This is a genomic window from Paenibacillus sp. FSL R7-0128 (assembly GCF_038002245.1).
GTDB lineage: Bacteria > Bacillota > Bacilli > Paenibacillales > Paenibacillaceae > Paenibacillus_AQ > Paenibacillus_AQ silagei.
On sequence record NZ_JBBOCD010000001.1, the window covers coordinates 4,383,031 to 4,498,373 of the forward strand.

General features: G+C 52.1%; 114 protein-coding genes (2 of these 114 only partly in view). 5 read left to right on the forward strand and 109 right to left on the reverse strand.

From position 1 onward, the window contains the following. Positions 1 to 665 carry the 3' portion of a 4-hydroxy-tetrahydrodipicolinate synthase gene (gene dapA, locus NST26_RS18150; RefSeq protein ID WP_340952192.1) on the forward strand. Its footprint begins 241 nt before the window's first position, so only the last 665 of its 906 coding nucleotides appear in the window; its start codon lies beyond the left edge, outside the window; the stop codon is at positions 663 to 665. A 112-nt stretch (positions 666 to 777) separates the two neighbouring features. Here dapA (NST26_RS18150) and NST26_RS18155 read toward each other — a convergent pair whose 3' ends face one another. From NST26_RS18155 to sleB, 19 genes are all read right to left on the reverse strand, one after another. After that, entirely contained in the window at positions 778 to 2,307 is a 1,530-nt protein-coding gene (locus tag NST26_RS18155; RefSeq protein WP_340952190.1) for a DEAD/DEAH box helicase, read from the reverse strand. 220 nt (positions 2,308 to 2,527) lie between these two features. Continuing rightward, positions 2,528 to 3,100: a phosphate propanoyltransferase gene (pduL, locus tag NST26_RS18160; protein WP_036692683.1), complete on the reverse strand. Its 573-nt coding sequence runs from the start codon at positions 3,098 to 3,100 to the stop codon at positions 2,528 to 2,530. Positions 3,101 to 3,261: 161 nt separating this feature from the next. Then, the gene (locus NST26_RS18165; RefSeq protein ID WP_340952187.1) at positions 3,262 to 4,248 is read right to left on the reverse strand and encodes a dipeptidase; all 987 of its coding nucleotides are present in this window, start codon (positions 4,246 to 4,248) and stop codon (positions 3,262 to 3,264) included. A 156-nt stretch (positions 4,249 to 4,404) separates the two neighbouring features. After that, positions 4,405 to 4,665 (reverse strand): stage V sporulation protein S, encoded by a 261-nt coding sequence (locus NST26_RS18170; protein WP_019910496.1) that lies wholly within the window; start codon positions 4,663 to 4,665, stop codon positions 4,405 to 4,407. Positions 4,666 to 4,880: 215 nt separating this feature from the next. After that, positions 4,881 to 5,675 (reverse strand): TIGR00282 family metallophosphoesterase, encoded by a 795-nt coding sequence (locus tag NST26_RS18175; RefSeq protein WP_036724768.1) that lies wholly within the window; start codon positions 5,673 to 5,675, stop codon positions 4,881 to 4,883. Between the two features lie 146 nt (positions 5,676 to 5,821). Next, positions 5,822 to 7,363 (reverse strand): ribonuclease Y, encoded by a 1,542-nt coding sequence (gene rny, locus NST26_RS18180; protein WP_036724766.1) that lies wholly within the window; start codon positions 7,361 to 7,363, stop codon positions 5,822 to 5,824. A 309-nt stretch (positions 7,364 to 7,672) separates the two neighbouring features. After that, positions 7,673 to 8,410, reverse strand: a complete 738-nt coding sequence (locus tag NST26_RS18185) for a regulatory protein RecX (RefSeq protein ID WP_340952186.1) — start codon at positions 8,408 to 8,410, stop codon at positions 7,673 to 7,675. 115 nt (positions 8,411 to 8,525) lie between these two features. Further along, positions 8,526 to 9,590, reverse strand: a complete 1,065-nt coding sequence (gene recA / locus NST26_RS18190) for a recombinase RecA (protein WP_036724761.1) — start codon at positions 9,588 to 9,590, stop codon at positions 8,526 to 8,528. A 297-nt stretch (positions 9,591 to 9,887) separates the two neighbouring features. After that, complete coding sequence (locus NST26_RS18195) at positions 9,888 to 11,177, reverse strand: competence/damage-inducible protein A (RefSeq protein ID WP_340979554.1); 1,290 nt, start codon at positions 11,175 to 11,177, stop codon at positions 9,888 to 9,890. A gap of 58 nt (positions 11,178 to 11,235) precedes the next feature. Next, on the reverse strand, positions 11,236 to 11,823 hold the full coding sequence (pgsA, locus tag NST26_RS18200) for a CDP-diacylglycerol--glycerol-3-phosphate 3-phosphatidyltransferase (RefSeq protein WP_036724758.1): 588 nt from the start codon (positions 11,821 to 11,823) through the stop codon (positions 11,236 to 11,238). A gap of 149 nt (positions 11,824 to 11,972) precedes the next feature. Then, positions 11,973 to 12,464: a YajQ family cyclic di-GMP-binding protein gene (locus tag NST26_RS18205; protein ID WP_036724757.1), complete on the reverse strand. Its 492-nt coding sequence runs from the start codon at positions 12,462 to 12,464 to the stop codon at positions 11,973 to 11,975. Positions 12,465 to 12,598: 134 nt separating this feature from the next. Then, positions 12,599 to 12,760, reverse strand: a complete 162-nt coding sequence (locus NST26_RS18210; RefSeq protein WP_179090467.1) for a hypothetical protein — start codon at positions 12,758 to 12,760, stop codon at positions 12,599 to 12,601. Positions 12,761 to 12,843: 83 nt separating this feature from the next. Continuing rightward, positions 12,844 to 13,791 (reverse strand): RodZ domain-containing protein, encoded by a 948-nt coding sequence (locus tag NST26_RS18215; RefSeq protein WP_339249024.1) that lies wholly within the window; start codon positions 13,789 to 13,791, stop codon positions 12,844 to 12,846. A gap of 48 nt (positions 13,792 to 13,839) precedes the next feature. After that, positions 13,840 to 14,607, reverse strand: coding sequence for a DUF3388 domain-containing protein (locus tag NST26_RS18220; protein ID WP_081751117.1), 768 nt, complete (start codon positions 14,605 to 14,607; stop codon positions 13,840 to 13,842). Positions 14,608 to 14,754: 147 nt separating this feature from the next. Beyond that, on the reverse strand, positions 14,755 to 15,015 hold the full coding sequence (locus NST26_RS18225) for a DUF3243 domain-containing protein (RefSeq protein ID WP_036692667.1): 261 nt from the start codon (positions 15,013 to 15,015) through the stop codon (positions 14,755 to 14,757). Between the two features lie 132 nt (positions 15,016 to 15,147). Then, positions 15,148 to 15,915: an elongation factor P 5-aminopentanone reductase gene (gene ymfI, locus NST26_RS18230; protein WP_036724753.1), complete on the reverse strand. Its 768-nt coding sequence runs from the start codon at positions 15,913 to 15,915 to the stop codon at positions 15,148 to 15,150. Then, on the reverse strand, positions 15,915 to 17,195 hold the full coding sequence (gene yfmH / locus NST26_RS18235; RefSeq protein WP_340952182.1) for an EF-P 5-aminopentanol modification-associated protein YfmH: 1,281 nt from the start codon (positions 17,193 to 17,195) through the stop codon (positions 15,915 to 15,917). The genes ymfI and yfmH overlap by 1 nt, the downstream gene beginning before the upstream one ends. Before the next feature lie 2 nt (positions 17,196 to 17,197). Continuing rightward, the gene (gene yfmF, locus NST26_RS18240) at positions 17,198 to 18,478 is read right to left on the reverse strand and encodes an EF-P 5-aminopentanol modification-associated protein YfmF (RefSeq protein WP_036724751.1); all 1,281 of its coding nucleotides are present in this window, start codon (positions 18,476 to 18,478) and stop codon (positions 17,198 to 17,200) included. A 145-nt stretch (positions 18,479 to 18,623) separates the two neighbouring features. Further along, positions 18,624 to 19,475, reverse strand: coding sequence for a spore cortex-lytic enzyme (sleB, locus tag NST26_RS18245; RefSeq protein WP_036724779.1), 852 nt, complete (start codon positions 19,473 to 19,475; stop codon positions 18,624 to 18,626). A gap of 172 nt (positions 19,476 to 19,647) precedes the next feature. On the opposite strand from sleB, the gene NST26_RS18250 reads away from it, so the two are divergent. Together NST26_RS18250 and NST26_RS18255 are read left to right on the forward strand one after the other, a co-directional pair. Further along, a complete protein-coding gene (locus NST26_RS18250; RefSeq protein ID WP_036724750.1) occupies positions 19,648 to 21,624 on the forward strand; it encodes an AraC family transcriptional regulator in 1,977 nt (658 codons plus the stop codon). A gap of 187 nt (positions 21,625 to 21,811) precedes the next feature. Next, positions 21,812 to 22,357, forward strand: a complete 546-nt coding sequence (locus tag NST26_RS18255) for a DUF402 domain-containing protein (protein ID WP_036724748.1) — start codon at positions 21,812 to 21,814, stop codon at positions 22,355 to 22,357. Positions 22,358 to 22,496: 139 nt separating this feature from the next. On the opposite strand, the gene NST26_RS18260 is transcribed toward NST26_RS18255, so the two are convergent. The 79 genes from NST26_RS18260 to NST26_RS18650 all read right to left on the reverse strand — a co-directional run bounded on the left by NST26_RS18260 (position 22,497) and on the right by NST26_RS18650 (position 103,948). After that, the gene (locus tag NST26_RS18260; protein WP_036724746.1) at positions 22,497 to 25,169 is read right to left on the reverse strand and encodes an FtsK/SpoIIIE family DNA translocase; all 2,673 of its coding nucleotides are present in this window, start codon (positions 25,167 to 25,169) and stop codon (positions 22,497 to 22,499) included. Between the two features lie 97 nt (positions 25,170 to 25,266). Next, complete coding sequence (locus tag NST26_RS18265; RefSeq protein ID WP_036724745.1) at positions 25,267 to 25,482, reverse strand: YlzJ-like family protein; 216 nt, start codon at positions 25,480 to 25,482, stop codon at positions 25,267 to 25,269. Beyond that, entirely contained in the window at positions 25,479 to 26,273 is a 795-nt protein-coding gene (locus NST26_RS18270; RefSeq protein ID WP_036724744.1) for a ClpP family protease, read from the reverse strand. The genes NST26_RS18265 and NST26_RS18270 overlap by 4 nt, the downstream gene beginning before the upstream one ends. A gap of 182 nt (positions 26,274 to 26,455) precedes the next feature. After that, positions 26,456 to 27,475 carry an anti-sigma factor gene (locus tag NST26_RS18275; RefSeq protein ID WP_051477966.1) on the reverse strand — a complete coding sequence of 340 codons (1,020 nt, stop codon included), beginning with the start codon at positions 27,473 to 27,475 and terminating at the stop codon, positions 26,456 to 26,458. Further along, the gene (locus tag NST26_RS18280; RefSeq protein WP_036724743.1) at positions 27,472 to 27,969 is read right to left on the reverse strand and encodes an RNA polymerase sigma factor; all 498 of its coding nucleotides are present in this window, start codon (positions 27,967 to 27,969) and stop codon (positions 27,472 to 27,474) included. The genes NST26_RS18275 and NST26_RS18280 overlap by 4 nt, the downstream gene beginning before the upstream one ends. Before the next feature lie 153 nt (positions 27,970 to 28,122). Continuing rightward, on the reverse strand, positions 28,123 to 29,808 hold the full coding sequence (locus tag NST26_RS18285; RefSeq protein ID WP_036724742.1) for a ribonuclease J: 1,686 nt from the start codon (positions 29,806 to 29,808) through the stop codon (positions 28,123 to 28,125). Positions 29,809 to 30,432: 624 nt separating this feature from the next. Next, positions 30,433 to 31,308, reverse strand: a complete 876-nt coding sequence (gene dapA, locus NST26_RS18290; RefSeq protein ID WP_036724741.1) for a 4-hydroxy-tetrahydrodipicolinate synthase — start codon at positions 31,306 to 31,308, stop codon at positions 30,433 to 30,435. Positions 31,309 to 31,324: 16 nt separating this feature from the next. Then, on the reverse strand, positions 31,325 to 32,545 hold the full coding sequence (gene dapG / locus NST26_RS18295; RefSeq protein WP_036692638.1) for an aspartate kinase: 1,221 nt from the start codon (positions 32,543 to 32,545) through the stop codon (positions 31,325 to 31,327). 218 nt (positions 32,546 to 32,763) lie between these two features. After that, a complete protein-coding gene (locus NST26_RS18300) occupies positions 32,764 to 33,360 on the reverse strand; it encodes a dipicolinate synthase subunit B (protein WP_036724740.1) in 597 nt (198 codons plus the stop codon). Continuing rightward, positions 33,361 to 34,257 (reverse strand): dipicolinate synthase subunit DpsA, encoded by an 897-nt coding sequence (dpsA, locus tag NST26_RS18305; RefSeq protein WP_036724738.1) that lies wholly within the window; start codon positions 34,255 to 34,257, stop codon positions 33,361 to 33,363. It abuts the gene before it with no gap. A 199-nt stretch (positions 34,258 to 34,456) separates the two neighbouring features. After that, positions 34,457 to 34,909: a dUTP diphosphatase gene (dut, locus tag NST26_RS18310; protein ID WP_036724736.1), complete on the reverse strand. Its 453-nt coding sequence runs from the start codon at positions 34,907 to 34,909 to the stop codon at positions 34,457 to 34,459. Beyond that, the gene (locus NST26_RS18315; RefSeq protein ID WP_036724735.1) at positions 34,881 to 36,146 is read right to left on the reverse strand and encodes a M16 family metallopeptidase; all 1,266 of its coding nucleotides are present in this window, start codon (positions 36,144 to 36,146) and stop codon (positions 34,881 to 34,883) included. Before NST26_RS18315 ends, dut begins: the two co-directional genes overlap by 29 nt. A 79-nt stretch (positions 36,147 to 36,225) precedes the next feature. Next, positions 36,226 to 37,212 carry a polysaccharide deacetylase family protein gene (locus NST26_RS18320; protein ID WP_209879023.1) on the reverse strand — a complete coding sequence of 329 codons (987 nt, stop codon included), beginning with the start codon at positions 37,210 to 37,212 and terminating at the stop codon, positions 36,226 to 36,228. Between the two features lie 263 nt (positions 37,213 to 37,475). Next, entirely contained in the window at positions 37,476 to 39,578 is a 2,103-nt protein-coding gene (gene pnp, locus NST26_RS18325; RefSeq protein WP_036724732.1) for a polyribonucleotide nucleotidyltransferase, read from the reverse strand. A gap of 224 nt (positions 39,579 to 39,802) precedes the next feature. Next, positions 39,803 to 40,072, reverse strand: a complete 270-nt coding sequence (gene rpsO / locus NST26_RS18330) for a 30S ribosomal protein S15 (RefSeq protein ID WP_019910460.1) — start codon at positions 40,070 to 40,072, stop codon at positions 39,803 to 39,805. Positions 40,073 to 40,221: 149 nt separating this feature from the next. After that, positions 40,222 to 41,169 (reverse strand): bifunctional riboflavin kinase/FAD synthetase, encoded by a 948-nt coding sequence (locus NST26_RS18335; protein ID WP_036724731.1) that lies wholly within the window; start codon positions 41,167 to 41,169, stop codon positions 40,222 to 40,224. A gap of 36 nt (positions 41,170 to 41,205) precedes the next feature. Further along, positions 41,206 to 42,120, reverse strand: coding sequence for a tRNA pseudouridine(55) synthase TruB (gene truB / locus NST26_RS18340; protein WP_036724730.1), 915 nt, complete (start codon positions 42,118 to 42,120; stop codon positions 41,206 to 41,208). Further along, positions 42,117 to 43,094, reverse strand: a complete 978-nt coding sequence (locus NST26_RS18345; protein WP_036724729.1) for a DHH family phosphoesterase — start codon at positions 43,092 to 43,094, stop codon at positions 42,117 to 42,119. The genes truB and NST26_RS18345 overlap by 4 nt, the downstream gene beginning before the upstream one ends. Before the next feature lie 26 nt (positions 43,095 to 43,120). Continuing rightward, entirely contained in the window at positions 43,121 to 43,468 is a 348-nt protein-coding gene (gene rbfA, locus NST26_RS18350; protein ID WP_036692621.1) for a 30S ribosome-binding factor RbfA, read from the reverse strand. 18 nt (positions 43,469 to 43,486) lie between these two features. Further along, entirely contained in the window at positions 43,487 to 46,144 is a 2,658-nt protein-coding gene (gene infB / locus NST26_RS18355) for a translation initiation factor IF-2 (RefSeq protein ID WP_209879032.1), read from the reverse strand. Then, positions 46,137 to 46,460 (reverse strand): YlxQ family RNA-binding protein, encoded by a 324-nt coding sequence (locus tag NST26_RS18360; protein ID WP_036724725.1) that lies wholly within the window; start codon positions 46,458 to 46,460, stop codon positions 46,137 to 46,139. The genes infB and NST26_RS18360 overlap by 8 nt, the downstream gene beginning before the upstream one ends. Then, entirely contained in the window at positions 46,453 to 46,761 is a 309-nt protein-coding gene (gene rnpM / locus NST26_RS18365) for an RNase P modulator RnpM (RefSeq protein WP_036692616.1), read from the reverse strand. Before rnpM ends, NST26_RS18360 begins: the two co-directional genes overlap by 8 nt. Positions 46,762 to 46,791: 30 nt before the next feature. Beyond that, the gene (gene nusA, locus NST26_RS18370; RefSeq protein ID WP_036724723.1) at positions 46,792 to 47,889 is read right to left on the reverse strand and encodes a transcription termination factor NusA; all 1,098 of its coding nucleotides are present in this window, start codon (positions 47,887 to 47,889) and stop codon (positions 46,792 to 46,794) included. A gap of 26 nt (positions 47,890 to 47,915) precedes the next feature. Continuing rightward, positions 47,916 to 48,383: a ribosome maturation factor RimP gene (gene rimP / locus NST26_RS18375; protein ID WP_340940101.1), complete on the reverse strand. Its 468-nt coding sequence runs from the start codon at positions 48,381 to 48,383 to the stop codon at positions 47,916 to 47,918. 191 nt (positions 48,384 to 48,574) lie between these two features. After that, positions 48,575 to 52,906: a PolC-type DNA polymerase III gene (locus NST26_RS18380; RefSeq protein WP_036724720.1), complete on the reverse strand. Its 4,332-nt coding sequence runs from the start codon at positions 52,904 to 52,906 to the stop codon at positions 48,575 to 48,577. 130 nt (positions 52,907 to 53,036) lie between these two features. Further along, the gene (gene proS, locus NST26_RS18385) at positions 53,037 to 54,485 is read right to left on the reverse strand and encodes a proline--tRNA ligase (protein ID WP_340952161.1); all 1,449 of its coding nucleotides are present in this window, start codon (positions 54,483 to 54,485) and stop codon (positions 53,037 to 53,039) included. Positions 54,486 to 54,579: 94 nt separating this feature from the next. Further along, the gene (rseP, locus tag NST26_RS18390) at positions 54,580 to 55,854 is read right to left on the reverse strand and encodes an RIP metalloprotease RseP (RefSeq protein WP_036724717.1); all 1,275 of its coding nucleotides are present in this window, start codon (positions 55,852 to 55,854) and stop codon (positions 54,580 to 54,582) included. Positions 55,855 to 56,001: 147 nt separating this feature from the next. Then, positions 56,002 to 57,141 carry a 1-deoxy-D-xylulose-5-phosphate reductoisomerase gene (locus NST26_RS18395; RefSeq protein WP_340979555.1) on the reverse strand — a complete coding sequence of 380 codons (1,140 nt, stop codon included), beginning with the start codon at positions 57,139 to 57,141 and terminating at the stop codon, positions 56,002 to 56,004. Between the two features lie 23 nt (positions 57,142 to 57,164). Further along, the gene (locus NST26_RS18400; protein ID WP_340979556.1) at positions 57,165 to 57,968 is read right to left on the reverse strand and encodes a phosphatidate cytidylyltransferase; all 804 of its coding nucleotides are present in this window, start codon (positions 57,966 to 57,968) and stop codon (positions 57,165 to 57,167) included. 20 nt (positions 57,969 to 57,988) lie between these two features. Then, the gene (locus NST26_RS18405) at positions 57,989 to 58,756 is read right to left on the reverse strand and encodes an isoprenyl transferase (protein WP_036724712.1); all 768 of its coding nucleotides are present in this window, start codon (positions 58,754 to 58,756) and stop codon (positions 57,989 to 57,991) included. A gap of 78 nt (positions 58,757 to 58,834) precedes the next feature. Beyond that, complete coding sequence (frr, locus tag NST26_RS18410; RefSeq protein ID WP_036724711.1) at positions 58,835 to 59,389, reverse strand: ribosome recycling factor; 555 nt, start codon at positions 59,387 to 59,389, stop codon at positions 58,835 to 58,837. Continuing rightward, the gene (gene pyrH, locus NST26_RS18415) at positions 59,390 to 60,118 is read right to left on the reverse strand and encodes a UMP kinase (protein WP_036692582.1); all 729 of its coding nucleotides are present in this window, start codon (positions 60,116 to 60,118) and stop codon (positions 59,390 to 59,392) included. 102 nt (positions 60,119 to 60,220) lie between these two features. Beyond that, complete coding sequence (gene tsf / locus NST26_RS18420) at positions 60,221 to 60,871, reverse strand: translation elongation factor Ts (RefSeq protein ID WP_036724710.1); 651 nt, start codon at positions 60,869 to 60,871, stop codon at positions 60,221 to 60,223. 146 nt (positions 60,872 to 61,017) lie between these two features. Next, positions 61,018 to 61,719, reverse strand: a complete 702-nt coding sequence (gene rpsB, locus NST26_RS18425) for a 30S ribosomal protein S2 (protein WP_036692565.1) — start codon at positions 61,717 to 61,719, stop codon at positions 61,018 to 61,020. 161 nt (positions 61,720 to 61,880) lie between these two features. Continuing rightward, positions 61,881 to 62,483 carry a hypothetical protein gene (locus NST26_RS18430; protein WP_036724709.1) on the reverse strand — a complete coding sequence of 201 codons (603 nt, stop codon included), beginning with the start codon at positions 62,481 to 62,483 and terminating at the stop codon, positions 61,881 to 61,883. Further along, positions 62,480 to 63,052, reverse strand: a complete 573-nt coding sequence (locus tag NST26_RS18435; RefSeq protein WP_340979557.1) for a hypothetical protein — start codon at positions 63,050 to 63,052, stop codon at positions 62,480 to 62,482. The genes NST26_RS18430 and NST26_RS18435 overlap by 4 nt, the downstream gene beginning before the upstream one ends. Before the next feature lie 68 nt (positions 63,053 to 63,120). Further along, on the reverse strand, positions 63,121 to 63,429 hold the full coding sequence (locus tag NST26_RS18440) for a hypothetical protein (RefSeq protein WP_036724706.1): 309 nt from the start codon (positions 63,427 to 63,429) through the stop codon (positions 63,121 to 63,123). A 69-nt stretch (positions 63,430 to 63,498) separates the two neighbouring features. Then, positions 63,499 to 64,902 carry a DUF342 domain-containing protein gene (locus NST26_RS18445; RefSeq protein WP_036724705.1) on the reverse strand — a complete coding sequence of 468 codons (1,404 nt, stop codon included), beginning with the start codon at positions 64,900 to 64,902 and terminating at the stop codon, positions 63,499 to 63,501. 30 nt (positions 64,903 to 64,932) lie between these two features. Continuing rightward, entirely contained in the window at positions 64,933 to 65,721 is a 789-nt protein-coding gene (locus tag NST26_RS18450; protein WP_036724703.1) for a FliA/WhiG family RNA polymerase sigma factor, read from the reverse strand. A gap of 78 nt (positions 65,722 to 65,799) precedes the next feature. After that, positions 65,800 to 66,210, reverse strand: a complete 411-nt coding sequence (locus NST26_RS18455) for a hypothetical protein (protein WP_209879044.1) — start codon at positions 66,208 to 66,210, stop codon at positions 65,800 to 65,802. A gap of 2 nt (positions 66,211 to 66,212) precedes the next feature. Then, positions 66,213 to 66,710 carry a chemotaxis protein CheD gene (locus NST26_RS18460; protein WP_036724701.1) on the reverse strand — a complete coding sequence of 166 codons (498 nt, stop codon included), beginning with the start codon at positions 66,708 to 66,710 and terminating at the stop codon, positions 66,213 to 66,215. Next, a complete protein-coding gene (locus NST26_RS18465; RefSeq protein ID WP_036724698.1) occupies positions 66,703 to 67,329 on the reverse strand; it encodes a chemotaxis protein CheC in 627 nt (208 codons plus the stop codon). The genes NST26_RS18460 and NST26_RS18465 overlap by 8 nt, the downstream gene beginning before the upstream one ends. A gap of 3 nt (positions 67,330 to 67,332) precedes the next feature. Further along, positions 67,333 to 67,794, reverse strand: a complete 462-nt coding sequence (locus NST26_RS18470; protein ID WP_036692546.1) for a chemotaxis protein CheW — start codon at positions 67,792 to 67,794, stop codon at positions 67,333 to 67,335. 27 nt (positions 67,795 to 67,821) lie between these two features. Beyond that, the gene (locus NST26_RS18475) at positions 67,822 to 69,912 is read right to left on the reverse strand and encodes a chemotaxis protein CheA (protein ID WP_076078627.1); all 2,091 of its coding nucleotides are present in this window, start codon (positions 69,910 to 69,912) and stop codon (positions 67,822 to 67,824) included. Positions 69,913 to 69,946: 34 nt separating this feature from the next. Beyond that, complete coding sequence (locus NST26_RS18480; RefSeq protein WP_340979558.1) at positions 69,947 to 71,338, reverse strand: protein-glutamate methylesterase/protein-glutamine glutaminase; 1,392 nt, start codon at positions 71,336 to 71,338, stop codon at positions 69,947 to 69,949. 35 nt (positions 71,339 to 71,373) lie between these two features. Then, the gene (locus NST26_RS18485; protein ID WP_036724690.1) at positions 71,374 to 72,255 is read right to left on the reverse strand and encodes a MinD/ParA family protein; all 882 of its coding nucleotides are present in this window, start codon (positions 72,253 to 72,255) and stop codon (positions 71,374 to 71,376) included. Continuing rightward, positions 72,252 to 73,670, reverse strand: coding sequence for a flagellar biosynthesis protein FlhF (flhF, locus tag NST26_RS18490; RefSeq protein ID WP_339249046.1), 1,419 nt, complete (start codon positions 73,668 to 73,670; stop codon positions 72,252 to 72,254). Before flhF ends, NST26_RS18485 begins: the two co-directional genes overlap by 4 nt. Continuing rightward, a complete protein-coding gene (gene flhA / locus NST26_RS18495) occupies positions 73,667 to 75,700 on the reverse strand; it encodes a flagellar biosynthesis protein FlhA (RefSeq protein WP_036724686.1) in 2,034 nt (677 codons plus the stop codon). Before flhA ends, flhF begins: the two co-directional genes overlap by 4 nt. Before the next feature lie 20 nt (positions 75,701 to 75,720). Next, positions 75,721 to 76,815, reverse strand: coding sequence for a flagellar biosynthesis protein FlhB (gene flhB / locus NST26_RS18500; RefSeq protein ID WP_081751116.1), 1,095 nt, complete (start codon positions 76,813 to 76,815; stop codon positions 75,721 to 75,723). 22 nt (positions 76,816 to 76,837) lie between these two features. Then, positions 76,838 to 77,629: a flagellar biosynthetic protein FliR gene (fliR, locus tag NST26_RS18505; protein WP_036724682.1), complete on the reverse strand. Its 792-nt coding sequence runs from the start codon at positions 77,627 to 77,629 to the stop codon at positions 76,838 to 76,840. A 4-nt stretch (positions 77,630 to 77,633) separates the two neighbouring features. Further along, on the reverse strand, positions 77,634 to 77,903 hold the full coding sequence (fliQ, locus tag NST26_RS18510) for a flagellar biosynthesis protein FliQ (protein WP_036692523.1): 270 nt from the start codon (positions 77,901 to 77,903) through the stop codon (positions 77,634 to 77,636). A 22-nt stretch (positions 77,904 to 77,925) separates the two neighbouring features. Next, a complete protein-coding gene (fliP, locus tag NST26_RS18515; protein ID WP_076078620.1) occupies positions 77,926 to 78,690 on the reverse strand; it encodes a flagellar type III secretion system pore protein FliP in 765 nt (254 codons plus the stop codon). Further along, positions 78,687 to 79,217: a flagellar biosynthetic protein FliO gene (locus NST26_RS18520; RefSeq protein WP_036724678.1), complete on the reverse strand. Its 531-nt coding sequence runs from the start codon at positions 79,215 to 79,217 to the stop codon at positions 78,687 to 78,689. The genes fliP and NST26_RS18520 overlap by 4 nt, the downstream gene beginning before the upstream one ends. 9 nt (positions 79,218 to 79,226) lie before the next feature. Further along, positions 79,227 to 79,592, reverse strand: a complete 366-nt coding sequence (locus NST26_RS18525) for a response regulator (protein WP_036692515.1) — start codon at positions 79,590 to 79,592, stop codon at positions 79,227 to 79,229. A 26-nt stretch (positions 79,593 to 79,618) separates the two neighbouring features. Continuing rightward, the gene (gene fliY, locus NST26_RS18530; protein ID WP_036724675.1) at positions 79,619 to 80,953 is read right to left on the reverse strand and encodes a flagellar motor switch phosphatase FliY; all 1,335 of its coding nucleotides are present in this window, start codon (positions 80,951 to 80,953) and stop codon (positions 79,619 to 79,621) included. Continuing rightward, positions 80,943 to 81,941, reverse strand: a complete 999-nt coding sequence (fliM, locus tag NST26_RS18535) for a flagellar motor switch protein FliM (protein ID WP_036692509.1) — start codon at positions 81,939 to 81,941, stop codon at positions 80,943 to 80,945. Before fliM ends, fliY begins: the two co-directional genes overlap by 11 nt. 39 nt (positions 81,942 to 81,980) lie before the next feature. Then, entirely contained in the window at positions 81,981 to 82,448 is a 468-nt protein-coding gene (locus NST26_RS18540; RefSeq protein WP_036724673.1) for a flagellar basal body-associated FliL family protein, read from the reverse strand. Next, positions 82,445 to 82,669, reverse strand: a complete 225-nt coding sequence (locus tag NST26_RS18545) for a flagellar FlbD family protein (protein ID WP_036724671.1) — start codon at positions 82,667 to 82,669, stop codon at positions 82,445 to 82,447. The genes NST26_RS18540 and NST26_RS18545 overlap by 4 nt, the downstream gene beginning before the upstream one ends. A gap of 112 nt (positions 82,670 to 82,781) precedes the next feature. Next, positions 82,782 to 83,600, reverse strand: a complete 819-nt coding sequence (gene flgG / locus NST26_RS18550) for a flagellar basal body rod protein FlgG (protein ID WP_340979559.1) — start codon at positions 83,598 to 83,600, stop codon at positions 82,782 to 82,784. Positions 83,601 to 83,723: 123 nt separating this feature from the next. Then, on the reverse strand, positions 83,724 to 84,107 hold the full coding sequence (locus NST26_RS18555) for a TIGR02530 family flagellar biosynthesis protein (RefSeq protein ID WP_076158282.1): 384 nt from the start codon (positions 84,105 to 84,107) through the stop codon (positions 83,724 to 83,726). After that, on the reverse strand, positions 84,104 to 84,640 hold the full coding sequence (gene flgD / locus NST26_RS18560; protein WP_340979560.1) for a flagellar hook assembly protein FlgD: 537 nt from the start codon (positions 84,638 to 84,640) through the stop codon (positions 84,104 to 84,106). The genes NST26_RS18555 and flgD overlap by 4 nt, the downstream gene beginning before the upstream one ends. A 27-nt stretch (positions 84,641 to 84,667) precedes the next feature. Continuing rightward, positions 84,668 to 86,140 carry a flagellar hook-length control protein FliK gene (locus NST26_RS18565; protein ID WP_340979561.1) on the reverse strand — a complete coding sequence of 491 codons (1,473 nt, stop codon included), beginning with the start codon at positions 86,138 to 86,140 and terminating at the stop codon, positions 84,668 to 84,670. A 22-nt stretch (positions 86,141 to 86,162) separates the two neighbouring features. Further along, positions 86,163 to 87,110, reverse strand: coding sequence for a MotE family protein (locus NST26_RS18570; protein ID WP_235191853.1), 948 nt, complete (start codon positions 87,108 to 87,110; stop codon positions 86,163 to 86,165). Between the two features lie 18 nt (positions 87,111 to 87,128). Then, the gene (gene fliJ / locus NST26_RS18575) at positions 87,129 to 87,572 is read right to left on the reverse strand and encodes a flagellar export protein FliJ (RefSeq protein WP_036724661.1); all 444 of its coding nucleotides are present in this window, start codon (positions 87,570 to 87,572) and stop codon (positions 87,129 to 87,131) included. Positions 87,573 to 87,578: 6 nt separating this feature from the next. Beyond that, positions 87,579 to 88,892, reverse strand: a complete 1,314-nt coding sequence (gene fliI, locus NST26_RS18580; protein ID WP_036692488.1) for a flagellar protein export ATPase FliI — start codon at positions 88,890 to 88,892, stop codon at positions 87,579 to 87,581. Beyond that, complete coding sequence (locus NST26_RS18585; RefSeq protein ID WP_076078608.1) at positions 88,885 to 89,733, reverse strand: FliH/SctL family protein; 849 nt, start codon at positions 89,731 to 89,733, stop codon at positions 88,885 to 88,887. Before NST26_RS18585 ends, fliI begins: the two co-directional genes overlap by 8 nt. Further along, positions 89,726 to 90,742, reverse strand: coding sequence for a flagellar motor switch protein FliG (gene fliG / locus NST26_RS18590; RefSeq protein WP_036692485.1), 1,017 nt, complete (start codon positions 90,740 to 90,742; stop codon positions 89,726 to 89,728). The genes NST26_RS18585 and fliG overlap by 8 nt, the downstream gene beginning before the upstream one ends. Before the next feature lie 4 nt (positions 90,743 to 90,746). After that, positions 90,747 to 92,336 carry a flagellar basal-body MS-ring/collar protein FliF gene (gene fliF, locus NST26_RS18595; protein WP_340979562.1) on the reverse strand — a complete coding sequence of 530 codons (1,590 nt, stop codon included), beginning with the start codon at positions 92,334 to 92,336 and terminating at the stop codon, positions 90,747 to 90,749. Between the two features lie 34 nt (positions 92,337 to 92,370). Continuing rightward, the gene (gene fliE, locus NST26_RS18600) at positions 92,371 to 92,679 is read right to left on the reverse strand and encodes a flagellar hook-basal body complex protein FliE (RefSeq protein ID WP_036724654.1); all 309 of its coding nucleotides are present in this window, start codon (positions 92,677 to 92,679) and stop codon (positions 92,371 to 92,373) included. A gap of 29 nt (positions 92,680 to 92,708) precedes the next feature. Beyond that, entirely contained in the window at positions 92,709 to 93,155 is a 447-nt protein-coding gene (flgC, locus tag NST26_RS18605; protein ID WP_036692480.1) for a flagellar basal body rod protein FlgC, read from the reverse strand. 6 nt (positions 93,156 to 93,161) lie between these two features. Continuing rightward, positions 93,162 to 93,569, reverse strand: a complete 408-nt coding sequence (gene flgB, locus NST26_RS18610; RefSeq protein WP_036724652.1) for a flagellar basal body rod protein FlgB — start codon at positions 93,567 to 93,569, stop codon at positions 93,162 to 93,164. 376 nt (positions 93,570 to 93,945) lie between these two features. Continuing rightward, positions 93,946 to 95,346, reverse strand: coding sequence for an ATP-dependent protease ATPase subunit HslU (gene hslU, locus NST26_RS18615; RefSeq protein WP_036724651.1), 1,401 nt, complete (start codon positions 95,344 to 95,346; stop codon positions 93,946 to 93,948). 33 nt (positions 95,347 to 95,379) lie between these two features. Beyond that, the gene (gene hslV / locus NST26_RS18620; protein WP_036724650.1) at positions 95,380 to 95,922 is read right to left on the reverse strand and encodes an ATP-dependent protease subunit HslV; all 543 of its coding nucleotides are present in this window, start codon (positions 95,920 to 95,922) and stop codon (positions 95,380 to 95,382) included. A 40-nt stretch (positions 95,923 to 95,962) separates the two neighbouring features. Next, entirely contained in the window at positions 95,963 to 97,351 is a 1,389-nt protein-coding gene (gene trmFO, locus NST26_RS18625) for an FADH(2)-oxidizing methylenetetrahydrofolate--tRNA-(uracil(54)-C(5))-methyltransferase TrmFO (RefSeq protein WP_036724649.1), read from the reverse strand. 23 nt (positions 97,352 to 97,374) lie between these two features. Then, positions 97,375 to 99,471, reverse strand: coding sequence for a type I DNA topoisomerase (gene topA, locus NST26_RS18630; protein ID WP_036724648.1), 2,097 nt, complete (start codon positions 99,469 to 99,471; stop codon positions 97,375 to 97,377). A gap of 99 nt (positions 99,472 to 99,570) precedes the next feature. Next, complete coding sequence (gene dprA, locus NST26_RS18635) at positions 99,571 to 100,689, reverse strand: DNA-processing protein DprA (protein WP_340952130.1); 1,119 nt, start codon at positions 100,687 to 100,689, stop codon at positions 99,571 to 99,573. 251 nt (positions 100,690 to 100,940) lie between these two features. After that, positions 100,941 to 101,870 carry a succinate--CoA ligase subunit alpha gene (gene sucD, locus NST26_RS18640; RefSeq protein ID WP_036692470.1) on the reverse strand — a complete coding sequence of 310 codons (930 nt, stop codon included), beginning with the start codon at positions 101,868 to 101,870 and terminating at the stop codon, positions 100,941 to 100,943. Between the two features lie 35 nt (positions 101,871 to 101,905). Beyond that, positions 101,906 to 103,063, reverse strand: coding sequence for an ADP-forming succinate--CoA ligase subunit beta (sucC, locus tag NST26_RS18645; RefSeq protein WP_036724647.1), 1,158 nt, complete (start codon positions 103,061 to 103,063; stop codon positions 101,906 to 101,908). Positions 103,064 to 103,477: 414 nt separating this feature from the next. Further along, a complete protein-coding gene (locus tag NST26_RS18650) occupies positions 103,478 to 103,948 on the reverse strand; it encodes a MarR family winged helix-turn-helix transcriptional regulator (protein WP_036724645.1) in 471 nt (156 codons plus the stop codon). A 148-nt stretch (positions 103,949 to 104,096) separates the two neighbouring features. On the opposite strand from NST26_RS18650, the gene NST26_RS18655 reads away from it, so the two are divergent. Continuing rightward, positions 104,097 to 104,525 carry an organic hydroperoxide resistance protein gene (locus NST26_RS18655; protein ID WP_209879063.1) on the forward strand — a complete coding sequence of 143 codons (429 nt, stop codon included), beginning with the start codon at positions 104,097 to 104,099 and terminating at the stop codon, positions 104,523 to 104,525. 104 nt (positions 104,526 to 104,629) lie between these two features. Here the strand turns inward: NST26_RS18655 and NST26_RS18660 are convergent, their stop codons facing one another. From NST26_RS18660 to NST26_RS18710, 11 genes are all read right to left on the reverse strand, one after another. Then, the gene (locus NST26_RS18660; protein WP_340979563.1) at positions 104,630 to 106,321 is read right to left on the reverse strand and encodes a YifB family Mg chelatase-like AAA ATPase; all 1,692 of its coding nucleotides are present in this window, start codon (positions 106,319 to 106,321) and stop codon (positions 104,630 to 104,632) included. A gap of 210 nt (positions 106,322 to 106,531) precedes the next feature. Further along, a complete protein-coding gene (locus tag NST26_RS18665; RefSeq protein WP_036724641.1) occupies positions 106,532 to 107,041 on the reverse strand; it encodes a metallophosphoesterase in 510 nt (169 codons plus the stop codon). A gap of 34 nt (positions 107,042 to 107,075) precedes the next feature. Continuing rightward, on the reverse strand, positions 107,076 to 107,357 hold the full coding sequence (locus NST26_RS18670) for a hypothetical protein (RefSeq protein ID WP_083677976.1): 282 nt from the start codon (positions 107,355 to 107,357) through the stop codon (positions 107,076 to 107,078). A gap of 268 nt (positions 107,358 to 107,625) precedes the next feature. Continuing rightward, positions 107,626 to 108,012 carry a YraN family protein gene (locus tag NST26_RS18675; RefSeq protein ID WP_036724640.1) on the reverse strand — a complete coding sequence of 129 codons (387 nt, stop codon included), beginning with the start codon at positions 108,010 to 108,012 and terminating at the stop codon, positions 107,626 to 107,628. Continuing rightward, entirely contained in the window at positions 108,009 to 108,311 is a 303-nt protein-coding gene (locus NST26_RS18680) for an EscU/YscU/HrcU family type III secretion system export apparatus switch protein (protein ID WP_036724639.1), read from the reverse strand. Before NST26_RS18680 ends, NST26_RS18675 begins: the two co-directional genes overlap by 4 nt. Beyond that, complete coding sequence (locus tag NST26_RS18685; protein ID WP_340979564.1) at positions 108,308 to 110,527, reverse strand: hypothetical protein; 2,220 nt, start codon at positions 110,525 to 110,527, stop codon at positions 108,308 to 108,310. The genes NST26_RS18680 and NST26_RS18685 overlap by 4 nt, the downstream gene beginning before the upstream one ends. Positions 110,528 to 110,694: 167 nt before the next feature. Further along, positions 110,695 to 111,312 (reverse strand): ribonuclease HII, encoded by a 618-nt coding sequence (locus NST26_RS18690; RefSeq protein ID WP_081751445.1) that lies wholly within the window; start codon positions 111,310 to 111,312, stop codon positions 110,695 to 110,697. A 366-nt stretch (positions 111,313 to 111,678) separates the two neighbouring features. After that, positions 111,679 to 112,542 carry a ribosome biogenesis GTPase YlqF gene (gene ylqF, locus NST26_RS18695; RefSeq protein WP_036733575.1) on the reverse strand — a complete coding sequence of 288 codons (864 nt, stop codon included), beginning with the start codon at positions 112,540 to 112,542 and terminating at the stop codon, positions 111,679 to 111,681. A gap of 38 nt (positions 112,543 to 112,580) precedes the next feature. Further along, a complete protein-coding gene (gene lepB / locus NST26_RS18700) occupies positions 112,581 to 113,201 on the reverse strand; it encodes a signal peptidase I (RefSeq protein ID WP_036733573.1) in 621 nt (206 codons plus the stop codon). A 256-nt stretch (positions 113,202 to 113,457) separates the two neighbouring features. Continuing rightward, complete coding sequence (rplS, locus tag NST26_RS18705) at positions 113,458 to 113,802, reverse strand: 50S ribosomal protein L19 (RefSeq protein WP_036701215.1); 345 nt, start codon at positions 113,800 to 113,802, stop codon at positions 113,458 to 113,460. A gap of 146 nt (positions 113,803 to 113,948) precedes the next feature. Further along, positions 113,949 to 114,332 (reverse strand): hypothetical protein, encoded by a 384-nt coding sequence (locus NST26_RS18710; RefSeq protein ID WP_155991706.1) that lies wholly within the window; start codon positions 114,330 to 114,332, stop codon positions 113,949 to 113,951. Between the two features lie 189 nt (positions 114,333 to 114,521). On the opposite strand from NST26_RS18710, the gene NST26_RS18715 reads away from it, so the two are divergent. Beyond that, on the forward strand, positions 114,522 to 115,343 hold the 5' portion of the coding sequence (locus NST26_RS18715) for a hypothetical protein (protein WP_051478765.1). Its footprint extends 126 nt past the window's final position; 822 of the gene's 948 nt are visible here — the first part of the coding sequence; its start codon is at positions 114,522 to 114,524; its stop codon lies beyond the right edge, outside the window.

A 115,343-nucleotide genomic window follows, 5' to 3' on the forward strand; every position in this document is an offset into this window, starting at 1 on the left:
TGGGCACAGGTACAAATGATACCTACTCTACCGTGGCCCGTACTGAGCTGGCGGCGAACGCAGGTGCCGATGCCGCACTGGTGGTTGTCCCTTATTACAGCCGTCCGTCCCAGGAAGGCATCATCGCTCATTTCCGCAAGGCGGCAGAGGTGGGTCTGCCCATTATGGCTTACGATATCCCGGGCCGCACTGGAGTCGGCATGACGCTGGACACCGCCCGTACGATCCTGGAGATGAACAATGTCGTAGGGTTAAAAGACTGCTCCGGCTCCCCCCTGCTCGTCTCCGAGCTGTCCAAGAGCGGCGGCAAGCCCGTGCTCTGCGGCGACGATCTGCATTTCTTCGACATGCTGGGCTATGGGGCCGCCGGAGGCATGCTGGCCTCAGCCAATGTACATACAGGCCGCTTCCTCAGCATCTACGAGCAGTACAGAGCCGGTCAGATTGAGGCTGCACAGGCTGCGTATGATCAGCTAGTGCCGCTGATGAAGCTGCTGTTCAAGGAGTCCAACCCGGCCCCGATCAAATGGCTGCTCAGCGAACTCGGAGAGCTCTCCTCAGACACGCTCCGCTTGCCAATGACTTCCATTAGCACCGCGCTGCGCGAGGAGCTGGGCGCCTACCTTGCAGCGGAAGCTGTCAGCGGCAGACAAGAAGCGATATAACCGTTAAGAGGCCATGGAGCAGACAAACACCCGCCATTTTCAGTGAGATACTGAGAATGGCGGGTGTTTGTGTTAGATAAGGTCAAGCATTACTGCACGTTACAAAATCGAATTACGAGCGGCCCGCTTTAGCCGCTGGACGGCTGGACGGACGTCCGCTCTGACCGCCAGGTCTGCTGCCCGAAGGGTTTGAACGGCCGTATGAGCCGCTGGGCGATTTCTGGCTCTGGCTGCCGCCTGGACGCCCGTTGGCATTAGCTTGGCCCCCCGAAGCACCTCTCGCTCCACCGCCAGCATAACTGCTGCCCGATGCGCTTCTAGCTCCACTGCCTGCATGACCGCTTCCAGAAGCGCCTTTAGCGCCACCTGTGTTGCCGCCGCTCTGCTGTTTGCCTTGCGCGAACCATTCCGACTTCGGCTTGCGGGGCGGATTCGTCTTGGCTTTCTGCGACGGTTTGACCGGCGCTTTGCCGGGACGGTCTGCCAGCAATGCCAGATTGCTCTTAGACATCGGATACGCATGCTCCTTGATCTCCGGAATCGTCTTGCCAATCAGCTTCTGGATATCCTTCAGATACGGAATTTCCTCCGCTTCGCACAGCGAGATGGCGATGCCGCTCATCCCCGCACGGCCGGTCCGGCCAATACGGTGAACATAGGTTTCCGGAATATTCGGCAGGTTGAAGTTGATGACATGGGACAACTCATCAATATCAATTCCGCGCGCAGCGATGTCTGTAGCTACCAGTACGCGTGTCGCTCCGCTTTTGAAATTTCTCAGCGCATTCTGGCGCTCATTCTGTGATTTGTTCCCATGAATAGCCTGTGCTGTAATATTAATGCGGGTTAAATCCCGGGTTACCCGGTCCGCGCCGCGTTTGGTGCGTGTGAATACCAGCGCCGATACAATCGACGGGTCCTGCAGCAGACGGTTCAGCTGATTCTGCTTATTTCCGTTCTCCAGCAGATAGATCGACTGCTCAATTCTGTCTACCGTGGAGGATACCGGAGTAATCTCGATTTTCACCGGATTGACAAGCAGTGTTTTCACCAGCTGCGAAATCTCCGCAGGCATAGTCGCTGAGAAGAACAACGTCTGCTTCTTAAGCGGCATCTTGGCGATAATCCGCTTCACATCATGAATGAAGCCCATGTCCAGCATGCGGTCCGCTTCATCCAGCACGAGAATCTGCACATACTGCAGATCCACACGCTTTTGGCTGATCAGGTCGATTAGACGGCCCGGTGTAGCAATCAGAATATCGGCACCAATTGCCAGCGCCCGCTCCTGGGCCTTCTGTGATACGCCACCGACAATGGCTGTCGAACGGATCGTTGTGAACTTGCTGTAGGCCTGAATATTCTCCTGAATTTGCAGCGCCAGCTCGCGGGTAGGCGTAAGAATCAGGGAACGGATGCGCTTGCCTCCGCCGGTTCTGCCCGGCTGCTGGCTCAGCAGCTGAATAATCGGCAACGAGAAGGCCGCCGTTTTACCGGTACCTGTCTGTGCACAGCCAAGGATGTCTCTGCCGGCTAATGCCGCAGGAATAGACTCTTCCTGGATCGGGGTCGGGGATGTATAGTTTTCCAGGCTAAGCGCCTTAAGAATCGGGGGGATCAGGTTCAAATCGTTAAATGTCATTTTATCTCCTTCATTGTGCATACATATATTGGTGAATCCTTAATTCAATTACTGTATATTCCTTTTGCGGCGTCTCCACATAGCGCTCAGCAAAGTCATAACACATAATGATAACACAGAAAAGCAAATATGAAAACTTTCATTTCTTTCTTTTCAAAAAAATCGACAACAAAAAAGCAGAGGAAGGATCCCCTGCTCTTGTCTTACCTATTATAAAATACTAGTCTAGGATTTCAGCGGTATCGCCATTATTGGCACCGGCAGCGTTAGCTTCATCGGTATCGATGTGCATGTCCAGCTTGAAGCTGTCGGATACGCGTGCAATCACGTTCTCCAGCACCAGGCCGCGTTCGCCGCCCAGACGTACCTTCAGGAGCTGCTTATCGGCAATGCCCCAAGCTTCTGCTTCGGAAGTGTGGAAGTGAATGTGGCGCGCTGCTACAATAACACCAGTCTCCAGCTCAACTTCACCGGCAGGTCCTTTAATCGTAATTCCTGGTGTTCCTTCAATATTGCCGGATTCACGGACAGGTGCCTTCACGCCGAGGCTGAAGGAGTCTGTGCGGGATACTTCCAGCTGCGAAGCCGGACGGGCAGGTCCGAGGATTCTTACTTTGTCGAACTTCCCTTTCGAACCAATGACAGCCACTTGCTCATTCGCTGCGAATTGTCCGGGTTGGGACAGGGGTTTGAACTCGGTCAATTGATAACCTGGGCCAAACAATGCTTCTACGTGCTCCTGCGTAAGGTGAATATGCCGGGCCGACACACCTACGGGTACAGTCTTGCTCATTTTCAAGTCACTCCTTGTATTTTCTCTAGTATCTGTACAAGCCACTGAACATTATACATCTAATTACCCGAAAATAAAAAGACCCGCATCACAATGCGAGGCTTTTTTCCGGGCATATTACGATTCTGTGAATGCTTCATCCTGGTTTTTCCAATTCATAGTCACTTCCTGGTGAGAAGAGAGGGTAAACCTGCGGAAGAAGGCAGCTGCTCCCTCAAGAACCCCAGCGCATTCTCATACAGCCAGCCCCGTACCTCAGCTTCGGGATAGTATTTCAGCAGCATCTCGGCGAACTCCGCGTATTGCCCCGGATGCTCCAGCCCTTCTACCCACGCTTCAATTCCGTCAAAATCCGAGCCGAACATCAGCTGTCCGCTCCCGCCAAGACCACAGACATGCTCAATATGCCTCCGCATATCCTCCCTCCGGGCTGCTCCTTCATCCCGCACGAACCAGGGGACAAAGGTAAGCCCAATTCGCCCGCCCCTTACAATCAGTGCCTTCAGCTGATCATCACTCAGGTTGCGGGGATGACTGCATACCGCTGCGCAATTCGAATGCGAAGCAATGAACGGACGGGTACTGTGCTCCAGCAGCTCCCAGAAGCCTGCCGGGGCCAAATGCGACACATCCAGCAGCATTCCGCTCCCGTTGCACCAGTCGATCAGCTGCCGGCCATGCTCAGTGAAACCGCCGTTCCGCCGCTCCAGCACACCGTCCGCCGCCCAGTTGGCATAGTTCCAGGTAATCCCCAGGCAACGCACACCCAGCTCGAAGCATAACTGGGCATAGAACAGATTGCCCTCCAGACCGTCCACACCCTCCAGAGAGAGCATTCCATAAGCCGGTGCAGTGAAGCTGCCTTCCTGCGCTTCTTCCTTCCACCTCAGCCACTGCAGCCCTCCAGGACCGGTAACCTTTTGATGGAAGCACTCGATTTGCCCCAGAATATCCTCGAACTTTGCCCTTCCGCGCACCGCAGACAAATAGATGGCAAAAACCTGCAGTCCGACATTTCCCTCTGTCAGCCGCTCTGCGGTCACATCCAGCCGGGGATCATTCTTGAAGTCTATCCCTGGATTCGCCTGCAGCTTACTCAGAGCATCACAATGAAAATCCGCCACCTTCAGCCTCCTGTTTCCCACCATAGGTCAGCTCTCCTTCTTTCTTCACCTGAATATCCAAATGAACCGTTGACAGCCCAGCGTCTATTTCATGTATATGCACCTAACTGAAGCGGCAGTCAGCACAGCAAAAAGCCTGTTTACAATGTAAACAGGCCTAATCTAAATGATTCACTTGAGTTATCTAGGTTCTACAATAAGTTTGATAGCCGTCCGGTCTTCCCCATCAATCACTATATCCGTAAAAGCCGGAATACAGATCAAGTCCACTCCGCTAGGTGCGACAAATCCCCGGGCGATGGCAACGGCCTTCACGGCCTGGTTCAGTGCTCCTGCTCCAATAGCTTGTAGCTCGGCCGATCCACGTTCGCGAAGAACACCTGCTAATGCGCCAGCAACGGAATTTGGATTGGATTTAGCTGATACTTTTAATACATCCATAGTAAGTACCTCCCCTGGGAAAATGATGGTGTTCTTCTTCCACTACAGTAGATGTTATTCGCTTCAGAAGAATTAATTCCTTCTTTTTGCGGACCTCTCCGGAGAAAATAGTTCAAAAGATACTCTTTTTCGATATAATAAATATCACACTTCACCCAAAACAAAATGAGTATTACCGAATTACCTATTTGCAAGTAGAAACGGCATTGCCGTCCTTAGCTCATCACCCATTCATCCTCACGCAGCCGGATCTTCTCCAGTCGTGTCGCTCTGCCTGTAGCTTCATCAAGTTCTGCGAATAGACCATGCAGCTGCCATTTGCCTTCGTCGACTACAAACCGGGAGGGAAGCTGAGTTGTAAATTTATAGATGATCGCATCCTTTTCCATACCCAGAATCCCTTCTCTTGAACCAACCATACCCGCATCTGTAAGATACGCTGTACCTCCTGGCAGGATCACATCATCATTACTCTGCACATGAGTATGTGTGCCGACTACAATCGAAGCCATTCCATCCATAAAATAGCCCATCGCAATTTTCTCGGAGGTTGCTTCCGCATGGAAATCCACCAGAATGCACTTATGCTCTCTGCGCAGTTCCTCCACAATCTCCTCGCCTACCCGGAACGGGTCATCAATCGCCGGAAGAAAGGTACGGCCCTGCAGATTCACAATCGCCAGCTGCTTGCCGTTCCCCTTAACAACGGTATATCCACGGCCCGGTGTCCCCGGCGGAAAGTTAGCCGGACGGATGATCCGCGGCTCGTCGTCGATGAACTCGAAGATATCCTTGTTGTCCCAGGTGTGGTTACCCATCGTAATACCGTGGATACCCCAGTTAAAGAATTCGTTAGCGATAGCAGCGGTGATCCCTCTGCCGGCAGCGGCATTTTCACCATTGGCAATGATGATATGCGGCTGATATTTGCTTTTCAGGGAAGGCAGCATTTCACGCAGCGCTTTTCTGCCTGTATTGCCTACAATGTCTCCGATAAATAAAACTTTAATAATCTTCTCCTCCTAAATTTTGGGTTTGTGTATGCTCTGCCAACCATAAATCGCTGCTTAAGTATAATTTCACCTATTCTGCTTCATTCCAAACTCCACGGCGTGCTGCATGAAAAAAGGCCCCGCAAGGGGGCCGATTTCCTTATTTATTTCGCATATTCTACAGCGCGTGTCTCGCGGATTACCGTAACCTTGATATGACCCGGATAATCCAGCTCACTCTCAATCATCTTCGTAATATCGCGGGCCAGACGGAAGCTTTCGGCATCATCAATCTTCTCAGGCTGTACCATTACGCGAACCTCGCGGCCCGCCTGAATGGCATAGGATTTCTCGACACCCTCGAAGGACTCCGAGATCTCCTCCAGCTTTTCCAGACGTTTGATGTACGTTTCCAGGGTCTCACGGCGTGCACCTGGACGGGCAGCCGACAAAGCATCAGCAGCACCAACCAGCATAGCAATAACCGAGGTAGCCTCGCAATCTCCATGGTGGGACGCGATACTGTTGATAACCACCGGATGTTCCTTGTACTTCTTCGCCAGTTCGACGCCGATTTCAACATGCGAACCTTCCACTTCATGATCAAGCGCTTTGCCGATATCATGCAGCAGTCCGGCACGTTTTGCAAGCACGATGTCTTCCCCAAGCTCACCGGCCATAAGTCCAGTCAAATAAGCAACCTCCATGGAGTGCTTCAGTACGTTTTGACCGTAGCTCGTGCGGAATTTCAGGCGGCCCAGAATTTTGATCAGATCCGGGTGCAGACCATGAACGCCAACCTCGAAGGTAGCTTGTTCACCGTATTCGCGAATCCGTTCATCCACTTCTTTGCGGGATTTCTCCACCATTTCTTCAATACGTGCAGGATGGATACGTCCGTCTGCGACCAGCTTCTCCAGTGCCGTACGGGCCACTTCGCGGCGGATCGGATCAAATCCTGACAGAATAACGGCTTCCGGCGTATCATCAATAATAAGATCAATCCCGGTCAGAGTCTCCAGCGCACGGATATTGCGGCCTTCACGACCGATAATCCGGCCCTTCATCTCTTCATTCGGCAAGGTAACGACAGATACCGTAGTTTCCGCCACATGATCAGCCGCACAGCGTTGAATCGCCAAGGTGATAATCTCACGGGCTTTCTTGTCCGCTTCTTCCTTAGCTTGCTGTTCGATTTCCTTGATCATCTGAGCAGTTTCATGGCGAACTTCCTGTTCTACATTGCTGAGAATGATACTTCTGGCATCATCGATGCTCAGATTGGAGATACGTTCCAGTTCAGTAACCTGATTCTTGTAAATTACATCAATTTGCTGTTGGGTTTCATCAATTCGTTTCTCTTTGTTAGCTACTTGTTCTTCTTTTCGTTCAAGCGATTCCATTTTTTTATCCAGCGATTCTTCCTTTTGCAGCAAACGTCGCTCTTGCCGTTGGATTTCATTCCGACGTTCACGAGTTTCTTTCTCAGCTTCGGTACGGATTCTATGAACTTCGTCCTTAGCCTCAAGTACCGTTTCCTTCTTCAGCGCCTCCGCCTCTTTCTTCGCGTTCTCCACGATGACTACGGCTTCTTTCTCTGCGCTGGAAATCTTAGCTTCTGCAAGGGATTTACGAATAAAATAACCGAATCCAAAGAATGCTGCAGCTACAACGAGAACGACAATGACCCAGATCAATGGATCCATCTGTTCACCTCCTCGTTGATATCCTCCAAGGATCTTCCCTTGGGTATTTGTGCAGTTGTTAAACTATCCGTTCATCACCATACAAAAAACCGGTAATACACCGATTGCCATACTGCACATGCTGCACATGCACATTGCCCGCCTTATCCGGCGATTACATTTCATATGAGTTGTACGCGAACCGGAACATAAGAGTCTGCTTTTTGGGAAGGAAAAAGGATTCTTAGTTTATGCCGATTCATGTTATATTTTATTATTTATAAAAAGACCTTGTCAAGAGAGTCGATAACCGTAATAAAGTCAAGAGAATCAATCCGGGAAGTAAAACTCCTCTTCTTCCCCCCCAGAATCCTGCTCATCCCGCAGAATCCCGATCACCTGGCGCACCATTTCTCCTGAGAATCCCCGGCGCATCAGGAACGCCCCTGTCTTCCGGCGTTTGTCGTTCACATCTCCCCGGATCGTATTCCATTTCTTCCGTCCGGTCTGCAGCGCGCTCTCCTGCTCCTGCTCGGGTGTGATCTCATCCAGCGCTTCCGCAATCAGCGACATATCAATCCCTTTCTCCCGCAGCTCCTGCCGGATCCACATCTTGCCCTTACGCTGATTCACAATCCGCTGCTCCGCCCACTGCTTGGCGTACAAGGGATCATCTAGCAGACGTTCCTCCTGCAGGCGGAGCAGAACTTCGGCAATAACAGTCTCCCCTATTTCCTTCTCCCTTAAACGGCGGGCCATCTCCTGTGCGGTTCTGGGCTTGCGTTCCAGATACCTAAGCCCCTCCACATACGCCCGCTGGCGCTCGTCTGCGGCAACGATATCCTCCAGATCCGCTTTTACAAAAGCACTCCCGGTAATCATCCGGTATTTAATCATGACATCTTCATGAACAGTCATGTTGTAGTCTCCGAAATGGATTAGATAACGATAATTAGACTTCTTAAGCCGCTCTACCTTTGTAATTACCAGCTCTTGATCTGCCGGGAAATCCGCCAGCACCTGCTGCTCATCCTGTTCTTCGAATTCCTCATCCAATTGTATAACCATCCTGCCATTCACCTACTTAAGCTGAAATATTTACGAAAAGGCACCCTGTTATATCTTCACAGGGCGCCTATCCATCTTGACTTCATTATTCAATTAGAAGTAGAGGAGTACTTAATTACTCAATCTCAAGCAGCAGCTTCTCTTCTTCCTCTTGCTCCGCAGCCACAGCCGCTTCAGATGGTGGCTCTACCAGAGTCGTGAGATTACTTGCCTCACGGATCTTGTTCTCGATCAGCAGAGCAATATCCTGATGTTCCTTCAGGAACTGCTTAGAATTCTCCCGTCCTTGACCCAGACGTTCGCCTTCATAGGAATACCAGGCACCGCTCTTGTTGACAATATCCATCTCCGTACCGATATCCACAAGGCTTCCCTCTCTGGAGATTCCTTCGCCGTACATGATATCTACATCCGCTTGCTTGAACGGAGGCGCTACCTTGTTCTTCACAACCTTGATCTTCGTGCGGTTACCCACGACATCGTTACCCATCTTGATACTCTCTACCCGGCGCACATCCAGACGGACAGAGGAGTAGAACTTCAGAGCGCGCCCACCCGGAGTGGTCTCAGGGTTACCGAACATTACGCCGATCTTCTCACGAAGCTGGTTGATGAAGATCGCAATAGTGTTGGATTTGTTAATGGCACCAGACAGCTTCCGCAAGGCCTGGGACATCAGACGGGCCTGCAAGCCTACGTGGGAATCACCCATGTCGCCTTCAATTTCTGCCTTCGGCACAAGTGCTGCTACAGAGTCAACTACAATGATGTCTACTGCTCCGCTGCGTACAAGCGCTTCAGCGATTTCCAGGGCCTGTTCACCCGTATCAGGCTGGGACAGCAGCAGTTCATCAATGTTAACGCCAAGCGCCTTGGCATACTTGGGATCAAGCGCATGCTCAGCATCGATGAAGGCAGCTTGTCCGCCCTGCTTCTGTACTTCAGCGATCGCATGAAGTGCAACCGTCGTCTTACCGGAAGATTCCGGTCCATATACTTCAATAATACGTCCTTTGGGAAGTCCGCCAATACCTAGTGCAATATCAAGTGCCAAAGATCCGCTAGGTACAACTTCCACTTTCATGTGAGTGGATTCTCCCAGTTTCATTACCGAACCTTTACCGAATTGTTTTTCTATTTGACGAAGCGCCATATCAAGCGCTGCACGACGATCTGACAATCAGACCACTTCCTTCACTGTTTATAGTATTATCATAACGTGTTTTGAAGGGCTTGCCAAGTCTTTTTTAGAACATACATTCGTTTTTTTTGCTCCCGGGGATAATACTCCCTTTTATTGTAAGATACATACCTCCTTCCGGATGCAAAACTCAGCAGGTGCTTCTCTTCCGCTTCTTACGTTAATAGGAACAGCCAAAGGATAATTTATTATACCTAATATAAAACAAAAAACCGCAGCATGATCGCTCAAGCCACGGTTCTTCCGTATACATGAATTATATACCGGCCCGTACAGTTATTGCAAGGCCGAGCCTTCCAGCGGAGTAGCAACCTTGCGTTCTTCCAGGCGGCGCCACAACCGGTACAGCAGCGCCTTGACGGTCCGCAGCCGGATGTTCTCACGGGTGCCCTTCAGATTCAGCTCATATACCTCTGTCTTGCAGCCCCGCTCAGCCATTCCTACGAACACAAGACCCACCGGCTTGCGCTCGGAATATCCCGGTCCGGCTACACCGGTAACCGATAAGCCAAAGTCCGTGTCACCGATCATACGCACCTGCTCAGCCAGTACCTCCGCAACCTCGCGGCTCACCGCTCCCGGGGCATCCGGACCTTCAAGCATGGCGGAAGGCACATTCAGCAGTTTCTTCTTAATATCATTGGAATAACACACGATCCCTCCGGCAAACATGGAGGCGCTGCCCGGAATATTCGTAATGCTCTCCATCAGCAGACCGCCTGTACAGCTCTCGGCAGCACTCAGAGTGAGTCCCGCATCCGCCATCCAGTCCACAATCAGCTGCTCCAGCGGCACATCGATGTTAGCATACAGATTCTCCGGAAGAATGTCCGCAATCGTTTTCTCCAGAGCATCGAGCTTGACCATAGCTTCCCGCTCGGACGGCGCCTTGGTGGAGATGCGCACGGTCACTTCGCCTTCCTTCGCATACGGGGCAATCGTTGGATCGCTCTGGCTGCGGATCAGCTCAATCAGCTTGTCCTCCAGCAGCGACTCGCCAATCCCGGCGAACTTCAGCATCTTCGAGTAGAGCGGCATTTCACCAGTAAGTGCATGCTGTTGAAGCCATGGCTTGGCCTTATCCGTGAACATCGGCTTCATCTCCCGGGGCGGGCCGGGCAGCACGATATAATATTTGTCTTCTTCTGCAAAAGCAATCCCTACCGCAAGGCCGGTATCATTGGACAGAGGAGTCGTCCCTTCAATGACAAGCGCCTGCTTGCGGTTATTCTCAGTCATTACAATCTTGCGGTCATCGAAGAAGCGCTGCACATGATCCATGGCCAGCTGGTCGATGTGCAGGATCCGGCCAAGCGCCGCAGCCAGCGCATCCTTGGTCAGATCATCCTCGGTCGGACCAATGCCGCCCGTGAACAATATAACATCCGCCCGGCTCTGAGCAATCCGGATCGCTTCCAGAAGGCGGCTTTTGTTATCTCCCACAACGGTCTGAAAATAAACGTCAATGCCTAATGCAGCCAGCTCGACTGAAAGAAACTGGGCATTGCTGTTCACGATTTGTCCAAGTAAAAGTTCTGTTCCAACGGCAATAATCTCTGCTTTCATAGCTGACGTTCTCCTCCTGATTGTAGGTATCCTGCAAGGTTCAGCCTGTTCCAGCCTCTCAGGCTTTGTTCAAATCCAGCAGATCCTTATTCTTCACGAAATAATCAATGCCAGAGTAAATGGTAATGATGGCTGCCGCCCAGATGGCAATGTCATCCACAGGGATGCTGACGAACTGGAACGGGAAATTGTTAAGCAGCAGCAGGGAAATAGCAACAATCTGAATCACTGTTTTTACCTTTCCCCATTTGCTTGCAGCCACTACCTTCCCTTCCAGCAGTGCCACCTGGCGCAGGCCGGTCACGGCAAACTCGCGGCTGATGATGACAATGGCAATCCAGGAATCGCATCTTCCCAGCTCGACCAGCGAGATCAGCACGGCCGAGACCAGCAGCTTATCCGCAAGCGGATCGAGCAGCTTGCCCAGATTGGTGACCATGTTATATTTTCTGGCTATGTAACCGTCAATTCCATCGGTACTGGCTGCCAGCAGAAAAATAACTGCCGCGACCAAGTGATTAATTGAAAGCTGAAAGGAGCCCCAATGTATCGGTTCCGGATAGAAGCTGAAGTCCACCAGCAGAAAAAACATCATGATTGGGATAAGGCAAATACGTGCTAATGTGATGCGGTTGGGTAAATTCACTGAAGTTTCCTCCCCTAGTCCATACGAATCCGGTATTCCAGCATTTTCTTCAAAACTGCTTAGCTAGTATATTATAGCCATAAATAAGTGTCAAAAAAACATGAAGCACCCCGCAAGTAAGGTAAGTATACACTGCGGGGCACATGATCTTACTTTAAATTGTTAAACTGTAAATCAAGCGGCAAATCAGCCTTGCGTAAAAGCTGGATAATCTGCTGGAGATCGTCGCGGCTTTTGCCAGTCACACGGATCTGATCACCCTGGATCGTGCTCTTAACCTTCAGCTTGGAATCGCGGATCAGAATATTGATCTTCTTCGCATTCTCCTGGTCTATCCCTTGCCGCAGTCCCAGCCGCTGGCGCACCGTGCCGAGCGAAGCCGGCTCCACTTTGCCGAAATCCATATTCTTCAGCGTGATTCCCCGCTTCACCATCTTGGTCTGGAGGATATCAATAACTGCATTCAGCTTGTATTCATCCTCTGAGGCGATGACAAGCGCATCCTTCTCCAGCTTCAGGCTGCTCTTGCTGTTCTTGAAATCAAACCGGTTATCAATTTCCTTCTCGGTTTGATGAACCGCATTGGTCAGCTCCTGCATATCCATCTTGGATACGATATCAAATGAACTTTCTGAACTCATGGTTCCACATCCTTTACTTCCAATTAGTCTGTTCCTATTATATGAGATAGGGGCTCTTAAGTCTAATACTGGAAAAGAGTGCACCTAAAAACACGCCTCCCGGAACCTGTCCAGGAGACGCTCACCTCTAAATATTATCTGCTGCGTGCAGGAGCCCGGAACATATCCAGAATCCCCAGCAGAACATGTGCCAGTCCAAAGCCCAGAATACCATATCCCCAGGCGCCCGGTGTCAAATAATACCCCAGGAGACTGACAATAATGCCAAGCCCTGTTACAATCCAGCTGACGGTCATGAGAGAATACACCTCACTTTGGCGAGAGAACTGTTAAACACTTCTAGGTTCTCCAATCCGCCAAAGACTATACATCGGATGTATTATTCTCCGGTAGTACTCCCGCCAGCAGCGCCGTCCGTACCGCTGTCCAGTTCAAGCAGCAGACGCGAGGAGGTTTTGCCGTCGGTAATAGCCTGTCCGTTGACCGAAATCGCGGTAGCCGGTGAATATCCCGATTTGATATACATGCCTTCGCTGTCCAGCGTGAAGCTGAGATTATCGCCGGCCTTAGTGTTCCCGAAGCTGAGCTTCTCCCCCTTGGAGTTCTCGCCCTTGTACACTTCAAGCCAGCTGACTCCGGTTGAGGCAATCACGACCTGAACCTGGCTTCCGGCAGGCGCGGAGACCTTATAGATCGTTGTCTTGCCCGATTTACGGTCCTGAGTAACGGTGACAGCACCCGGAGAAGCCGATGGAGACGGCTCTGGAGTTGCAGCAGGCGCAGTGGTTGCCGCGGCTCCTGCATCAGGTGTAGCTGCCGCATCCGCTGTCGCTGAAGGCACTGCACCGCCTCCAGCGGCAGTAGGAGAAGGCTTAGCCTTAGCCGGATCTTGCGTCGCGGTAGTCATGCTTGCATTATCCGCTTTCTCCGGCGAATCATTATTCATCGTGGAAGAGGCATATAAGTAGATGACCACCAGAATCAGCACCGGGAAGGTCCACATCAGCAAGGTCGGGAGCCACTTGGCGTTACGCTCCGTTTCAGGCTTGCGGCTGCGCTTCTGAATCACGGTCTCCATGGTAGTATCGACGGGAGCAGCAGGCACATTGCCGTGCTCCTCCATCAGCTCATCCGGGTTGACCCCGACCGCCTCGGCATAGGTTTTGATAAAAGCCCGGACATAAAAGCTGCCGGGAAGCACTTTATAATCCCCTGCTTCGATGGCTTCCAAATATTTTTTGCGGATCTTTGTTACTTCCTGGACATCATCAAGACTCATCCCCTTTTGCAGACGAGCCTCCTTCAAATGCCGGCCCAGTTCCGACATACCATCACCTCCTGAATGTTGTGTGAGCAATGCTCTTAATGAAATATATTAAAGATCTTCACTGTAGCTTGTCGTAAACGACTCGTACAATATCTCTTCGTTCGGTGAATTGCGCAACTCAATAATAATATCGAAGTCATCGAAGGTGAATTCGGACTCCCGCACAAAAATATCAGGATGCTCAATCACCTTGGTGCTTGCCATACTCATGACATTCTGCAGCAGGTTATAATGCTTCTCATTCGAGCGGATGGTGCTGACGATCCCGTCAATGATAAATACATTATGCGGATTCATCTCGTCTTCGGCGAGCTGGCTGCGGACGGTCTGGCGCAGCAGCGTAGAGGAGACAAACGTCCAGCGCTTCATCGCACAGACGCTGCCGGCAATAATCGATTCTGTCTTGCCTACCCGCGGCATGCCACGTAGTCCTATAACCTGATTGCCTTCTCTCTTAAACAGCTCGCCCAGGAAATCGACCAGCAGCCCGAGCTCATCGCGGGTGAAGCGGAAGGTCTTGCGGTCATCCGAATCCCGGTCGATATACCGTCCATGCCGGACCGCCAGCCGGTCCACAAGCCGCGGTGTACGGAGTGCCGTAACCGTTATATTATCAACTTTCTTGAGCATTTCGCCCATCAGCATGATCTTCTCATCGTCGCTGGTTTCCAGCAGCATTCCGCGCGTCTTGCCTTCCACGCCGTTAATCGTCAGAATATTGACTTCCAGCATCCCCAGCATGGAAGCAATGTCGCCTAACAGACCGGGTCTGTTCTTATGTATCTTATACTCCATATACCATTGTTTATATTCCACTTGTGCGCACCTCATAGATTCCTTTTCCCTGCATGTTGTTTCAGATACACGGGTCATGTTAATGATATATAAAAAAAAATTGAAAGGCAAGGACACGATTGTAATAATTGCAGAAAAGCTCCCGCAAGGGGAGCTTCTTCCGCGTACCTATGCGTTTTTCTTCGCCAGTTTGACCATGAGTCCGGCAATGGTATGCTTCTCATCATCCGTTCCGACATCCCACAGCTCTTTGATGGCCCGGTTGGAATAGTTGCCCGGATCGACCTTCTTATCGAGGAATTCCCCGATTTCGAACGCCAGCTTGGTGATGGTCTCGTCGCTCATCCCCATTTTTTCAGCCTGAATGACCCGGTCGCCCAAAAAACTTTTCCAGGTATCAAAGTTCTTCACTACGGAATCTGTTGACATCTTAAATCCTCCTCAGGTTTGTAATGATATTGAGATTTAGAAGCAACAGTTATAATATGTCTCAAGCCGGAAGGTCTTATGCTGGAGCATTTCTCCAGAGCAGGCTCATGGTTCCTGGCATTATACCGGTTATTACGTAATCCAGCCGCCGTTCGGACTGATGACCTGACCCGTAATATAACCGGACTCAGGCAGTGCCAGAAAATAAACAAGCGAGGATATATCCTCAGGGGTAGCCAGCCTCCCCGCAGGGATCTCCTCCTCCAGCATTTTCAGTTCATCCGCCTGCAGATTGGACAGCATGGCCGTGTGAACTGCTCCAGGCGCTACAGCGTTCACAGTGACCTTGGAGGGGGCCAGCTCTTTGGCAAGCGCCTTGGTAAAAGCATTAACTCCGCCCTTACTGGCCGAATAAGCCACTTCACAGGAGGCACCCGAGATTCCCCACACAGAAGACACATTAATGATCCGGCCGTAACGCTGCGTGACCATATAAGGCATGAAAATCTGGCTGCACATGAAGGTGCCCTTCAGATTCACCGCCATGATATCGTCCCACTCCTCCTCGGTCAGATCGGCTAACATGCCATAATGAGCTTTACCGGCATTATTGACCAGGATATCCGGCATCATGCCGCTGCTCTCCAGCCTTTCGGCCATGCGTACGAGCTGACTGCGGTCTTTCATGTCCGCCGCTACGGTCATTACCTTCGCCCCCAGCGCCAGACAGCGCCGGGCCACATCATTTGCCGCTTCATGCGAATTCATATAATGAATCACAATGTTCATTCCCACCGAAGCAAAACGCTCAGCGATCGCGCCGCCGATTCCCCCGCTGCCTCCGGTAATGAGCACTGTCATTTCGCCAATCGGTTTGCTGTCCTCTCCCGGTAACATCATTAAGGACTCACCACCAGCGATACGGCCAGCTGCTCCCAGTTCACATGATCATGGAGCCGGGCATTCACTTCATCCAGAGTGATCGATTCATACAGGGGAAGCACTTCAAACAGATCTCCTCCACGGAACTGGTAACGGGTGAACTCATGGGCAATGCTCTCCGGCGAATTCAGCATCCGCAGGAAGCCGCCGATTTTCTTTTTACGGGCCCGTTCGAAATCCTTCTCCGCGAAGCCCGTCTCCAGAATGCGTCCAACTTCTGCCTTAATCCGTTCAAGCAGCAGACCCGGATCTTTGGTATCGCCGCCGATCGCCGAGAAGGCATACTCCGCAGAGCTGTTAAATTCATGGCCGAAGCTGTCCGAGATCAATTCCTCGTCATAGAGCTTCTGATACAATGCCGTACTGCTGCCAAACAGCAGGTCCAGCATCAGCTTCGTGGTCAGATCACGGCGCACCGCCGCTTCACCGATCAGACCATCCACCTTTTCCTTAAATCCGAACATCATTTTGGGAATGGAGACAGCAAGTCGGCTCTCCACATGCTTCGAGGCTACCTGCTCAGGCTCCTCCGCGAAGATACGCGTAATTTCACCCTGCTTCTCATAGCTCTTGCCTTGCTGATTGCTGCGGATCAGTTCAAATACCTGCTCAGGGTCCACTCCGCCGACAACGAACAGCAGCATATTGCTGGGATGATAGAAGGAGTTGTAGCAGGTGTACAGCGTTTCCTTCGTAATGGTTGAGATGGATTCGATAGTTCCGGCAATATCAATGTGAACCGGGTGAGTAGCATACATGGCTTCAATCAGCCCGAAATAGACGCGCCAGTCAGGATTGTCGGCATACATATTGATTTCCTGCCCAATAATTCCCTTCTCCTTCTCCACGTTCTCATCGGTAAAATAAGGACGCTGCACAAAATCAACCAGCGTGCTGAGATTCTGCTCAATGTTCTCCGTGGCCGAGAAAAGATAGACCGTCTGGTCGAAGCTGGTGAAGGCATTGGCCGATGCGCCATTCGACGCAAAGGTGGCAAAAATGTCGCCTTCCGGCTCCTCGAACATTTTATGCTCCAGGAAGTGGGCAATTCCGTCCGGTACTGTAGTCTCCTCGCTGCCCGCCACCTTGAAGTGATTGTCTACCGAACCGTATTTCGTGGCAAAGGTGGCGTAGGTTTTGAGAAAAGCCGGCTTCGGCAGCACATACACCTGCAGTCCGTTATCCATAACCTCGTGATAAAGCGTTTCTTGAAGCCGTTCGTAATGGAGCTTCTCCATCCCTATTCCTCCTTCCCTGTCAGGAAATAAATCGTATCCAGCTCAAAAGTATCCGCTGCAGCCTTCACTTCAGCCGCCCCCATGCCGTCGACCTGGTCCATCAGCTCCTGGGCAGAACGGTCTTTGCCGGATAGCTGGCGGTTGAAATCAAAGGAAATCATCTCAAACGCCGAATCCTGAATCTCGGACAGCAGGTTGCGGATCATCGCCTTCGTCTGGCTAAGCTCCAGGTCAGTGATATTGCCGGCCTTCAGCTCATCTAGCTGCTTGCGGATAATATCAACGGCTTTGCCGTAGTTCTGGGTCTCGATCCCCGATTGAATCGTTCCGATGCCCTTATGCCCGTCATAACGGGAGGAGGCGTAATACGCCAGACTCTCCTTCTCACGGACATTGACGAACAGCTTGGAATGCGGGTAACCGCCAAGAATACCGTTGTACATCAGCGCGGAAGCATACCGGTCATCCTTGTAGGTAATCGAGGTCCGCAGCCCCATGTTCAGCTTGCCTTGATTCACATCCAGCTTCTCCTCTACCGTCCGCACTTCCGTAACCGATACCGGAGTGAAGTCCGAGGTGTAGCCTCCGGCTTCGGAGTGATGGGCCCGGCCAAAATGAGCTATCACCAGCTTCTCGACCTCCTCAGGTGTGGTATCGCCCACAACATACAGATCAAGCGTAGCTCCATTCAGCCAGGAGGTATAGCTCTGGTACAGCGTCTCAGGCGTGATAGCATCCAGATCGGCCCGTTGACCGAGGGGATGGAGACGGTAAGGCTCGTTGCGGCACATTTCCTCAATGCAGCGTTCTGCCGCGTAGCGGATTTTGTCATTCACAATGGATTCCAGCTTCTTGCGGATCGTCTCGCGTTCTGTAGCTACATAAGAAGCCCGGAAGCTTCCATTCTCAAGCAGGGGACGGGTCAATACCTCTCCCAGAAAAGCAAAGGATTCACCAAGCAGGCTCTCCTTGCTCTGCACAAAGGAATCATTGATCGTATCCATCCGGAACTGGACAATCTGGTAATCCCCGCGTTTATAAATATCGAAGCCGAAGCCGGCACCGTACAGCTCCTCCAGACGCTCGCGGAATTGAGTAGTTTCCGGATAGGACGCTGTCCCCCGGCGGAGTACAAACGGAACCAGTGCGGTAGAAGTCACTGTACTTTCTTCAAGCGGAACGCCTGCATACAGTGAGATGGCGAATGTCTTGAACGCCTTGGTCGGCAGAACATGTATGCGCATGCCTGCGGCATGGCCATGTTGAAATGCATTATTAGTCAAGTCCAAAACTCCTTTGCAGCGTGGATGGATGCTCTATAACAAGTTTATGAAGTATTATCCATTCTAAACCATTCCAAAGTAAGGAAGCAACCGGAGGACAGCGTACCGGTTGCTCTTACGGAGGGTTGTATACAGACACAGTAAGCTACATGCAGAAAATATGCTGGCCGATCGTCTTCACCTGCGGACGGGACCAAATCCACTTGGAAGTCGCCGTCTTGGGATTGAAGTAATAGATACAGCCGCCCGACGGGTCCCAGCCGCTCAGTGCCTGCTGCACTGCCTTGCGTGCCTGTTCATTAGGCTCCAGATAGATCTGTCCGTCAGCAACGGCGGTGAAGGCTCCCGGCTGGAAAATGACGCCCGAAGGCGTATTTGGGAAGCTTGGGGATTTTACACGGTTAAGAATGACTGCGGCTACAGCCACCTGTCCTTCAAAAGGTTCGCCGCGTGACTCGCCGTAAACCGCGTTAGCCATGATCTTCAGATCGTTTTCGGACAAGCCCATGGTATTGCCGGAGGACAGTTCAGCCGTATTGGTTTTGGCTGCAGCTGCGCCGGAGGGCGCTTTCTTCTGGGCGGTAGACGTCTCGGGCGCTGTCGGCTTCCAGGCTGTAGTCGCATTGTATAGCTTAAGCTTCGTCTTGGCCCCGACTACCCCGTCGGATTTCAGGCCGAATTTCCACTGAAACCAGGTGACAGCATTTTTGGTTTTGGTCCCGAACTGGCTGTCAATCTTCCCGTTAAAATAACCAAGGTACTTCAATCTTCCCTGCAACTCATAGACATCCTGCCCGGAGGAGCCGACCTTAAGCGGAGTTGTGCCGAACACGGGCATGGCTTCCTCCCCTTCATCAGGGCTATCTGCGGCAACCTGTTCTGCTGCATATGGCTTGGCATAGATCAAATCATGATCTTTGAAGACTGCACCGGCAAACGGTGCAGCTGCAAGGGCAAGGGTAACGGCGGCAATGATCCACTGCTTATGTTTTGTCATGGGATTCGCTCTACCTTTCTCTTGGAAGTTCTGCATGAATGGCTAAAGTTATTATGACGACTGGCAGGACTTCCTATGCATGACCGCAAATCAAGGAACCGTAAATTCATTGCAACTGAGAACGATTATCAACTATACTTGGGTTATGAAACAACAGGAGTTGAGAAGAAACATGGATTTTAAGGACCATATTGTACTGTGGAACCATGCTGCTGTAGAAGTTATCGATATCCGCAAGGCCTCATTCATTTCTGGACAACCTCCGCTGAAGTATCGCCTTCCGGCTAGTACATACCTGTATATCGTTCGCGGCAGCGCAAGTCTGCTTATAGATGACAGCCGATATGAAATCAGCGGCGCAACTGTCTTTCACGGGGGCAAAGGCACTACGATTAAATTGCTAAAAACACATGAAATTCTGGAATATTACCTTATTATGTACCGTACAACGTTAACCCTGCCTGCGCGCCGCAATCTTACAGCGCTTTTGGAGCGCAGCAAGCCTTTTACCGCGTCATATCATTGCACTCCGGCCCATCCCCTGCCGCTGTATGAGCTTCTAGACCAGATGTATGGGGAGTGGCAGACAGGCCGCGACCTTGAGCATCTGCATGTCAAAGCCCTGTTCTATCAGTGGGTCCATGAGCTGCTTCATCAGATGCAGGGGCAGGAGCTGCACCCGCTTAGAGCAGATGTGCTCGACCAGGCTGTACGCTATATGCATGATTCTTACAGCAGGCCGTTCACCCTGGATACACTAGCCGACACTTTGGGCACCAGCCCGAGGACATTATCGAGGTTATTCCGCATGCGGCTTCAGAGCAGCCCCGCCCAATATCTGGTTCAGATTCGCATGGACAAGGCACGTGAGCTATTGCTGGGCACAGAAGCCACACTGCATGATATTGCAGCTGCTGTGGGCTATCCGGATGCGTATTCTTTTGGAAAAATGTTCAAAAAGCACTTCGGAAACTCACCAGTAAGGTACAAAAATTCTGTGCAGGCCGCTTCCCCGTGGCGGGATATGATATCTGCGCTGTCTGCAAATGACATTGCCCGTGAAGGCACTCTCGGATATATTGATGATGATAATCATTATCAATATGATCTAAAAGGAGCGTCATCCATGTTCAGAACGTCTAAGCCATCCCTAATGTTAACCTTGTTGTTATGCTTCACCATAGTGTTAAGTGCCTGTTCCTCAGGAACTGCCACAACAACGACGGCGGGCAACGGCAGCAATACGCCAACCTCTTCGCCTGCTGCGACGGCATCCTCTACAACGTCCCCTGACAACACTGCAGCCGAGGCACAGACCCGGACAATCTCTACAATAAAAGGGGATATTGAGGTGCCTGCCAATCCTCAGCGTGTCGTTGTGTTGTACTTGCTGGGCGATGTTCTGGCGCTGGGCATTAAGCCCGTAGGTGTCTCTAGTGTAAATGAAGGTGCTGCCTTCGAGAACGAATTGAAAGATGTACAGAAGTTGGGAAGTTGGTTCGAGGCCAGCCCGGAAGCTGTCTTATCGCTTGATCCCGATCTGATTATCGTTCCTTCCGAGGAAACTTACAATGCATTGCATGATATCGCACCCACCGTATTGGTGCCTTATGAGAAAATGACAACCGCTGAGCGGGTCAGCTTTATTGGACACACTCTTAATAAGGAAGATCAGGCCACCAGCCTATTAAATGATTTCAATGCCAAAGTGGAGGACAGTAAGCTGAAGCTGAAGGAAGCGGGAATTCTAGATTCGACCATCTCCATCATGGAAGGCGGCGGAGAACGCAGTATGTTAGTGATTATGAGCAAACAGTATGGCCGGGGTTCGCAGGTCTTATATGAATATCTTGGCATGAAGGCACCGGAGAAGATTCAGCAAAAAATAGATAGCAAGACCGATGTCGGCGGGGAGTCTGTATCCTTTGAAGTCATTACCGATTACAGCGGAGATTATATCTTCCGTTCCTCTTATGACGGAATGACTGACCTGACGGGAGACCCGATCTGGAACAGTATTCCGGCAGTCAAGGAAGGCCGGTTAATGAATATCGACTTCGGATTATCGTATTACAATGATATCTACTCCCTAAATGCGCAGCTTGATTACATGGTTGATGCTCTGCTTGCAGCTCCCCGGGTGAAGTAATACCAATGGCACCATTCGCAAAATAAAGTTAGGCACAATCCAAACAGAGCAGCGCTCCCCTATATTGGAGAAGCGCTGCTCTGTTTTTAGATGTAAAACAACCTATAATCAGGTTCAATATTGTTGCTGATTCTCCGCTTTGATACAATTAGGAAAGAACACTTCTTAGGTGAAGGGAGCTATACATTTGAAGAGAAAATATGGGGACCGTTCAGATTGGAAACGTGTATTGGAAAGAGAATATGTCCAGTCATATCTTGAAACAGATAATTTTAAAGGCTACTTATCACTTCTGAAGATTGCCAAAGTTAAAGAGCCGTTGTACGTAAAATACTTTGACCAAAAGGTTTGCATTGTAAATGATGGGTATTCGTGGCTTCAACAATTCCCTCTTGATAAGCATCATTCAGTGACTACAATGTTTGACGAGCAAGGGCAGATTGTACAGTGGTATATTGATATATGCTATAGAAATGGTGTAAGTGAGGATAACGTGCCTTGGATGGACGATTTGTTCTTAGATATTGTCGTTTTGCCGTCAGGTGCAGTAATCCAAAAGGATTCGGAAGAACTCGATGAAGCATTGCTTCAGGGCAGAATTGACAGCTCTCTATATAACCTCGCAAGACAAGAGGCAGACTTAATTAATTCCCTTATCAAAGACGGGAAATTCACCTTGTTGCAGCTTTCAGAGCAACATCAAGATATTCTTTTACATATGCTCCAAAAGTAAGTCTGATAAAAAAATCAACAACCTCACCCATTTATACTGGGATTGTTCGGGACACATAACATCAACGTTATCGAAAAGAACCTCTAATAAAAAGCTGTCCCAATCAGCCATTCATGGCTTGCGGGACAGCTTTTTACATTTATGAACTGAGTCTGTTCTGCTGATACTGCTCCAGTGACATCAGCACCTCACGCGGCTTGCTGCCCTCGTAAGGGCCGATTACGCCTCTGGCCTCCATCGAGTCGATCAAGCGTGCGGCACGGGTGTAACCGACGCGCATACGCCGCTGAAGCAGCGATACAGAGGCCTGCTTGGCTTCCAGGACAATCTGGACGGCCTGTTCATACAATTCGTCCTGCGGCTCCTGATCCTCGCTCATGGTGTCGTCCACCTCAGGCACAAGCGACTCATCGTAATTCGCTTCCCCCTGGCTGCTGACATACTGTACAATTGTCTCTACTTCCTGATCGCTCATGAAAGCGCCCTGGACACGAATCGGCTTGGAAGCCCCCATTGGCAGGAACAGCATATCACCGCGTCCAAGCAGCTTCTCGGCACCCGGCATATCCAGAATGGTCCGGGAATCCACATTCGAAGAGACGCCGAAGGCGATCCGCGAAGGAATATTCGCCTTGATCAGGCCGGTGATAACGTCAACCGAAGGACGCTGTGTGGCGATAATCAGATGAATTCCCGCCGCCCGCGCCATCTGGGCCAGCCGGCAGATCGCATCCTCTACATCATTGGCCGCAACCATCATCAGATCGGCAAGCTCGTCCACGATGACAACAATATAGGGCAGTACTGCTGCCGGATTATCCTTCATCAGGTTGTTATAGCCTTCCATATTGCGTGTGCCTGATTTGGAGAACAGCTCGTACCGCTTCTCCATCTCCACCACAATCTTCTTCAAGGCCAGACTGGCACGCTTGGGGTCTGTCACTACCGGAGCCAGCAAATGCGGAATGCCGTTATATACATTCAGCTCGACCATCTTAGGGTCAACCATAAGGAATTTCACTTCATTCGGCTTAGCCTTATATAAAATGCTGGTAATAATACCGTTGATGCAGACCGATTTACCGGAGCCGGTTGCTCCTGCTACCAGCAGATGGGGCATCTTGGCGAGATTGCCGATAATCGTCTGGCCGGAGATATCCCGCCCGAAGGCAATGGACAGCCGTGAATCCGCCTCCTGGAAAATCTGTGTCTCCATCACTTCACGCATGGTGACGACCGAGACCTCCGAATTCGGCACTTCGATACCGATGGCTGATTTGCCGGGAATCGGCGCTTCCATACGGATATCCTTGGCTGCCAGTGCCAGGGCAATATCATCGGTAAGATTGACAATCCGGCTGACCTTCACGCCGATATCCGGCTGAATCTCATACCGGGTCACTGCCGGTCCACGAACCACTTCCAGCACCTTGGCCCTTACACCGAAGCTCTCCAGTGTAGCCTCCAGCTTGCGTGCCGTCTGCATATAATCATTCTGATCGCCCGCCTTCGCCCCGTTACTCGGCTTAGCCAGCAAACGGAAGGACGGCAGCTTGTACGGCTTGGGCGGAGGTGGAGGCGGTATAATTGGAGCCGCTTCGCCCTCCTCTGCCGTTCCCGGCAGCCCGTCCAGCTCTACAGGCAGTATACCCTCCCCGGATTCCCCTGACGGAACAGAATCTGATCCCGCTCTCGTAAGCTCAGCAGCACCTATTCCGGTTACAGCACCACCACGTGCCGCTGGTGAGAATTCGCTCCATTCCTCCCGGTCCTCGGCATTCAGCCCTTCCGAGCGGATATGCTCGAAGAAGTCCCGGATGATCGGCGTTACAGGCTCAAGCTCCTCATCCGGGAAGTCCTCCTCGCCATACTCCTCCAGAGGAACACCTCCCTCTGCTGTCATTCCGGAGATGACCGGACCACCCCGCGGATCAGTAATGATAATATCCGGCAGTTCTTCCTCCAGATCATCCATGACTTCCTGCTGATTCTGGCGGGCAGCCCCGCTGAACCATCCGGTAATTCTGCCCAGCAGCTTCGACTGTCCGCGTCTTGGCAGCTGCTGACCCGATCTGTCGTCCTCTTCAAAGTAATCGTCATCATCCGCAGGTTCCGGCGTTGTAACTCTGCTGGCTCTGGCCGGTCTGCTGTTGACCACTGGAACGGCAGCCGGGCGGTTCGCCGCCCGGAGCTTAATTCCTTCAATCAGCTTGACGGCCCTTACCCGGAGTAAGGTAAACAGCTCTACATAGGAGAGATTGGTAATCAGCATGAAGCTGATGGCCAGCAATACAATCATCAGCAGCTTAGCGCCCAGATTGCCGAACAGCCACAGGAGCGCAGCGTATTCAAGCGCACCGATGTACCCCCCGCTGATGTCCTTGCCCAACATGTACACGCTGCTGTCGCCGGCGCCCGGTGAGAGTGCGCCGGATAGATCATTATGTATTTGAGACAGTACATTGCCCGGATGCAGCATCCCAAGCGGGCCCAGCTTCTGCTGCATCGCCGATATGGTACTCATCAGGCACATGGACAACAGCAGGAGCAGGCCGCCGGTATAGCGGCTGTTCCAGGTGGACGGCCATTTCCTGTGAATCATTACCATCAGACCATAAAAGGTTCCCGCCAGCGGCAGCACAAAATAGAATCTGCCGAGCAAATAACCTGCCATGCTTGAGAGCGAGCGGCCGACAGCCGCTTCCCCCGACAAAGCAATGACGGAAATCGTAATCAGCAGAATTCCGTAGATTTCATATTTTAAAACACTGCCCAGCAGCGCTTTCTTCTTCTTTCTTCTCCGTTTAGCCACGCCAGCCACCCCCGAGTCAACATTATACCATATAATGGCGTGGCGTACCTATGTTCTCTTTTGTCAGAATATGCATCTTTAGGGGGGTTGTTCGTACTTAGCGGTCCAGCTGAACGATTGCACCCGGGGAGAAGGCCGCATCCAGATATTTATCCAGCGGACACTGCAGCAGCCGGACCACCTTCGCCTGACCTCCATCCAGCAGCTCTACCTGCATCAGCATGCCCTGAATAGTCATCTCCTGCACGGGAGAGGCATAACTCAGTGCCCCCTCGAATACCTGCTCCATCGGCAAAATGGTATAAAAGGTCATTGGGGCAGCCCTCCTTGCGGAAGTGTCTCATTTGTCAGAGTGGGGGCAGCAGCAATCATCCGGTTCAAATGGGCGAGTGCGGCACCTATCCCGCCCACTTCATCCATCAGACCATACCTGACGGCATCCTGCCCGCCCACTGCGGTACCGATGTCGCGGTTCAGCTCTCCGGTCTTGAACATCAGATCCTTGAACTGCACTTCCGTGATGCGGGAATGAGAGGTCACGAATTTCACCATCCGCTCCTGCATACGCTCCATGTACTCGAAGGTCTGCGGCACGCCGATCACCAGACCGTTCATCCGGATCGGATGGATCGTCATGGTGGCACTTTCAGCAATAATGGAATACGTGGAGGATACCGCTATAGGTACACCGATGCTGTGACCGCCGCCGATGACAACTGTTACCGTAGGTTTCGACAAGGAAGCGATCATCTCGGCAATGGCCAGTCCAGCCTCTACGTCCCCGCCGACCGTATTGAGAATGATCAGCAGCCCTTTAATGGTCTTGCTCTGTTCAGCTGCAACGAGCTGGGGAATGATATGCTCGTATTTCGTGGTCTTGTTATGCGGCGGCAAGACGAAATGCCCTTCAATTTGTCCTATAATCGTCATGCAAAAAATATCCGGCTCCCCTGTCGGCACCGCCGTCTGCCCCAGCTCCTTCAGCACCCCCACAGGTCCCGGCATTCCTGGAGGAACCGGCTCATTTACTGCTGGTTTAATCTCCCCTGGCAGGATCTCTTCGTTACGCCCTCCGCCCGCCTTGCTTGCTTCTGTGATTTCCATCGTACACAGCGCTCCCCTTCTGCCTGCAACACCCGTCCGTGTGCTTCAGGATTCTGATTTCTATTAGTATGACATTCCGGGGGACTCCCTTATGCACTATATAAATTGCACTTGTATTTTTCTGCTGCTAATTCAAGAGGGCAGCCCCTCTCTTTAAAGGGCCGCCCTCTGTATTTCATATTTTAGTATTTGTCCACCACCGCACCCAGCGCTGCTCCGCGCACGTAGGTCTGACCTTTCAGGCTCTTTAACCCGTCCGCCGTCCCGGTCACAACCACCCCCAGTATCCGTACATCCCCGGCCTCCGGTGCAGGCTTGTCTTTTTTCAAATAATTGAAGATACGCTGATACTCACTGTGGTGATTGTCTTTCTTGTCTACCCCAATCTGTACTGCGCCGATGAAATCCTCGGGCTTCGCCTGATCCCAGTCCGGCTGGACGCCGAACCCGTAGACTCCGTAATTCGCACTCATCGGGGTCGGATAGTTCATTTTAGCGGGATCATTCTCATTTGGATACGGCTTGAAGTTGAACCCCTCGCGGTCATCATACGAATCGACCCAGTACCAGACCGGCTTTGCGCCTGCGGGCAGCAGGCCTTCCACCTCTTCGAACGAATAATCCTTGTCAAAAGACACGGCCAGTTCCACTCGCTTGTCTTCGTTCATCTTATCCAGCTCGGGAAGATCATTTAGAATTCTCCCGCCATAATCGACGCCCGGAATATAGAAGGCCATTTCTCTTTGTCCATTGTCGGAATTGTAATTCCGGTAATACTCGTACCCCTCCTGCTTCATACGCGGATCTTCTACAGTCAGGTTTGACACGCCGCCGTACGCCCCCGTTGTGAAGGGGAACCACCAGGGATTGTAATTGAGCCATCTGGTTTTCCAGGGGATAGGTACGTCATCGACAATCTTGTAGGTATTCATTTCCAGGACGCCTGACAAAAAGCCGCGGTTATCCTTGTAGCCGGAATCGAATTCATTGGGACTGCTGATCCTCATATACTGCTGCTCGCTATAGTGGGCATTCATGGATAGATGACCTACAAGCTGCGCTGCTCCATAGAATACGATCAGCAGCGTAAGTATACTGACTCCGAGTGAAATCAGGATACTGCGTATCATACTCTTCCGTTTGGTTTTTTTCAGGGTGGTCATAATATTCTGGTCTTCTGCTTCTTCCCATGGGGCAGTCATTCGCCCTCACCTCCATATAATTGTTGAAATTGCTGCCGCGCCCGGTAGAGCGTAGCCTTCACTGTTCCTTCCGTGATGCCGAGCATGGCGGAAATTTCCTTGTAGGACAGCTCCATTTCATATTTCAGCAGAATCAGCTGCCTGTTGGCTGGAATCATACCGGCCAGCACCTCTTCAATCTTCTCCTTGCGCTCCCGGCGCAGCAGCACCGCTTCCGGGAGCTCATGCTCAGGCGCAGGATGAACCTCCACTTCCTCGCTGTATTGGAACTTCTTCTTCCTGCGGCACAGGTCAAAATACCGGTTGATCGCAACCTTATACAACCAGGCACTGAATTTGCGCTCATCGATCGCTTCCAGATACAGCAGCGCCTTGTACACAGTGTCCTGCACAATATCCTCTGCATCTGAGGTCCCGGCACCGAGGCGGATCAAGTAGCGGCGGATCTCCGCCAATTTGGGTTGGAGCACCTTCTCCAAGTCTCTTGGCTCCATGCTGCACCTCCTTGCTTGTATAACGGTCAGGTTGCCCAAATGTTGTTTTGTGCAGTGAAAAAAACATAAAAAAGCCCCCTTCCCCAGGAAACCGTCCAATATTTCCGGGAAAAGAGGCTATTGCCAAAGCTATATTGTTAAGAAATGCTTCTCTTATACTTCCATAATAATCGGCAGGATCATCGGTCTGCGGCGTGTCTGCTCATAGAGGAAACGGCCGAGGGAGTCTTTGACACTGGTCTTCAGGGAAGCCCATTCATTGACCTTCTCACTCATCAGACGCTGCAGCGTACCCGCAACAATCCGGTTTGCTTCATCCAGGAGGCCTTCCGATTCCCGTACATATACGAATCCGCGTGAAATGATGTCAGGACCGGAGACAATCGCTCCGTTCTGCTTGCTGAGGGTAACCACAACCACCAGAATACCATCCTGCGACAACAGCTTACGGTCACGCAATACAATGTTACCCACATCGCCGACACCCAGCCCGTCGATCAGTACGTTACCGGCAGTTACCTTACCCGCTCTGCGTGCAGCTCCACCGGAGATCTCAATCACTTCACCCAGCTCGGTGATGAAGATATTGCTTGGCTCTACGCCAACAGACTCCGCCAGAAGTGCATGCTTGCGCTGCATCCGGTATTCACCGTGGATCGGCATGAAGTATTTCGGCTTCATCAGGTTGAGCATCAGCTTCAGCTCTTCCTGGCTGCCGTGACCGGATACGTGAACGCCGGAGTTGGAGCCGCTGTAGATAACATTGGCACCCAGACGGAACAATTCATCAATGGTACGGCCTACATATTTCTCATTACCCGGTACCGGTGTAGCCGCAATAATAACGGTGTCGCCCGGCATAATGTCTACCTTGCGGTGGCTGGAACGCGCCATGCGTGTCAGCGCCGACATTGGCTCGCCTTGGCTGCCTGTGCACAGTACTACCACACGGTTGCCTGCCATTCTGTTCATCTCTTCAGGCTCAATGAGCATGCCGTCAGGGATATGCAGATAGCCAAGCTCGGAAGCAATGGATACTACGTTAACCATGCTTCGTCCAATAACGGTAATTTTACGTCCGGTTGCTTCAGAAGCGTTCACTACCTGCTGAATACGATGCACGTTGGAAGCGAAGGTTGCTACTACCACACGTTGTTCAGCTTTGCGGAAAATATCTTCCAGCACGATGCCGACATTCTTCTCCGAAGGCGTGAAGCCCGGCTTCTCGGCATTGGTGCTGTCAGACAGCAGGGCCAGAACGCCCTTCGATCCGATCTCAGCCATGCGGTGCAGATTGGCAAATTGACCGTTGACTGGCGTGTGGTCGAATTTGAAGTCACCGGTATGGACAACGTTGCCCTCTGGTGTCTCAATGCATACCCCGACAGAATCCGGAATACTGTGATTCGTTCTGAAGAAGGTTACCTTAAGCGATGTGCCCAGTTCAACCTCGGAATCCTCGTTAATCAGAATCCGCTTAGTTTCACCCAGCAGGTTCGCTTCCTTGAGCTTGTTCTCCACAAGACCCAGGGTAAGTCTTGTTCCGTATACCGGAACATTCAGGTTCTTAAGCACATAAGACAAGCCGCCAATGTGATCCTCATGGCCATGCGTAAGAACAATCCCTCTTACCTTGTCACGGTTCTCGGTGAGGTAGGAGATATCCGGTATTACGATATCAATACCCAGCATATCTTCTTCAGGGAATTTCAGACCGGCGTCTACGACTACAATGTCGTTGCCATACTGAACTACGTACATGTTCTTACCAATTTCACCGACTCCGCCAAGTGCGAATATCGTCAGTTTGTCGTTGTTGTTATTGTTTTTTTTGGACAAATGAATCTAACCCTCCTATGATGTTGGACGTCATACTTTTTATTTGTTAACAATGAGCTTCAATATTTCAGCGGCGCTGTAATATACATCAAATTGCTGTTAACTCCTTATTTCGACAAGGAATTCCCGGTAAGTCTGTATACTTGCACAGGTCTAAACTCCCGAATCCGGGCAGTAATATCCTCTTGAAGCGGGCAAATGCCCTCAAAATTCCACCACCGCGCCCCTCGCGCGTAAATCCGGCATATTTAGCACAGACTTATTCAAGGACCTATCCTGTCTTACAATGCAACAAATCCGCATTGCCGGAAGATTACCGCATATTCAATTAACCGCACCAAGTCACTTAAGTTCATTATACATGATTTTTTTGGCAAAAGACAAGTCACCCTGTACCTGGTCCTATTCTTTCCTTAACAAACAGCCAATATTTAAGGAAAAGACAAGCAAAAAACGCTGCAATGCCTGACTTTTTTAACATAGAGTTAATCCTGGAGAAATAATTACCATATGCGATCTGCGGCAGCCAGAAGTCCGTAACGTAAAAAAACGGCCGCTCCATAAGAGCGGCCGGTTGCCGTTGTACCTATCTTCGCCTATTCACTTATCCATGCCTGGACTAACTTATCTGAGCAGGGCAGCAATGAATGCCGCCTCTTCTTCCGTCGGTGAAACCAGCGGCAGGCGGACCGAGCCGACATCCATCCCGCGCAGCCCGAGCGCATACTTCACGGCCGAGGGGTTCGGCAGCGGCTGCGGACACTCGAACAGTCCCTTGAAGACCGGAAACAGCTGCCGGTGAAGCTCGCCTGCACGGCGGACATTCCCGGAGGTGAAGGCCTCGATCATCTCTGACATCTGTGCTCCGACAACATGGCTGGCCACACTGATAATACCGTGTCCTCCCACAGCAAGCGTCGCGAGACCGGCGGAATCATCTCCGGTGTAGACATGGAAGTCTTCAGGACAAGCTGAGGCAATCCATGTAATCTGGTCTACCGAAGCACATTCCTTCGTAGCCACAATATTAGGAATCTCCGCCAGACGCAGGGTGGTAGCTACACTCATGCTTACTGTCGTTCGTCCTGGCACATTGTACAAGATGCATGGCAGTGAAGTCGCAGCAGCAATTGCAGAGAAATGCTGGTAGAGCCCTTCCTGATTCGGTTTATTGTAATAAGGGACGACCAGAAGCACACCGTCCACGCCGATTTTCTCGGCTTCCTTAGTAAGCTCGGTGGAATGTCTGGTGCTGTTGCTGCCGGTGCCGGCAATAATTTTACAGCGTCCGGCTGCCTGCTGCTTCACGAAGGAGAACAGCTTCAGCTTCTCCTTATCGGTTAGGGTCGGCGATTCGCCGGTGGTTCCGCAGACTACGAGCGCAGCGGACTTTTGTTCCTCGATCAGGTAATCGACCAGCCTTGAAGTTGCTTCCCAGTTGATTTCTCCTTCCCCGTCAAACGGGGTAACCATTGCGGTGATCAGTCTTCCGAAATCCACTTTGAATTCCTCCTTGTCAGCGGTGCAATTCAAACTTGGCATGCAGGGCGCGAACCGACTGCACCATATCTTCTTTTTTCACGAGAACCCAGATCGTTGTGTTGGAATCAGCAGACTGCAGAATCTGGATGTTCTGCGAGCTGAGCGCCTCGACGATATGTGCCATAATTCCCGGAACACCGTTGATGCCCCCGCCGATGACGGATACCTTGGCACAGCCGGACAAGCTCTTGGGACGCAGGCCCAGCTCCTGCAGCGCAGCAATCGCCTGCTCCGATTTGTCATCGAACACGGTATATACGGCCTCGGTCGGTGTCACATTGATGAAGTCCACGCTGATTCCGTTATCGGCCATGCTTTTGAAGATCTGCAGCTGCACCCCGGTTCCATTGCCCTCCGGACATTCCACCGAGATCTGCGTAATATTGCTGACATAGGCAACCCCTGTGACGAACCGGTCCACCACTCCATGGGATACATCACTGAAGCCCTCGGGATGGGTCACAAGCGTCCCTTCCGCTTCGGAGAAGGTCGAGCGTACACGCACCGGAATCTGCGCCTGCATGGCAATCTCCACAGCCCGTGGATGAATGACCTTGGCTCCCTGATACGCCATGTTACAAATCTCGGTGTAGCTGACATAAGTAAGCTGTCTTGCATCTTCAACAATCCGCGGATCAGCAGTGAGTATTCCGTCCACATCCGTATAGATGTCTACCATATCCGCACGCAGCGCAGCCCCAAGGGCTGTAGCTGAGGTGTCGCTTCCTCCGCGGCCCAGCGTGGTGAAATCACCCGCTTCAGTCTGACCCTGGAAACCGGTTACTATTACTACTTTATGCTCACGCAGTTCCCGTAGAATGCGTTCTGTGCGCACGTCCAGGATTCTGGCATTGCCATAGCTGTTGTCGGTCAGGAATCCGGCTTGCGCTCCTGTCAGCACCGTTGACCGAATGCCCTCCTGCTCCAGCAGACCGCACAGATTGGCCGCCGAGATGATCTCCCCGCAGCACATCAGCAAATCCCGTTCCCGGTCCGGCAGTGAATTCCCGCTCTGAACCGCCAGATCAAGCAGTGTATCGGTAGCATAGGGCTCCCCCTTGCGGCCCATAGCCGAGACTACGACCACCAGGCTGAACCCGCTGGCCAGCTCCCGTTTGACATGACGGATTACGTGTTCTCTGGCCACTGGTGTGGAGAGTGAGGTTCCGCCGAATTTTTGCACCAAAATACCCATGTATAATTCCTCCATTGCTTCTCTCAGCAGACTTACTGAACCCTACGTGAAATAAATCACCCCGCGAGGCAGAAGTGTTCGTAGCTGCGATAACCTGACTCTTATTATAGCGTAAAATTGTTCGTGCCGCCCCCGGGATGAGGACGGCAGAAATGAAGCTTATGGGTCCGTCAGCTAAACTTCGCTCTTCCGGGCCAATCTTGTACTGATTATATAAGCTATGCAGAATGAAATCGTTGTACTAACATAGGCTGTAACTGGTGACCCTGCAGGGCGGCGTAACAGGCTTCGGGAATGAGATCCATCTGCGCCACCAGCGAATTCGGCTTCCCCTCGGGATTATCCTGTCCGAACGGGACGAAATAAATATGTTTGGCTACCAGGAGCTTCGCAATATTCGCAGCGTTAAGCCCAAGTCCGTCATTCGTCGAGATCGCCAGCACCAGCGGACGCCCGTTGCGCATCTGCGATTTGGCTGCCATCAGCACCGGACTGTCCGTCATCGCGTTCGCCAGCTTGCTTGTTGTGTTCCCTGTGCAGGGAGCAATCGTCAGCACATCCAGCAGCTTGGAAGGACCCAGCGGCTCCGCTTCAACAATTGTAGAAATGATATCATTCCCTGTTATATCTTTCAACTGTTTTAACCAATTTTCCGAGGTTCCAAAGCGGGTATCCGTGTTCAGTACCGAAGCAGACACAATCGGCACCACATTCGCTCCTGAGTCCATGAACCGCTGAATCTGCGGCATCACCTCAGCGAAGGTACAGTGTGAGCCGGTAATGGCATAACCTACTGTTTTTCCGTGCCAATCCATTCATTCATCCCCCCTGATTAAAGTCTCGTCCGATATCGACTGTACCAGCGCACCTGCCATAATGATTCCGGCGCTCTTGGGGGCAACAATCCCGGGCAGGCCCGGTGCCAGCATCGCCTTGATCCCGCGCTTCTCGGCATAACGGAAGTCGCATCCGCCCGGTGCGGACGCCAAATCGATGATCACGCAGTGCGGCTGAAGCCGGGACAGGACCTGTGCGTTGATAATCATAGCGGGTATGGTGTTGAAGATCAGATCCGCCTCAGGCGCATGCAGCAGCAAATCCTCTGTCATAAAAGGCTTCCAGCCCATTTCCTCCGCCCTTGCAAAGTGCTCCTGCTTCCTGACGCCTACTTTGACCGTTGCCCCCATTCCCTGGAGGGTTCTGGCCATGGTGAAGCCGGTCCGGCCCATCCCCAGCACCATCGATGTGGAGCCGTGTATGGTAAAGTCCGTGTTCTGTACGGCCATCACCAAAGCTCCCTCCGCTGTCGGAATAGAGTTGTAGATCGCCACATCATCCCTGTTCAGCAGCTCCACCAGCTTCAGCGAATGACCGGCACACAGGCCGCGCAAATAGCTTTTAGCCATGCCGGTGTATACCAATGCCCGGGACGGCAGTGCCGCGATGTGCTCCTCCCGCAGCTGGAGGCGTTCCGAAGAATACAGCGCATTAATGTAACCCTCATCATCGCAGCCGACCGCCGGCAGCACCAGCACATCCGCTTCACCTAGCAGCTCGGGCGACAACAGTTCCAGGCTTACCCCCGGGCATGGGGCATCCCATGTATCGAATCCGGCAACGCTTACGGCCGCATCCAATTCCACACATTTCCGAATCACTTCAATTTGTCTCGCGTCCCCGCCCAGGAACACGATCCTGATGCCAGTAAGCATAGGGATGACGCTCCTTTCCACAACCACATTCGACTATAGAGCATCTTATGCCGGAAGCCGCCGATGGGTGAAGAGCGGAGAGGAATTCTAATTACCAACAATACCTATGCACTTAACTAAACTAATAAAAAAAGCTTGCGGCTGCACCCGAAGGTACAATTTCCGCAAGCTTAATAGTACAGCTATGAGTTAAGGACGCTTATTTGCCAGTATGCCCGAAGCCGCCGGCTCCGCGCGCTGTGTCAGACAGCTCATCCACTTCCACCAGAGTCACTTCAGGCACCGCCTGGAATACCATCTGGGCGATCCGCTCGTTACGGGCAATCGCAAATGGCTCCTGCCCCAGATTGATCAGCAGCACCTTAATTTCGCCCCGGTAATCCGCATCGATGGTGCCCGGTGTGTTCAGGCAGGTGATGCCATGCTTCAAGGCCAGCCCGCTGCGCGGACGGATCTGCGCCTCCAGCCCGCCTGGCATCGCCAGGGATATACCGGTGGGGATCAGCGTCCGCTCGCCCGGAGCAAGCACCACAGGCTCTCCTACAGCGGCATACAGGTCATATCCCGAGGCCTGCTCGGACATTTTGCAGGGCAGCAGCACATCCTCATTCCCCGGTAGTTTGTTAATTTGAACGTAATGAGGCAAGATCATCTCTCCTAACATTGGCTATCGCTTTATCAGTGGAGCCTACCATCGCCAGGGACAACGGCTGTGCGAACATAAAGTCCAGCAGAGCATTGATATCATCCATGGTTACAGCTCCGATTTTAGCTATCATTTCATCCAGCGTATCCTGACGGCCAAGCATCAGCTCATTTTTGCCCATCCGGTTCATCCGGCTGCCCGTGCTCTCCAGACTGAGAATCAGGCTGCCCTTGAGCTGCTCCTTGCCTTTACGCAGTTCGTCCTCGCTCAGACCGTTCACAGCCAGATCACGCAGCATCTCTTTGATCAGCTCTGTCACTTCCTTGGTCTGCTTCGGCGCTGTCCCGGCATACACCGTGAACAAGCCGCTGTCAGCCTGGGCACTGTGGTACGAGAAGACGGAATAGGCCAGACCGCGCTTCTCGCGGATCTCCTGGAACAGCCGGGAGCTCATGCCGCCGCCGAACGCATTGTTGAGGAGTGCCATCGGATATTGCAGCGGCCCGCCGCTGCGGACGCCCGGCAAGGAGATGCAGATGTGATTCTGCTCGGTCTTCTTTTTGTGGAACACCAGCTCCCCCTGATATGCAGGCTCAGTCAGCACCGGCGCTTCACCATGATTCGTGAAGGAACCGAAATGCTGCTCCAGCAGCGGAATCAGACCGTCGTTAATATTACCGGCTACGCTGATCACTGTATTCTCGATGGTGTACTGCTCCTTCATGTAAGCACGCAGATCATCCGGCGTCATCTCCAGCAGGCGTTCCTTCAGCCCGAGGATCGTATAGGCCAGCGGGTGCTCACCGTAAGCGGCAGCACACATCAGCTCATGGACAAGATCATCCGGCGTGTCCTCGCACATGGCGATTTCCTCCAGGATTACATTCTTCTCCTTGGCCAGCTCCTCGGCATCCATCCGTGAGCGGAAGAACATATCTGCCAGCACATCCACAGCAATCGGCAGATGCTCATCCAGCACCTTCGCATAAAAGCATGTATATTCCTTCGAGGTAAACGCATTGACGTTCCCGCCAATGGCATCGAACTGTTCGGCAATATCCTTGGCGCTATAGCGGTCAGTCCCCTTAAAGAGCATATGCTCGATGAAATGGGAAATCCCGTTGTTCAGCGGGTTCTCATTACGGGAGCCCGTCTTGACCCAGATTCCGAAAGATACGGACCGGCCGGTCGGGATCTTCTCGGTCACCACCCGGAGTCCGTTCGATAATAATATTTTGTCCAATGTGTAATCCTCCTGGCACAGCCCCTGGTTCTGTCTGTATTTGTTATTCGCGCCTCTTATCCTATCAGAAATAGGGCGTTCACTCAACTTCCGCAGTCATGATACGCTCAGCGGAGAGTGTCTGACTGACGGTTCCCAGCTGCAGGCCCTTGGCTCTGATCCCCCGGATCATCCCTCTCAGCGCTTGCGAGGAGGATGCTGTCGGATGCATCAGGATTAACGTTCCCGGCTCTACCCGGCTGCTGATCTTGGCAACAACCGATTCGGGGGACGGATTGCGCCAATCGACCGTATCCAGCGTCCACAGCACCGTCTTCAGTCCCAGTGAGGCGGCGATCTCCACCGTCTGCTGGTTAAAGTCGCCTGACGGCGGAGCAAACCACTTGTTCGTCACACCCAGGCTTTCCTTCAGCAGCTTCTGCGTCTTCTCAATCTCGGCAGTAGCACGTGTCCGGCTTAGACTACTCATCTTAGGATGCGTATACGCATGGTTCTCCACCTCATGCCCACGCTTCAGCATCTCTGCTGCAAGCTCCTTGTTGCGGCTTAACCAGCTTCCGTCCAGAAAAAAGGTAGCCTTCACCTTCTCTGCATCCAGAATGTCCAGCATCGGACGGATATACTCATTCCCCCAGGCCACATTAATCATCAGCGAGGCCATCGGCTTCGCCGGATTCCCCCGGTAAATCGGCTGCGCTCCCAGATCATCCAGTGATACCTTAGGCTTAATCTGGCGGTACAATAGCTTAAGGCCTGCTTCGGGTCCCCGTAAAAGCGCGCTCCGGTAGGTTGCCTCTACATCGACCTCCAGCCCGTTATACCCTGGTATGGCTTTCCATACCCGGTCCACAACAGCATTCACCGGCTGCGCATTCAGCGCCTCGGCACGGCGGGTAATCTGCGCGCGCAGATCATCCTCCGCCTGATTCATTGCATAGCTCATCACGGTGGCCTCCGCCTGAGGCTTAAGCCCGGCAATCATCTCTTTCACGGGTCCATTCGTGCTGCCAATTCCAATGACTACTGCGATGCAAGCCAGCACGAGCGCCGCCTTGTCCGTCTTCATGACGTTATACCTCCCCGGCACAAACGGTCTGTTCCGTCTCCGCACCAGGGTCAAGCCGTGCGGGGACGCTTTGTCCCAGCCTATGTATGAAGGGTGCAAATTATGCATACTCGTCAATGCCGCCTTCAAGCGGGTATGGTATAACCGTCAGTCAGGACGGTACTGCTGCGTATACTTTTCCAAAAAAAAGAGGCAGAACCGTCCTGCTTCTGTCTCTTCTTCATCTCTATAGTTGGAATATCGGTGAAGCGGCGGCGTAAGAATTACGCCTTCGCTCCGCTCTCAGAAGTCAGAACTGCTTTGCGCGACAGGTTGACGCGGCCTTGCTGGTCGATCTCCGTTACCTTCACGGTAATGGTGTCGCCTATCGCTACAACATCTTCCACTTTAGCTACACGATCAGTGGACAACTGGGAGATATGCACGAGGCCGTCTTTACCAGGGATCAATTCAACGAAAGCGCCGAATTTCTCGATGCGTCTAACGGTTCCCACATAAATCTCACCAACCACTACTTCCTTCACAATTCCTTCGATGATGCCACGGGCCTTCTGGATCATAGCTTCGTCAGAAGAACCGATAAATACGCGGCCATCCTGTTCGATGTCGATCTTCACGCCGGTTTCTTCAATGATCTTGTTGATGATTTTACCGCCAGCACCGATCACATCACGGATCTTGTCCGGATTGATATTGATGATAATGATCTTCGGAGCATATTTAGACAGGCTCGGTCTTGGAGCAGCAATCGCTTCATTCATTTTACCCAAAATGAACATCCGGCCTTCTCTGGCTTGCTCAAGCGCTTCATGCAGAATTTTGCGGTCGATGCCGTCGATTTTGATATCCATCTGAATCGCCGTTACTCCTTCTGCTGTACCTGCTACCTTGAAGTCCATATCGCCGAGGTGATCTTCCATGCCTTGAATATCGGTCAGGATGGACACATGCTCCCCGTCCTTGATCAGACCCATCGCTACACCGGCTACAGGCGCCTTGATAGGTACCCCTGCATCCATCATCGCCAGAATGCTGGCACAGATACTTGCCTGGGAGGTGGAGCCATTGGATTCAATCGCTTCGGATACCAGACGGATGGTGTACGGGAATTCAGTCTCACTTGGAATCACCTTGGACAATGCGCGTTCACCGAGTGCCCCGTGGCCGATCTCGCGGCGTCCCGGTGCTCTTAGCGGACGGGCTTCCCCAACGCTGAACGGAGGGAAGTTGTAATGGTGCATGAAGCGCTTGGTTTCAGCCGGATCAATACCATCCAGAATCTGCACATCGCCCAGTGCACCCAGTGTACATACGCTGAGGATCTGTGTCTGGCCGCGTGTGAACAGACCGGAACCGTGCGTACGCGGCAGCAGCGCTGTATCACATTCGATCGGACGGATCTCGTCCAGCTTACGTCCATCCGGACGAACCTTGTCATGCGTGATCAGTCGTCTAACTTCATCCTTCACGATATCATGCAGGGCTTCCTTAACATCCTTAAGAAGCTCTGGGGTTTCTATGTATTTCTCTGCGAAATACGTCACCGCTTCGTTGTTCACCAGATCGATAGCATCCTGACGGGCATGCTTCTCGGCAATTCTTACGGCTTCCACCAGACGACTCTCTGCAAAAGCACGAACCTCTGTATTGACATCCGCATTAACCGCATGCAGCTTCACAGCCATCTTCTCTTTACCGGCAACGGCTACGAGCTGTTCAATCACAGCCACAATCTTGCGGACCTCGTCATGACCGAACATGATCGCTTCAAGCATCACTTCTTCAGTCACTTCATTGGCTTCAGCTTCCACCATCATGATGGCATCCTTCGTACCGGCCACAACCACATAAATATCGCTGATTGCCTGCTGGGCTTGATCAGGGTTGATGATGAATTCTCCGTTAATCCGGCCGACAGCCACGCCGCCGATTGGTCCGTTGAACGGCACATCGGAAATACTGAGCGCAGCGGAAGTACCGATCATGGCAGCAATATCAGGCGCACAGTCCTGATCCACGCTCATTACCAGGTTCAAGACTTGAACGTCATTACGGAATCCTTCCGGGAACAATGGACGAATGGGACGGTCTGTCAGACGACTGGACAGAATCGCTTTCTCGCTCGGACGTCCTTCACGTTTGATGAATCCGCCAGGGATTTTGCCTACTGCATATAATCTTTCCTCATAATTCACTGTAAGCGGGAAGAAATCCAGATCTTTAGGCTCACTGGAAGCTGTAACCGTACACAATACTGAAGTATCTCCGTAACGCACCATCACGGCTGCGTTCGCTTGTTTGGCCAGACGGCCTGTTTCCAGCACAAGGCGTCTTCCGCCCAGCTGCATTTCCACACGTTGTTCCATAAAACCCCTCCTTGAATGGTAATAATACGTTCCTGTATGTTCTACAAGCAAAAACGGCTTGTCCTCCGCAGAAGTGCTATAGCCGTTTTTGCGAATGCTATCAACTTGTCAACTGTAAAAGTTTACCCTAAATTTTCAAAAAGCAACCCGGCTGTCCCGCTGTCGCTCGTAAGAAGGACATACGGTATACAACCAGGCTGCTTTTGGGCTTAGCTTATGGAAAATTAACGACGCAATCCCAGTTTTTCGATCAGGGCGCTGTAACGTCTGATGTCTTTGTTCTTCAAATACGCCAGCAGTTTACGACGTTGTCCAACCATCTTCAGCAGTCCGCGGCGGGAATGATGATCCTTCTTGTGCGTACGCAAGTGGTCAGTCAAATTAACGATGTTCTCCGTAAGGATAGCAACTTGCACCTCAGGGGATCCGGTATCGGATTCATGAGTTTTGTGCTCGTCGATCAATTGATGTTTACGTTCTTGAGTCAATGCCATCCTGTTCACCTCCTTCATTATAATCGCCAGTAGCCTCGTCACCGTCGGTGAGAACAAGTAACCAAGCTAAGGTTCACATGCTGTCATTCCAGCAACGTTAATCAGTATAGCACCTTCACAGGCAAAAGTAAACGGCTTGTCCGGAAAGATTAGGAATGATATCCCAGCATCCCTTTGGCCGTCTCAGCATCTGCGCCGATCTGTGCAATTAAGGCCTGGATAGACTCAAATTTGCGCTCTGAGCGGATATAGGAGACCAGCTCCACCTTAAGCTCCTGCCCATAGATATCTGAGGCAAAATCAAACAGGTGAACCTCAAAGCTCGGAGTGGTCACGCCTTCGTGAAATGTTGGCTTCACGCCGACATTCATCACCCCGTACAAGACCTCGTCCCGGTAAAAGACCTTGACGGCGTAAACGCCCTTGGCCGGAATCACATAGCGGTCTTCGAGCTGCAGGTTCGCGGTCGGAAAGCCGATGGTCCGGCCCCGCTTCTCCCCGTGACCGACGATACCGCGCAGGTGATAACAACGTCCAAACCAGGCATTGGCCTTATCCAGTTCCCCGCTCAGCAAGCTCTTGCGGATACCCGAGCTGCTGACCTTCTCTCCTTCAAGCAGGAACGGGGCGACCGTCTCTACCTTCATCGCACCCTGTCCCAGCTCCGCAAGCGTGTCCGCATCTCCCCCGCCCATGTAGCCGAAGCGGAAGTCGAACCCAACAACTGCAGTTATAATCTGCAGCGGAAGCAGCATTACAGAGACAAAATCCGCCGGACTCACCCGGGAGAGCTCTTCATTAAATTCAATTATATATAAAAGCTCAACACCCATCCCGGCAAGCAGCTCCTGCTTATCCTTAGAAGGGGTTAAATATCCCTCATAATCCCCCTTGCCCATAACATCCTTGGGATGGGGGTAGAAGGTCATCACCGCAGCGGGTACACCTGCCTCGCGGGCAAGAGCAACAGCTGATGTGATGACACTGGCATGCCCGAGGTGCAGTCCATCGAACTGTCCCAGAGCAACTACTTGAGGCTGCGCGTACTGTGCTGCCGCCTCAGGCAGCATCGGATAGCTTAACGTTACGGTTCTCACGCTGTTTCTCACCTACATTCGCAAATAAATTAAAGTTTAGACCTGGGCAAACACCTTGACAGGTGCAATAGCTCCGGTAGCCTCCAAAGCATAAATACCGAGGAACTCCCCTTGCTGATCATAGAGACGGAAATCTCCGGCCTGCTTCACTTCCGGCATTACAAAACGGGACGACAGACGCTGCCCCTGCAGGGCTGATTTCTTCTTCTCTGCCGCAACGGTATGTCTGGGTAAATGTGAAATCGCCTCGTCGGCAGCAATCAGATGCTCATCCAGTGTGCCGCCTTCCTTGTATTCAGCGATTTGCTCCAGAGTCAGGCAATGACTGGCCGAGATCCCGGCCGACATCGTCCGCTCCAGCTTCACCATCACACCGGGAAGACCAAGCTTCCGTCCGATATCTACACAGAGGGTGCGGATATAGGTTCCCTTGGAGCATAACGCCCGGAAAGTGATCTCCGGATAGTTGCCGTTCCAGACCATTTCCTGCATCTCAATCTCATAAATCTCCACTTCACGGCTCTTGCGCTCTACGGTCTTGCCTTCCCGGGCCAGCTCGTACAGACGCTTGCCGTCCACCTTCACTGCGGAATACATCGGCGGTACCTGTGAGATCACGCCCTGAAAGGAGTTCAGCACAGCCAGCACTTCGGCTTCTGTGATATGAACCTCCTCAACAGATTCCGTAATCGTGCCGGTCAGGTCCTCTGTATCGCTGGCCATTCCCAGCCGCAGTGTGGCAACATATTCCTTGGGCAGCTCCTGGATATACTCAACTACTCTAGTAGCCCGTCCCAGACAGAGCGGCAATACACCAGTTACCTGAGGATCAAGTGTCCCGGTATGTCCAATCCGTTTCATGCCCAGAATGCGCCGCGCCTTGGCCACAACATCATGTGAAGTGAACCCTGCCGGCTTATATACAGCCAGAACTCCTGTAAGCTCACTCATAAATGACGTTTGACCTCCTCAAGCACCTGTGCCACAGCTTCTTCCAGACTTCCATTAATACGCGCGCCCGCTGCCCGGGTGTGTCCGCCGCCGCCGAAGGCTTGCGCAAGTAGCGCCACATCCACCTTACCTGCTGAACGCAGGCTGGCCTTCACCGCATGGTCATCAATGACCTTGAACAGAATGCCTACCTCTACCCCGCGGATATTACGGGGATAGTTGACAATCCCTTCAAGATCCTCATTGGCCGCTCCACAGTCCAGCATATCCTGAGGTGTAACATACACCCAGGCTATATCTCCTTCAGGACTAAGCTGTAATGTGCTAAGTGCGCGGTTGAGCACCTTAACCTGGGGAAGCGTCATCTCTTCCAGCAGGGTCTCTGCCAGGTCCGGTCCATTCACACCCAGTGCCAGCAGCTCGGATACCGCCGCCATCACTTTAGGAGAAGTATTGCTGTAACGGAAACCGCCGGTATCCGTCAACAGCCCGGTATAAATGGCTGTGGCAATATCAATATCCCATTCCAATTCAAAGGTCTTCAGCAGATCGAACAGAATCTCTGCTGTCGCTGCCGCATCCGGCTTGATGAGATTCACCGCGCCGTAGCCGTTGTTCGTTGGATGATGGTCTATATTCAAGATCAGGGCATCACTGGTGAAATGCTGCTGTGTCAGTCCTACACGCTGGAAATCCGCACAGTCAACACATATCACATGGCCGTACTGGCGGGGCAAAGAACCTTCAGACAGATTGACAATCTGATCGGCATGCCATAAGTATTCCATCCGCTGCGGAATCTGGCCTTCATTCAGCATCAGATATTTTTTGCCCAGACATGAGAGAAGCCAGCCCACCGCGAGGGTGGAGCTGACTGCATCTCCGTCCGGCTGAACATGCGACACTACAAGATAATCGTCGTGTTCCAGCAGAAACTTACGCGTCTGCTGGAGACTTTGTTCATAGCTCTGCATTCGCCGTCTCCTTTATGTTCCGTAGCCTATTCGTTTTTGCCGATTTCGCCGAGCAGCTTCTCAATATGACTTCCGTAAGCAACGGATTCGTCAATCTTGAAGATCAGCTCAGGCGTATGGCGCAGGCGGATCGCTTTGCCAAGCTCCGAGCGGAGAAAGCCATTAGCTTTCTCAATCGCTCTAAGCGAGTCTGACTTCTGCTCCTCGTCCCCGAATACGCTCAGGTATACCTTGGCCTGTGACAGATCGTTCGTCACATCTACGCCAGTTACAGTTACGAACCCGACACGCGGGTCCTTCAGTCCGCTCTGGATGAGCTGGCTCAGCTCTTTCTTAATCTGCTCGCCAACCCGTCCCGCTCTGATTTTAGACATCTTATTTCACCTCTTCGCTTAGCGCTCTACCGTTTCCATGATGAATGCTTCGATGATGTCGCCTTCAAGGACATCATTATAGCGTTCCAAAGTTATGCCACATTCATAACCCTGTGCCACTTCTTTTGCATCATCTTTGAAACGTTTCAAGGTGTCGATTTTGCCTGTGAAGACAACGATACCGCTGCGGATCAGGCGCATTTCAGCATTGCGGGTAATTTTGCCGTCGGTAACCATACAACCTGCGACACTGCCCACTTTGCTGATTTTGAATACGTTGCGCACTTCAGCGTGGCCGATAACGTTCTCTTTAAAGATAGGATCAAGCATGCCCTTCATGGCACTTTCAATCTCTTCAATGACATTGTAGATGATGTTATGCAGACGCACATCCACCTTCTCCTGCTCAGCTGCCGCTTTCGTCTGGGCATCCGGACGAACGTTGAAGCCAATCACAATAGCATTGGAAGCTGCTGCCAGGGTAATATCGGATTCTGTAATCGCGCCGGCACCGCTGTGAAGGATCTTCACGCGTACGCCTTCCACTTCGATCTTGGCCAAGGAGCCCTTAAGCGCCTCTACCGAACCCTGAACGTCACCCTTGATGATTACGTTAAGATCCTTGATCTCGCCGTCCTTGATGTGCTTGAACAGATCATCCAGCGTAACGCGGGTGTTCGTGTTCAGCTCAGACTGGCGCTGCGATGTAGAACGTCTGTCAGAGATTGCGCGTGCTTTACGCTCATCTTCGAAGGCCATGAACGGATCGCCCGCCTGCGGCACCTCGGTCAGACCGGTAATTTCCACTGGAGTGGAAGGTCCCGCTTCCTTGATTTTGCGTCCCTTGTCATTCACCATGGCACGTACGCGGCCGAAGCAGTTACCCGCTACAAATGCGTCTCCGACCTTCAGTGTACCGTTCTGTACGAGAATACGGGCAACCGGTCCACGGTTCTTGTCAAGCTCAGCTTCTATAACAGTACCGCGTGCCCGTTTGTCCGGGTTCGCCTTGTACTCATTCACTTCGGCAACGAGCAGGATCATTTCCAGCAGCTCTTCAAGGTTAATGCGCTGCTTAGCCGACAGGTTGACGAAGATTGTATCGCCGCCCCACTCTTCCGGCACCAGCTCATAGCTTGTAAGCTCCTGCTTCACCTTGTCAGGGTCTGCGCCCGGCTTATCGATCTTGTTAACTGCTACAATGATCGGAAGTCCGGCTGCCTTGGCATGGTTGATCGCTTCTACAGTCTGAGGCATTACGCCGTCATCTGCCGCTACAACGATAATCGTCATATCTGTAACCTGGGCACCACGGGCACGCATTGCGGTGAACGCTTCATGGCCCGGAGTATCAAGGAATGTGATTTTCTTATGATTAATCTCAACCTGATAAGCACCGATATGCTGCGTAATTCCGCCTGCTTCGCCGCCGGATACATTCGTGGAACGGATAGCATCGAGCAAGGTTGTTTTACCATGGTCAACGTGACCCATGATCGTTACAACCGGTGGCCGTGTCATCAGATCGTCTTCGGAATCATTCTCTTCAACGGTCTCGAAGCTGTCTTCGTCAACCGGAATCTTCACTTCTACTTCTACGCCGAATTCGCCGGCCAGCAGCAGAATCGTATCGATATCAAGCTCCTGATTGATGGTGGCCATAACCCCCATCGAGATCAGCTTCTTAATCACTTCCGAAGCATCCTTGTGAAGCAGCTTCGCGGTTTCACCCACGGTCATGCTGCCACGGACAATGATCTTCTTAGGTGTGTTGTCAATCTTCTCACGATATACGGTCGGCTGGTTTCTGCCGCGGTTGTTCTTGCCGCCACGGCCGCGATAGTTGCCGCCCTTGTTGTCGTCGTAACGTTTCTGGCCGCTGTTGTTGCCGCCAGGTCTGCCGCCAGTGGTATTCTTCTTAGGGCCGTCATTGCGTGAGAAACCTCCGCCTGCATTGCCTTGACCTGACGGACGGTCACCTGTACGTGGTGCGCCGCCTTGTCCTTGCGGACGGCTGCCAGTAGAGCTGCCCTGTGGGCGGCTTCCGCTAGTAGAACTGCCTTGTGGACGGCTTCCGCCAGTAGAGCTGCCTTGCGGACGGCTGCCAGTGGAGCTGCCCTGTGGGCGGCTTCCGCCAGTAGAACTGCCTTGTGGACGGCTTCCGCCAGTGGAGCTGCCCTGTGGGCGGCTGCCGGTGGAGCTGCCTTGCGGGCGGCTGCCAGTCGAACTGCTTTGCGGACGGCTGCTGCTTGAACTGCCCTGCGGGCGGGAATTCTGAGCGGAGCCTGATGTTTGTGTTCTGCGGGAATCTTGTCCGCTTTGGGGCCTTGGGGACGTCGTCGATTGGTTGTTGTTTTGGTTACTGTTCATACCTACCTGCTTTTCCGAATGAATTTTGTTGGTATTCTGAGCACTGCGTACTTCGGCGGTTACCGCACCGGTAGTCACTACCGGACGGCTGCTGGTGCCGTTGTCCCGCTTGGCTGCAGCGTTTGACTTGATGTCCTTGAAGAATTGTTCAACTTTGTTCACGGAGCCATTCTCCATGACACTCATATGATTATTCACCGGGACATCCAAACGCTTCAGAATGGTAATAATTTCTTTACTGCTCATGTTCAAAGACTTGGCATATTCGTATACGCGCAGCTTATCCTTATTATCTTCTTTAGTCAATAACTCCACCTCCGACAGTATCTCCAAGCGTTCTGGAGATCATTTCCGCGAATCCTTTATCCGTAACGGCCAGCACCACGCGCTGGTCCTTACCAATACTTGCACCGAGTTCATCCCGGTGAAATGCGATTACTAGTGGAATATCGTAGGTTCCGCATTTATCGCGGAACTTCTTCTGGGTATTATCTGAAGCGTCACCTGCCAGGACGACCAGCTTCGCCTCTGAAGACCGCACTGCCTTAAGCACAGCCTCATCGCCGGTGACAATCTTGCCTGCTCTCATCGCAAGCCCTAAATAAGAAAGTGTCTTACTCATTGTCCTCACTATCCTTCGCTGCCAAAAACTGCTCCTCCACGGATGCAAAATCCCGGGCAAGCTGGGCATAGATTTCAGGACTGACCTGACATTTCAATGCCCGGTCAAGTGCTTTGGTCTTCTGTGCTAGCTTAAAGTATTCCAGTTTACCGCAGATATAAGCGCCACGGCCCGACTTCTTGCCTGTCAGGTCGATCAGCACCTCGCCTTCAGGCGTTCTCACCACGCGAATCAGCTCTTTCTTGGGCATCATCTCCTGGCTGGCAACGCATTTACGCAGCGGCACCTTTCTTTGCTTCATAACAAAGCACCTCCCGTCAGTCAGCATTCATTAATCGATGGAGACGGAATCCTGATGCATTTCATCATTGGACGATCTGGGTCTACCGTATTCCTGCTCCGCCTGCGTCTCGCTCTTGATATCGATCTTCCAGCCGGTCAGCTTGGCGGCAAGACGGGCATTCTGCCCCTTGATGCCGATAGCCAGCGACAGCTGATAGTCAGGAACAATGACGCGGGCCATTTTCTCAGCTTCAAAGACCTGAACCTCAAGCACCTTGGACGGGCTAAGAGCATTGGCTACGTACTCCTGCACCAGCTCGGAATATCTGACGATATCAATCTTCTCACCACGAAGCTCAGTCACGATGGTCTGTACACGCGTGCCTCTCGGTCCTACGCAGGAGCCCACCGGGTCAACTTCAGGATTGCGTGAGAACACGGCGATCTTGGAGCGGAAGCCGGCTTCGCGGGCAACGGAACGAATCTCCACCACCCCGTCAAAAATCTCCGGCACCTCCAGCTCGAACAGACGCTTCAGGAGACCCGGATGACTGCGGGACAGCATGATCTGCGGTCCTTTGGTCGTGTTCTCCACCTTGGTGATATAAGCCTTGATGCGCTCGCTCTGCTTGAACTTCTCTCCAGGCATCAGCTCGCTCAGCGGAAGAACCGCCTCGATTTTGCCAAGATCCACATAGATATTGCGCATATCCTGACGCTGTACAAGGCCGGTAACAATATCATCTTCCTTGTCGATAAAAGCGTTATAGATCAGGCCGCGTTCCGCTTCACGGATACGCTGGGTAACCACCTGCTTCGCAGTCTGGGCGGCAATGCGGCCGAAATCACGCGGCGTGACTTCCTGCTCAGCGATGTCCTCCAGCTGGAAATGCGGGTTGATCTCCCGGGCAGCCAGGAGTGAGATCTCAGTCCGTGCATCGAGAACCTCCTCCACAATCAGCTTGCGGGCAAACACCTTGATTACGCCTGTGTTGCGGTTCATATCCACACGCACATTCTGCGCCGCATTGAAATTGCGTTTATAGCTGGAGATCAGCGCCGCTTCGATGGCTTCGAACAGCACATCCTTGCTGATGCCTTTCTCCCTTTCCAGTTCATTCATAGCTTCAATAAACTCCATACTCATGAAATTCCGGTCCCCCTTTCAAGACGTTAAAAAATAATGGCCAATCTCGCACTGGCGACCTTGGCGTAAGGTACCACATGTTCTTTTTTGCCCGCGGAGATGAGCAGTTCCTCGTTCTCGAACGAGAGCAACCGGCCTTCGAATTCTTTGAGTCCTTGAATCGGCTCATAGACCGTTACATATACGTCCTTGCCCACTGCCTTGGCGACATCCGCAGCTTTCTTGAGCGGACGCTCAGCTCCCGGCGAGGAGACTTCAAGGAAATACGCTTCGGAGAACGGATCATTCTCATCCAGCTTCTGGCTGATATATTCGCTGATGGACCCGCAGTCATCGATATCGATGCCGCCCTCTTTGTCTACGAATACGCGCAGAAACCAGTTGGAGCCTTCCTTCACGTATTCAACGTCCACCAGTTCGAAACCATTGTCCTCGAGATAGGACCCGAGCAGCTGCTCTACCGTTTGTTTAATTTTGGATTTGGGTGTGCTCAAAAGAAGATTACCTCCACGAACTTGTCTTTTGCTATATACCAAAGATAAAGAGTGGGTTTCCCCACTCTTTACACAACGGACTTATCTCATTATTACCAAAAAAATTATACCATAGTGAGGCAGCACTGACAAGTACCAGCCCTTGACTCCCCTTTTTAAAGGACTCTATATGCTATCACTTAAGCCGGTTGTTAGAACAGTGAAAGCTGGTTGCTCTCCGGCAATCCCCGGAAGCAGCCCATTCCCGTGAGCAGCTCAATCACCGTTTTACTGGCCTTGGATTTCTGCTGGAAATCCTCAATGGAGAGGAATTCTCCTGCGTCCTTGGCAGCAGCGATATTAATCGCAGCATTATCCCCGATTCCCGCAAGCGAGGAGAATGGAGGAATCAGGCTCGTACCGTCTACCGTAAATTTGGTAGCGTCCGAGCGGTACAGATCAATGTTCTTGAAGGTGAAGCCGCGTGCGGTCATCTCCAGGGCCATCTCCAGGACCGGAAGCATGGCTTTTTCCTTAGGCAGCGCCTGGAAGCCCTTGGCTTCGATCTCTACCAGCTGGCGCGCAATGGCTTCGTAGCCTTTGCAGCACAGCTCGATATCGAAATCCGCCGCGCGGACCGAGAAGTAAGTCGCATAGTATTCTATCGGATGATACAGCTTGAAGAAGGCTGTTCGCACCGCTGAAATAACATAAGCCGCGGCATGGGCCTTCGGGAACATATACTGGATTTTGAGACAGGAATCAATGTACCACTGCGGCACCTTGCAATTCTTCATCTCTTCAATCCACTCCGGCGGCAAGCCCTTCCCTTTACGCACGCTCTCCGTAATTTTGAAGGCCAGACTGGCATCCATGCCCGCCTTATAGATCAGATAGAGCATAATATCATCACGGCAGCCGATTACCGTCTTAATGTTGCAGGTGTTGTTCTTGATCAGCTCCTGGGCATTTCCCAGCCACACGCCGGTTCCATGGGACAGCCCCGAAATCTGCAGCAAATCGGCAAAGCTGGACGGCTTCGCTTCGACAAGCATCTGGCGGACGAACTTCGTCCCCATCTCGGGCACTCCATAAGTGGCTACCGGGGTGCGGATCTGATCCGGCCTTACCCCGAGCGCATCCGTAGAGTTGAACATACTCATCACCTTCGGATCATTCATTGGAATGGTCGTCGGGTCGACGCCAGTCAGATCCTGCAGCATCCGCATCATCGTCGGATCATCGTGGCCGAGAATATCGAGCTTGAGCAGGTTGGCATCGAAGGCGTGATAGTCGAAATGGGTAGTCTTCCACTCGGCTGTAACATCATCCGCCGGGAACTGCACCGGAGTGATATCTTCGATCTCCATGTAGTCCGGCAAAACAACGATACCGCCGGGATGCTGCCCCGTACTGCGCTTCACACCGGTACAGCCGGCGGCAAGCCGTCCAACCTCCGCGCCGCGCCAGCGCTTCTGGTGATGCTCCTCATATTTCTTAGTGAAGCCGAAGGCGGTCTTCTCCGCCACTGTACCGATGGTTCCCGCGCGGAATACATTGTCCGGACCGAACATTGTTTTGGTAAAATTATGGGCGTTCGGCTGATACTCCCCGGAGAAGTTAAGGTCGATATCGGGAACCTTGTCCCCTTTGAAGCCCAGGAAGGTCTCAAACGGAATATCCTGCCCTTCTCCCTTAAGCTTGCCGCCGCAATCCGGACAGTCCTTATCCGGCAAGTCAAAGCCGCTCGGCACACTTCCGTCCAGGAACCATTCGCTGTGCCGGCATTCGGAATTGGTGCAGATATAGTGGGCCGGAAGCGGATTAACCTCCGATATTCCAAGGAATGTTGCCACTACCGACGAGCCTACCGAGCCACGGGAACCGACGAGATAACCGTCCTGGTTCGACTTTTTGACCAGCCGTTCCGAGATCAGATAGTTGGCGGAGAACCCGTATTTAATAATCGGGGCAAGCTCCTTCTCCAGACGGGCAACCACAACCTCCGGCAGCTCCTCGCCGTAGATCGATTTGGCAGTGTCATAGCAGGTATTGCGGATCTCATCATCCGCACCTTCAATAATAGGTGTGAAGAGATCGCTTGGAAACAGATCGTATTCCTCGAACCGCTCAGCCAGCTCAACAGTATTCGTTACCACGACTTCCTTCGCTTTGGCTGCACCCAGGTATTCGAACTCGGCAAGCATCTCATCGGTTGTACGGAAGTGGGCATCCGGCTTGTTCTGGTCCTTCAGCGGACTGAACCCGGTAATCCCGTGGATCGTAATATCGCGGAACAGTTTATCGCGCGGCTCCAGATAGTGCACATTCCCAGTGGCTATCACCGGCTTGTTTATCTGCTCGCCAATCTCACAGATTTTGCGTACAACTCCCCGCAGGTCCTCTGGACTCGCTACGAACCCTTTATCCACCAGATGCATGTACATGGTCAGCGGCTGGATTTCCAGCACATCATAGAACTGGGCAACCTCAATCGCCTCTTCTACGGTCTTGTTCAGCACAGCCTCGAAGAACTCGCCCCGCTCACAGCCGGATATGACGAGCAGTCCGTCACGATGCTCTTCAAGCTTCGATTTGGGGATGCAGGGTACCCGCTTGTAGTACTCGGTATGCGACATGGAGATCAGCTTGTAGAGGTTCTTTTTGCCGATGGGATTCAGTGCATAGATGCCGCAGTGAAACGGCCGCACATTCGACAGGTCATTGCCTACATAATCATTCAGCCGGTCCAGCCGGGTCATCCCCTTCATCTTCTCCGCATCGGCCAAGAGACCGTTCAGAATCCCGCCCAGTGCTATCGTATCATCCACCGCACGGTGATGGCTCTCCAGCAGTACCTTGTACTTGTCAGCAAGCGTATTGAGCCGGTGGTTCTTCATTTTGGGGAAGAGCAGACGCGCCAGCTCCAGCGTATCCAGTGAAGGATTCGGCAGCTCCGGCTGCCCCAGCTTCTTCAGAGAAGCTTGAATGAAGCCCATATCGAACCGCGCATTGTGCGCAACGAGAATGCTGTCTCCTACAAACTCCACGAATTCCTTTAGTACCGGTTCCAGATCCGGGGCATCCTTGACCATTTCATCCGTAATGTTCGTCAGCTGCTGGATGTGGTAGGGAATTTTCTCATGCGGATTGACAAAGGTGGTGTAGCGGTCCAGCTCCTTGCCTTCGCACATCTTGATCGCCGCAAGCTCCGTGATGTTATTGCGTGTGATGGACAGCCCCGTGGTCTCGATATCGAAAACGACATAGGTTGCCGTCTTGAGCTCCAGCGGCTGTGCATTCTCCACGATATTGACCGCGTCATTGACGACATTGGCCTCCACACCGTAGAGCATCTTGAGCTTATGCTTATGGGCGGCATGATTCGCATCCGGGAAGCTCTGAACATTGCCATGGTCGGTAACTGCAAGTGCCGGGTGGCCCCATTTCGCAGCTGTTTTGACATAGGCATCAATCGGTGCTACCGCATCCATCGTGCTCATGGTCGTATGCAGGTGGAACTCCACGCGCTTCTCCTTAGCATTGTCCTTACGTGCAGGCGGTGCCGACACCTCGGTCAGATCCGAAGGAATCATCACCAGCTCGGGAATCTGCATGAACCGGTCATATTCCACTTTGCCGCGCGCCCGGACCCATTTGCCGTTAGCCAGCTGACCCATGATCTTCAGCTCTTCCTTGGTCTTCGCGAACATCTTCATCTGCAGGGAATCTGTAAAGTCTGTGATGCAGAAGGTGAACAGCGTATTCCCGTTACGCAGCTCCTTGCTGTCCAGCCCGAAGATCGTCCCCTGGATTGTAATCTTCTTCTCTTCATCCTGAATCTCCAGAATGGAGACGGCCTGCTCCTTAATGTCATTCCCGATCTGAAGCTTAATGACCTCGCCCGGGTCCCCCGCTTCTTCAGGCTCGTCCGGCTCACTGTTCATCATCATCAGCTCTACCAGCTCACGTTGCTCCTGCTGGAGCTTCTGCTGGAATTCCTCATAGGCATCCGCTTTGTTTTTGGTCTCATCCTCGGACATCTGCAGCTTGACCTTGAGAGGGAGCGCGAAGTATTTATCATAATATTTAATAATGGCGGCTTCGATACCCTTTTTGCGGGCCAGTTCGAGCGACATGGAATCGTTCAGGCTTAGGATGAGCGTGCCGTCCTGCAGCTCCTGGCTGGAGCGCGTCAGCCAACCGTTGACGGACGGAATCTCACGCTGGACCCACTCCAGGAACATGCCCCAGTACTCCTGTACAATATCAGCTCTGCTTACAGTATCATCATATAGGAACAAGAAGCTGACCTTGGCAATATGCTGCAGCTTCTCACGCATTCTAAGGATAAATGCCCGGTAGGTCTGGGCGGGAATCAGGGTTGTCTTCGCAATCACGATATGCCAGTCATGGTTGCCGCGGCTAATCTCCACCCGTTCAATCTGTCCGTCTACAAAATAAGGATCAATCATGGCAGGCGGAATCTCCCCCTGCTTCATCAACAGCTCAAATCTCTTTCTTCTCTCCACGTTCTGCTCCATGCATTCCCCACCTAACTCGGCAATATTTGTAAGAAAAAGCCTCCAGCTTAAAAAGCATTGGGTACTTGCGGCCCGCCGACTCCTCTCGCCAGAAGCTGATATAAAAAAATAACAAATATAAGGTTGCCGATTAATATGCTTTGGCAAATACAACCGTATGCTGAGCAGGCTTGCCGCAGCAAATACAGGTCTCTTTCGTTTCTGACGGGTGGAACGGAATATTACGGCTGCCTGCGCCGGTCTCTTCCTTGACCTTATCTTCACAATCCTCAGAGCCGCACCAGCCTGCAAGCGCAAAGCCGCGTTTCTCTTCCATAGAATCCTTCATCTGCTCAAGAGTGTCTACGGAATAGAAATGATCCTCACGGAATTTCAGTGCCCGCTCGTACATTTCCTGATGGACCTGCGCAAGCATCGCATTCACTTCTTCAACCAGGTTCTCCTGCTGAATGACCTTCTTCTCGCCGCTGATCCGGGATACAAGCACGCAGACGCCATTCTCCATATCACGCGGTCCAAGCTCCAGACGGACAGGGACGCCGCGCATTTCATATTCATTGAACTTCCAGCCCGGGGTTACATCCGCACGGTCATCTACACGCACGCGGATTCCGGCGCTCTTAAGCTCACCAAACAGTTCGTCGGTACGTCCGATGACTGCTTCGCGGGTCTTAGGCGGTCCGATTGGAATCATAATGACTTGCGTAGGCGCTACCTTCGGCGGCAGAGCCAGTCCACGGTCGTCACCATGCACCATGATGAGGGAACCGATCAGACGCGTGGTAGAGCCCCACGAGGTGGTATGTGCATGTTCCAGTACATTCTCCCGGTTCAGATATTGGATATCAAAAGCAACCGCGAACTTGGTGCCCAGATAATGTGAGGTAGCGGCCTGTACAGCCCGTCCATCCTTCATCATCGCTTCAATGGAATACGTATCCACAGCACCGGCAAACCGCTCGGATGGCGTCTTCTGTCCGGTCACTACCGGAATAGCCAGAAAGGTCTCCACGAAGTCGCGGTAGTTATCAAGCATCTTCATCGTTTCTTCGCGTGCTTCCGTCTCATTCTCATGCGCGGTATGGCCTTCCTGCCAGAGGAATTCTGTCGTACGGATAAACGGCAGGGTACGTTTCTCCCAGCGGACCACGTTGGCCCATTGGTTGATCAGCACCGGAAGGTCGCGGTAAGACTGAATCCACTTGGAATACATATGGCCAAACATGGTCTCGGACGTAGGGCGGATCGCCAGACGTTCTTCCAGCACATCGCCTCCGGCCTCAGTGACCCAAGGCAGCTCCGGGTTGAAGCCCTCCACATGTTCCTTCTCCTTCTGGAAAAAGCTCTCGGGAATGAACAGCGGGAAGTAGGCATTCCGGTGACCGGTCGCCTTCAGGCGGCGGTTCATTTCCTCCTGGATATGCTCCCAGATTTCATAGCCGTCCGGTTTGAACACGATACAGCCGCGGACCGGCGAATAATCCATCAGGTCCGCTTTTTTGATAACATCGATATACCAGCGTGAGAAATCCTCGCCCTGCGGCGTGATCTCTGTAACGAACTGCTTGTCTTTGGCCATGTGAAGAAATCCTCCTATTATTCGCCCCTCAGATTGCACATTAGGTGTGAAGCCCAATCAAATGCATCGCGGGATAAAAAAGATATGACATCCGTCAGCCGCTTATGAGGCGTAAAATATCATTATACGTAACAGCGATCATCACCAGGAACAGCAGGGCAAAGCCTACAAAGTGGACCATGCCTTCCCTGCTCGGGTCCACCGGCTTGCCGCGCAGTGCCTCAACACCCAGGAATACAAGCCGGCTGCCATCCAGTGCAGGAATCGGCAGAAGATTGAAGATCCCCAGATAGAGGCTGAGAATAGCCGCCCAATAGGTCAAATACTGAATCCCCTGCTGGGCAATCTGCCCGGTCAATTGGAACGTGCCCACCGGCCCGGAGATATCATCCATATTAAATTTGTTGATCAGCTGCTTGAAGCCGATAAAAATCAGCTTGGTGGTGTCGACCATAGCAGTACCGGACTTGGTAATTGTCTCCCCCACTCCGGCCTTGCGGGTAGGAAGCTCCGGCGTAATTCCAACCTTGCCGCCTTGCTCCCCTTCCATTCCACGGGGAATCATGGTCACATTCAAGGTCTCTTCGCCGCGCTTCAGCGTCCAGTTCATTTCTTTGCCTTTGGAGGCTGAAGTCAGCTTGATCATCTTCTGGTAATCTCCGCCGATGGCCTGCCCGTCCACAGTGACGACGATGTCCCCCTTCTGAAGACCTGCTTCCTGCGCAGGCATTCCTAAGCTGACGTCACCGATCTTCACATAGGTCGGATTCTCCACCGGGATTCCAGCCATCTGCAGATGAAGTGCAAATAGCACAAACGCCAGAATGAAGTTCATCACCGGTCCGGCCAGGATCGCTATCGCGCGCTGGCCGACGGTTTTGCTGCCGAACTGGCGGTCCTTGGGCGCAATTTGCGTCTGCTGGGTGCCTTTGATCATCATCGCCTGCGGATTCACATCATAGGTGGTCACTTCACCATCTACATCAAGGCGGATCTTCAGTTCATTCTCCAGATCCGTGAACTGTGCTTCACCGCGTATAACATTTCTGCGCGTATCCAGGGAATCGAGGTAAATATTCTTTACCTTGTTATCCTGGCCCAGCCGGACAGCAATGGTCTGCCCGGGGCCGATCTCAACCATCTCCGGATCTTCGCCGGCCATACGGGCGTATCCCCCGAAGGGCAGCAGGCGGAGCGTAAACTGGGTTTCACCGCGTTTATAAGAGAACAGTTTCGGACCGAAACCGATCGCAAATTCCCGTACAAGAATTCCGGCGCGTTTGGCAAAATAATAATGTCCCCATTCATGGACAGTCACCAGAACAAAGAACATAAACACCGTTAAAAAAACAACTCTTACCATCTCCATAGCGCAACATTCCCCCTTAAGGTGTAAGACCGAAGTATGTCCTCTTAATTTATCATTATTCCAAGGCAGGGCACAAGAGAATCAACAGTCCACACCTATTTTTCAGGGTACAGCCATATTCACCGTTTCCAAAGGCCTCTTATCCCTTTACAGGACAGCCGCAAGCTCCCGGGAAGCTATATCGCTACTGTGAATCTGTTCCAGACCGGGGTTCGCTTCACCCTGATGACGCTGAAGCACTTCATCAATAATCTCATCAATCCGCAGGAAGGGAATCTCACCGCGCAGGAAGCGGGCCACGGCGACCTCATTGGCTGCATTGAAGGCTGTTGTGAATGTGCCGCCCGCTATGCCGCAGTCAATAGCCATCTTCAGCGCCGGATAGCGTTCATAATCCATCTCCCGGAAGGTCAGGCTGGCTACCTGAGCCAGAGACAAACGCTTCGCAGGAGACGGCCAGCGGTCGGGATAGGTGAGCGCATATTGAATGGGAACCCGCATATCAGGAGTCCCAAGCTGAGCAATAATGCTGCTGTCGCAGAACTCCACATAGGAGTGAATGATGCTCTCCGGATGCAGCACCACATCAATCTGCTCATACGGAAGGGCGAACAAATGGTGGGCTTCAATAACCTCCAGGCCTTTGTTAACCATGGTTGCCGAGTCAATAGTAATCTTGGCCCCCATGCTCCAATTGGGATGACGCAGTGCGTCCGCTACGGTAACATTCGTAAGCTGTTCACGCTTATAATCACGGAACGAGCCACCCGAGGCAGTAATGGTAATTGAAGCCACATCTTCACGTTTCTCCCCATTTAAGCATTGGAAAATCGCCGAATGCTCGCTGTCCACTGGCAGCAGCTTCACGCCTTTGCGTCCAGCCAGCTCTGTAACCAGATGTCCGGCGGTCACCAGTGTCTCCTTATTAGCCAGTCCGATATGTCTGCCGGCTTCAATCGCCGCCAGCGTAGACTGAAGTCCTACACTGCCTACAAGCGCAGTTACGACCGTCTGTGCATCGCCTCCGGCAGCAATCTCCACCAGACCTTCACTTCCGCTGTACAGCTCTACACCGGCAGGCAGACTGGATCTGATCTCCTCTGCAAGCTCCTTCGTGGATACCGATACACGGCGAGGCTTGAAACGGCGGACCTGTTCCAGCAGCAGTGAAGTATTACTTCCCGCCGCCAGTCCATCGACTTCAAAAGCTTCCGGATGCATAGCTACCACATCCAGCGTCTGGGTACCGATGGAACCCGTGGAGCCGAGAATACTAATTCTTTTCACAGTTGCTTTCCTTCTCCCTGTCGTTAATAGTAAGGCATCAGCATTACGATATGTACGAAAGGAAATACGATGATCCAGCTGTCGCAGCGGTCCAGGATGCCACCGTGACCCGGCAAGAGTGAGCCTGAATCCTTAATACCGTACACCCGTTTATAGGCAGATTGTACAAGATCTCCAAGCTGACCCAGCACAGCGCAGGCAATTCCAATCAGCAGCGCGCGTCCGATAGTCAGCAGATCAGGAACCAGTATAGCAAACACAATCGATATGACAGCAGAAATCAATACTCCGCCAAGCGCGCCCTCTATAGTCTTGTTAGGACTGATCGCAGGCCACAGCTTGTTCTTCCCAAAGCTTCTGCCGACAAAATAGGCTCCGGCATCACTGCCCCATATACAGCACAGCAGCAGGATCGTCCAGAAGAGGCCATGGCTATCCCCCGCACCGCGGGCGATTCCCATATACGAGAACCCCATTCCTATGTAAACAATGCCAGTGAACATCATCGCGGTGATTTTGATATCAAGCTTATTCTTACTGAAGACAGTGACCAGCAGGAACAGCAGCAATACCAGCCAAATCCCCTGTTCCCAGGAGAATAGCTTATTCGTTCCCAGGAGATCCCAAGGAATCATAAAGCCTACTACAGAGGCATAACCAAATACAGCAGTCAGCCCGAAGGTTGCTGTACCTGTCATTTTCACAAATTCATAATAGCCGATGAGGGCCATCGCAGTCAGCATCAGCTGATACGGCCAGCCACCCCAATAGCATAACCCTAAAAACAAGGCCCCGGCAACAATTCCGGTAATCAATCGCTGCTTCAAAGAATCCCTCTCCCATCAGGCTACTTCAATCCACCATAACGGCGTGTGCGGCGCTGATATTCAGCCACAGCCTGCATCAGATGCGTCTTGTCGAACTCCGGCCAGTACGCATCCGTAAACCAAAATTCACTATAGGCGATTTGCCACAGCATAAAGTTACTGAGCCGCATCTCCCCGCTCGTACGGATGAGCAGGTCAGGATCGGGTAATCCGCTGGATGACAGTCTGTTGTCAATCAGCTCTGAAGTGATCTCTTCAGGTGACAGAATTCCTGCCTGGATATCCTTGCCCAGAGCGCGCATACAGTCCTCAATTTCCTTACGCCCGCCGTAGTTCAGAGCAAAATTAAGTATAAGTCCGGTATTGCTTAGTGTGCGGGCGACCGCTTCTTCCATCGCCTTGCGGGTATGGGAAGGCAAAGCCTCCGTGTTGCCCATTACGCGCACCTGTACATTCTTCTCAATGAGTTCATCCAGTTCAATAGCCAGGAATTCTACGGGGAGGCGCATCAGGAAATCCACTTCATCCTTAGGCCGGGTCCAGTTCTCCGTAGAGAAAGCGTACAGAGTCAAAAATTCTACTCCGAGGTCATTCGCTGCAATCGTAGCACGTTTGACTGCCTTCATCCCGTTCTGATGGCCCACAACCCGGGGCATACCGCGCCGCTTCGCCCAGCGTCCGTTGCCATCCATAATTATCGCTACGTGCCGGGGAATATTATCCGGTGAAATCTCGACTGGCTCCTGCCTGTCTTTACGGCTCAGCCATTCTTGAATCCGTTTGATCATTTCCGTTTCCTCCAAGCTCTTATCAGAAAGAGACAAACCCCACCATTAACGGAGGGGCCTGAAGTCTCATGAATTTCGTTATACTTCCATAATCTCTTTTTCTTTGGACAAGAGCACTTTGTCGACTTCAGCTATGAACTTATCCGTTGATTTCTGGATATCTTCCTGATGTCCATGTGATTCATCTTCTGAAATGCCGTTCTTCTCCATCTTCTTGATGTCATCATTGGCATCGCGGCGGATGTTGCGGATCGCTACCTTCGCTTCTTCACCGAACTTCTTGGTGAATTTCACCAGCTCAGTGCGGCGTTCTTCGGTAAGCGGAGGAATAGACAGGCGGATGATCGTACCGTCATTGGCTGGAGTAATCCCAATGTCGGATTTCATAATCGCCTTTTCGATGTCTGACATTGAAGTTTTGTCCCACGGCTGGATCAGCAGGGTCCGGGAATCCGGTGTGCTGATGTTGGCCAGCTGATTAATAGGAGTTGGAGCACCGTAATATTCAACCTGGATGCGATCCAGCAGCGACGTCGAAGCGCGTCCTGCCCGCAGTGTTGCCAAGTCGCGTTTCAGCGAGAGAATCGCTTTTTCCATACGCTCTTCGGCATTCTTCTTAACCGATTGTGGCATTTAATTTACACTCCCTTTAACGATCGTCCCGATCTTTTCGCCGAGAACGACGCGTTTAATATTGCCTTGCTCTGTAATAGCAAACACAATGAGCGGTATATTATTATCCATGCAGAGTGAGGAAGCGGTAGAATCCATAACCCCCAGGTTTTTGTTCAGAATATCCATGTAAGTAAGCTGCTCATATTTCACGGCTGTGCTGTCCTTGAACGGATCTGCTGAGTAGACGCCGTCTACCTTATTCTTGGCCATGAGGATAACCTCGGCTTCAATCTCGGCTGCTCTAAGCGCTGCCGTAGTATCTGTCGAGAAGAACGGATTCCCTGTCCCTGCGGCAAAAATTACTACGCGGCCCTTCTCCAGATGCCGGATTGCCCGGCGGCGGATATAAGGCTCAGCAATCTGCTGCATGGCAATAGAGGTCTGAACCCGGGTAGGGACATCGATCTGCTCCAGAGCGTCCTGCAATGCCAGCGAGTTCATCACTGTTGCCAGCATTCCCATATAATCGGCTGTTGCCCGGTCAATACCGCTTGCACTTCCGGCGATTCCGCGCCAGATGTTGCCACCGCCGCATACAATCGCAACCTGAACTCCAAGCTCCACGACTTCTTTGACCTGCTCTGCAATAGAGATGATCGTATCGGCATCGATGCCATAGCCGTTCTGTCCGGCGAGCGATTCACCGCTTACCTTAAGGACTACTCTCTTAAATACCGGTTGTTCCAATTATATACCCTCACTTTCTACAAAAGACGGAACACTACTTGTATGTGTTCCGCTCTTTTGATGCTTGCCTGTATTCAGTTCTTATTCAATGTCATGCAGTTATTATTGTTTTACTTGTGCCATAACTTCTTCTACGAAGTTGTCGACTTTCTTCTCAAGACCTTCACCCAGTTCGAAACGAACAAAGCGGCGGATTGTGATGTTCTCGCCGATCGTGCTGATTTTTTCATTCAGCAGCTGGGAGATTGTCTTGTCCGGGTCTTTAACGAAGGATTGCTCCATCAGGCAGTATTCTTCATAGAACTTGCTGATGCGGCCTTCCACCATTTTTTCAACGATCTTCTCAGGCTTGCCTTCGTTCAGCGCTTGTGCCTTAAGAATTTCTTTTTCCTTCTCTACGTCTGCAGAAGGTACTTCTTCACGGCGGACATACAGCGGGTTCGCTGCTGCGATTTGCATAGCGATGTCACGTGCGAATTCTCTGAAGGAATCGGTTTTGCCTACAAAGTCAGTTTCGCAGTTAATTTCTACCAGAACGCCAATACGGCCGCCAGCGTGGATATAGGATTCTACAGTTCCTTCAGTAGCAATACGTCCTGCTTTGTTGGCTGCTGCGGACAGACCTTTTTCACGAAGCAATTCTGCTGCTTTGGTGATATCGTTGTTTGCTTCTTCCAAAGCTTTCTTACAATCGAGCATTCCTGCCCCGGTTCTTTCACGAAGTTCCTTCACTGCTTTTGCATCTACTGCCATTGTTATTCCCTCCAGGATCATAGTCGTTGTCATACGCAGGCATAAAGTGATACTCGCATGCATTTTAAAAAAAGGGCAGTGAGAGGTTATCCACCTGCCAACCACCCTTTTTCATTTAAGTTTATGTTTTATGTTCCGGTTACTACTTAAGCTGTAGTTGTGTCTTCGCCCTGATGAGCTTCAACAACGGCATCAGCCATCTTACCAGTCAAGAGCTTCACGGCGCGGATAGCGTCGTCATTGCCTGGAATTACGTAGTCAATTTCATCCGGATCGCAGTTAGTATCAACGATAGCTACGATAGGAATACCCAATTTGCGAGCTTCTGCTACAGCAATGCGCTCTTTACGCGGGTCAATGATGAACAGCGCGCTTGGAAGACCTTTCATGTTCTTGATACCGCCCAGGAATTTCTCAAGACGATCTTTCTCTTTGCGGAGAAGGATAACTTCTTTCTTAGGCAATACTGCAAAGGTACCGTCTTCTTCCCAAGCTTCCAATTTCTTCAGGCGGTCAATACGCTTCTGAATAGTCTGGAAGTTAGTCAGGGTACCACCGAGCCAACGCTGGTTAATGAAGAACATACCCGAACGTTCAGCTTCTTCTTTTACGGAATCCTGTGCCTGCTTCTTTGTTCCTACGAATAGGATTGTGCCGTTGTCGCCAGCGACGCTCTTTACAAAGTTGTAAGCTTCCTCTACCTTTTTGACTGTCTTTTGCAAGTCAATAATGTAAATTCCGTTTCTTTCAGTGAAGATATAACGATCCATCTTTGGGTTCCAACGACGAGTCTGGTGACCGAAGTGTACCCCAGCTTCGAGAAGCTGCTTCATGGAGATTACTGCCATCTTCACACACCTCCTAAGTTTGGTTTATTGTGTGTCTCCTCCGCCGCGCGTCATCTTTCAGCAAGACTTTCTTCAGAAGAAAGCACCCCTTGTCGAAATCAACCGGCGTGTGTTTTAACACCGTCAATTAATATATCATAATAAAACAGCCTATGCAACGATTACTTTTTTACGGTAATCAGCTTGTCAATAATGGAGTTGATGCTCTCTCCCTTGGTGAAGCTGTAGCTGCCGTATTGAATGATAGTATTCACCTTACGGCTGTTTGCCGTCTGGAGGAACTTATTCTTATCCTCAATAACCCCGGCTTCCGCAAGTAAATCTGCCGTCTGGGCGAGAGTAATTCCAGTGGGAATCTTAAGAGAGATTACCCCGTCAACCGCAGCCACAGGCGCTTCAGGCGTAGCCGGAGCCTTGGTAACAGGTGCTGCGGTGCTCTGCGGCTGTGCAGGAGCTGAAGGCTTGCCCGGAGTCGTTGCGGCGCTTGGCACTGCAGCCGGCTTGGGCGGTACAGCAGGCGTAGATGCCGGTGTTGCTGCTGGCGCCCCGGAAGCCTGGGCCTTGGCCGCTTCCTCCGGGGACGGCGTTGCTGTTGCAGCAGCTTCTGCCGGATCTACCACAGTCAGGTTCAGGCTAGCCGCTTGCCGGATCAGCTCTTCTTTGGTCAGAGGCGCCGTCCGTCCGGCTATCATCAGCTGCAGCAGCAGCGCGCCGGCTATCAGCCCGACCCCTAGTCCCAGCATAAAGAACCGGTTCTTCATCATACGGATTCCTCCTGCTGGGCAAGCTGCAGGATCAGTTGCACCTCACCCCGCTGCAGACCGGCGGTCTTGGCGATAGAATCGATTGATTTCCCTTGCTCATGCAGCTCGAACAGCCGGGGATACCGCAGCTTAATGGAGCTGACGGGTCTTGGCTTAACAGAAGGTACTGCCTCGGCAGCCTGTTCCCTGCCCTGGGGCTTCTCCGCGTGGCCGGACGAAGCTTCCCGCGAGAAGGTGGCTGCCAGCTGAAGCAGTCCCTTCTCTTCTGCGGTCAGCCGCGCATCCATCAGCAGCAGGCTCTTCTGCAGCTCGCCCACCTGCTCCCGCAGTCCACCGATCTCTTCCTGCAGGGCCGCCTTATTGCTCTGTGACTGTGTCTTAATACTGCCCACCAGCTTCAGCAGCTCGGAGTTCTCATGCTCGATATCGGCCATGTAGAGCTCCAGAGCCGCCTCCGTCTCCTTCAGGCTCTTCTTCTCCGAGTCTTCCTTACCCGTCCTGGCCGGCAGCCGCAGGGCATAAACAATAGCAACTGCGCCTACCAGCACGATGTATACCCATGGTTCCAAGTGTGTAATCTCCTTCTGCGTTTAATTCATAGGATGCCTTAACTGCATTTGCGGTTATTCTGTCCCAATCAGAGACTGAAATCTATACGGTGCCCTTTATAAGGGTGTTCGGCATCATGGGTGTTCTCCTGCTTATCCGGCTTGCGCGGATGAGACTGACTGCCAGAGCCGCTCCCCTTGCCGCCATCCCGCAGCGCGGATTCTGCGGACTCGTCCACCTCGCTGCTGCGCTGCGCAATCTCCTGGGTCTGCTTGACATTCTGGCCTGCCAATTGCTGCTGGTCGAGTGCAGGACGCTGCTGAAGGTTGTTCTGAACTTTGCCCGCATCATGGGTACGGGGCAAAGCAATTTGCAGTTCCACCGGTTTCAGACTCATAAGATCCCTCTTTTCCACTCATTGGTTACAGAATCAAGGAATAGCAGGCCGCCTCAGCTGCCTGCCTGATTATACATACGGTATTATGGATATATCCCCTTCACTGTAGATGAAGGATACCCGCTCCGTCGGGTCCTTGACGAACCTGGTATATCTGCCGATTACGATCTTAGAGCCTCCATAGATCGTCTTGACGACATCAACCTTAGCTCTGCCGGTGTCCTCCAGCATGCGCTCGATCTCCAGCACACGCTCTTTAATTCTCTTTTCATCACGCATATGGGATTGCTTGGTTGCATTAAGCTTGACGCGAAGCGCCACCTTATCGGGCGATAGCTGGCCATTGTTCGCCAGCTGATTAAGCAGATACAGCGCCTTATTGGTCTTGTCCTCATTCTCAAGAAGCTGACGGAGCTCCTGGCGCAGTTCGTTGATCTCATTTCTCAGCTCGGGAACAACGCCCACTTCAATCGCTGTAGCTGTAGACATGGTATTGCCGATGGTGCGGGCAATCACGTGTTCACCCGCCTGCACAATACCGCCAACAATTAAGCCTTTGGCGCCGTTGCACAACACATCGCGGCCTGCCCGGATGCTGGAATGCATGATGCTTTGTGAGACTATAACATCCTCCCCGGCCACAACATTGCCATCCTGGATGAACGAGACCTTAACATTTTTACCGGCATGAACGAGCCCTTTATTATATCCGATGATGCCACCCGTAATCTCGATGGACCCGCCCGATATCAGCTCGGCCCCCTCTACCCCGCCGACCACCCGGATATCTCCTGCGGATTTGACGGTGAAGCCGGTAAGCACATTGCCGCGGATGACCACCGTGCCCACGAAATCAATATTGCCCGTGCTGTAATCCACATCCCCATTGATTTCATACACCGGAAATACATTGATCTTGCCCTTGTCTGTCAGCGTGACCAATCCGTCAATCGCCGAATACATGGAGGTCTCTTCCTGATCCACCACCACATTCTTGCCTACCTTGAAATGAGCCTCCTTCCCTGCCCGGAACGGAAGCTCCTCCCCGGTTACCATTTTGCCGCTCACACCGTTCTCTGCCGGAATAACCTTGGCAATAAGCTGGCCCTTCCTTACGTTATGCAGCCGGACCAACTCTTTGTAATCCACCTTGCCATCCTCTTTCTCCAGAGGCTTGCGGTCCTCCTCCATATCAACGGTCAGCACAATACGACCATCCTTACCGTTGACAGCAGGCTGTCCAATCGCGATCGGCACCCGGTTCCAGAAGTATTCTTCCGGGTTGCTGCTAATCCGCTGCACAATATCATGCTGGATACCGAAACGAATATTGTGACTGGACAGGAAGCTCTCAAGGTCCTCGACCGAACAGGTGAAATTCTCATCCTTCTTGGTGAACTGAAGGTAAGCAATCCCCTTATCCTCCGAAAAAGTAATGCTCAGGTATTGGCTCAATACATATTGACCGATCAATTTCTGCTCCCCCTTGTCACCGTCACCCGGTTAATCATTTTGCATCAGAAGGTCCCGGTTCTTCTCAAGTGTTCCTCTTAGCCGCAAAATAGCTTTGGAATGAAGCTGGGAGATTCGCGAAGGAGACAGTGACATCACTTCCGCAATCTCGCTTAAAGATAAATCCTCATAATATAAAAGGGACACGACGGTCCGTTCTTTCACTGTTAGTTTCTCGATGCCTTTGGTTAGCGTATCCCGCAGGTAGAACTCATTCACTTTACGGTCCGGATTCTTGGCCTTGTCATCTACCAATATGGACATTCGTGTCTCTGATTCTTCTTCACGTATAGGATCTTCCAATGAACAGAGCGACATTACTGCGACATCCTGCAGCATCGTCTGAAACTCCGTTTCCGAAATATTCAGATACTTGCTCATTTCATCGTCACTTACCGATCTCAAATACTTCTGCTCCAGCTGCTGGTAGGCATCCTCGATTTTTTTCGCTTTTTCGCGTACGGATCTGGGAACCCAGTCACTTTGCCGCAGAGAATCAAGGATTGCTCCCCGAACCCGCCACGAAGCATAGGTCTGGAATTGAAGCCCCCGCTTGTAGTCGAATTTTTCGATCGCATCAATGAGTCCCATGACACCGTTGCTGGCCAAATCGTCCTTGGAGACGTTTTTGGGCAGCCCTACTGCCAGACGGCTGGACACGTAATCAACAATATGGAGATAACTCTCAATCAGCTTTTTTTTAGCTTCAGGATCGCCGTGCTCTTTCCACTGCTCCCAAAGCAGGTCTGTTTCCGACTGAGCTGCTTTACGCTCGTTCAACGGCTTTCACCCTTCCCAAAGTTTAGTCAGCGGGCAAACATGCGGCGCAAGATGACGGACTTTCGCCGCAGTACTCGCTTATTCTTCTTTCAGGTGACGAACGGCCTTGGCCAATTCTTCAGGATCTTTCATAGAGACTAGCTTCGGAGGCTGCAAAGGCGTGAACCCCCCGGGCTCTTCACTGACCGCCTCCCGTTTTGGGGTTAACAAGTCTTTGAGCTCCTGATCCTCTTCAGGTGTACTAATATCAAGCTTCCCGCCAAGAGACTCTCCGTTATCGAACAAACCGGCTTCCGGGTCTGAGGCTTCTTTTCCGATAATAAAACCCAATACCCATCTCAGGAAGAAAGCAAGCACAAACCAGATAATAAATCCGTACATGCCCCGGATCAGGCTGGTACCCAGCAGGTTCTGTCCGTTGTTCGCAAGGAAGGTTAGTACAAATCCGATCAGTCCGGCCACAATATTCAGCAATAGTTTCCTGCTCATGGCTAAATTTCCTTCGGGCCTTTTTGAACGCTGCGGATAAAAATCACTCCGGTATTGCAGGAGATTTCTATCGTGCGCCCATAATTGCCGCCCGTGTCCTCCGCGATAAGCGGAATATGAAGGCTCTCAAGAGCAAGCTTGCAGGATTCCACATTCCGAGGCCCGATCCTCATGGTGTCACTCCCTCCGGCAAAAGCAAACATCTGCGAGCCTCCGGCCATCTTGGCCACAATCCGGCTTCTAACCGCCCCCAGCCCCAGAAGGCGGGCCAATAGCTCAGGCACAGCAGTATCTGCGAACTTGGCGATATTCAGCTGTCCCTCCCTGGCAATCTCTGAAGAGGGCAGCATGACATGAGCCATCCCCGCCAGCTTTTTACCGGGATCAAACAGAGTCAGACCTACGCAGGAGCCAAGACCGGTCGTACGAATAAGGCTGTCCTGGCTGCCTACGTTCAGATCCGCCATACCTACTTTAATGATGCTCTGCTCTTCAATCATTGTCGAACGGTACTCCTAAAGCCTTGAATATTTTGGGGAACGATTCCGGATCGGGAATAAGGAAGAATTGTCCTTCAATTTCATTTTGGCCTTCTAAAAAAGTCGTATCGATCAGCAGCGCATCATCGCCCATCTGACCGAACTGCAGCAGCCCGTAGCCAAGAATGGCTCCGGCCATATCCATTGCAAGCGCCGGCACTGTCGGATACATGGTCAGGGAGGTGAAGTCCGCCAGGGAAGAGAGATAAGAGCCGGCCAGAATATTGCCGATCTCGCTTAGTGCGGATAACTCCATCTCACTCAGCTCATCGCCGCCGGAGACTTCAATACCGGCAATCCGGCTGAGCAGGTTGCTTGCCGCCTCCGGGGTAAGAATGAAGAACAGGTTGCCCGGGGCTTCACCTTCCACACGCAGGAATACCGCATATACCAGTTCCTCCGCTCCGCCCACCTTATCAGTGATCTCCTCGAAGCTAAGCAGCTGTACCTTCGGAACCGCCATATCAATCGGCTTATTAAGCAATTGAGATAAGGCGGTGGCAGCATTGCCGGCCCCGATATTTCCGACTTCCTTAAGCACATCCATTTTGAAGTCTTTGAAGTTCTTGAATAGCTCCATAGGCTAGCCCTCCAGGCTTTCCAGCTGCACGATTTCACTCTTGTTCAGCACTTCAGACAGGTTAAGCATAATCAGCAGGCGGTCATCACCAATTTTGGCCACCCCGTCCAGATACTTCGCCTTGATTCCGCCCACGACATCCGGCGGTACATCAATAATGTCACGGTTCAGATCAATGACATCGTTGGCTGAATCAACAATGAAGCCCACTTCCATCTCATTCACATTGACGATGATGATCCGGGTCTGGTCGGTGTGCTCCGCTTCCTCGATGCCGAACCGTCCGCGCAGATCGATAACCGGAATCACGACACCGCGCAGATTGATCACACCTTTGATAAAGGAATAGGTCTTCGGTACGCGGGTAATCGGCATCATACGTTCAATCGTCTGGACCTTCTCTACTTCAATGCCGTATTCTTCAGTGCCAAGCTTGAATACAATTACTTTGATATCTTCAGCCATGGAATGACCCTCCCTGTTCTAACCTGATTATTTGATAAAAGCATTCGGATCGATAATAAGCGCTACCTGTCCGTCTCCAAGAATCGTGGCTCCGGAAATTCCCTGCACCTCTGGGAGATACTTGCCTAGGTTCTTGATTACAATTTCGTTCTGGCCAATGAAATCCTGCACAGCCAAGGCAACCAGCCGTTCTCCCTTGCGGACAACCACGATCTCCGTCTCCTCTTCCGTGCTTTCATCATAGTCCGGAATGGAGAAGATCTTGCTCAGGGAGACCAGCGGAATATGGCTGCCCCGGAACTCCAGCATCCGGTTGCCGTGAATGGTGCGGATCTGGGATTGCTTCACAATTCCAGTCTCCACGATGGAAGAGAGCGGAATGGCATATTTCTCTGAGCCAAGCCGAACCAGCATCGCTGCAATGATCGACAGGGTCAGCGGAAGCTGAACGGAGAAATTCGTGCCCTTGCCTGGTGTAGAGTAGATGGTAACGTTACCGCCCAGGGAAGAGATTTTGGATTTGACCACATCGAGACCCACGCCCCGGCCCGATACGTCAGAGATGACCTCAGCTGTACTGAATCCAGGCGCGAAGAGCAGCTGGTACGCTTCGTCATCTGTCATCGTGCCCGCCTGCTCTTGGGTAATCACACCCTTTTTGACAGCAGAGGCTAAGACATTCTTCGGATAGATGCCCTTGCCATCCTCTTCAATCTCGATGAACACATGATTGCCGCTATGGAAGGCCCGGAGCTGGACGGTCCCGGTCTCCGGCTTTCCAGCCGCAATCCGGTCTGCAATAGATTCAATCCCGTGGTCAACCGCATTGCGCAGCAGATGGACCAGCGGATCGCCAATCTCATCAATCACGGTACGGTCAAGCTCTGTATCTGCTCCAGTGATGATTAAATCCACCTTCTTGTCCAGCGATTTCGCCAGATCGCGAATCATCCGCGGGAACCGGTTAAATACGGTGTCTACCGGAACCATGCGGAGCTTCATGACGATATTCTGCAAATCTCCGCTCACCCGGCCCATATGCTCAACCGTTTCGGTAAGATCCCCGTTCTGGACCTCGGAGGCCAGCTGCTCCAGCCGGACACGGTCAATCAGCAGCTCGCTGAACAGATTCATCAGCACATCCAGCCGCTCAATATCCACACGGATGGTCCGGGAAGGCGACGGCGACCCTCCTGCCCGGGCCGGGGCTGCTTTGCCGTTCTCTTCCTTGGGATGCAGAGAAGCCGCAGGGGAAGCATTACCGGCAGCAACGGGAGCAGCTTCCTGCACCGGAGCCGGAGCGGGCGCTTCGGCTGTAGCTGCTGCAGTGTCTTGCCCCATTTGGCGAAGTGACTCCTGATCAAGCGCCACAGCGGTAACCGCTTCGATCTCTGACAGATTCAGAATCATCTTCTGAATCTCGCTGGCATCCTTTTGGGTTATGTAGTAGAGGGAGAATCCGTAATCGAATTTCTCCTGCTCTATGTCCTGAACCGAAGGGAAGGATTTCACGACTTCTCCTGAACGCTCCAGAAGGTCGAAGACCATGTAGGCACGTACAGCCTTGAGCTGACAGTCCTTGCGGATCGCCACATCCACATACAACACCTGATGGCCTTCCTGAAGGGATTGCTCCAGCACTGAGTACTGGAACTCATCCAGGAACACCTGGGCCGCGCTGGCATTGCCGGACGCAGCAGCAGTGACTTCAGCAGAAGCATTGCCGGCAGAAGGAACCTCTCCGCGTACGATGGCCTGCAGGGAAGAGACAATCTCTGTTACATCAGCCTTGCCCGCTCCCCCGCCGGTGATATCCTCCACCATGGATTCCAGAGCGTCAATACTTTTGAACAGGGTATCAAAAATGAAGTCCTGCATCCGCAGTTTGTTATTGCGCACCAGATCGAGCACATTCTCCATTTGGTGCGTAAGCGAAGCCAAATCTTCAAACCCCATTGTAGCCGCCATACCTTTCAAGGTATGGGCAGAGCGGAAAATCACCTGAACAATACTCAGATCCTCCGGATTCGCTTCCAGCCCCATCATGCTCTCGTTCAAAGACTGCAGATGATCATTTGACTCATCAATAAACATGGATAAGTATTGGTTCATGTCCATGAGCGGGTACCTCCCCTTCGAGTTCGCTATTCCATTATTTAACGGCTTGTACCAGCCTTGGAGCAATTTCTTGCAAAGGCAGGATGTGTCTTACACACTTCAACTCTACTGCAGACCTCGGCATTCCGTATACCACACAGGTTTCTTCACTCTCTGCAAAGGTTGATGTCACCCCCGAATCATAGAGTGCTTTCATCATACGGGCCCCGTCGCTGCCCATCCCCGTCATAATGACGGCATGACGTTCCAGCGAGGTAAGCTGCAATACCGATTCAAACAGTGTATCTACAGAAGGACGATGTCCATTACGGACCTCTTCCTTAGTAAGCTCTATCATGTATTGGCCGCCAGGCACAGGAACCACTGTCAGGTGATAACCCCCGGGGGCAATATACGCCGCACCCTGCCGGAGAATCATACCGTGCTCCGCTTCCGCGACCTCCAGCGCGCTGAAGGTATTCAGACGCTGGGCCAGCGATTTGGTGAAGTTAGGCGGCATATGCTGGACAATGACAATCGGTGCCGGGAAGTCACCGGGGATGTTCTCCAGGAATGCCTTCAGCGCTCTCGGACCTCCGGTTGAGCAGCCTACAGCAACCAGCTTACGCACGCTCCGGCTTCCGCTTGCCTGGCCTCCTGTTGCTGCGGGAGGTTCAACGAACGAGCTTGCAGCAATTTCAGCAGCCGCACGTTGTACAGCCCTTCCGGCGCCCTGCGCCTCCTGGGAGCGGCCTTTCAACCTGTCGGGAGCCGGTTTAGGCACTGCCGGCGCAGGCTTGGCTACCCGCTTCGCAGCCGCCGGCTCAGTGTCGGTCTCCGGCTTCCGTTTGTCAGCGGGCGGTTCAAGCGGCGCCCTGACCCTTGGCTTCTCCGTGCCCTGAAGCGGCGCTTTATCCGCTTCTTTCTTGGACGGCTCCAGCTTCCTTCTTACCGGTTCCACAACAGCCCGCGGAGCAGGCGGTTCAGCAGCGGGAGGAGGAGGCTCAGGCGATTTGACGGCGGAAGCGCGGGCTTCACGGCGCTCGCGCGCCAGCATCGCTTCCTTCATTTGCTCCCGGAGGGACTCTCCGACAGCGATGATATCCTGGGAGTTTGAAATGGACGGCTTTCGGATGAAATCGAAAGCCCCCCACTCCAAGGCCAGAATCGTCTCCTTCATACCCTCTTCATTGATGCCGGACAGCATAATCACCGGGAGCGGACGCTGGGCCATGATACTTTTGAGCGCCTCCAGGCCATTCATCTCAGGCATCTCCACATCCATGGTTACGAGATCCGGACGAAGCTCGTTAACCTTCTCAATCGCCTCGCGTCCGTTGGCAGCTGTCGCTGTGACTTGAAAGTCGGCATCATTCTCTATTAAATCGGAAATAATCTTGCGCATGAATGCAGAATCATCAACAACCAGAACTTTATATGGCCTCATAGCTTTTCCACCTCTGTCCCTCAAATTCAGAACAATTATCTGTTTCGTTTCAACCACTTGCTGATGAATCCCTTGATGCCTTGAACTTTAGCGGTTTCTACTGAATCCACAGCCAGATAGCTCTGCGCAAGCCTCTGCACATCCCTGGCTGCAATACTGTTCGGAAAAGCCACTGAGAATGGAATTTGTTTCTTAACGGCCTGTACTACATGCGGATCACTGCTGATGTAACCGAGAAAGGGAAGCTCAAGCTGCAGGAACCGGCTGGCCGCCATCCGGATTTTGTCACTGGTGGCCCGTGCCTCCCGTTCATCCCCTGCCTGATTGACAATCAGCCTGAACGAAACCTCAGGATGCGAATTATGAACAACCTTCATCAGTGCATATGCATCTGTAATTGCGGTAGGCTCAGGCGTGGTCACCACCAGGCAGTCATCGGCAGAAGTGATGAATTTCATCGTTTCCTTGGACAGCCCCGCCCCTGTGTCGAACAGGATGAAATCCATGGTATCGGCAATGCTTGCAATCTGTGTGGTAAAGTAATTCAGATCCGCCTCCGAGAGCGTAAACAGCTCGTCCATCCCGGAGCCCCCTGCAATGAAGGGCAGCGCCTCCGGTCCGAGCTGAATGATCTGTCCGATATCCGCTTCCCGCTTGAGCAGGTGATATAGATTGTATCTGGAGGAGACACCCATAAGGACATCAATATTGGCCATGCCGATATCGGCATCGAACAGAAGCACTCTGCGTCCCATGGCCTTCAGTGCAAGCGCGAAGTTAAGGGTGAAATTCGACTTTCCGACTCCCCCCTTCCCGCTGCATACCGTGATGATCCGGGCGGAGGCACCGCTTCCGGGAGCCTGCCTTGTATCCTGGCTGGAGACCAGCCGTCTTAATGCCTGCGCCTGGTCCATCACCCGCCCCCTGTTCCCAGCAGCATGCCGCCAATCTGCTCCCCTGTGGCCATAAGAAGATCATCAGGAACATTCTGTCCGTTGGTAATATAAGAGAGCTTCAGCGGATAATCATTCAGGACATTGAACAGCGGGCCGTAGCTCCCCGTTTCATCCAGCTTCGTGAATACAACCTTATCCAGCTGGTATCTGCCGAAGTGCTCCGCGATTTTTTTCATATCACGGCTCTTCGAGGTGAGGCTCAGCACCAGCAGGGTCTCGCTCTTAAGCTCCTTGGCCAGCAGGCTCTGCAGTTCAGCCACCAGCATTTCATTGCGGTAATTCCGTCCGGCGGTATCCATTAGCACCAGATCACAGCTCTCCAGCCGGAACATCGCCCGCTGCAGGTCTCCCGGCGACTGGACAACCTCCAGCGGCATGTTGAGAATGGAAGCGTAGGTTCTGAGCTGTTCAACGGCAGATATCCGGTAAGTATCCGAGGTAATCAGCCCAACCTTACGGCCTTGCTTGAACAGCTGCTCCGCTGCCAGCTTGGCAATCGTTGTCGTCTTGCCGACCCCAGTCGGCCCGGCAATATATACAATCCGGGTATCCGGGGCAATACCGCCGGCAATGCGTCCTGACAGAAATTCATCAATCTGCTCTCTAAGCACAGCCTCGAATTGTTCCGGCCCCCAGCTGCTTCCTTCCTGACGGTAACGCTCCAGAACATGTCCGATCCATTCCTCTACGAGCACAGCGTCAGTCTCCTGGTCAATCAGGCGGCTGCGTAAGGATTCCAGCGCATCAGGCAGCTCAGCTGCCCCTGAGGAATAACGTGCGATACGTTCCATCCATTGCTTCATATCCCGGATCTCCCGCAGGACATCACTCTCAGTTGCAGCGGCAGTATCAGGTTCAGGCTGTTCTGCAGCAAGCGATTCATAGATGGCAGCAAGTTTCTTCCGGCTCTCCTCCGGCTGCGGTACAGCCGGCTGGCCTGCTGCAATATCCTCAGTGCGGATATCCGGCGGCTCCGTCTTGACTAAAGGCGGCATCACAGCGACACCCCCACCCTGCTCCAGCGGATCAGCCAGCGCTGCGGCAATCTCGGCAAACGACTTGGCTGCTGCCGCATCTCTTACCGTCACAGGCGGCGGGAGAGGAGGAGCAGCGGCTGAGGCAGCCTTTTGATAGGCCTCGGGCACTGCATTTCGTGGTACATTCATTGGCGGTGCAGGAATCTTCTCCTGCGCGGCTGCCTTTGCACCGTTCTCCACAGCAGCCACAACCTCAATCTTCTTTTTAGAGAACATGCCCATGAATCCGCCAACTTTTATTTCTTTGGTGCTTAAAATAACGGCATCGCTTCCAAGCTCGCTGCGGATCGAATGCATGGCGTCAGGCATCGTATCGACCACATAACGCTTCACTCTCATAAGTTCACCACCCCGACGCTTTGTATTTCAATGTTTGGCTCCAGCTCGCTGTAGGAGAGCACCGGGATATCCTGCATGGTTCGCTCAATCACCTGGCGCAGATACATGCGAATCGTTGGAGAGGTTAGTACAATCGGCTGCTGGCCGGATTGCAGGAGACGGTTGATCTGCTCCGTAAGCCGCTGATAGACGGTTTGGGTAGATACCGGATCAAGCGCCAAGTAGCTGCCCTGCTCCGTCTGCTGCACGCTCTCGGAAATTTTCTTCTCAAGTCCGGGGCCTACAGTAATGACACGCAGGGTCTCCCCCGTCTGAGAGAACTGCTGGGTAATCTGTCTGGAGAGGGATTGCCGCACATATTCAGTCAGAATGTCAGGGTCCTTGGTATACGTGCCGTAATCGGCAAGCGTCTCGAAGATGGTGACCAGATCGCGGATGGATATTTTCTCCCGCAGCAGCTTGCCCAGCACCTTCTGAATATCCCCGACAGCAAGAATGGAAGGGATCAGCTCGTCCACCAGCACAGGGTAATTCTCCCTGAGGTTGTCGACCAGTTGCTTCGTCTCCTGACGGCCCAGCAATTCGTGTCCATACCGTTTGATCAGCTCGGTCAGATGTGTCGCTACAACGGAAGGCGGGTCAACCACGGTATAACCGGATAATTCAGCCCGCTCCTTCACCGACTCATCAATCCATAGGGCAGGCAGCCCAAAGGATGGTTCAATAGTCTCAATCCCGCTAATCGACTCATCATCATAACCGGGGCTCATGGCGAGATAGTGATTAAGTAATAATTCACCGCCGCCAACGTTATTTCCTTTAATTTTGATGACATATTCATTCGGTTTTAGTTGAATATTGTCGCGTATGCGAATAACCGGCACGACAAGACCCATCTCCAGCGCACATTGCCGTCGAATCATGATGATGCGGTCGAGCAGATCGCCGCCCTGTCCGGTATCCGCCAAAGGAATCAGACCATAACCAAATTCGAATTCGATCGGGTCCACCGTAAGCAGATTGATGACACTTTCGGGACTTCGCACCTCTTCGATCTGCTTCTCCTCGACCAGTTGTTCATCGGCAATCTGCTGCCTGCTGGCCTTCTGCCCCATACTGTAAGCCGCGTAAGCCATCAGCCCTGCCAAAGGAAGCGTGGACATAATCGTAATCGGGGTGAAGAAACCCAGAAACGCAATTGTCGCAGCCACTATGTATAGAAGCTTCGGATATGACAGCAATTGTCCGGTCAGATCCTCGGCCAGATTGCCTTCCGAAGCCGCCCGGGTAACGATCAGACCGGAAGCCGTGGAGATCAGCAGGGCCGGAATCTGGCTGACCAGACCGTCACCGATGGTCAGTACAGAGTAGGTTGAGAGTGCTGTCTGGAACGACATACCGTGAACGGTCATACCGATAATGAAGCCGCCGATCAGGTTGATAATGAGGATGATGATACTGGCAATGGCGTCACCTTTGACGAACTTACTCGCACCATCCATGGCTCCGAAGAAATCCGCCTCGCGTTCGACATTACGGCGGCGTTCCCGTGCCTGCTGCTCATTGATCATCCCCGCATTCAGATCCGCATCAATACTCATCTGCTTACCGGGCATCGCATCCAGTGTGAAGCGGGCGCCTACCTCGGCCACGCGCTCAGAACCCTTGGTGATAACAATGAACTGAACCACCACCAGGATCAGGAAGACAATGAACCCGATCGCGATCTGTCCCCTGGCAATCCAGCTTCCGAAGGTCGCTACGACCTCCCCGGCATGGCCATCAGCCAGAATCAGCTTAGTTGTTGACAGGTTCAGCGCTAAGCGGAACAGCGTTGTGATCAGGAGCAGTGAAGGAAATATTGAGAACTGCAGCGGATCTCTGGTATTCATAGCGACCAATATAATGGTCAGGGCTATCGAGATATTGACAATTAACAGTACATCCAAAAGCCAGACAGGGATGGGCAGAATCATCATCAGCACGATACCGATAATGCCCAGTAGAACTGTTAGATCTTTAGCTTTCAATGTCCTTAACCTCCCCCGGCTTATCTCCTCTTGCCTTTAAGCTTGTATACATAGGCCAGCACTTCGGCAACTGCCTGGAACAGATCGGCCGGCACTACATCACCGATCTCCGCCCTCTGGAACAATGCCCGTGCCAGCGGCTTATTCTCCATCGTTACAACACCATGCTCCTTGGCCAGTTCCCTGATGCGGAGTGCCACATAATCCTGACCCTTGGCTATAATCTGAGGAGCCTCCATTGTGGAACCGTCATACTTCAGGGCGACTGCAAAGTGGGTCGGGTTCGTGATGATAACATCGGCCTTGGGGACCTCCTGCATCATCCGCTGCATCGCCATTCTGCGCTGACGTTCCCTGATCTTGCCTTTGATGATGGGGTCGCCCTCCATCTTTTTGTACTCATCCTTAATGTCCTGCTTGGACATTTTGAGACTCTTCTCATGCTCGTATTTCTGATAGATATAGTCCAGTACAGCCATTATAAAAAGAGCCGCTGCAATCTTGATGCCCAGGCTCATGGTCAGCTTCGCAACGAAGCTGTATGTCCCTTCCGCATCGACATGCGAGAGGCGTGCAAAGCTCTCCTTCTGTCCCCAAAGCGTACTGTAGACCAGATAGGCAATCAGGATGAGCTTGAAGACAGATTTGAGGAACTCTACTACGGAACGCATTGAAAAAATATTTTTGAAGCCTTTGATGGGGTTGATCTTGCTGAACTTAGGCGTAATTCCTTCGCCTGAAGCCATAAAGCCTACCTGTGCGAAGTTGGACACAAGCGCCAGCAGGAAGGTGATGCCCAGCAGCGGAGCGAGCAGGATGAGGATCTGCAGCCCGTACTGGTTGAACAGCGCCGAGATATTCTCTGGTGTTACCTCAAGCATCATCCGGTTCTGGAACACATCTGTATACAGCTTGATAAACCGTTCTTTCATGAAGCCGCCGAAGACGCTCAGTGACAGCAGCGCCGAGAAGAGGACCACTGCACCTGACATTTCAGCACTTTTAGCAACCTGCCCCTTCTTGCGGGCATCCTGCCGTTTCTTCGGAGTGGCCTTCTCTGTCTTATCTCCCCCGAACAGCTGAAGGTTCAGTTTGTATCTTGCCTGTTTTGCCAAGACAATCTCTCCTTACTGTAGCCTAAGGACTCTTCCCAATGAGGCCAAGCAGATTGTGCATGGACTCGAACATAATCTCGAAGAGATTCTGGAACAGCGCAGCCAGCCCCGGCATCAGTATAAGAAGCAGCGCCAGACCGATAATGATTTTGAGCGGAACACCGATGACAAACACATTATATTGCGGAGCCGTTCTGGCCAGGAAGGCCAGGCCTACATCCGTCAGGAACAGAGCAGCGACCAGCGGAGCCGACATTTGGAAGGCCAGCATAAAGGATTGTGCAAAGGTGCGGATCAGAAACTCAGACAAGCTTCCGCCGATCATTTTGAGGAACAGATCATTATCTATCGGCACCCATTTATAGCTGTATACGATAGCATCCAGCAGGTAGTGGTGGCCATTCATGCTCAGGAACAGCAGCAGTGCAATCATATACTTGAAGTTACCGATAATCGGCGCCGAGGCCCCGGTCATCGGGTCAATGACGTTCGCAATTCCGAACCCGATCTGAATATCGATAAAAGAGCCCGCAGTCTGAATCGTCATAAACATCAGGTAGGCGATAAACCCAAGCAACAGCCCGATTAATGCCTCCCTGATAATCAGGAGGATAAACCCCAGATCCTGCGGAACGGTAATATTCATACTGCCTGAGCTGAAGATGACCATGGACACAAAAAAAGACAAACCAATTTTGAACGTTGTCGGCACGCTTTGCGACGAAAAGACAGGAACGACAACAAAAAAGGCGGTAATTCGACAAAAAATCAACAGAAAGACAGGAAAACTTTGCAGAAGGGTCTCTATATTCATAGTCTCAACCGATATACATATAGAGACTGCCCAGAATTTGGCTGGTGAAATCCACCAGCTTCGTTATAATCCACGGACCGAACAGCAGTAAAGCAAGCAGTACGGCAACGATTTTGGGAACAAACGCCAGGGTCTGCTCCTGAATCTGGGTTGTGGCTTGAAAAATACTGACGATCAGTCCTACCACCAGACCAAGAATCAGCATGGGGGCGCTGGTCTCCAGCACTAAATATACGGCTTGGCCGGCCAGACCGATAATAAACTCCGCATTCATCCCATGTGCCTCCTCTTATAAGTCAGGTGTTAAAACTCAGCAGCAGTGATTTGACTACTAGGTACCAGCCGTCCACCAGCACAAAGAGCATAATTTTGAAAGGCAAAGATATCATTACCGGCGGCAGCATCATCATCCCCATGGCCATCAGGGTGCTGGACACCACAATATCAATAATAAGAAAAGGAATAAAAATCATAAAGCCCATGGTAAACGCCTTCTTCATCTCGCCGATTGCAAAAGCAGGTACCATTACTGTTAAAGGAATATCATTATAGCTGGCTGGCTTTACTGTAGCGTTATTGCCGGTATAGTTCATGAACAGCAGCAGGTCCTTCGTGTTCGTCTGCTTGAACATAAATTCCTTAATCGGCTCCTGCGCTTTGTTCAGTGCTTCACTCTGGGTCAGAGTCCCCTTCATATAGGGCTGTAAGGCCGTCTCGTTCACGGTTGCCAGCGTCGGCGACATAATGAACAGGGTTAAGAATAGAGCCAGTCCTACAAGCACCTGATTCGGAGGCATCTGCTGTGTACCCAGTGAGGTTCTTACGAACCCAAGTACGATCACGATCCGCGTGAAGCTGGTCATCAGCACCAGGAATGAAGGAGCAATGCTAAGCACCGTTACCAGCAGCAGGATGGAGATGGAGCTTGTCCCTCCGCTTGAGGCATCGTTGTCCCCCACCGAGATATTGATATTAGGAATCGGGTCGGCATGAACCGGATGCAGGAGCAGCACACTGAAAATACCAAGCAGCATAAAAGAAAGAATCAGCTTTTTTTTCATAAATCCTCCGACTCTTTCCTGAGATCCTCATCCCTGCGCAGTTCCTCCAGCTTCTCTTTGCGCTCTGGCGCCAGGGCTAGCTTGGATTGCAGCGTCTCATAGAAAGACGAAGTCTCATGAATCTCAATTTCCTGGGACGGCACCTCACCGCGCAGCTTGGACTTGATTTTGGCGATAAGCGGTGCAATAAAGTTATCCGTTCCTGGGGCCTGGTCTTCAAAAGCGGATATAATCAGCGCCACCTCTGCCGGATCGGTGATCTTATCCATCATAGTGATGTCCTCGCCCACTCCGATCAGATAGAGGCTGCCGCCCAGCTCAATGACCTGAATCGACTTATTCGGACCCAGCCCCAGCGCACCCAGCGTACGGATGGAACGGCCGCTCATCAGAGTCTGATTGCGGCGTCCCAGAAAACGGATCAGCAGCACGATAAGAATAACAATGACTGCCAGAAAAAAAACAACCTTCAATAAATTCAGCAGGGCATTACTACTGTCTCCGAGCGTTCCGGAAGCAAATAACATACCTCGTTCCTATATACCCAGCGTTTTATTGATGGCTTCAATGACACGGTCTGCCTGGAAAGGCTTCACAATAAAGTCCTTGGCACCGGCCTGGATTGCATCAATAACCATAGCCTGCTGACCCATGGCTGAACACATAATGACTTTGGCATTGGCATCTACTTTTTTGATCTCCTTAAGGGCGGCGATCCCGTCCATTTCAGGCATGGTGATATCCATCGTGATCAGATCCGGGCGCAGTTCCTTAAATTTCTCTATAGCCTGTGAACCGTCCTGGGCTTCACCCACTACCTCAAATCCGTTCTTCGACAAAATGTCCCGGATCATCATTCTCATAAATGCTGCATCGTCCACGATTAGAATTCGGTTAGCCATTTTTACAAAATCCTCCCTAAGTATGCTTATTGTAATTTTTGTATACGGTCCCACTGGCTGACGATATCCGTAACGCGGACACCGAAGTTCTCGTCGATAACTACGACTTCCCCCTTGGCAATGAGCTTGTTGTTAACCAGAATGTCAACAGGCTCACCTGCCAGCTTGTCCAGTTCAATAATTGAACCTTGCGACATTTCCAGAATATCTTTGATCTGCTTCTGGGTCCTTCCTAATTCTACGGTTACCTTCAGTGGTATGTCCATTAATAAATTTAAATTATTTTCGTCAATATTGCCAAAAGCCCCTGCACTCAGATTCGCAAATTGCACAGGCTGTACATTCACATTACGGCCCTGTGCCGGATTCTGCGGCTGAGCCTGCGGATAGGGCGTGCCCTGAGGCGGCATTCCGTAAGGCGGCATGCCCTGCATCCCATACGCCGGCATCCCTGCCGGAGGATAATAATACCCCCCTTCCGGCATTCCCGGATAAGGCGGCATGCCCTGACCCTGCGGCGGATATTGCGGCGGGTAACCTCCCGCCTCCGGCGCCGGCATCTGCTGCTGAGCTGTAGGTGGTGCCTGCGCTGGTTCCGGTGCAGGCGCTGGTGCGGCTGCAGCAGCCGGAGGCGGTGTAGCTTCCGCAGAGGAGACTGCCGCTTCCTGGTCAGCCTGGCTGACATCGCCTAGCAGCATGGTCACCATATCCTTGGCGAATTGTACCGGCAGCAGCTGCATGATGGTGGAATCAATCAGATCGCCGATCTTGAGGCGGAAGGAAATCTGGATCAGAGTCTCATCATCCGGCAGGCTACCTACACCTTCTCCGCTGGACATGTTAAGAATATCAATGCCAGGCGGAGAAATGTTGACGAATCTGTTGAAGATCGTTGACATTGAGGTAGCGGACGAGCCCATCATCTGGTTCATCGCTTCCTGCACGGCACTGATATGAATCTCGTTCAGTTCCTCGTCTTTGGGATCTCCTTCCCCGCCGAGCATCAAGTCGGCAATAACCTGTGCATCCCTAATCTTGATCACCAGAGAATTGATTCCCTGGAAACCGTCGACATACTGTACGTGAACAGCTACATGAGGTTTGGGAAAGGCTTCTTCGAACTCTCCGCGTGTAATAATGGATACCTTAGGGGTAGTAATATCTACCTTCTTACCCAGCAAGGTGGAGAGTGCGGTTGCCGCACTTCCGAAGGTGATATTGCCGATCTCTCCCAATGCATCCTGTTCAAAAGGTGTTAAGTAATCATCCACGGTCTTCGGTGAAGGAGCCAAATTGCCTTCCGCAGACTGTCTAAGAAGAGCATCTATCTCTTCCTGGGACAAATAATCTTTACTCGTCAAACTCTTCAACCCCTTCGCTGACAATCTCGTCTATTTGCACAGCCACACGTTCTTTGATCATCCCCGGACTTCCAATGAATTTCAGCTTGTCCCCCACCTTAATCGACAGACCGGAATCCACCGTCTTGTTAAGAGAAATCACGTCGCCGATGCTGAGCCCGAGAAATTCAGCAATGGATAAATTCGATTCGCCCAGCTCAGCCACGATGGGAAGCTGCGCCCGGTGCACTCTTGCCCGGATGGCTTCGAGCTCTACCTCATCCCGCACCTTTTTCTCAGAGACAAACCACTGGTGCACCGAGAGTCTTGACATAATCGGCTCCAGCACAACGTGCGGGATACAGAGATTGATCATCCCCGTTGTGTCTCCTATTTTGGTACTGAGGGAGATCAGGGCAATCGTTTCATTAGGCGATACAATTTGCATAAACTGCGGATTCGTTTCCAGCGCCTCCATCCGGGGATGGATATCAAGCACCGTCTTCCAGGCTTCCTGCAGACTTTCAAAGCATCTGCTGAAAATCCTCTCCATAATGGTCGTTTCGATTTCAGTCAATGCGTTAATTTTGGAGGGTGCCGTTCCGAAGCCGCCAAGCAGACGGTCCAGCATGGCAAAAGCAATATTCGGATGCACCTCCATCACCATTCGGCCCTCCAGCGGCTCGGCCTCAAAAATATTCAATATCGTCATTTTGGGAATGGAGCGGATAAACTCGTCATAAGGGAGCTGCTCTACTTGAACGACATTGATCTGCACGAAGGTGCGCAATTGGGCCGAAAAGTACGTTGTAAGGTAGCGGGCAAAGTTATCATGAATCCGGGTTAAGCTGCGGATATGATCTTTGGAGAAGCGTACGGCCCGTTTGAAATCATAAGAGCGGATCTTTTTAGTAGTTTCCTCTTTTTTAAGTTCGTCGGCATCCATTTCACCGGATGAAAGTGCAGCAAGCAGAGCATCAATTTCGTTTTGTGATAGTACATCAACCAATTCAATCACCCCCCCATCAAAGAATTGACCCGCCTGCAGCTACATTGGTGCCATTATGAATTTGGTGAATTCAATCTGGGTAATCGAACCTTCTGTCAGGTTTTTGTTGATGATGTTCACCAGTTTGCTGCTGAACTGATCTTTGCCGCTGGCCCCATTCAGCTCCTCGGGTTTGGCATCGGCAATCGCTTTGATAATCAGCGGTGTTATTTTAATCGATTTTATCTTTTCGAATTCTTCCTTGGACGCCGCTGAATCTAATTGAAGCGCGATGTCAACTGAAAGGATGTAATCGGGATCGGCGAGATTAGTTTTGATATCCTGGATTTCGGCCGTCATCTTAACAATTTCATCAGCAGTCATCTTCTTCGTCTCCACGTTCTGGACAGCCTTGTTCACTTCATTCCCGTCACTCGGGAAAAATCTGTCCATCAGCAAAAATGCAGCGACTACGATAAGGGTAACGGCCAGCAATATCGTGATGAGCCATGGCAGCATCTTTTTCATGAAAGCTCCTCCATTGACTGGACTTTAATGGTGGCAGCGTGTGTGCCTATGTCCCTGTTATATTCCTTGATCTTGCTAATGACTTCATCGGCCTTCTCAAGCACGATCAGCCTTTTGCCGGTTACCAGCGTAATATACGTGTCCGGTGATTCTTCAACCATTTCAACCAGCAGGGCATTCAGCCACATCCCCGCCCCGTTCAATCTTGTTACCGAAATCATGACAGGCCTCCTAACCTAAATAGGGGGAGGAGCTCCTCCCCCACGACTGCAATAACATTTCCGCTGCAGGCAAAACGTTATTATTCAGCAAGTTACATATTACGGTTCAGGCTTAACGCTTCAGATTAACTACTTCCTGCAATACTTCATCGGAAGTGGTGATAATCCGTGAATTCGCCTGGAATCCACGCTGGGTAACAATCATTTCTGTAAACTCGCCGGTCAGATCCACATTGGACATTTCCAGCTGGCCGGTAACGATGGTACCTGTCCCGGCTTCTGGATCATTGGCAGTTGTCGGTTCCAATGCTCCTTCAGCATTTGCATTTAGGGTCATCCGGTACAAGTTGCCGCCGATCTTCTCAAGCCCCTGCGGATTGCTGACTTTACCCATGCCAATCTGAACACCGGATTCAGTAGTGCCGTCCGCCATCGTCTGCACAATTGTTCCGTCACTGGAGATGGAGAATGCCGTAACATCGTCAGCGATCTGAATGGGTGCGCCTCCGGAGTCAACAACATGTAAGCCATCCGATGTAATCAGATTGCGGCTGGCATCCACATGGAAATCTCCGGCACGGGTAAGGAACGGTACTTCCTGGTCACCCGTAAGCTTCACCAGAAAGAATCCGTCTCCGTCGATCCGCAGATCTGTAGGGTTATTCGTTGTCATCGCACTACCAGCTGTGTGCATAGTGTCAACGGAACCGATGGATACCCCAAGACCGATTTGCTTGGCATTGACACCGCCTTGTCCCTCTTCTCCGGGTGCTGTAACCCCAGAGACAGTCTGGCTCATAATATCCTTGAACATCACGCGTCCTGACTTGAAGCCGATGGTATTGACATTCGCAATATTGTTACCAATGACATCGAGCTTAGTCTGGAATCCGCGCATACCTGAAACCCCTGAGTACATAGATCTTAACATTATTAATCGTCCTCCCGGTTATAGAGTCTTCTGACTCTTAAGAATTGAAAGATGAAGCTGGAGCGGTGGCCGCGTCAGTCGGTCGGCAGCCACTTTCGGCTCTCCAGTAAGGACCAGCCGAGGTCAAGATATAATTACTGCACTGTCAATCTGCGTGAATACATTGTCTTTCATTGAATTGCCGTCCATCGCTGTAACCACTGTCCGGTTCTTTACACTTACAATCAATGCCATGTCCTTCATAAGAATCAGGGATTCTTTGCTTCCCTTAGCGGCTGCTTTGTCTACCGCAGAGGAGATCTGATCCAGCTGGCGGCTGCCAAGCTCGATTCCCCGCTGCTCCAGACGCTTTGCTGCATGATTGCTGAACTTCAGCATATTCTTCTGCAGCACACTCTCGAACGACGCTTCAGGACTTGATGAGCCCTTAACAGATTGCTGACGCTGCAAGGCGGAAGGATGTACAGCTGCCGGATATAATTGTCCGATAGTTATTCTGTCACTCATGATGTCTCCCCGCTCTCCCCGCCGCTTGTTTCAGTCTCGCTGGCTGCCGGAGTCTCACTGGCCGCTGGTGTCTCGCTACCCGCTGGAGTCTCGCTGCCCGCTGCAGGTGTAGTGCCGGCATTCTGAATTTGCGTAATATCCGTCAGAGCAATCCGCTCCTTGCCTACCACTGCGTATTGCACACCGCTGCTGACCACAATCGATTCGACATTGCCTGATTTCGGCAATTTCGTCTCGGCATCCGTCCAGGTGATATCCTTCCCGATCAATCCGGACACAGAGCCAAGGGACTGATTCAGTGCTGTAAGCTGGGTGGATATATTCATAAGCTGCTCTACAGATGAGAACTGAGCCATTTGAGCGATGAATTCCTTATCCTCCATTGGCTGCATCGGGTCCTGGTTCTGCAGCTGGGTAATCAGTATTTTCAAGAACTGATCCTTGCCCAGTGTAGAGTTGCCTGTGGTCTTGGGTGTCTTATCATTCGCTACATAATTCCACTCGTTGCTGTTAGACACGGGATTCGTTGCCATATCATTTCACCTCGCTTATCCTGTAGATCAAATCTTGGTTGAGAATCCGCCGCTCTGGTTACTGTCCTGCTGAGCTGCTGACACCCAGTCCTTCCATTCTCCATTAAGCTCTGCGGCAAGCACGGCATCTGCCGACTCTTCCTGGCGTTCCCGTGAACGTCTGCCTTGCTGCTGTCCGCCCGCGCCTGTCTGCTGACCCTGACCTCCGGTCCACTGTGACTGAGGGGAGCTGTTGTTCTGCGTAACTTCCAAGCGCTCTACTTGAAGTCCCTGGGACTGCAAGGCCAATCGAAGCTGACTCATCTGCTGCTCAAGCATATCCTTGGTTCCGGCATGCTGGGTCATGAACTGTGCCACCAGATTACCGTTTTGCATGGAAATCTTCACATCCACTTGTCCCAGATTCTCCGGGAATAAGGTAATCGTGGCTTCAGCCACTCCACCCTTCTTGACAATCTCAAGCTTGCCGCTGATGAAGGTGTTCATCTCCTGGGCGAATTGCTGAACCGGCACTGGCGCGGCTTCCGCCTTGAGCGGTGCAGTAATTCCGTGCCGCAGGGATAATTGGCCGGCCGTTACAACCTCCGGCTCCGCGGTCACTGCTTCGCCAGCGGGCAAAGCCTCCTCGGCTGATACGGTCTTCTTCATCGAAGCCGCCATTCCTGCAAGAACAGGAGTGGAGCCCTCATCTGCAATTACAGCTTCGGCGGTACCGGCTGCTGCTGCATCCAACATGGAACGAGTGCTGGCTGAAGCCCCCAATAACCTACGGACATCCGTTGCCAAATCTGCTTTGCTATACATTTCCACCTTGGGCTCGCTTTCCGTTGCCTGCTTAAGCGACACCGCTGGAGCATCCACAACTGCTGGAGCCTTGTTAGCCATGGACTTGTGATTAACAGGCGCACTCTCCGCCATAATAGCCGAGAATTGATTCAGAAGCGCCGCTCCTTTGGCAGCAGTCTCCTGATCCCCGCTGACAGCTGCCGTCTGAACCTGTTGAAGCAGGCTGTTCAGTTCATCTTGAACGGCAAAGCGCAGGGTTTCAGGGTTCTTGGCAAGCGGCGACAAGCTGATGGATGTATCAGCAGCAGTAGCCGAGGCATCCTGTGAACCTGTAGAGGGATTGCCGGACACAAGAGCAGATACTTGAAGCAGCCAGCCTTGAAGCGCTGCAATCAGCGCCGGATCAGCCGCAAGGCTGGTGTCCAGCTTCTCTATATCCTGCACAAGACCTTCCAGCAGTTTCGTTTGCTTGCCATCTGCGCTGCCTGCCTCTTCTCCCTTAGCCTGAACAGCACTCAGGAGTCCCTGCAATAATGAAGCTAAATTACCGGCTGCAGGAGTCTCAGTGCCTTTGACAGCGATGACTCCCACCATGCTCTGCACAAGCGTCTGGGCAAATGGCGTCGCCGGATTAACCGTTCCGGTTGTTCCCTGCGTTGTTCCGCCGGAAGCAGCCAGATTGCCTGCGGTTAAGGTTTGTAGAATAATACTCATCTTTTTCACCTCCCTTCAAAAGTTATTTCCCGCCCATCAGACGGTTGACAATTTTGGCTGTCTGTTTGCTGTCTTTCTTGGTCATCTCCCCCAGAATCGAGGAGCGGACCGAGTCACTGACCGTATTCAGCACCGTGATGACCTTATCCGGACTAAGGCTGTACATAGAGCCAAGCAGCACTGCCGCATCCGCAGCGGGCATGCTGGTGAAAGTCTGGCCTAGCTTCTCCTGATCCAGATTAGCTGAAGGCTTGGGAGTAGTGGTACCCGCCTCCTGCTTCAGCCGGGATTGCAGGGCTGCAATAGCCATATCGGTTGAATTTGTGGTTTCTTTTAGCTTTATGGAGACATCTGCCGCTTTTTTGGCATCCATTTTTTCCAGGATGGCCGATTTTGCCGCATTGCTCATCACACTGAAGATTTGAACCATCTCATCGGTAGTCAAATTCTCCATGATCGGTGCCGCTTTGGAGGCCTTCATGCCGGCGTAGAGTTTGGCCAGATCCGTCACTTTCTTCAGATAAGGATCTTCCTCTTCCTCGGTGGCTGCGGCCGTTTCAGCGGCAGTCTTTAACTCTTCAACCTGCTTTTGAAGCGCTTCGGCCTTGGTGGTCTCCGCCGCCTTGTCTTCCTCAGCCTTCTTCAGCTTCTCCTCCTGAGCGGTAAGCTGTGCTTTGAGTTCTTTGATCGTGCTCGCGGAGCTGGCGGCTTGCTCCTTGCTCTCAGCCGGCGGATTCTCTGCGGCTTCACCTGGCGCTGCCGGGTCCGGCGGGGGATCAGGCACCCATTTCTCTATAACAGGAATTTTGTTGGCAATCGCCAGCACGTTGTTACGGATATCCATATTAAATAGGGTGAGCAGTACCCCAAGCAGTACAAGCGTGAAAATGATTGGAATCATCAAGAACAAAAAACGCTCTAATTTGCCTGCCGACCCTTCATCTTCAAGTTCCATCTGATTATTTGCCACTAGCGGAAACCTCCCGGGTTAGAGGGATTTCATCGCGAAGCGGACGGTAGCCATCTCATCCAGTTCGTTTTGTTCCCGTAAACTCATATTCTGCAGAAATGCGGTTTGTGCTTTGTCTTTGGCCTTAAGCCATACCTTCTCATCCAGAACCTTAGTACTCAGGTGATCCTGCTTATTCTGAACCTCAACATGTGCAAGGCTGATATCGGAATGCTTGCGGGCAATGCATTTGTCGAGATAATCTACGTAATCCTGCATTTCGCGAAGCTTAGCCATCGGTGTCTTCTGCTGTGCTGCACTTTGCAGGGACAACATCAGCGTACTGCGCTGGCCGATTAATTCATCAAGGCTTTTTTCCTGTGCCTGCAGTTCTCCGAGCGCGCTTGAGAGCATCCACTCTGCCTGTGTTTTTTCGTTACCCTTCAAGTCCACCACTTTTTGAAAAGTATAATGGAATCTCATGATCAATCAACTCCTCGAGAACTGTGAAATTAAAGTCTGCTGCACTTCGCTAAGGGTTACCTTCTCGTTCACTTTTTGCTTGGTGAAATCCCAGATGCTGTCGATGTAATGCATCGACTCATCGATTTGCGCGTTAGAGCCCCTCTGGTAGGCTCCGATGTTAATCAGATCCTCGGAATCCTTATACACCGCCATCAGGCGCTTCACATTCTCGGCTGCTGCAATCTGCTCCTCCGGGGCGATATCCTTCATCACCCGGCTGATGCTTGCGAGAACATCGATCGCCGGAAAATGTCCTTTGTTGGCTATATTCCGGTTCAGAACAATATGCCCATCCAAAATACCGCGTACAGCGTCTGCTATCGGCTCGTTCATATCGTCACCGTCAACCAGCACCGTGTAGAACGCGGTGATTGAACCTGTAGGACCCGTTCCGGCCCGTTCCAGCAGCTTAGGCAGACTGGCGAATACAGAAGGTGTATACCCTCTCATCGCCGGAGGCTCGCCGACTGCCAGCCCTACCTCACGCTGCGCCATCGCATAACGTGTTACCGAGTCCATCATCAGCATGACATTCAGACCACGGTCGCGGAAGTACTCGGCAATCGTAGTAGCGATCAGTGCCCCCTTAATCCGGATCAGCGCAGGCTGATCGGAAGTGGCCACAATGACTACCGAACGCTGAAGGCCTTCCGGCCCCAGATCGCGCTCAATGAAATCAAGCACCTCTCTGCCCCGTTCACCGATCAGCGCAATCACATTGACATCTGCCGAGGTGTTGCGGGCAATCATCCCCATCAGGGTACTCTTCCCCACACCCGAGCCGGCAAAAATCCCTACGCGCTGCCCCTTGCCGATCGTCAAAAGTCCATCGATAGCCCGGACTCCAATGCTGATCGGCTCGGCGACCCGCGGGCGGTTAAGCGGATTGGACGGAATGTTGAAGGTAGAGCTATGCGGCATTCTGGCCGGTATCAGTGAACCATCCAGCGGCTGTCCCAGACCGTCGAGAACCTTCCCGAGCAGCTCCGAGCCGACTTGAACGCTCAGCGGCTTGCCGGTACCAACCACATCACAGCCAGGCCCGATGGCCTGCAGTTCGCCAAGCGGCATTAACAGTACCTTGTTATCACGAAACCCGACAACCTCTGCCTGAAGCGGCTTACTTCCTTTGGCAGGATAGATATAGCACACATCACCGATGCTGGCGTCAGGCCCTTCCGACTCCACCATCAGCCCGATAACCTGCGTAACCTTGCCATTAATCCTTACCGGATCGAAGTTACGCAGCTGATCTTTGTATCTTCTGCTGTCAAGCATCGTCGTCCCCATTTCTGTGTTCATCCGAGTCCAGAGCGATTCTTAGCAGTTCTTTTTTAATTTCGGCAAGCTGGGTATCGACACGGGCATCGATGCTGCCGAAGGAAGACCGGATTACACACCCCAGATCTCTGACCGTTGAATCCGGCAGAATCTGCAGCTCAGCCTGTGAGTCCACAGCAAGCGAGAGCTCTTCCCGGGCCGCATTGACAAAAGCAAACTGTGCAGGAGACACACAGAGTGAGATCAGCCCCTGCTCGCGTTTGCGGGCCAGGTTTTTACGGATCAGATCCATCGCAAATTTCGGTTCAACGGTCAGCTGCTTGTCCACGATTTTCTCAGCAATATCGCAGCTTAGCTCTACAAGAAACGGTTCCGCCTCCTGTATAATTACATCCCTTGCCCGGTATGCTTCCTGAAGCACGGTCCGCGCTTCTTCCATCATCTCGGCAAGACGCAGGGACATCTCCTGCTCTGCTTGAGCCAGACCTTCCTGATACCCCTGCTGATAGCCCTCGGATTTGACGGCTTCGATCAACAGCTCATCCTGTTCCCTGCGCTCGCGCCACCATTCTTCAGCTTCAGTCCGTGCTGATTCCACAATATTCTCCGCTTCCTCGGAGGCGCTGCGGACCTGACTCTCCGCGAACTCCTGAGCATCCTTCAGCATTTGCTTGCGGGACTGCTCCGCTGCCTCCCTGGCGGGGTCCTGGTAGTGGACTTCACCCGGAGGCTCTTCTGGAGCCGGCTCTTCAGTCAGGCCCGCATGATGTCTGGCCTGTTCAAGACGCTTCAGCACATCTACCGGAATATATTGAGAATGCTTGATCAGCTTAGACAATAATGTCATCTCCTCCGCCACGGGCGATGATAATTTCACCAGACTCTTCGAGTCTGCGGATCGTGCCTACGATGCGGGTCTGTGCTTCTTCCACATCACGCAGCCGCACAGGTCCCATGTACTCCATTTCCTCGCGGAAGGTCTCGGCCATACGCTTGGACATATTGCGGAAGATCACATCCCGCACTTCCTCGCTAGCCACCTTGAGCGCAAGCTGCAAGTCCGCGTTGTCGATATCCTTGATAATCCGCTGAATCGAGCGGTTGTCGACATTGACGATATCCTCGAAGACGAACATCCGCTTCTTGATTTCCTCGGCCAGCTCCGGGTCCTGAATTTCCAGGGAATCGAGAATAGTCCGTTCTGTACCGCGGTCTACGCCGTTCAGAATCTGTACAATCGATTCGATACCGCCTGCATTCGTATAATCCTGGGTGACTGTAGCAGACAGCTTCTGTTCCAGGACACGTTCGATTTGGGTGACCACCTCTGGAGAGGTACTGTCCATAATCGCTATTCTTCTGGCTACCTCCGCCTGCTTCTCCTGAGGCAGGGAAGACAGAATGGAGGCCGCCTGTTCAAATTGCAGATAAGAGAGTACAAGTGCAATGGTCTGTACATTCTCGTTCTGGATGAAGTTGAGAATCTGGTTCGGATCTGCCTTGCGGGCAAAATCGAAAGGTCTTACCTGCAGCGTTGCTGTCAGGCGGTTGATGACTTCGAGCGCCTTGGCCGAGCCGAGAGCTTTCTCAAGAATCTCCTTGGCGTAATTGATACCGCCCTGCGAGATATATTCCTGTGCGAGACAGATCTGATGGAATTCGGACATGATCGACTCTTTTTCCCCGCTGTCCACTTTGCGTACATTCGCAATTTCCAGCGTCAGCTGTTCGATTTCCTCATCCCGCAGATGCTTAAATATTTGTGCCGATACTTCAGGCCCTAGTGTGATAAGCAGGATCGCCGCCTTTTGACGGCCGCTGAGTCCCTGCTGGCTAGCTTTTGCCATCTCTTCACCTCTGTTCTTCAGCAAGCCAAGTGCGGAGCAGATTTACGAATTCATCCGGCTTCTTCTTCGCCAGACTTTCCAGCTGCTTGCGGACCTGACTTTCATTCGTCACGCTATCCATATTAATTGAAGGGAACTCGGTAGGAACCTGCAGCGGAATATCTTCTTCGACCTCTTCCTCCTGCTTGTTCTTGCGGCTGCGGTAGATCAGATAACCTCCGCCTGCACCGACCAGCAGAGCAGCCGCACCGATGGCCCAGATCATCCAGGTTGCCAGTCCGCCGGATGCGTTCTCGGCAGTAGCACCTCCAAATTGTTGCGAGAATACCGAAACTTTTTTGGTCAGGTCTGCGTCTGTATAAGTGATACCTGAATCTGCCAGGGACGCACGGACAATGTTCACCAGAATGTTCTGTATCGCTCCTGAAGTAGCCTCGTCCAAAGTTGTTTGTCCTGCAGGTGGTTCAACCGCGACATTTATGGTTAAATCTTTTACAGTATATGGACTTGCGATGATATCTTTAGTGATTCTAGTAACTTCATAGTTCCTTGTCTCCGATGATTCCTCAGAAGAAGAAGCACCTGTGTCAGCCCCCGCAGGATAACCTGCAACATCTTCAGATCCTGTACCTGCGACTCCTCCGGAAGTGTTCCCTTGGCCCGAGAATGTTTTGCTGATAATCTGCGAGCTGATCTCAATCCCCTTCATATTCTCAGCATCCACAGGTACTACAACATCTTCCTTTCTGTTCTCCTTATCGAAATTAAGCTTGGAGAACACCAGGACATCAACCTTATCGGGACCTGTGAGGGTACTCAGGAATTGCTTGACATCTTTCTTGACATCGTCTTCGAATTTCTTCTTGAGTGCGAAGTTCTCTTCAACCTGGCTGGAAATTCCCGCCTGGCCGCCCTTGGCCGTCGGTTTCAGCTCCACCTCGTTGTTGGTGATTGTAATGTTGTCGATGGGAAGATTCGGGACAGCGGTCTTCACGAGATTGAAGTAGCCGTCAATATTCTCCTGGGAAGGTCTGAATCCCGGATTGAAGCTCATCACCACGGAAGCCTGCGCTTTCTCCTGATCCTCCTGTGAGGCGAATACCGTCTCCTTTGGCAGGGTAATGAGAACCTTGGCGTCTTTAATCCCCTGCATCCTTCTCATCAGCTGTTCAACTTCACCATTAAGCGCATTGTTGTATTTAACATTGAATTCACTGTCTGTAGTACCGATCATGGACGAGGATTCATTGAATACCTTGTATCCGATCGAGCCCTGCTGAACGATTCCCTGAGAACCAACAGCTATCTTGATACGTGCAGCATCCGTGCTGGGAACTGAGATACTTTTGCCATTCGGGCTTAAACGGTAAGACACCCCTGATGTATCCAAATAACTCATAACTCCCGCTGAATCGGTACTGTCCAGGTCCTGAAAAGCAACCTCGTATTCCACCTTCGATAACTGCATGGTCGTAACTACGATTATTATAATGATAATAAACAGAGTGGAGAAAAACATTATCTTCTGTTTACCGCTGAATCTGTTCCAATACTGGGTTATCTTCTCCCGGTACTGGGCCAATCTTTCATTCACAGTGTCACCCCATCCGAAACGTAGCTAGGATTATTTAGATTTGAGTTCTCATAATTTCCTGATAGGCTTCAATCACTTTGTTCCGGACTTGTGTAGTCAGCTGCAAACTCAGCAATGCCTGTTGGGACGAAATCATAGCCTCATCAATGTTGACCTCTCCCAGTACAAATTTGTTACTCATGTCCTTCGCCTGCTGTTCCTGATCTGCTACCTGGTTAAGCGCATTCTCCAGGTATGAACCGAAGCTCTGTCCCGGCTCTTGCACGGCTGAGGATTCTGCAGCTACGGACTTCATAGCCAGCGGCTGAACCGCCTGGTTCCCGATCAATAAATTCTGTATCAATTCTTCTCCTCCTAGACAGTCAATTCATTCTACCGGCCGATTTCAAGCGCCTTGGTCACCATGGATTTGGATGCGTTCAGCATCGTTACATTCGCTTCGTAAGAACGCGAGGCAGACAGCATGTCCACCATTTCCTTGGTCACATCCACATTCGGCATATATACATAACCGTCAGCGTCCGCATCAGGATGGCTCGGATTATACACCGGCTTGAGCGGAGAAGAATCCTCGATAATCGATTTCACCTTGACGCCATCATTGCCGCCGCTCATCTTGGAGCCTAGTATATTCGCGAAGCTGTCAGCCTGGGTAGTTTCCAGAACTGTGAGCTTACGGCGGTAAGGTACGGCTTTGCCGTCCACCACGGAGGCTCTTGTGGTCTCGGCGTTGGCGATATTGGAGGAGATCACATCCATCCGCAGACGCTGGGCGGTTAAAGCTGATGCGCTAATACCAAAGCTGCTGCCAAAGTTCATTATTGATTACCCTCCCTGTACAACTGTACGCATCATTGTGATCTGACTGTTCAGCTGTTCAACATAAGAGTTGTATCTCAGCTGGTTCTCGGCGCTCAGCGCCTGTTCTCGATCCATATCCACATTATTGCCGTTGTTATTCATAGATGTAGTCTCATCGGTACTGACCACAGCGGCCGGCATGCCGGTCACTGTCCCGAAGCGGAAATGACGGGAGTCTGATACTTTCGCACCCAGTGTGGCTTTAAGTCCGCTCTCCTGATCTCTCAGGAAGCTCTCAAAGCTAACATCTGAACGTTTAAAATTTGGTGTATCATTATTTGCTACATTATTAGCCAGAACACTTTGTCGTTTGGTGGCGGCATCTAGGCCTCCTTGTAATCTTTGAAAACTGACACTGTTCAGCAAACCCATAGTAATCCCCCTTCCAAACCTATCATAATGAAAAGAATTCCACAACTTTGTTCAAATCCCTGCTTATTTTCGACAAATAAAGTCATTTTTTTCACAACATATTCGTCTTAAAGTCGAACCATGTCGATGAATGATTCTTATGTCAATCTCACATACATTGATTCTCTTAGAATTTGTATATTATTACAATAAGAAATAAGCCCTATCTTTTCAGAAAAGAGAGGGCTTAAAGCATGTTTTTACAATTATTTTCCTTTTATATTACATTTTCTTCTTTATTATAGAATTTTTTAACTTTTTATGCATGAATTTAGAATCAAATTTGTATAACCATAATTCGAATTACCTATATTGATGATTTTATAGCTCTGCCTTCTCACAGAATATATTGGCTTAAGTCGCGGTCCTGCGCGATTCCTGCCAGTTTTTCGCGAACATACTCCGGAGTGATGACCATAGTGTCGAGCGTCAGCTCAGGTGCCTCGAACGATAGATCCTCCAGCAGCTTTTCCAGGATCGTATGAAGACGCCGTGCCCCGATGTTCTCCATATTCTGATTCACGGAGGCCGCGATCTTGGCAATTTCCTGAATAGCTTCCTTCTGGAACTGGATTTCAATGTTCTCCGTCTGCAGCAAATGCACATATTGTTTCGTAAGTGCGTTCTCAGGCTCCGTAAGAATAGATACAAAGTCCTCAAGTGTGAGACTGCTCAGCTCTACACGGATCGGGAAGCGCCCCTGAAGCTCAGGGATCAGATCTGAAGGCTTGGCAATATGAAAAGCGCCTGCGGCGATGAACAGCACGTAGTCTGTCTTCACAGGCCCGTATTTGGTCATGACTGTCGATCCCTCGACGATAGGCAGAATGTCACGCTGCACGCCTTCGCGGGATACATCGGGACCGGAACCCTTGCCCTGGCTGGCCACCTTGTCGATCTCATCGATGAAAATAATCCCGGATTGCTCTGCGCGGGCTACCGACTCCTGAATCATGTCGTCTGTGTCAATCAGCTTGGCCGCTTCATCCTGAATCAGCACCTTGCGGGCTTCACGGATCGGCAGCTTGCGCTTCTTCGTACGCTTCGGCAGCAGGTTCCCGAACATCTCCTGCATGTTCATGCCCATCTGGTCATTGCCCTGACCAGCGAACATATCCATCATCGAAGGCGTCGTGTCCTCGACATCAATCTCAATGACGTCATCCTCTAACTGGCCGGCAAGCAGCTTGAACTTGATCCCTCTGCGGCGTTCGCTCAGGCTTCCGTCCTCCGGCTCTTCCTTGGATTCTTCCGCCCCGCCGTTGTTTCCGCCAAAAATCATCTCAAACGGATTGCGCTGCGATTTCCCCTTCGAGGAGGAAGGGACCAGAATTGCCACAATCCGGTCATTCGCCAGCTCTTCTGCGCGGTCCTTCACCTTTTCGGTGCGTTCCAGCTTCACCATACGGATAGAAGTCTCTACCAGATCCCGGACCATCGACTCCACATCACGCCCCACGTAGCCGACTTCCGTAAATTTGGTCGCTTCGACTTTGATAAACGGGGCGTTAACAAGCTTAGCCAGACGCCGAGCGATCTCTGTTTTACCTACACCGGTAGGGCCGATCATCAGGATATTCTTCGGCACAACCTCATCCCGCAGCTCCTCGGACAACAGACTGCGCCGATACCGGTTGCGGAGGGCAACGGCCACTGATTTCTTGGCCTGCTTTTGACCTACGATATATTTGTCAAGCTCTGTTACAATCTGGCGTGGCGTAAGCGATTGATTCACCATTGTGACTTCCTCCCTTTATATATGGCACCTTGCCTATAACTCTTCGACAATAATATTGGAATTGGTATATACACAGATCTCGGAGGCAATTTGCAGCGCTTCTCTGGCAATGTCACCGGCACCCAGATGGGAGGCATGGCGCTTGAGCGCCCGCCCGGAAGCCAGCGCAAAGTTACCGCCGGAGCCGATCGCCAGTACATCATCATCCGGCTCGATAATTTCACCATTGCCGGAGATCAGCAGCATGCCTTCCTTATCCATTACGATCATGAGCGCTTCCAGCTTGCGCAGAATGCGGTCCTGGCGCCAATCCTTGGCCAGCTCCACCGCTGCCCGCTGCAGATTGCCGTGGTGCTCTTCAAGCTTCCCTTCGAACTTCTCGAACAGCGTAATCGCATCAGCTACGGAGCCTGCGAACCCGGCAATGACCTGACCTCTGTACAGGCGGCGGACCTTCTTGGCCGTCGTCTTCATAATGACACTCTCTCCGAATGTAACCTGGCCGTCACCGGCAATCGCCGCATGGCCGTTATGTCTTACCGCACAAATCGTAGTTGCATGAAAGCTGGGTAACATGATGGGCACCCTCCTCTGATTAGGTAATACAGGTCTGAACCTATTGTGCCGGTTGTGCAGGACTATCCGCTTCTGCCGGATCAGCATCCACCGGCTCCGGCTCAGCATACTTCAATTCATGGGCTGCCGCATAAGCAGCAAGGCTGTCAAGCGCCCGGTAAGCCAGGCGTTCGTTCTTCTCTTTTTTGCTGCGGAACCGGGTCTCAAGCTTCGGCAGCAGGCCAAAGTTGGCATTCATCGGCTGGAAGTGTTCAGGATCTGCCGAAGTAATATAGGCGGGCATGCTGCCCAGCACCGTATCCTCAGGGAAGATCAGGCTCTCTTCGCCAAGCGCTGCTCTCGCTGCATTCATACCGGCGATCATACCGGAAGCCGCAGATTCTACATACCCTTCCACCCCGGTCATCTGGCCGGCAAAATACAGTCTCTCCCGGCCCTTCATCTGGTAAGTGGGCTGCAGCAGCTTAGGGGAATTAATAAAGGTATTGCGATGCATGACCCCATAACGCACATATTCCGCCTGCTCCAGGCCAGGAATGAGTGAGAATACCCGTTTTTGCTCGCCCCACTTCAGATGGGTCTGGAAGCCGACCAGATTATACAGCGTACCGGCAGCATTGTCCTGGCGCAGTTGCACAACCGCGTAAGGGAGCTTGCCCGTGTGAGGATTGAGCAGTCCTACAGGCTTCATAGGGCCGAACAATGCCGTCTGCTTGCCGCGTCTCATCATAATTTCAATCGGCATACAGCCTTCAAAGTAAATCTCTTTCTCAAAATCTTTGAGTGCAGCCGTCTCAGCCGAGATCAGCGCATCATAAAAAATATCGAATTCCTCTTCCGTCATCGGACAGTTCAGATAGGCGGCTTCGCCTTTATCATAGCGGGAGGCCAGATAGACCTTGCTCATATCGATGCTGTCTTTCTCTACAATCGGAGCCGCTGCATCATAGAAATAAAAATACTCTTCGCCAAGCAGTCCCTTGATCTCCGAAGACAGGGAGGGTGAAGTCAGCGGCCCGGTAGCAATAACAACAATCCCTTCCTCCGGTATATGCGTAAGTTCTTCGTTTATGACTTCCACCAAAGGGTGGTTATGCAGCATGGAGGTGATTTCACCGGAGAATCCGTCCCGGTCCACAGCAAGAGCGCCTCCCGCCGGAACGGCATGCCTGTCGGCTGCACCCAGTACCAGAGAGCCCAGACGCCGCATTTCTTCCTTAAGTACACCCACTGCATTTCCGAGGCCATTCGCCCGCAGTGAGTTGCTGCAGACCAGCTCGGCGAACTGATCTGTATGATGCGCCGGTGTCTTTACGACCGGACGCATCTCGTACAATCTGACCGGAACTCCGCGCGAAGCGATCTGCCAGGCGGCTTCACTTCCGGCCAGACCTGCTCCGATAACGGTTACTTGTGCTTTTTCTGTCAATTTCCGTTCCTCCTGTAACCCTATTATTCTGCTAACTCATCGCTCTCGATTACAGCCTCTGTATGATCGCATGAGGTGCACTGCAGCTTGGTTCCCTGCTTGTTGCGCTTCTCGATCATCCAGGAGCCGCAAGCCGGACATGGCTTCACTGACGGCTTATCCCAGGAGACAAAGTCACAGCCCGGATATTGGTCGCAGCCGTAGAAGACACGCCCCTTCTTGCTGCGCCGCTCCACTACCTTGCCTTCATGGCATTTCGGACAGCTAACACCGATATCCTTAATGATCGGCTTGGTGTTGCGGCATTCCGGAAATCCGGAGCAGGCCAGGAATTTGCCGAACCGGCCCAGCTTATAGACCATCGGCTTGCCGCATTTCTCACACAGCTCATCGGAGACCTCATCTTCAATCTCGATTTCCTTCATTTCTTCTTCCGCATATAGGAGTCTTTTCTCAAAGGATTCATAGAACTCGGCCAGCACCTTCACCCAATCCTCCGCACCTTCCTCCACATGGTCAAGGTCCCCTTCCATATGGGCGGTGAATTCCACATTGAGAATTTCCGGGAAGAACTCTTCCATTTGCTCTATGATTAGCTCTCCAAGCTCAGTCGGCATGAACTTCTTCTCTTCAATCGCCACATACCCGCGCTTCTGGATCGTCTCCAGGGTCGGCGCATACGTACTTGGACGGCCTATGCCCAGTTCCTCAAGCGTCTTGACGAGACGGGCTTCTGTATATCTTGGCGGCGGCTGGGTGAAATGCTGCTTCGGCTCAATCTCTCGCTTCACCAGCTCATCGCCCGCCTTAAGCGGCGGCAGGAACTTCTCTTCGTCTGTTGTGCCGTCATCATTGCCTTCCACATACACCTTCATGAAGCCCGGGAACGAGACCTTAGACCCTACCGCTCTGAATATCGCTGTACCGGCTGTAATATCTACCGACAACGTATCCAGCAGCGCGGAAGACATCTGACTGGACACAAAACGCTCCCATACGAGCTTATACAGCCGGAATTGATCACGGCTCATGAATTCCTTGACCGTATCCGGCTCACGCAGCGCAGAGGTCGGACGGATCGCTTCATGCGCATCCTGGGCGCCCGCAGCCTTCTTGGAATATTGACGCGGCGTCTCGGGAATGAACTTCTCACCGTATTTGGATTGGATCAGCTCCTTGGCTTCATCCTGTGCGGTAGTGGATATACGCGTGGAATCTGTACGCATATAAGTGATTAACCCGACAGTGCCTTCCTTGCCCAGCTCCACTCCCTCATAGAGCTGCTGTGCAACAGACATCGTCTTGGAGGCGCGGAAGCCCAGCTTACGGGCAGCCTCCTGCTGCAGTGAGCTTGTCGTGAACGGAGCGGATGGATGCCGCTGTCTCTCCTTCTCTTTCACTTCTTTGACCTGGAAGGCCGCATTCTTAATCGCTTCCAGCACTTCCTGCACATCGCTCTCTTGACCCAGTTCCTTCTTCTCGCCGTTCAGCCGGTGGAACTTGGCTTCGAATTCAGAATCCCGAATCGCTAGCCGGGCAGTAATGCTCCAGTATTCTGTAGGAATGAATTCAGAAATTTCATTCTCCCGGTCCATCACAATCTTGACCGCTACCGATTGTACCCGTCCGGCGGAGAGGCCTTTTTTGACTTTCTTCCATAATAGTGGGCTAATCTTGTAACCGACAAGCCGGTCCAGAATCCGCCGCGCCTGCTGGGCGTTCACCAGATCCATATTAATTTTGCGCGGTGTCTTGAAGGCATCCTTTACCGCCTGCTTGGTAATTTCATTGAAGACCACGCGGCATTCCTGTGTGTTATCCAAATTCAGCGCGTTTGCCAAATGCCAGGCAATAGCTTCCCCTTCGCGGTCCGGGTCAGCTGCGAGATAGACTTTTTTCACTTTTTTGCTGGCATCCTTAAGTTCCTTCAAGATAGAGCCCTTGCCGCGGATCGTTATATATTTGGGATTAAACTGATTCTCCACATCCACACCGATCTGGCTTTTTGGCAAATCTATGATATGCCCCATTGATGCCTTAACAATATATTTGCTGCCCAGATATTTACCAATCGTTTTCGCTTTTGATGGTGATTCTACAATAACCAACGCATCTGCCATAGGTTTTCCTCCCAAAAGTTCGTAAGCAGATCACCTCCTGAACCAGTCCTAGGAACCGGCTGCACCAGGAAGTCTATGCTTACCACAGTTACTTCTATATTAAATTACCTTATAAATTGCACCCGGTAATTGTGTTACCGCTTTTTTTATGATTAAAGATAACAGAACTGAATGCAAATGTCCAAAATCCCACCTCGTTGACGCCAGCAGCTCATCGAGTGTAAACGGGCCTTGATGCAGTATATGGTAAAGGTGCAGCTCCTCACTTGTCAATTTCTTTTCCATCAGATCGGCTGGACTCTCCCGCTCTACTGCGCCTGCTGAAGCTGATGCAGCCCCCTTGGAAGGCAGGCTGGAGACGTATTCTTCCACAATATCTGAGGCACAGGTTACCAGCTTCGCGCCTTGCTTAATCAGCTCCAGTGCCCCTCTGCTCTTGGGAGAGGTCAGCGGCCCCGGCACGGCAAACACATCCCGGCCTGCTTCAAGCGCAGCATCGGCGGTGATCAGGGACCCGCTGCGGCTGTCTGCCTCCACCACCAGTGTTCCCAGCGACAAGCCAGCGATAATCCGGTTGCGCTGCGGGAATAATCCGGGATGACTCGGAGTTCCGATAGGATATTCGCTAAGAACCAGCCCTTCCCGCGAAATCTGCCGCTCCAGCTCACGGTTATCCGGAGGATAGACCTTGTCCAAGCCGGTTGCCACCACCGCAATGGTCCCTCCTGCTCCGCCTAATGCCGCTTCATGACAGACACTGTCAATCCCCCTCGCCAGGCCGCTTACAACCGTGAGACCGGCTGCACTTAGCTGTCCCGCCAGCATCTCCCCCACCCTGCGCCCATAAGCTGTAGGCACCCGGGTCCCCACCATAGCAACAGAGGGACGGGAAGCCAAATCCAGACGGCCACGATAATACAATACCCAAGGCGGCTGAGGGGTTTCCCTCAGTTGTACTGGGTAGTGATCATCCAGAATAGTGACCATCGCTACACCGCTTTCTTCCATTAAAGAGCGGCGCTTCAGCACCCATGCTTCATTGAAGTCTGCCGCCAGCCGGGCGGATATTACACCGCTGATTCCAGCCCGTTCCCACTCCTCGGCAGAGCAGGAGAAGACAGCATTCGTCAAAAGACCTGCCCGGCGGATCTTGTCGATACTTTTCCAGCCAATCCCTTCCATCTCATGCAGACCGAACAACAGCTCCCGAATTTCCATATGTATTCTCTCCCCGTGCGGAAGGGCCAGCCTTCCTTATTGTCTTAAATCGAATTGACTTAAACCAAAAAAAGCAACCTTTCATCCGCGTCATCCGGGATAAAAGGTTGCTTACCTTCAACATTCATTATACCTGCTTCGGCAGGAAAAGCTGTGACCAAACAACCCCACAAAGTGGAGATTTAGCTTCGATGATAACTCAGGTACTTTGCGGGGACCCCAAAACATTTCGAACTAGCGTAAGAAGCGCTCTAGTGGGTGGTGAAGGCATTGAGTATGCCGCGTTCCTCAAGCACACTGACGAGGGTAGAGCCCATTTCAGCAGGCGTTGGCGCTACCTTAATGCCGCAGGACTCCAGTACAGCGATCTTCTCGCTCGCCGTCCCTTTACCGCCTGAAATGATTGCCCCGGCGTGACCCATCCGTTTGCCCGGAGGTGCCGTAACCCCGCCGATGAAGCCCACTACAGGCTTGGTCATGTTCTCTTTGATCCACAGTGCAGCTTCTTCCTCTGCCGTCCCGCCGATCTCACCGATCATAATGACAGCCTTGGTACCCGGATCTTCATTGAAAAGCTTCAGGATGTCGATGAACTCCGAGCCCTTCACCGGGTCGCCCCCGATGCCCACCGCTGAGGATTGGCCGATTCCGCGCTCCGTCAGCTGATGCACAGCCTCATAGGTCAAGGTCCCGCTCCGGGAGACTACACCGACATATCCCGGCTTATGAATATAACCCGGCATAATGCCGATTTTGCATTCTCCAGGCGTGATGACACCCGGACAGTTGGGACCGATCAGCACTGTGGAGCGGCCCTCCATGTATCTGGACACTTTGACCATATCCAGCACCGGAATCCCTTCTGTGATACAAATGACCAGGTCCATCTCCGCATCCACCGCTTCCATAATAGAATCTGCGGCAAAAGCAGGCGGAACGTAAATGACACTTGCAGTTGCACCAGTAGCTGCTTTGGCGGCAACAACCGTGTCGAAGACAGGGAGACTCTTCTCGGTACCGTTGTCCAGGGTAATCTGAACCGTAGTGCCCCCCTTGCCCGGTGTTACACCGCCAACCATCTGAGTACCGTAGTCCAGCGCGCCTTTTGTATGAAATAAACCCGTAGCACCGGTAATTCCCTGGGTAATGACTTTCGTATTTTTATCTACAAGAATGCTCATGCGATAGGTCACATCCTCACTTTTATTGTCGAATATTACACAAGAGCAACGATTTTGCGGGCACCGTCCGCCATGGAATCAGCAGCAACGATATTCAGTCCGGAGCCGGCAAGAATCTCCTTGCCCAGTGCCACATTCGTGCCCTCAAGACGTACGACCAGCGGCTTGGTTAAGCCAAGCTGTCTTGCCGCTTCGACTACACCGGTAGCGATGACATCACAACGCATAATGCCGCCAAAAATATTAACAAAGATACCGTTCACCTTGTCATCGGACAGGATGATTTTGAAAGCTTCCGTTACCTTCTCAGTGGTCGCACCGCCCCCTACATCGAGGAAGTTGGCCGGTTCGCCGCCATAATATTTAATGATATCCATAGTCGCCATCGCCAGGCCCGCCCCGTTCACCATACAGCCGATGTTGCCGTCAAGTGCGATGTAGCTAAGGTCGAATTTGGACGCTTCGATTTCTTTGGCATCCTCTTCGTCCAGATCACGCAGCTCCAGGATATCCTTGTGGCGGAACAAACTGTTGGAATCGAAGTTAAGCTTGGCATCAAGCGCCATCACATTACCGTCTGCAGTAACGACCAGCGGGTTGATCTCTGCAATTGAGCAATCTTTATCCACAAAAGCCAGATATAGCGCTTGCATGAACTTGACCGCTTTGTTCACCAATTCGGGAGGAATGGCAATGCTGTAAGCCAGTTTACGCGCCTGGAAGGTCTGAAGCCCAACCGCCGGATCAACGATTTCCTTGAAAATCTTCTCGGGATGTGTAGCTGCCACCTCTTCAATCTCCGTACCGCCCTCCTCGGATGCCATCATGACGACCCGTCCGGAAGCGCGGTCCACAACCAGACCGATATAATATTCTTTGACAATCTGACAGCCCTCTTCAATCAGCAGCCGCTTTACTACCTTGCCTTCGGGTCCCGTCTGATGGGTCACCAGTGTCTTGCCGAGGATCTCGGACGCATACGCGCGAACCTCATCACTGTTCTTCGCCACCTTGACGCCGCCGGCTTTGCCGCGTCCGCCAGCATGAATCTGCGCTTTGACTACAACCACAGGTGTACCCAGCGCTGCGGCAGCTTCTACGGCTTCGTCCACTGTATAAGCAACTTTTCCGTTCGGTACGGCTACGCCATACTTCTTAAGTACTTCTTTTCCCTGATACTCGTGGATATTCATTCCGGAAGCCTCCTAAAGTGTTGCGGTGACCTGTGCAGGCAGCCTGCGGTCATTCCGCATTCCGTTTTGATTGTCCAAAGCCGGGGCCAGACCGGTTGTTAACCGGCAATATCCCGGTACAAGCAGAGCGCCGGCACCTGAAGCATACGCTGCAACCGGTACAGTTCTCTGCAAGTAGCATATAGAACCTATCACAATAGTGATATCTATAATTACCTATATGCCAGAATGTGAAACCCAGAATATTGTAACATGTTTTATAAGCGCTTTCCTTAAAAACTTTCACTATTTATACATACATTTTCGCTCGGTTTCATGCCGGAATGCGAACGATTGCATTGACATTCATGCGTAAAACGGCTTTACCGCCCTTATTCAGGACGGTGAAACCTATACTCTTATATGGGAGTGAGACTACGATTTCGAATTGCTAACGTTAGCTTCATGCACCCGGTTCAGGAGATTTTTGAACTGCCCCAGCAAATCTATGAACTCTACCGGAGAGAGCATCGTGCCTTCTGCCATTTTGCCGGGAATGCCCATAGCATCCTGCCGCAGCGCCAAGCCTTGGGGTGTTAATGAAATCAGCACCTTCCGCTCATCCTGCAAAGAACGTTCACGCAAAATTAGTCCTGCAGCCTGCAGCCGCTTAAGCAGCGGAGTCAGCGTGCCTGAATCGAGGAACAAAGCTTCACCCAGCTCCTTGACTGTACATTGCTGTCTCTCCCACAGGACCAGCATAACCAGATACTGCGAATACGTTAATCCGATCTTATCCAGATGAGGCTGGTATAGCTTCGTAAATTCACGCGAACAGGCATAAATCGTAAAGCAGAGCTGGTTCTCCAGCATAAGCTCAGGGGTTGTAGTGGATTCTTTTTGCATTTCTTCTTCACCTGCCTTTGTGACATTAGTTTATCACAATTCATCCATAATATCATGTTAATAGCGGAAAATAGATTGACTTTTATTTTAATTGTGTTAAATTAAGTTGTGTACAATACAATTTGAAAACGAACGGGAGCGATTTAATATGATGACCATCCAACAGAAAATGTACGAAACAACAGTAAAAGCCGTAGGCGGCAGACAGGGTTCTATCGAATCCGACAGCCCTAAGTTGAATCTTGCGATCAGCACACCACGCGAAATGGGCGGCGCCGGCGGTGAAGGCACGAACCCTGAGCAGCTGTTCGCAGCCGGATATTCCGCTTGCTTCGACAGCGCTCTGAATATGGTTGCACGTATGGGTAAGGTAAAGATCGAAGGCTCTGAAGTAACGGCTACTGTCAGCTTCGGCAAAGTGGAAGACGGCGGCTTCGGCATTGCCGTGAAGATGGATGTTCTGGTTAAGGGTGTTGACCGTGAGACCGCTGAACGGCTGGTAGAAGAAGCTCATGGCGCATGTCCTTACTCCCGCGCTACCCGTGGTAACATCGAAGTAGAATTGAACGTGCTGTAAGAATAGCTTCACAAGTGGAAACGGCATTGCCGTCCTTTTAAAGGACGATACCGTTTCAGCATGCCCTCCCCTGCCCGGCGGCCCCGGACGGGGGTTTTGGCGTGTCAGGCTTCCTCCTCCACCATGACCTGCCTGTCCAGATTGCGGTATTGGACCGCTTCGGCCAGATGCGCAGCGCCAATCTCCTCCGCCGCTTCCAGATCGGCAATCGTGCGGGCCAGCTTAATAATCCGGTCATGCGCCCGCATGCTGAGCCCGAGACTCTCGAGAATACTGTCCAGCAGCATCTCCTCTTCCGGCCGCAGCGTAGCATAACGGCGAAGCGCCGCCCCGGACAGCTCGCTGTTCCAGGAGATCGGCAGGATGCTATACCGCTCCGCCTGAATCGCCTGAGCCCGCAGAACCTGAGAGCGCATCTGTGCCGTCGAGACCGGAGGTACACTCCTGTCGCCTTCTCTTGGATGCGGCACATCAACCTGCATATCCATCCGGTCCAGCAGCGGGCCCGAGATTTTGCGCCGGTACTGGGCGATTTTGGCCGGACTGCAGCTGCACCGCTGATGCGTGTTGCCACTACCAAGAAATCCGCACATGCAGGGATTCATGGAGCAAGCGAGCAAGAACTGGGCAGGGAAAGTGAAGGATGCCCGCGCCCGGCTAATGGTGACAACCCCATCCTCCAGCGGCTGGCGGAGCACTTCAAGCACAGTCCGGGAGAACTCGGGCAGCTCGTCCAGGAAGAGAATACCGCGGTGTGCGAGACTAACCTCACCCGGCTTCGGAATCCCGCCCCCGCCGATCAATCCGGCTGCCGAGATGGTATGATGCGGTGAACGAAACGGGCGGTCACGCAGCAACCCGCTCCCTCCGTCCCTAAGCTTCCCGGCAGCACTGAATATCTTCATCACCTCAAGCGATTCTTGATCGTTAAGATCGGGAAGAATTCCGGGTAACCGCTTAATCAGCATAGTCTTCCCCGTACCTGGAGGGCCGATCAGAATAATATTGTGCATTCCCGCTGCCGCAATCGTAAGGGCACGCTTCACATGATTCTGGCCGATAACATCGCTGTAATCTTCATTCATTGGCTGCTTCACCGCAAGCAGGGATGGAATATTCTCCGCTGGCTCAGAATGGTATCTCAAATGGTCCAGGGACAGCGCCAGAACGGGCGGACGCTTCCTGGAGGTCGCATCAGCGCTTACAGATACCGATACCGGAAACGGTAAATCAGCCTGCGGCAGATCAGGCCCGGCCACTTCGGATTGTTCCACCAGATTCGGCGGAGGAAGCTGACCAGGCTGAGGCAGCTCCCGCAAATGCCCGGCAGTGTACACCTTCATTCCTGCGATCAACGCAGCTTCAGCCGCATTGCCGGGCGGTACCAGAACAGCATGAATCCCGGCTTGCCGCGCAGCCTGGGCCATGGATAATACCCCATTTACCGGCCGCAGACTTCCGTCGAGCGCAAGCTCACCAATCAGCAGCATCTGCCCGGCTTCCGGCATAACAAGCTGGCCGCTGGTCGTCAGTATCCCCAGGGCAATCGCCAGATCAAACGCCGAGCCCTCCTTGCGCAGGTCCGCCGGGGCCAGATTAATCGTCACCCGCTGTTGGGGATAGCTGTAACCGCAATTCTTGACGGCGGACCGTACTCGCTCCACCGCTTCCCTGACTGCCGAATCCGGCAGGCCGATAATATGGGTCTGCGGCAAGCCGTTAGCCAGATCCACCTCCACTCCGATCATTACACCTTCAATGCCATACAGGCATGCGCTATGCATTTTTCCGTACACAAATAAGCACCTCTTCTCCAGAAATACACCCGCAACGGGCGTTCGTTTCCAGGAAAAAAGGTGCTTCCTCTTTTTCCGTAAGCTCAATTACACTCAGTATAACTAAAACCCTACACAACATGCAAGGTTATTGCGCATATAGCGCTGCACAAAAATCAACTTTTAATCGTCTTGCATAAATATGCAACTATGACCAAAGAATCATTTTATTCAGCCTTCTTCGCTGGCTACCACCGAATCCCTTATCTGTTCAAAGGACAGCGGGGTGTAATTCCAATGCTCCACACAAATATTAAAGTGATGATTGCCCTCATATTTCTGTCCATGAATATGACCGTGCACATTCACGTAAGGCATATGCTTGTTCATATACATCGGTTCATGCGAGAGCAGAAAAAACTCCTTGTATATCAGCGGATACTCACTGACCTCATCAAATCCGGCTTCCAGCCACCAGCCCCGTCCGCGTCCACGGTCATGATTGCCAAGAATCAGTATTTTGTACCCGTTCAGGGCAGACACAATGCTACGGGTATCCTCTTGATTCCTGAAAGAAAAGTCACCCAGATGAAAAATCGTGTCCTCCTCTCTTACGACTGCATTCCAGTTCGCTACCATCACCTTGTCCATCTCTTCCACACTGGCAAAAGGCCGCGATTCAAAATCAATGATCAGCTTGTGGCCAAAATGATGATCTGAGGTAAAAAATACGTTGGACAAGATCGCTCCCCGCTTTCGCTAAGTGCTGGATTGCTTATTCATTCCACTTCCGTTTGGCTCCGCGCCGGTTCACATCCATTTGTATTAATTCCGCCACCGGCGGAGCTTCCTCGTGTTCGATCAGCCATTTGCGCATTTCCTTAATGGCCTCCACTTGCCCGTTACCCTTGTCACGCCAGGTCAGCAGCTCAATCACATTGATGACCAGTGACAAGAGGCTGCTATTGCTGTCTTGGGTTTTCTCAGCACGCATCTTGTGGAATAACGCTTCATTCTCCCAGTCAATCAATATCTCTTCCGCTATTGCAGGCCGCATAACGGTAAATGTCTTATTACAATTACTGCAGCATACAACGGATAAGGGCTCTGCGCCAAGTTCCGCTACTATATTATGCTCACAATTTTGGCAAGTAAAGCTTACCTGTATATTCATTGATTGATTCCTCATTCCGGCAGCCCTCCTCATGGTGGCATTAAAAGTTACACTAATGTTTACCCACTTCTTTTGAGAAATGACCCATGAAGTCCGGCATCTGTCAAGGATAATTGTTAAATTTTACACGGTTTTTGCAAAACAGAGACAGCTAAAAGACTTCCCGGAGATGCCGCAGGGAGGCGATGCTTAAATCCGGCTGAAGCTGTACAGCAATCACATCGAAAGCAATTGCAGCCGGCTGCAGTCCCTGCATGTGCAGGTAGACCCGGGCTGTCTCTCTCACCTGACGGATTTTGCGTGCATCGACCGATTCCTCCGCAGTGCCCTGCACGGCTGAGCCGCTCCGGCTGCGCACCTCAATGAAGACCAGAGCGCCTTCATACTCCGCGATAATATCCAGCTCTCCGCTACGGCAGCGCCAGTTATAATCCCGGATGAGGTAGCCCCGCGAAGTCAGATACATTCGGGCCGCCTGCTCGGCAGCAGCGCCTTTCTCCTGACGGGTGTAGGTTCTGCCGTCTCCGTTATGGCTCACTTCTGTCTCCGTTCACCAGCTGTCCGGTCACTCTGGTATACATAGCTGAGAATCTCAGCCACCAGCTGATAGAGCTGAGGCGGAATCTGCTGGTCCAGATCGAGCTTCGACAGCACTTCTACCAGCGCCGCATCCTCCTGCACCGCTACTCCGTTTTCCTTTGCCTTTTGCAGGATGATGTCCGCTACCGAGCCTTGCCCCTTAGCGACAACCACTGGCGCATCGCTCTGGCCCGGAATATATTTGAGCGCCACTGCCTTCTTGAGATTCTGCGGAACCTTCTGCTCAGACTCACTCATATGCGGTAATCTACTCCTTTGTACTCCTGCGGAGCATAATCGGACGGCTTCACCGCAGCAGCGGCCACGCTCCGTTCCGGCAATGCTTCCGTACGCAGGCTGGACAATTGATAGCCTATGCCTTCGACCGCTGCCTTCATCTCCTCGCGGCGGCCCTCCAGCAGCTCCAGTACCCAAGGTTCATCGTTATGCAGCTTCAGGCTGACGATGCGGTCGACCACCTGCACATCGACCATCGTCTGGCCGAGCTGCTTCATGTCCAGATCGAACCACAAGCGGCAATTCGCCGCGTCGAGCTCCCCTTTGCTGCCGCGCCGCGACTGGATCTGGACAGAGGCCGTCTCCCGGCCATCCGGACCGTGCAACGGCAGGAACATCGTCACCTGCGCGAACGGCGCGGTGCGGTCTGTATTCAGCAGCAGCTGCTGGCCTGTAAGCTGCTGCACCAGCTGGCCCGCGGCTTCCTTCACCGCGGGCGGGGCCTCGCTGCTGCCCAGTACCTGCAGCAGCACGCCCTTGAGCGTACCGGCGGCATCTTCTGCGCCGCCGGACGCTGCCTGCGCGGTGTGCGCCCCGCCGCCGCGCAGGATCTGCTGCTCGTGCTCCGCACCGAGCAGCTTCAAGATCCGCCCCACCCAGGGGTCTGTCCCCTGGGTGGCGGCGGGTTCCCCCTGCGGCGGCGCAGCCGCAGGGGCTGCACTGCCGCCCGCCGCGCCGGAGGCGGGCGGCGCTTCGGCGAGCTGCGGCAGAGTGCCGCGCAGCTCGGAGAGCACGCCCTGCAGCTTCGCGAGCAGGGCCGGCCCCGCAGCGCTCTGCGCCTGCGCGGCAACGCCCGCGCCCTCACGCACTCCAGCTGCAATTCCCGCACCTTCGCGCGCTCCTGCCGCGTTCCCTGCGCTTTCTCGCACTCCAGCTGCGATTCCCGCACTCTCACGTGCTCCTGCCGCGTTCCCTGCGCTTTCTCGCACTCCAGCTGCGTTCCCCGCCACTTCACGCGTTCCTGCCGTGTTCCCTGCGCCCTCACGCACTCCAGCTGCGATTCCCGCACTCTCACGTGCTCCTGCCGCATTCCCTGCGCTTTCTCGCACTCCAGCTGCGTTCCCCGCTCCTTCTCGCGCTCCAGCAGCGATTCCTGCACCCTCACGCGCTCCCGCTACGGCACCAGCACCTTCACGCATTCCAGCCGCGTTCCCCGCTCCTTCTCGCGTTCCCGCTACGGCACCAGGACCTTCACGCATTCCAGCCACGTTCCCTGCTCCTTCACGCATTCCAGCCACGTTCCCTGCTCCTTCACGCATTCCAGCCACGTTCCCTGCTCCTTCACGCATTCCAACCGCATTCCCTGCGCCTTCACCACGCGCACCCGCAGTGTTCCCGCTTCCTGCCGGCTCCGCATCTCCCGCTGGTACTAATGCAGCTTGTCCATTAGCACCCCCAGCCTGAGAAGTGCCCGCATTACCGGTCTGTCCTGTCTGAGCATTCGCCCCGGCAGCTCCTCCCGGAAGAGCACCGGCTGCTGGGGTATTGCCAGCTAGACCGGTATTCACTCCGCCTGTCAGCAGCCCTCCCGCAGGTCTGCTATTCCCCGTAGCTTGACCTGATCCGTCGCCGTCAGCACCTTGCTGCACCCAGACGTTCAGCGCAGTCTCCAGCTTCGCCAGCAGATCATGCAGCTTCGGTCCGAATACAGCCTGCTGCAGCCCCTTCACCGTCTCAGCCGTTACAGGCAAACCACGCTTCACTGAGATTACAGCCGCCTCCAGCCACTCTGAGGCAGGGACACCGGGAGGTTTGGCATTCATGACTGCGTCCAGCTTCGCTGCAGTCTCCTTGGTGAAGGCCAGCCCTCCGGCCTGCATCGCTTGAACAATCTCCCGTCCCGCCTTGGAATTGGCAAGTCCAAGCGACTCCAGCGCCTCGCCCATACTCTGCGGCGAGACCATAGCCGCCTCCCCCAGAGAGACCGGCTTAAGCACCGGCAAGCCGCCTTCTCCTGGTGCTCCCACCTGCAGGTTAAGCGTCTGACCGGGTGCCAGCGGTGTTTCCAGTTCAGCCCGTACCGGCGTTCCCTGAATCTGCACCACAGCTTCTTTTCCGGAATCGGATACGCTTAGCACAACGCCGCGAACAACCTGACCTTCCTTAAGCTCTACAGATTTGGCCTCCCCCGCCTTGCTGTCGCCAAGCAAACCGCGAACCAGTGATCCGATGTTCATGTTGTCCGCCTCCCTTCTTTCTATTTATATCGGTATTTCGCCTTCATTTGTGATTATCGGGATGATACGCCAAGTGGAAACTGCTATGCCATCCTTTTAGAGGACGGCGCCGTTTCAGCGAGAAATAGAAGGATAATGTAGACGTGAAACCATACATTCTTATATTTTTAGAATAAAGACAACTGTTCCTGCTCGGCAAGAATATTACCGATGAAGCTGCGCCGGTGCATCGGAGTTACACCCAGTGCCTTGATCTGTTCACGGTGCAGCTTGGTAGCATATCCTTTATGTACTTTGATCCCGTAATCCGGGTATAATTCCTCCCACAAGCCCTCACAGAGCCGGTCACGTGTCACCTTGGCTACAATGGAGGCGGCAGCAATCGACTGGCTGTTGGCATCCCCTTTAATGATGGCACGCTGCGGCAAGGGCAGGTCCACCTTCTCCGCATCAATCAGCATATAGTCCGGCTGCTGGCTTAATCCCTCTACCGCCAGGCGCATCGCCAGACGCGAAGCCTGCTTAATATTAATTTCATCGATCACCGCCGCCTCCACATGCCCTAAGCTTACCGCCAGCGCCTGCTCCATAATGGTCTCATACAGAGCATCCCGCTTTTTGGCCGTCAGCTTCTTGGAGTCATCCACACCCTCAATAATCAGCCCAGCCGGCAAAATTACCGCTGCGGCCACCACATCTCCGAACAAACAGCCCCGCCCCACTTCATCCACACCTGCGATGTGACGGAAGGATTGTTCCCAGCCTTCTTTTTCATACCCAAGCATATCGATCTCACTCACTGTCTCTCCACCTGCCCATTAAAATTAAAGTAAGCCACATCTATGATCTTCCTACGAATATATGACAGAATTCGAATCCCATAAGAACTTCGAACTTGCACTCATTTCCATCCAATCCCAGTCTCAGAATCTTAAAATTCTGCACTGAATACAACAATCCCTTCATTAATACTGCGCAAATCCAAAAAAGTTGTATGAATAACAGCATTTCTCTTCCCTCAAGCTGACTAAACGAGGACATTCCTGCATTTCATACAACACATCTGCTACGCTGCCCTATTCCCCGTCTACACGCAAAAAAAGAGCCACCCCACATTCACGGATGGCTCTTCCATTCCACATTCCATTCTACTATTCAGGTGTCTCCAGCGTGAAACGTCCAAGCTTCCCTGCACGAAGCTCATGCAGTAGCGCGCGTGAAGCCTTCTCCAGATCTACTCGGCCACCGCTCATCAGACAACCGCGCTTACGCCCGACTGCTTCCATAACAGCCACGATTTCGTCCGGGTTCTCTAAGTCCTCCGGCAGCTTACTGATATCGAAGCGTTCCTGGAACCGGCTTCCGTAATCCTTCACCAGATACTTCACCGCATAATAAGCGATATCCTCAATATTCAGGATCTCTTCCTTAATGGCCCCGGTTACTGCCAGCTTATAGCCTACCGTCTGGTCCTCGAATTTCGGCCAGAGAATCCCTGGCGTATCCAGCAGTTCCAGACTGCCGCCGGTCTTAATCCATTGCTGGCCCTTGGTAACCCCAGGACGGTCACCGGTAATCGCAATATTTTTTCCAGCCATCCGGTTAATGAGAGTCGATTTGCCTACGTTGGGAATGCCCACAATCAGTGCCCGCATCGCACGCGGATTCATGCCCTTGGCAATTTGCCGGTCGATCTTGTCCTTCAGCAGCAGCTTCACCTGCTCCGGAATTTCTTTAATCCCGGTGCCAGTAGAAGCATCTACCGGATAGGCAACATGACCCTGCGCCTTGAAGTAAGCCAGCCACTTGCGTGTAGCTTCCGGATCGGCCAGATCCGCTTTGTTCAGAATAATCAGCCTTGGCTTGTCCCGCAAAATATCGTCAATCATCGGATTGCGGCTCGAGATCGGCAGACGGGAATCAAGCAGTTCTATTGCAACATCAATTAGCTTCAGCTTATCCTCGATTTGCCGTCTAGCCCTCGTCATATGACCAGGAAACCATTGAATGGCCAATGCCGTCACCTCCTTTGACTTCTGTCAGCTTAAAATAATTAATGATTTATCAATGAGATATTCTTCACCGGCCAGAAAATAAGGTCTGCACGGCCGACAATATCCCCCAGCGGCACATAACCGATCATCCGGCTGTCCGTACTGTCAGAGCGGTTATCCCCCATTACGAACACATGGCCTTCCGGCACCTTGTTGTCCGTAAACTGCTCATTCGGGAAGTTCTTATTGTTGTACAAGATGTTGTTATTATGTGCATCATCAATCGCGCTCTGGATATACGTCTCGTTCACAGGCTCTCCGTTAACTGTAACGACATCCCCTTCAACTGTGACTGTATCGCCTGCCACACCAATGACACGTTTAATGAAATCCCGGCCCTCAGAGGGCACATGGAACACAATGACTTCCCCGCGCTCCGGCTTGCGGATATCGTAGAGAATTTCATTAACAATCACACGTTCTCCGGTATGGAAGTTAGGCTTCATGGAAGGGCCGTCTACGATAAACGGTTTGAACAAAAGCCAGCGTATTAGAATAACCAGAACCAATGCAATCGCTATCGCTTTAATCCATTCCAGGACTTCATTCTTTGGCTTCCGGGGGCTCTGGCCGTTAGAATCAATCACTTCGCCTTGCCCTTGCTGCAAATCCTGCTGCATAGTTCACCGTCCTCTCCATCAGTTGTTATCTCCACTATACAATACAAAAAAGCTCCTGCCAAAAACTCCCCCGCGATTACTCCTTCAGGAGGCCTTTTCGGAGAAGCTGTTCCTAAGGCACATATGTCTAAAAACCCCACAAAGTGATGCTTTAACTTCGTGCTTACTCAGGTACTTTGCGGGGATCCAAAATTCTTTAATCACAAGAAATAAACGAAAGGGGCTTGAATTCAAGCCCCTTTCCTTTGTCACTATTCTAGCGACGAATTTCTTTAATTCTTGCAGCTTTACCGCGCAGGTCACGAAGATAATACAGCTTCGCACGACGCACTTTACCACGGCGAGCCACTTCGATTTTCTCGAGTTTAGGGGAGTTGACTGGGAATGTTCTTTCCACACCAACACCATAAGAGATTTTACGAACCGTAAAAGTCTCACCGATACCGCCGCCGCGACGTTTGATTACAACGCCTTCGAACAGCTGGATACGCTCACGAGTTCCTTCGATAACTTTTACATGCACCTTCAAAGTGTCACCCGGGCGAAAACTCGGGATATCTTTACGAAGTTGCTCTTGTGTAATTGCTTGTAGGATATTCATTAAGGACTTCCTCCTTCCGTACAGGTGTTCTTGCCTCTTCCGGAGAGCCATTGCTCTCCCTCATTATCCGCAGAGGACCACCGTATTCCACACAACAGAAGTAATTTTATCATAAAAGACAGGCTCATGCAACATATATTTATTATTTAAAGCGGCAGCATATCCCGTTTCTTCGCCTTCACCTTGCAGTCCTTGCAGAGTCCGACCACACTTCCGTCATCCTGGGCATAAAAAATCAGCTTGCCGTTCTTCTTCTTACAGGAGGAGCACTGCTGATCCGCAGCATTCTGCTTGGCCCTACGGTGCCCTTCCATAGAAATCACATTACTGGCCTTCCCTTGCTTCGGCGCTTCAGACTGTTCTTGGCTTATCCGGCTGCGGTACACGGTATAGACAACTGCACCCACCAACACAACGATCAGGAATGCTGCATACTGCATTTGGCTCATCCGCCCCTCTGACTTGTTCAGTCCAAATAGTAAACAGACCGTCTCCCGGGTCTGCTTCCGTGCCGGCCCTCCAGCTGTCACATTTCATTCTTCCGGTCCTTCATCTAACGACAGTGTACCATAATGCCTCTCTAAAATGTAGTAGCTAAGCTTACTGGACTATAGTCCAGTAGAACAACCCGCCGCCAGGCTGTTATCCAGTGTTTTCCCATAATATATAATACTGAGTATACATAAGCAAATAATCATGCCTTTAGGAGGGCCTATATAATGAAGAAACATCACAGTACAGCAATTATTGCAGCCATGGCCGTGTTTTCTATTGCACTTACCGGCTGCCGGGAGCTTCCCGGCAAGGAAGCGGCAGATAACCAAATGGAGCAGACGATCTCCGGCAGCTTCAAGCAGGAGGCGGCAGAAGCCGTGAAGCAGAGTCTCAGCGATGCCAGTGCTGCTGTCGGTGACGCCATCCAGAACACAGCAGGTATGATTAAAGAGCAAATGAACACCAATGGAATCAGCCGGGAGTTCTCCACCTCCCTGCCTATTGCTTCGGCTTCCGTTCTTAAGCTGGATAATGCAGTGGGGGAAGTCGCAGTAGTGCCCGCTTCAGGTGACGAGATTACTGTCCAGGCCACCGTCATTGTCCATGAGCAGACTGGCCACAAGCTGGTATCCGGTGTGCTGGATCATACTGAAATTTCTATTGAACATAAAGGAGACGCTCTAATCGTCTCTGCTCATGGTGAAGGCAATTCGAAGAGGGATCTCTGGGAATGGGCGCAGCATGAGTATGGGGATTCCAACTTCAGCATTAATTATGTAATCGGGATTCCAGAGACCGTTGACCGGTTTGAGATTGATAATAATGTAGGCACCGTCCAGCTCCGCGGGCTTGAGGGAACTTTTGAGATTAACAGCAATGTCGGCAGCATCATCCTTCAAGACACCATATTCACAGGCAAGTCCAGTGTGGAGTCAAATACGGGAAGTATTGAGCTTGGGGTATCCGGCATGACAAAGGGCAGCAGTCTCAAGGCCAAGAGCGATATTGGAAGAATCTCCGCCGATCTGTCAGCATCAACCGCATGT

What these genes read in the sequence shown, in the direction of transcription:
- yfmH (WP_340952182.1), bottom strand. Translation starts at nt 17,195, where the DNA reads ATGGAGAAGCTCCATTACGAACGGCTTCAAGAAACGCTTTATCACGAG.
- flgD (WP_340979560.1), bottom strand. Translation starts at nt 84,640, where the DNA reads ATGGCAACGAATCCCGTGTCTAACAGCAACGAGTGGAATTATGTAGCG.
- fliR (WP_036724682.1), bottom strand. Translation starts at nt 77,629, where the DNA reads ATGAATATAGAGACCCTTCTGCAAAGTTTTCCTGTCTTTCTGTTGATT.
- NST26_RS18265 (WP_036724745.1), bottom strand. Translation starts at nt 25,482, where the DNA reads ATGACCTTTTATACCATTTTGCCGATGGAGCAGGTATTCGAGGGGGCA.
- rbfA (WP_036692621.1), bottom strand. Translation starts at nt 43,468, where the DNA reads ATGTCTAAAATCAGAGCGGGACGGGTTGGCGAGCAGATTAAGAAAGAG.
- fliI (WP_036692488.1), bottom strand. Translation starts at nt 88,892, where the DNA reads ATGCTTGACAGCAGAAGATACAAAGATCAGCTGCGTAACTTCGATCCG.
- NST26_RS18475 (WP_076078627.1), bottom strand. Translation starts at nt 69,912, where the DNA reads ATGGACATGAACCAATACTTATCCATGTTTATTGATGAGTCAAATGAT.
- NST26_RS18680 (WP_036724639.1), bottom strand. Translation starts at nt 108,311, where the DNA reads ATGAGTGAGTCTGAGCAGAAGGTTCCGCAGAATCTCAAGAAGGCAGTG.
- rnpM (WP_036692616.1), bottom strand. Translation starts at nt 46,761, where the DNA reads ATGAAGCAAAGAAAGGTGCCGCTGCGTAAATGCGTTGCCAGCCAGGAG.
- NST26_RS18250 (WP_036724750.1), top strand. Translation starts at nt 19,648, where the DNA reads ATGGATTTTAAGGACCATATTGTACTGTGGAACCATGCTGCTGTAGAA.
- NST26_RS18690 (WP_081751445.1), bottom strand. Translation starts at nt 111,312, where the DNA reads ATGCTTGGGTATGAAAAAGAAGGCTGGGAACAATCCTTCCGTCACATC.
- pnp (WP_036724732.1), bottom strand. Translation starts at nt 39,578, where the DNA reads ATGGAACAACGTGTGGAAATGCAGCTGGGCGGAAGACGCCTTGTGCTG.
- NST26_RS18650 (WP_036724645.1), bottom strand. Translation starts at nt 103,948, where the DNA reads ATGCAAAAAGAATCCACTACAACCCCTGAGCTTATGCTGGAGAACCAG.
- NST26_RS18480 (WP_340979558.1), bottom strand. Translation starts at nt 71,338, where the DNA reads ATGAGGCCATATAAAGTTCTGGTTGTTGATGATTCTGCATTCATGCGC.
- NST26_RS18440 (WP_036724706.1), bottom strand. Translation starts at nt 63,429, where the DNA reads ATGAGTCTGAAACCGGTGGAACTGCAAATTGCTTTGCCCCGTACCCAT.
- NST26_RS18540 (WP_036724673.1), bottom strand. Translation starts at nt 82,448, where the DNA reads ATGAAAAAGATGCTGCCATGGCTCATCACGATATTGCTGGCCGTTACC.
- NST26_RS18520 (WP_036724678.1), bottom strand. Translation starts at nt 79,217, where the DNA reads ATGTTATTTGCTTCCGGAACGCTCGGAGACAGTAGTAATGCCCTGCTG.
- NST26_RS18545 (WP_036724671.1), bottom strand. Translation starts at nt 82,669, where the DNA reads ATGATTTCGGTAACAAGATTGAACGGGGCGGGGATGTGGCTGAATGCC.
- rplS (WP_036701215.1), bottom strand. Translation starts at nt 113,802, where the DNA reads ATGAATATCCTACAAGCAATTACACAAGAGCAACTTCGTAAAGATATC.
- NST26_RS18185 (WP_340952186.1), bottom strand. Translation starts at nt 8,410, where the DNA reads ATGGTTATACAATTGGATGAGGAATTCGAAGAACAGGATGAGCAGCAG.
- fliP (WP_076078620.1), bottom strand. Translation starts at nt 78,690, where the DNA reads ATGAAAAAAAAGCTGATTCTTTCTTTTATGCTGCTTGGTATTTTCAGT.
- dut (WP_036724736.1), bottom strand. Translation starts at nt 34,909, where the DNA reads ATGATCTTGCCTCATTACGTTCAAATTAACAAACTACCGGGGAATGAG.
- sucC (WP_036724647.1), bottom strand. Translation starts at nt 103,063, where the DNA reads ATGAATATCCACGAGTATCAGGGAAAAGAAGTACTTAAGAAGTATGGC.
- NST26_RS18455 (WP_209879044.1), bottom strand. Translation starts at nt 66,210, where the DNA reads ATGAGCAGGAAACTATTGCTGAATATTGTGGCCGGACTGATCGGATTT.
- NST26_RS18320 (WP_209879023.1), bottom strand. Translation starts at nt 37,212, where the DNA reads ATGAAGACGGACAAGGCGGCGCTCGTGCTGGCTTGCATCGCAGTAGTC.
- NST26_RS18275 (WP_051477966.1), bottom strand. Translation starts at nt 27,475, where the DNA reads ATGACTGCCCCATGGGAAGAAGCAGAAGACCAGAATATTATGACCACC.
- topA (WP_036724648.1), bottom strand. Translation starts at nt 99,471, where the DNA reads ATGGCAGATGCGTTGGTTATTGTAGAATCACCATCAAAAGCGAAAACG.
- NST26_RS18280 (WP_036724743.1), bottom strand. Translation starts at nt 27,969, where the DNA reads ATGGAGCCAAGAGACTTGGAGAAGGTGCTCCAACCCAAATTGGCGGAG.
- NST26_RS18215 (WP_339249024.1), bottom strand. Translation starts at nt 13,791, where the DNA reads ATGTCGGAACTGGGCCGGCATTTGAAGGAGGCTCGTCTGCAAAAGGGG.
- NST26_RS18210 (WP_179090467.1), bottom strand. Translation starts at nt 12,760, where the DNA reads ATGACCGTCAGCTGGATTGTAACAGGGCTTGGCATTATTGTCAGTCTC.
- NST26_RS18525 (WP_036692515.1), bottom strand. Translation starts at nt 79,592, where the DNA reads ATGGCTAACCGAATTCTAATCGTGGACGATGCAGCATTTATGAGAATG.
- proS (WP_340952161.1), bottom strand. Translation starts at nt 54,485, where the DNA reads ATGGCCAAAGACAAGCAGTTCGTTACAGAGATCACGCCGCAGGGCGAG.
- dprA (WP_340952130.1), bottom strand. Translation starts at nt 100,689, where the DNA reads ATGGAAATTCGGGAGCTGTTGTTCGGTCTGCATGAGATGGAAGGGATT.
- pduL (WP_036692683.1), bottom strand. Translation starts at nt 3,100, where the DNA reads ATGAGCAAGACTGTACCCGTAGGTGTGTCGGCCCGGCATATTCACCTT.
- rseP (WP_036724717.1), bottom strand. Translation starts at nt 55,854, where the DNA reads ATGGAGATGGTAAGAGTTGTTTTTTTAACGGTGTTTATGTTCTTTGTT.
- frr (WP_036724711.1), bottom strand. Translation starts at nt 59,389, where the DNA reads ATGCCACAATCGGTTAAGAAGAATGCCGAAGAGCGTATGGAAAAAGCG.
- NST26_RS18405 (WP_036724712.1), bottom strand. Translation starts at nt 58,756, where the DNA reads ATGATCAAACGGATTCAAGAATGGCTGAGCCGTAAAGACAGGCAGGAG.
- NST26_RS18165 (WP_340952187.1), bottom strand. Translation starts at nt 4,248, where the DNA reads ATGGTGGGAAACAGGAGGCTGAAGGTGGCGGATTTTCATTGTGATGCT.
- sucD (WP_036692470.1), bottom strand. Translation starts at nt 101,870, where the DNA reads ATGAGCATTCTTGTAGATAAAAATACGAAAGTCATTACCCAGGGAATT.
- NST26_RS18300 (WP_036724740.1), bottom strand. Translation starts at nt 33,360, where the DNA reads ATGGATTGGCACGGAAAAACAGTAGGTTATGCCATTACCGGCTCACAC.
- NST26_RS18685 (WP_340979564.1), bottom strand. Translation starts at nt 110,527, where the DNA reads ATGAACATCGGATCACTGGTTCGCGGTTTGCTTGGCGACAGCAAGGCG.
- NST26_RS18195 (WP_340979554.1), bottom strand. Translation starts at nt 11,177, where the DNA reads ATGAAAGCAGAGATTATTGCCGTTGGAACAGAACTTTTACTTGGACAA.
- hslU (WP_036724651.1), bottom strand. Translation starts at nt 95,346, where the DNA reads ATGGTGAATCAATCGCTTACGCCACGCCAGATTGTAACAGAGCTTGAC.
- hslV (WP_036724650.1), bottom strand. Translation starts at nt 95,922, where the DNA reads ATGTTACCCAGCTTTCATGCAACTACGATTTGTGCGGTAAGACATAAC.
- lepB (WP_036733573.1), bottom strand. Translation starts at nt 113,201, where the DNA reads ATGCAGCAGGATTTGCAGCAAGGGCAAGGCGAAGTGATTGATTCTAAC.
- NST26_RS18155 (WP_340952190.1), bottom strand. Translation starts at nt 2,307, where the DNA reads ATGACATTTAACGATTTGAACCTGATCCCCCCGATTCTTAAGGCGCTT.
- fliG (WP_036692485.1), bottom strand. Translation starts at nt 90,742, where the DNA reads ATGGCAAAAGCTAGCCAGCAGGGACTCAGCGGCCGTCAAAAGGCGGCG.
- fliQ (WP_036692523.1), bottom strand. Translation starts at nt 77,903, where the DNA reads ATGAATGCGGAGTTTATTATCGGTCTGGCCGGCCAAGCCGTATATTTA.
- ymfI (WP_036724753.1), bottom strand. Translation starts at nt 15,915, where the DNA reads ATGATGTTACCGGGAGAGGACAGCAAACCGATTGGCGAAATGACAGTG.
- dpsA (WP_036724738.1), bottom strand. Translation starts at nt 34,257, where the DNA reads ATGCTTACTGGCATCAGGATCGTGTTCCTGGGCGGGGACGCGAGACAA.
- flgB (WP_036724652.1), bottom strand. Translation starts at nt 93,569, where the DNA reads ATGGGTTTGCTGAACAGTGTCAGTTTTCAAAGATTACAAGGAGGCCTA.
- rpsB (WP_036692565.1), bottom strand. Translation starts at nt 61,719, where the DNA reads ATGGCAGTAATCTCCATGAAGCAGCTTCTCGAAGCTGGGGTACACTTC.
- NST26_RS18555 (WP_076158282.1), bottom strand. Translation starts at nt 84,107, where the DNA reads ATGAGTGACAGAATAACTATCGGACAATTATATCCGGCAGCTGTACAT.
- rny (WP_036724766.1), bottom strand. Translation starts at nt 7,363, where the DNA reads ATGGATCCATTGATCTGGGTCATTGTCGTTCTCGTTGTAGCTGCAGCA.
- NST26_RS18470 (WP_036692546.1), bottom strand. Translation starts at nt 67,794, where the DNA reads ATGGCTGAAGATATCAAAGTAATTGTATTCAAGCTTGGCACTGAAGAA.
- dapG (WP_036692638.1), bottom strand. Translation starts at nt 32,545, where the DNA reads ATGGGTATTTTGGTGCAAAAATTCGGCGGAACCTCACTCTCCACACCA.
- NST26_RS18655 (WP_209879063.1), top strand. Translation starts at nt 104,097, where the DNA reads ATGATGACCATCCAACAGAAAATGTACGAAACAACAGTAAAAGCCGTA.
- NST26_RS18565 (WP_340979561.1), bottom strand. Translation starts at nt 86,140, where the DNA reads ATGAGTATTATTCTACAAACCTTAACCGCAGGCAATCTGGCTGCTTCC.
- NST26_RS18345 (WP_036724729.1), bottom strand. Translation starts at nt 43,094, where the DNA reads ATGCAGAGCTATGAACAAAGTCTCCAGCAGACGCGTAAGTTTCTGCTG.
- NST26_RS18270 (WP_036724744.1), bottom strand. Translation starts at nt 26,273, where the DNA reads ATGGAAATCACAGAAGCAAGCAAGGCGGGCGGAGGGCGTAACGAAGAG.
- fliJ (WP_036724661.1), bottom strand. Translation starts at nt 87,572, where the DNA reads ATGAGATTCCATTATACTTTTCAAAAAGTGGTGGACTTGAAGGGTAAC.
- NST26_RS18380 (WP_036724720.1), bottom strand. Translation starts at nt 52,906, where the DNA reads ATGGAGCAGAACGTGGAGAGAAGAAAGAGATTTGAGCTGTTGATGAAG.
- flgC (WP_036692480.1), bottom strand. Translation starts at nt 93,155, where the DNA reads ATGAACTTTGGCAGCAGCTTTGGTATTAGCGCATCAGCTTTAACCGCC.
- flgG (WP_340979559.1), bottom strand. Translation starts at nt 83,600, where the DNA reads ATGTTAAGATCTATGTACTCAGGGGTTTCAGGTATGCGCGGATTCCAG.
- NST26_RS18460 (WP_036724701.1), bottom strand. Translation starts at nt 66,710, where the DNA reads ATGATTGAAGAGCAGAGCATCATTAAAGTAGGTATGGCGGATCTGAAC.
- rpsO (WP_019910460.1), bottom strand. Translation starts at nt 40,072, where the DNA reads ATGGCATTGACTCAAGAACGTAAACATCAATTGATCGACGAGCACAAA.
- NST26_RS18225 (WP_036692667.1), bottom strand. Translation starts at nt 15,015, where the DNA reads ATGTCAACAGATTCCGTAGTGAAGAACTTTGATACCTGGAAAAGTTTT.
- NST26_RS18205 (WP_036724757.1), bottom strand. Translation starts at nt 12,464, where the DNA reads ATGAGTTCAGAAAGTTCATTTGATATCGTATCCAAGATGGATATGCAG.
- NST26_RS18430 (WP_036724709.1), bottom strand. Translation starts at nt 62,483, where the DNA reads ATGATGAAGAACCGGTTCTTTATGCTGGGACTAGGGGTCGGGCTGATA.
- NST26_RS18360 (WP_036724725.1), bottom strand. Translation starts at nt 46,460, where the DNA reads ATGAGTAAGACACTTTCTTATTTAGGGCTTGCGATGAGAGCAGGCAAG.
- NST26_RS18465 (WP_036724698.1), bottom strand. Translation starts at nt 67,329, where the DNA reads ATGGAGCTATTCAAGAACTTCAAAGACTTCAAAATGGATGTGCTTAAG.
- nusA (WP_036724723.1), bottom strand. Translation starts at nt 47,889, where the DNA reads ATGAGTATGGAGTTTATTGAAGCTATGAATGAACTGGAAAGGGAGAAA.
- sleB (WP_036724779.1), bottom strand. Translation starts at nt 19,475, where the DNA reads ATGACAAAACATAAGCAGTGGATCATTGCCGCCGTTACCCTTGCCCTT.
- NST26_RS18170 (WP_019910496.1), bottom strand. Translation starts at nt 4,665, where the DNA reads ATGGATGTATTAAAAGTATCAGCTAAATCCAATCCAAATTCCGTTGCT.
- truB (WP_036724730.1), bottom strand. Translation starts at nt 42,120, where the DNA reads ATGAGTGAGCTTACAGGAGTTCTGGCTGTATATAAGCCGGCAGGGTTC.
- NST26_RS18670 (WP_083677976.1), bottom strand. Translation starts at nt 107,357, where the DNA reads ATGCGGCCTGCAATAGCGGAAGAGATATTGATTGACTGGGAGAATGAA.
- tsf (WP_036724710.1), bottom strand. Translation starts at nt 60,871, where the DNA reads ATGGCAGTAGATGCAAAAGCAGTGAAGGAACTTCGTGAAAGAACCGGG.
- flhF (WP_339249046.1), bottom strand. Translation starts at nt 73,670, where the DNA reads ATGAGAGTGAAGCGTTATGTGGTCGATACGATGCCTGACGCCATGCAT.